The 114,731-nt window shown below is 73.2% G+C and carries 97 protein-coding genes and 1 tRNA gene (2 of these 98 only partly in view); 43 read left to right on the top strand and 55 right to left on the bottom strand.

Going from position 1 to position 114,731, the window contains the following annotated elements:
- Both opcA and pgl read left to right on the top strand, forming a co-directional pair.
- On the top strand, positions 1-690 hold the 3' portion of the coding sequence (gene opcA, locus ACIF6F_RS02775; RefSeq protein ID WP_399940190.1) for a glucose-6-phosphate dehydrogenase assembly protein OpcA. It extends 411 nt beyond the left edge of the window; 690 of the gene's 1,101 nt are visible here — the last part of the coding sequence; its start codon lies off the left edge, out of view; its stop codon occupies positions 688-690.
- Positions 687-1,469 carry a 6-phosphogluconolactonase gene (pgl, locus tag ACIF6F_RS02770; protein WP_399940187.1) on the top strand — a complete coding sequence of 261 codons (783 nt, stop codon included), beginning with the start codon at positions 687-689 and terminating at the stop codon, positions 1,467-1,469. The genes opcA and pgl overlap by 4 nt, the downstream gene beginning before the upstream one ends.
- A 72-nt stretch (positions 1,470-1,541) precedes the next feature.
- On the opposite strand, the gene pgi is transcribed toward pgl, so the two are convergent.
- The 13 genes from pgi to ACIF6F_RS02705 all read right to left on the bottom strand — a co-directional run bounded on the left by pgi (position 1,542) and on the right by ACIF6F_RS02705 (position 18,124).
- Entirely contained in the window at positions 1,542-3,194 is a 1,653-nt protein-coding gene (gene pgi, locus ACIF6F_RS02765; protein ID WP_399940558.1) for a glucose-6-phosphate isomerase, read from the bottom strand.
- Between the two features lie 161 nt (positions 3,195-3,355).
- Positions 3,356-3,691 carry an RNA polymerase-binding protein RbpA gene (locus ACIF6F_RS02760; protein WP_007263454.1) on the bottom strand — a complete coding sequence of 112 codons (336 nt, stop codon included), beginning with the start codon at positions 3,689-3,691 and terminating at the stop codon, positions 3,356-3,358.
- A gap of 107 nt (positions 3,692-3,798) precedes the next feature.
- Positions 3,799-4,029, bottom strand: a complete 231-nt coding sequence (secG, locus tag ACIF6F_RS02755) for a preprotein translocase subunit SecG (RefSeq protein WP_399940555.1) — start codon at positions 4,027-4,029, stop codon at positions 3,799-3,801.
- 120 nt (positions 4,030-4,149) lie between these two features.
- Positions 4,150-4,926, bottom strand: coding sequence for a triose-phosphate isomerase (gene tpiA / locus ACIF6F_RS02750; protein WP_399940184.1), 777 nt, complete (start codon positions 4,924-4,926; stop codon positions 4,150-4,152).
- 3 nt (positions 4,927-4,929) lie between these two features.
- On the bottom strand, positions 4,930-6,141 hold the full coding sequence (locus tag ACIF6F_RS02745) for a phosphoglycerate kinase (protein ID WP_399940181.1): 1,212 nt from the start codon (positions 6,139-6,141) through the stop codon (positions 4,930-4,932).
- A gap of 124 nt (positions 6,142-6,265) precedes the next feature.
- Positions 6,266-7,270, bottom strand: a complete 1,005-nt coding sequence (gene gap / locus ACIF6F_RS02740) for a type I glyceraldehyde-3-phosphate dehydrogenase (protein ID WP_399940179.1) — start codon at positions 7,268-7,270, stop codon at positions 6,266-6,268.
- Positions 7,271-7,457: 187 nt separating this feature from the next.
- Positions 7,458-10,433, bottom strand: coding sequence for a M14 family zinc carboxypeptidase (locus ACIF6F_RS02735; RefSeq protein WP_399940176.1), 2,976 nt, complete (start codon positions 10,431-10,433; stop codon positions 7,458-7,460).
- A 420-nt stretch (positions 10,434-10,853) separates the two neighbouring features.
- Entirely contained in the window at positions 10,854-11,843 is a 990-nt protein-coding gene (whiA, locus tag ACIF6F_RS02730; RefSeq protein WP_399940174.1) for a DNA-binding protein WhiA, read from the bottom strand.
- A complete protein-coding gene (gene yvcK / locus ACIF6F_RS02725; protein WP_399940172.1) occupies positions 11,834-12,919 on the bottom strand; it encodes a uridine diphosphate-N-acetylglucosamine-binding protein YvcK in 1,086 nt (361 codons plus the stop codon). Before yvcK ends, whiA begins: the two co-directional genes overlap by 10 nt.
- The gene (rapZ, locus tag ACIF6F_RS02720; protein ID WP_399940169.1) at positions 12,916-13,851 is read right to left on the bottom strand and encodes an RNase adapter RapZ; all 936 of its coding nucleotides are present in this window, start codon (positions 13,849-13,851) and stop codon (positions 12,916-12,918) included. The genes yvcK and rapZ overlap by 4 nt, the downstream gene beginning before the upstream one ends.
- Entirely contained in the window at positions 13,848-15,884 is a 2,037-nt protein-coding gene (gene uvrC / locus ACIF6F_RS02715; protein ID WP_399940166.1) for an excinuclease ABC subunit UvrC, read from the bottom strand. Before uvrC ends, rapZ begins: the two co-directional genes overlap by 4 nt.
- Positions 15,885-16,571: 687 nt before the next feature.
- A complete protein-coding gene (locus ACIF6F_RS02710; protein ID WP_399940164.1) occupies positions 16,572-17,483 on the bottom strand; it encodes a hypothetical protein in 912 nt (303 codons plus the stop codon).
- Entirely contained in the window at positions 17,480-18,124 is a 645-nt protein-coding gene (locus ACIF6F_RS02705; protein WP_399940162.1) for a papain-like cysteine protease family protein, read from the bottom strand. The genes ACIF6F_RS02710 and ACIF6F_RS02705 overlap by 4 nt, the downstream gene beginning before the upstream one ends.
- Positions 18,125-18,403: 279 nt before the next feature.
- On the opposite strand from ACIF6F_RS02705, the gene ACIF6F_RS02700 reads away from it, so the two are divergent.
- Entirely contained in the window at positions 18,404-19,360 is a 957-nt protein-coding gene (locus ACIF6F_RS02700) for a hypothetical protein (protein WP_399940160.1), read from the top strand.
- A gap of 37 nt (positions 19,361-19,397) precedes the next feature.
- Here the strand turns inward: ACIF6F_RS02700 and ACIF6F_RS02695 are convergent, their stop codons facing one another.
- Entirely contained in the window at positions 19,398-19,823 is a 426-nt protein-coding gene (locus tag ACIF6F_RS02695; protein WP_399940157.1) for a Rieske (2Fe-2S) protein, read from the bottom strand.
- Between the two features lie 110 nt (positions 19,824-19,933).
- Between ACIF6F_RS02695 and ACIF6F_RS02690 the strand changes: the two genes are divergently transcribed.
- Positions 19,934-20,806, top strand: coding sequence for a carbohydrate kinase (locus ACIF6F_RS02690; protein WP_399940155.1), 873 nt, complete (start codon positions 19,934-19,936; stop codon positions 20,804-20,806).
- A 102-nt stretch (positions 20,807-20,908) separates the two neighbouring features.
- Positions 20,909-21,700 (top strand): alpha/beta fold hydrolase, encoded by a 792-nt coding sequence (locus ACIF6F_RS02685; RefSeq protein WP_399940152.1) that lies wholly within the window; start codon positions 20,909-20,911, stop codon positions 21,698-21,700.
- Between the two features lie 129 nt (positions 21,701-21,829).
- Here ACIF6F_RS02685 and uvrA read toward each other — a convergent pair whose 3' ends face one another.
- Positions 21,830-24,778, bottom strand: a complete 2,949-nt coding sequence (gene uvrA, locus ACIF6F_RS02680; protein ID WP_399940149.1) for an excinuclease ABC subunit UvrA — start codon at positions 24,776-24,778, stop codon at positions 21,830-21,832.
- Positions 24,779-24,951: 173 nt separating this feature from the next.
- Here uvrA and ACIF6F_RS02675 point away from each other — a divergent pair, with 173 nt between their 5' ends.
- From ACIF6F_RS02675 to ACIF6F_RS02665, 3 genes are all read left to right on the top strand, one after another.
- Positions 24,952-25,641, top strand: coding sequence for a maleylpyruvate isomerase family mycothiol-dependent enzyme (locus ACIF6F_RS02675; protein WP_399940146.1), 690 nt, complete (start codon positions 24,952-24,954; stop codon positions 25,639-25,641).
- A gap of 9 nt (positions 25,642-25,650) precedes the next feature.
- A complete protein-coding gene (locus ACIF6F_RS02670; protein ID WP_399940144.1) occupies positions 25,651-26,307 on the top strand; it encodes an MBL fold metallo-hydrolase in 657 nt (218 codons plus the stop codon).
- Positions 26,308-26,545: 238 nt separating this feature from the next.
- Positions 26,546-27,835 (top strand): MFS transporter, encoded by a 1,290-nt coding sequence (locus tag ACIF6F_RS02665; RefSeq protein WP_399940553.1) that lies wholly within the window; start codon positions 26,546-26,548, stop codon positions 27,833-27,835.
- Positions 27,836-27,889: 54 nt separating this feature from the next.
- Here ACIF6F_RS02665 and ACIF6F_RS02660 read toward each other — a convergent pair whose 3' ends face one another.
- The 5 genes from ACIF6F_RS02660 to ACIF6F_RS02640 form a co-directional block, all read right to left on the bottom strand.
- Entirely contained in the window at positions 27,890-28,873 is a 984-nt protein-coding gene (locus ACIF6F_RS02660) for a TerC/Alx family metal homeostasis membrane protein (protein ID WP_399940141.1), read from the bottom strand.
- 260 nt (positions 28,874-29,133) lie between these two features.
- Positions 29,134-30,987, bottom strand: coding sequence for a TerD family protein (locus ACIF6F_RS02655; RefSeq protein ID WP_399940138.1), 1,854 nt, complete (start codon positions 30,985-30,987; stop codon positions 29,134-29,136).
- 144 nt (positions 30,988-31,131) lie between these two features.
- Positions 31,132-31,710 carry a TerD family protein gene (locus ACIF6F_RS02650; RefSeq protein ID WP_399940136.1) on the bottom strand — a complete coding sequence of 193 codons (579 nt, stop codon included), beginning with the start codon at positions 31,708-31,710 and terminating at the stop codon, positions 31,132-31,134.
- 139 nt (positions 31,711-31,849) lie between these two features.
- The gene (gene uvrB / locus ACIF6F_RS02645) at positions 31,850-34,015 is read right to left on the bottom strand and encodes an excinuclease ABC subunit UvrB (RefSeq protein ID WP_399940134.1); all 2,166 of its coding nucleotides are present in this window, start codon (positions 34,013-34,015) and stop codon (positions 31,850-31,852) included.
- 90 nt (positions 34,016-34,105) lie between these two features.
- Positions 34,106-35,077, bottom strand: coding sequence for an MHYT domain-containing protein (locus tag ACIF6F_RS02640; RefSeq protein ID WP_399940131.1), 972 nt, complete (start codon positions 35,075-35,077; stop codon positions 34,106-34,108).
- 290 nt (positions 35,078-35,367) lie between these two features.
- Between ACIF6F_RS02640 and ACIF6F_RS02635 the strand changes: the two genes are divergently transcribed.
- From ACIF6F_RS02635 to ACIF6F_RS02625, 3 genes are all read left to right on the top strand, one after another.
- A complete protein-coding gene (locus tag ACIF6F_RS02635; protein WP_399940128.1) occupies positions 35,368-36,327 on the top strand; it encodes a glycerophosphodiester phosphodiesterase in 960 nt (319 codons plus the stop codon).
- A gap of 101 nt (positions 36,328-36,428) precedes the next feature.
- A complete protein-coding gene (locus ACIF6F_RS02630; protein ID WP_399940126.1) occupies positions 36,429-36,968 on the top strand; it encodes a methylated-DNA--[protein]-cysteine S-methyltransferase in 540 nt (179 codons plus the stop codon).
- Between the two features lie 86 nt (positions 36,969-37,054).
- Complete coding sequence (locus tag ACIF6F_RS02625; RefSeq protein WP_399940123.1) at positions 37,055-38,410, top strand: MFS transporter; 1,356 nt, start codon at positions 37,055-37,057, stop codon at positions 38,408-38,410.
- A 44-nt stretch (positions 38,411-38,454) separates the two neighbouring features.
- Here the strand turns inward: ACIF6F_RS02625 and ACIF6F_RS02620 are convergent, their stop codons facing one another.
- Positions 38,455-38,823, bottom strand: a complete 369-nt coding sequence (locus ACIF6F_RS02620; protein WP_399940121.1) for a cupin domain-containing protein — start codon at positions 38,821-38,823, stop codon at positions 38,455-38,457.
- A 124-nt stretch (positions 38,824-38,947) separates the two neighbouring features.
- Here ACIF6F_RS02620 and ACIF6F_RS02615 point away from each other — a divergent pair, with 124 nt between their 5' ends.
- Both ACIF6F_RS02615 and ACIF6F_RS02610 read left to right on the top strand, forming a co-directional pair.
- The gene (locus ACIF6F_RS02615) at positions 38,948-39,967 is read left to right on the top strand and encodes a pseudouridine-5'-phosphate glycosidase (protein ID WP_399940120.1); all 1,020 of its coding nucleotides are present in this window, start codon (positions 38,948-38,950) and stop codon (positions 39,965-39,967) included.
- Positions 39,964-40,860 (top strand): carbohydrate kinase family protein, encoded by an 897-nt coding sequence (locus tag ACIF6F_RS02610; protein ID WP_399940117.1) that lies wholly within the window; start codon positions 39,964-39,966, stop codon positions 40,858-40,860. Before ACIF6F_RS02615 ends, ACIF6F_RS02610 begins: the two co-directional genes overlap by 4 nt.
- Positions 40,861-40,982: 122 nt before the next feature.
- Here the strand turns inward: ACIF6F_RS02610 and ACIF6F_RS02605 are convergent, their stop codons facing one another.
- Positions 40,983-41,627: a uridine kinase gene (locus ACIF6F_RS02605; protein WP_399940114.1), complete on the bottom strand. Its 645-nt coding sequence runs from the start codon at positions 41,625-41,627 to the stop codon at positions 40,983-40,985.
- A 114-nt stretch (positions 41,628-41,741) separates the two neighbouring features.
- On the opposite strand from ACIF6F_RS02605, the gene ACIF6F_RS02600 reads away from it, so the two are divergent.
- Positions 41,742-43,196, top strand: coding sequence for a WGR domain-containing protein (locus ACIF6F_RS02600; protein WP_399940111.1), 1,455 nt, complete (start codon positions 41,742-41,744; stop codon positions 43,194-43,196).
- Between the two features lie 63 nt (positions 43,197-43,259).
- Entirely contained in the window at positions 43,260-43,913 is a 654-nt protein-coding gene (locus ACIF6F_RS02595) for a DUF2293 domain-containing protein (RefSeq protein ID WP_399940109.1), read from the top strand.
- A 27-nt stretch (positions 43,914-43,940) separates the two neighbouring features.
- On the opposite strand, the gene ACIF6F_RS02590 is transcribed toward ACIF6F_RS02595, so the two are convergent.
- On the bottom strand, positions 43,941-44,591 hold the full coding sequence (locus tag ACIF6F_RS02590; protein WP_399940106.1) for a chaplin: 651 nt from the start codon (positions 44,589-44,591) through the stop codon (positions 43,941-43,943).
- 150 nt (positions 44,592-44,741) lie between these two features.
- Here ACIF6F_RS02590 and ACIF6F_RS02585 point away from each other — a divergent pair, with 150 nt between their 5' ends.
- Positions 44,742-45,275 carry a hypothetical protein gene (locus ACIF6F_RS02585; RefSeq protein ID WP_399940103.1) on the top strand — a complete coding sequence of 178 codons (534 nt, stop codon included), beginning with the start codon at positions 44,742-44,744 and terminating at the stop codon, positions 45,273-45,275.
- On the opposite strand, the gene ACIF6F_RS02580 is transcribed toward ACIF6F_RS02585, so the two are convergent.
- The 3 genes from ACIF6F_RS02580 to ACIF6F_RS02570 form a co-directional block, all read right to left on the bottom strand.
- Positions 45,250-46,482, bottom strand: coding sequence for an SWIM zinc finger family protein (locus ACIF6F_RS02580; RefSeq protein ID WP_399940101.1), 1,233 nt, complete (start codon positions 46,480-46,482; stop codon positions 45,250-45,252). The two genes, ACIF6F_RS02585 and ACIF6F_RS02580, sit on opposite strands and share 26 nt — an antisense overlap.
- Complete coding sequence (locus ACIF6F_RS02575) at positions 46,479-49,385, bottom strand: SNF2-related protein (protein ID WP_399940098.1); 2,907 nt, start codon at positions 49,383-49,385, stop codon at positions 46,479-46,481. Before ACIF6F_RS02575 ends, ACIF6F_RS02580 begins: the two co-directional genes overlap by 4 nt.
- 272 nt (positions 49,386-49,657) lie before the next feature.
- Entirely contained in the window at positions 49,658-51,490 is a 1,833-nt protein-coding gene (locus ACIF6F_RS02570) for a helix-turn-helix domain-containing protein (protein ID WP_399940095.1), read from the bottom strand.
- 178 nt (positions 51,491-51,668) lie between these two features.
- On the opposite strand from ACIF6F_RS02570, the gene ACIF6F_RS02565 reads away from it, so the two are divergent.
- A complete protein-coding gene (locus ACIF6F_RS02565) occupies positions 51,669-52,316 on the top strand; it encodes a hypothetical protein (protein ID WP_399940092.1) in 648 nt (215 codons plus the stop codon).
- Between the two features lie 133 nt (positions 52,317-52,449).
- On the top strand, positions 52,450-52,734 hold the full coding sequence (locus ACIF6F_RS02560; RefSeq protein WP_399940089.1) for a DUF6343 family protein: 285 nt from the start codon (positions 52,450-52,452) through the stop codon (positions 52,732-52,734).
- An 81-nt stretch (positions 52,735-52,815) separates the two neighbouring features.
- Here the strand turns inward: ACIF6F_RS02560 and ACIF6F_RS02555 are convergent, their stop codons facing one another.
- From ACIF6F_RS02555 to rpsA, 4 genes are all read right to left on the bottom strand, one after another.
- A complete protein-coding gene (locus ACIF6F_RS02555; protein ID WP_399940086.1) occupies positions 52,816-53,187 on the bottom strand; it encodes a tetratricopeptide repeat protein in 372 nt (123 codons plus the stop codon).
- A 104-nt stretch (positions 53,188-53,291) separates the two neighbouring features.
- The gene (gene coaE / locus ACIF6F_RS02550) at positions 53,292-53,897 is read right to left on the bottom strand and encodes a dephospho-CoA kinase (RefSeq protein ID WP_399940083.1); all 606 of its coding nucleotides are present in this window, start codon (positions 53,895-53,897) and stop codon (positions 53,292-53,294) included.
- A 135-nt stretch (positions 53,898-54,032) separates the two neighbouring features.
- Complete coding sequence (locus tag ACIF6F_RS02545; RefSeq protein ID WP_399940080.1) at positions 54,033-54,971, bottom strand: PAC2 family protein; 939 nt, start codon at positions 54,969-54,971, stop codon at positions 54,033-54,035.
- Between the two features lie 149 nt (positions 54,972-55,120).
- On the bottom strand, positions 55,121-56,623 hold the full coding sequence (rpsA, locus tag ACIF6F_RS02540; protein WP_399940078.1) for a 30S ribosomal protein S1: 1,503 nt from the start codon (positions 56,621-56,623) through the stop codon (positions 55,121-55,123).
- Positions 56,624-56,950: 327 nt separating this feature from the next.
- Here rpsA and ACIF6F_RS02535 point away from each other — a divergent pair, with 327 nt between their 5' ends.
- Positions 56,951-57,802, top strand: a complete 852-nt coding sequence (locus ACIF6F_RS02535) for a class I SAM-dependent methyltransferase (RefSeq protein WP_399940076.1) — start codon at positions 56,951-56,953, stop codon at positions 57,800-57,802.
- 2 nt (positions 57,803-57,804) lie between these two features.
- Entirely contained in the window at positions 57,805-60,465 is a 2,661-nt protein-coding gene (locus ACIF6F_RS02530) for an ATP-dependent RNA helicase (protein WP_399940073.1), read from the top strand.
- Here the strand turns inward: ACIF6F_RS02530 and ACIF6F_RS02525 are convergent.
- Both ACIF6F_RS02525 and ACIF6F_RS02520 read right to left on the bottom strand, forming a co-directional pair.
- The gene (locus tag ACIF6F_RS02525) at positions 60,455-61,465 is read right to left on the bottom strand and encodes a DUF3068 domain-containing protein (RefSeq protein ID WP_399940071.1); all 1,011 of its coding nucleotides are present in this window, start codon (positions 61,463-61,465) and stop codon (positions 60,455-60,457) included. The two genes, ACIF6F_RS02530 and ACIF6F_RS02525, sit on opposite strands and share 11 nt — an antisense overlap.
- 15 nt (positions 61,466-61,480) lie before the next feature.
- Positions 61,481-61,621: an SPW_0924 family protein gene (locus tag ACIF6F_RS02520; protein WP_399940069.1), complete on the bottom strand. Its 141-nt coding sequence runs from the start codon at positions 61,619-61,621 to the stop codon at positions 61,481-61,483.
- Positions 61,622-61,793: 172 nt separating this feature from the next.
- Here ACIF6F_RS02520 and ACIF6F_RS02515 point away from each other — a divergent pair, with 172 nt between their 5' ends.
- Positions 61,794-62,648, top strand: coding sequence for a DUF4184 family protein (locus ACIF6F_RS02515; RefSeq protein ID WP_399940068.1), 855 nt, complete (start codon positions 61,794-61,796; stop codon positions 62,646-62,648).
- Positions 62,649-62,681: 33 nt separating this feature from the next.
- On the opposite strand, the gene polA is transcribed toward ACIF6F_RS02515, so the two are convergent.
- Positions 62,682-65,402: a DNA polymerase I gene (polA, locus tag ACIF6F_RS02510; RefSeq protein ID WP_399940065.1), complete on the bottom strand. Its 2,721-nt coding sequence runs from the start codon at positions 65,400-65,402 to the stop codon at positions 62,682-62,684.
- 112 nt (positions 65,403-65,514) lie between these two features.
- On the opposite strand from polA, the gene ACIF6F_RS02505 reads away from it, so the two are divergent.
- The 8 genes from ACIF6F_RS02505 (at position 65,515) to ACIF6F_RS02470 (ending at position 75,519) form a co-directional block, all read left to right on the top strand.
- A complete protein-coding gene (locus ACIF6F_RS02505) occupies positions 65,515-67,788 on the top strand; it encodes an FdhF/YdeP family oxidoreductase (RefSeq protein WP_399940062.1) in 2,274 nt (757 codons plus the stop codon).
- Positions 67,789-67,904: 116 nt separating this feature from the next.
- A complete protein-coding gene (locus ACIF6F_RS02500; protein WP_399940059.1) occupies positions 67,905-68,375 on the top strand; it encodes a PaaI family thioesterase in 471 nt (156 codons plus the stop codon).
- A 45-nt stretch (positions 68,376-68,420) separates the two neighbouring features.
- The gene (locus tag ACIF6F_RS02495) at positions 68,421-68,858 is read left to right on the top strand and encodes a hypothetical protein (RefSeq protein ID WP_399940056.1); all 438 of its coding nucleotides are present in this window, start codon (positions 68,421-68,423) and stop codon (positions 68,856-68,858) included.
- 905 nt (positions 68,859-69,763) lie between these two features.
- Positions 69,764-70,999, top strand: a complete 1,236-nt coding sequence (locus ACIF6F_RS02490) for a branched-chain amino acid ABC transporter substrate-binding protein (protein WP_399940053.1) — start codon at positions 69,764-69,766, stop codon at positions 70,997-70,999.
- Between the two features lie 91 nt (positions 71,000-71,090).
- Positions 71,091-72,020 carry a branched-chain amino acid ABC transporter permease gene (locus ACIF6F_RS02485; protein WP_399940050.1) on the top strand — a complete coding sequence of 310 codons (930 nt, stop codon included), beginning with the start codon at positions 71,091-71,093 and terminating at the stop codon, positions 72,018-72,020.
- Positions 72,021-72,026: 6 nt separating this feature from the next.
- A complete protein-coding gene (locus ACIF6F_RS02480; protein WP_399940048.1) occupies positions 72,027-73,853 on the top strand; it encodes a branched-chain amino acid ABC transporter permease in 1,827 nt (608 codons plus the stop codon).
- Positions 73,854-73,855: 2 nt separating this feature from the next.
- Complete coding sequence (locus tag ACIF6F_RS02475; RefSeq protein WP_399940045.1) at positions 73,856-74,806, top strand: ABC transporter ATP-binding protein; 951 nt, start codon at positions 73,856-73,858, stop codon at positions 74,804-74,806.
- Complete coding sequence (locus tag ACIF6F_RS02470; protein ID WP_399940042.1) at positions 74,803-75,519, top strand: ABC transporter ATP-binding protein; 717 nt, start codon at positions 74,803-74,805, stop codon at positions 75,517-75,519. The genes ACIF6F_RS02475 and ACIF6F_RS02470 overlap by 4 nt, the downstream gene beginning before the upstream one ends.
- A 132-nt stretch (positions 75,520-75,651) precedes the next feature.
- On the opposite strand, the gene ACIF6F_RS02465 is transcribed toward ACIF6F_RS02470, so the two are convergent.
- Positions 75,652-76,305 (bottom strand): ANTAR domain-containing response regulator, encoded by a 654-nt coding sequence (locus tag ACIF6F_RS02465; RefSeq protein WP_399940040.1) that lies wholly within the window; start codon positions 76,303-76,305, stop codon positions 75,652-75,654.
- Positions 76,306-76,405: 100 nt separating this feature from the next.
- Here ACIF6F_RS02465 and ACIF6F_RS02460 point away from each other — a divergent pair.
- Positions 76,406-76,480, top strand: a tRNA-Leu gene (locus ACIF6F_RS02460).
- A gap of 111 nt (positions 76,481-76,591) precedes the next feature.
- The gene (locus ACIF6F_RS02455) at positions 76,592-77,323 is read left to right on the top strand and encodes a transcriptional regulator (RefSeq protein ID WP_399940037.1); all 732 of its coding nucleotides are present in this window, start codon (positions 76,592-76,594) and stop codon (positions 77,321-77,323) included.
- Here the strand turns inward: ACIF6F_RS02455 and ACIF6F_RS02450 are convergent.
- From ACIF6F_RS02450 to ACIF6F_RS02440, 3 genes are all read right to left on the bottom strand, one after another.
- On the bottom strand, positions 77,320-78,141 hold the full coding sequence (locus tag ACIF6F_RS02450) for a PhzF family phenazine biosynthesis protein (protein ID WP_399940034.1): 822 nt from the start codon (positions 78,139-78,141) through the stop codon (positions 77,320-77,322). The genes ACIF6F_RS02455 and ACIF6F_RS02450 overlap by 4 nt on opposite strands.
- A gap of 134 nt (positions 78,142-78,275) precedes the next feature.
- Entirely contained in the window at positions 78,276-79,700 is a 1,425-nt protein-coding gene (gene pyk, locus ACIF6F_RS02445; protein WP_399940032.1) for a pyruvate kinase, read from the bottom strand.
- Between the two features lie 144 nt (positions 79,701-79,844).
- On the bottom strand, positions 79,845-80,555 hold the full coding sequence (locus ACIF6F_RS02440) for an SIMPL domain-containing protein (protein WP_399940030.1): 711 nt from the start codon (positions 80,553-80,555) through the stop codon (positions 79,845-79,847).
- Positions 80,556-80,708: 153 nt separating this feature from the next.
- Here ACIF6F_RS02440 and ACIF6F_RS02435 point away from each other — a divergent pair, with 153 nt between their 5' ends.
- A complete protein-coding gene (locus ACIF6F_RS02435; protein ID WP_399940550.1) occupies positions 80,709-82,508 on the top strand; it encodes a bifunctional metallophosphatase/5'-nucleotidase in 1,800 nt (599 codons plus the stop codon).
- A 29-nt stretch (positions 82,509-82,537) separates the two neighbouring features.
- On the opposite strand, the gene ACIF6F_RS02430 is transcribed toward ACIF6F_RS02435, so the two are convergent.
- The 7 genes from ACIF6F_RS02430 to ACIF6F_RS02400 all read right to left on the bottom strand — a co-directional run bounded on the left by ACIF6F_RS02430 (position 82,538) and on the right by ACIF6F_RS02400 (position 92,257).
- The gene (locus ACIF6F_RS02430) at positions 82,538-83,965 is read right to left on the bottom strand and encodes a lysine N(6)-hydroxylase/L-ornithine N(5)-oxygenase family protein (protein ID WP_399940027.1); all 1,428 of its coding nucleotides are present in this window, start codon (positions 83,963-83,965) and stop codon (positions 82,538-82,540) included.
- Between the two features lie 389 nt (positions 83,966-84,354).
- Positions 84,355-85,734 carry a pyridoxal phosphate-dependent decarboxylase family protein gene (locus ACIF6F_RS02425; RefSeq protein WP_399940025.1) on the bottom strand — a complete coding sequence of 460 codons (1,380 nt, stop codon included), beginning with the start codon at positions 85,732-85,734 and terminating at the stop codon, positions 84,355-84,357.
- Between the two features lie 490 nt (positions 85,735-86,224).
- Positions 86,225-88,732, bottom strand: a complete 2,508-nt coding sequence (gene pepN, locus ACIF6F_RS02420) for an aminopeptidase N (RefSeq protein ID WP_399940022.1) — start codon at positions 88,730-88,732, stop codon at positions 86,225-86,227.
- A 130-nt stretch (positions 88,733-88,862) separates the two neighbouring features.
- Positions 88,863-89,177: a chorismate mutase gene (locus ACIF6F_RS02415; RefSeq protein WP_399940021.1), complete on the bottom strand. Its 315-nt coding sequence runs from the start codon at positions 89,175-89,177 to the stop codon at positions 88,863-88,865.
- A 77-nt stretch (positions 89,178-89,254) separates the two neighbouring features.
- Complete coding sequence (locus ACIF6F_RS02410; protein ID WP_399940018.1) at positions 89,255-90,403, bottom strand: sensor histidine kinase; 1,149 nt, start codon at positions 90,401-90,403, stop codon at positions 89,255-89,257.
- Positions 90,400-91,056 carry a response regulator gene (locus ACIF6F_RS02405; protein WP_399940015.1) on the bottom strand — a complete coding sequence of 219 codons (657 nt, stop codon included), beginning with the start codon at positions 91,054-91,056 and terminating at the stop codon, positions 90,400-90,402. Before ACIF6F_RS02405 ends, ACIF6F_RS02410 begins: the two co-directional genes overlap by 4 nt.
- Before the next feature lie 403 nt (positions 91,057-91,459).
- Positions 91,460-92,257, bottom strand: a complete 798-nt coding sequence (locus ACIF6F_RS02400; protein WP_399940013.1) for a serine protease — start codon at positions 92,255-92,257, stop codon at positions 91,460-91,462.
- Between the two features lie 140 nt (positions 92,258-92,397).
- Between ACIF6F_RS02400 and ACIF6F_RS02395 the strand changes: the two genes are divergently transcribed.
- Together ACIF6F_RS02395 and ACIF6F_RS02390 are read left to right on the top strand one after the other, a co-directional pair.
- Entirely contained in the window at positions 92,398-93,315 is a 918-nt protein-coding gene (locus tag ACIF6F_RS02395) for a hypothetical protein (protein WP_399940011.1), read from the top strand.
- Positions 93,316-93,541: 226 nt separating this feature from the next.
- On the top strand, positions 93,542-94,969 hold the full coding sequence (locus ACIF6F_RS02390) for a family 2B encapsulin nanocompartment shell protein (RefSeq protein ID WP_399940009.1): 1,428 nt from the start codon (positions 93,542-93,544) through the stop codon (positions 94,967-94,969).
- 241 nt (positions 94,970-95,210) lie between these two features.
- Here the strand turns inward: ACIF6F_RS02390 and ACIF6F_RS02385 are convergent, their stop codons facing one another.
- Positions 95,211-96,119 carry an SDR family oxidoreductase gene (locus ACIF6F_RS02385; RefSeq protein WP_399940006.1) on the bottom strand — a complete coding sequence of 303 codons (909 nt, stop codon included), beginning with the start codon at positions 96,117-96,119 and terminating at the stop codon, positions 95,211-95,213.
- 1 nt (position 96,120) lies between these two features.
- Complete coding sequence (locus tag ACIF6F_RS02380) at positions 96,121-96,885, bottom strand: SDR family oxidoreductase (RefSeq protein ID WP_399940004.1); 765 nt, start codon at positions 96,883-96,885, stop codon at positions 96,121-96,123.
- Positions 96,886-96,941: 56 nt separating this feature from the next.
- On the opposite strand from ACIF6F_RS02380, the gene ACIF6F_RS02375 reads away from it, so the two are divergent.
- Genes ACIF6F_RS02375 through ACIF6F_RS02355 form a run of 5 tightly spaced genes read left to right on the top strand, consistent with a single transcriptional unit; the run spans position 96,942 to position 101,254 of the window.
- Positions 96,942-97,691, top strand: coding sequence for an enoyl-CoA hydratase family protein (locus ACIF6F_RS02375; protein WP_399940001.1), 750 nt, complete (start codon positions 96,942-96,944; stop codon positions 97,689-97,691).
- Positions 97,688-98,536: a CoA transferase subunit A gene (locus tag ACIF6F_RS02370; RefSeq protein ID WP_399939998.1), complete on the top strand. Its 849-nt coding sequence runs from the start codon at positions 97,688-97,690 to the stop codon at positions 98,534-98,536. Before ACIF6F_RS02375 ends, ACIF6F_RS02370 begins: the two co-directional genes overlap by 4 nt.
- Positions 98,536-99,276, top strand: coding sequence for a CoA-transferase subunit beta (locus ACIF6F_RS02365; protein WP_399939997.1), 741 nt, complete (start codon positions 98,536-98,538; stop codon positions 99,274-99,276). Before ACIF6F_RS02370 ends, ACIF6F_RS02365 begins: the two co-directional genes overlap by 1 nt.
- On the top strand, positions 99,276-100,328 hold the full coding sequence (locus tag ACIF6F_RS02360) for an NAD(P)H-dependent flavin oxidoreductase (protein ID WP_399939994.1): 1,053 nt from the start codon (positions 99,276-99,278) through the stop codon (positions 100,326-100,328). Before ACIF6F_RS02365 ends, ACIF6F_RS02360 begins: the two co-directional genes overlap by 1 nt.
- Positions 100,325-101,254 carry a tyrosine-protein phosphatase gene (locus tag ACIF6F_RS02355; protein WP_399939991.1) on the top strand — a complete coding sequence of 310 codons (930 nt, stop codon included), beginning with the start codon at positions 100,325-100,327 and terminating at the stop codon, positions 101,252-101,254. Before ACIF6F_RS02360 ends, ACIF6F_RS02355 begins: the two co-directional genes overlap by 4 nt.
- Before the next feature lie 79 nt (positions 101,255-101,333).
- Here ACIF6F_RS02355 and ACIF6F_RS02350 read toward each other — a convergent pair whose 3' ends face one another.
- The 5 genes from ACIF6F_RS02350 to ACIF6F_RS02330 form a co-directional block, all read right to left on the bottom strand.
- Entirely contained in the window at positions 101,334-103,079 is a 1,746-nt protein-coding gene (locus tag ACIF6F_RS02350) for a DEAD/DEAH box helicase (RefSeq protein ID WP_399939989.1), read from the bottom strand.
- 110 nt (positions 103,080-103,189) lie between these two features.
- Entirely contained in the window at positions 103,190-103,393 is a 204-nt protein-coding gene (locus tag ACIF6F_RS02345) for a cold-shock protein (RefSeq protein ID WP_399939986.1), read from the bottom strand.
- A 252-nt stretch (positions 103,394-103,645) separates the two neighbouring features.
- Positions 103,646-104,803, bottom strand: a complete 1,158-nt coding sequence (locus ACIF6F_RS02340) for an acetyl-CoA C-acetyltransferase (protein WP_399939983.1) — start codon at positions 104,801-104,803, stop codon at positions 103,646-103,648.
- Between the two features lie 35 nt (positions 104,804-104,838).
- Entirely contained in the window at positions 104,839-105,426 is a 588-nt protein-coding gene (locus tag ACIF6F_RS02335) for a TetR/AcrR family transcriptional regulator (RefSeq protein WP_399940548.1), read from the bottom strand.
- Between the two features lie 134 nt (positions 105,427-105,560).
- Positions 105,561-106,343 carry an SDR family oxidoreductase gene (locus ACIF6F_RS02330; RefSeq protein ID WP_399939981.1) on the bottom strand — a complete coding sequence of 261 codons (783 nt, stop codon included), beginning with the start codon at positions 106,341-106,343 and terminating at the stop codon, positions 105,561-105,563.
- 114 nt (positions 106,344-106,457) lie between these two features.
- Between ACIF6F_RS02330 and ACIF6F_RS02325 the strand changes: the two genes are divergently transcribed.
- Both ACIF6F_RS02325 and ACIF6F_RS02320 read left to right on the top strand, forming a co-directional pair.
- Positions 106,458-107,603, top strand: coding sequence for an acyl-CoA dehydrogenase family protein (locus tag ACIF6F_RS02325; RefSeq protein WP_399939978.1), 1,146 nt, complete (start codon positions 106,458-106,460; stop codon positions 107,601-107,603).
- Positions 107,603-108,550, top strand: a complete 948-nt coding sequence (locus tag ACIF6F_RS02320) for an acyl-CoA dehydrogenase family protein (RefSeq protein WP_399939975.1) — start codon at positions 107,603-107,605, stop codon at positions 108,548-108,550. Before ACIF6F_RS02325 ends, ACIF6F_RS02320 begins: the two co-directional genes overlap by 1 nt.
- Before the next feature lie 48 nt (positions 108,551-108,598).
- Here the strand turns inward: ACIF6F_RS02320 and ACIF6F_RS02315 are convergent, their stop codons facing one another.
- Together ACIF6F_RS02315 and ACIF6F_RS02310 are read right to left on the bottom strand one after the other, a co-directional pair.
- Positions 108,599-109,102: a pyridoxamine 5'-phosphate oxidase family protein gene (locus ACIF6F_RS02315; protein ID WP_399939972.1), complete on the bottom strand. Its 504-nt coding sequence runs from the start codon at positions 109,100-109,102 to the stop codon at positions 108,599-108,601.
- 35 nt (positions 109,103-109,137) lie between these two features.
- Positions 109,138-109,878, bottom strand: a complete 741-nt coding sequence (locus ACIF6F_RS02310) for a vWA domain-containing protein (protein WP_399939969.1) — start codon at positions 109,876-109,878, stop codon at positions 109,138-109,140.
- Between the two features lie 45 nt (positions 109,879-109,923).
- On the opposite strand from ACIF6F_RS02310, the gene ACIF6F_RS02305 reads away from it, so the two are divergent.
- On the top strand, positions 109,924-110,670 hold the full coding sequence (locus ACIF6F_RS02305; protein ID WP_399939967.1) for a glucose 1-dehydrogenase: 747 nt from the start codon (positions 109,924-109,926) through the stop codon (positions 110,668-110,670).
- 157 nt (positions 110,671-110,827) lie between these two features.
- On the top strand, positions 110,828-112,828 hold the full coding sequence (locus ACIF6F_RS02300; protein WP_399939964.1) for a calcium-binding protein: 2,001 nt from the start codon (positions 110,828-110,830) through the stop codon (positions 112,826-112,828).
- Positions 112,829-112,837: 9 nt separating this feature from the next.
- On the opposite strand, the gene ACIF6F_RS02295 is transcribed toward ACIF6F_RS02300, so the two are convergent.
- Positions 112,838-113,608 carry a class I SAM-dependent methyltransferase gene (locus ACIF6F_RS02295; protein ID WP_399939961.1) on the bottom strand — a complete coding sequence of 257 codons (771 nt, stop codon included), beginning with the start codon at positions 113,606-113,608 and terminating at the stop codon, positions 112,838-112,840.
- Between the two features lie 185 nt (positions 113,609-113,793).
- A protein-coding gene (locus ACIF6F_RS02290) for a phosphotransferase (protein WP_399940545.1) crosses the window boundary here: on the bottom strand, positions 113,794-114,731 show its 3' portion. Its footprint extends 64 nt past the window's final position; only the last 938 of its 1,002 coding nucleotides appear in the window; its start codon lies off the right edge, out of view — the gene reads right to left on this strand; the stop codon is at positions 113,794-113,796.

Genomic DNA, 114,731 nt, shown 5'->3' with positions numbered 1-114,731 from the left:
GACCCGCTGGGCGCCCTCGGGCAGCGCCGGATCGTCGACACGTACGCGACGGAGGACCCGTTCGCGGAGCTGTCGGCGCGCGCGGAGACCTACGCGCCCGGCGACACCGACCTGTCCTGGACCCGGGTCACCCCCTGGCGCTCGATGCTGGCGGCGGCCCTGGACCAGCAGTCCGTGCGGGTCACCTCCGCGGTCGTCGAAGGCGAGGACGAGAACCCCAGCTGCGAGCTGCTGGCCATGTGGCTGGCGGACCGGCTCCAGGTGCCCGTACGGCGAACCCAGTCGGCCGGTCCCGGACTCACCGCGGTCCGGCTGGAGACCGGTGACGGCGCGATCGTGCTGGACCGGGCCGACGGCTCGCTGGCGACGCTGTGCATGCCGGGGCAGCCGGACCGCGCGGTGGCGCTCAAGCGGCGCGACACCTCCGAGCTGCTCGCGGAGGAGCTGCGCAGGCTGGACCCGGACAACACGTACGAGGCCTCGCTGAAGTACGGCGTGGACCGGCTGGAGGCGGAGTCCGCGGCGGCGGCCGCGAAGTCCGTTCCCGCGAAGTCCGTCCCCGCGGGGCCCGTCCCCGCGAAGACCGCGCCGGCGGCGGCCGGGGACGCCGCGGACTCCGCGGACGCCCCGGAGAAGCCCGCCAAGGCGCCCGCGAAGAAGGCCCCGGCCAAGAAGGCGGCGTCCCGGTGAGCGTCCCGCAGGTCGTGGTCCACCGCGACAAGGAGCTGATGGCGCAGGCCGCCGCGGCGCGCCTGATCACGCGCATCGTGGACGCCCAGGCGGCCCGCGGCTCCGCGTCGGTGGTGCTCACCGGCGGGCGCAACGGCAACGGCCTGCTGGCCGCCCTCGCCGCCGCGCCCGCCCGGGACGCGGTCGACTGGTCGCGGCTCGACCTGTGGTGGGGCGACGAGCGGTACGTGCCGGCCGACGACCCCGAGCGCAACCACGTCCAGGCCCGCGAGGCGCTGCTGGACGCGGTGCCCGTGGATCCGGCGCGCGTGCACGTGATGCCCGCCTCCGACGGCCCGTACGGCGCCGACGTGGACGCGGCGGCCGCCGCGTACGCCGAGGAGCTGGCGCGGGCCGCCGGGCCCGAGGACCACGGCCCGGTGCCGCGGTTCGACGTGCTGATGCTGGGGGTGGGCCCGGACACGCACGTGGCCTCGCTCTTCCCCGGACACCCGGGCGTGCGCGAGCAGGCCCGCACGGTGGTGGGCGTGCACGGCGCGCCGAAGCCGCCGCCGACCCGCGTCTCGCTGACCCTCCCGGCCATCCGGGCGGCGCGTGAGGTGTGGCTGCTCGCCGCGGGCGAGGACAAGGCCGGTGCGGTCGCGATCGCCCTGGGCGGCGCGGGCGAGCTCCAGGCCCCGGCGGCGGGCGCGTACGGCCGCGTACGCACCCTCTGGCTGCTGGACCGGGCCGCCGCCGCGAAGCTCCCGCCGCAGCTCTACCCGCCGGCGTCTGCCTGATCCGGCCGAGGACAAGGGCCCCCGCTCTCCGAGGATCCGAGGAGAGCGGGGGCCCTTGTCGTGCGCCTGCGGTCAGCGGCCGCGCAGCGTGCGGTACTTGGCGACCAGGGCGGTGGTGGAGGCGTCCAGGCCGCCCACCTCGGCGCCCTGGACCAGGGCGGGCTCGATGCGCTTGGCCAGGACCTTGCCCAGCTCGACGCCCCACTGGTCGAAGGAGTCGATGTTCCACACCGCGCCCTGGACGAACACCTTGTGCTCGTACAGCGCGACGAGCTGCCCCAGCACCGACGGCGTCAGCTCGGCGGCCAGCACCGTGGTGGTCGGGTGGTTGCCGTGGAAGGTCTTGTGCGGCACCAGCTCCTCGGCGACGCCCTCCGCCCGCACCTCCTCCGGCGTCTTGCCGAAGGCCAGGGCCTGGGTCTGCGCGAAGAAGTTGGCCATCAGCAGGTCGTGCTGGGCCGCCAGCTCGGGCGACAGCCCCTCGACGGGCCGGGCGAAGCCGATGAAGTCCGCCGGGATCACCTTGGTGCCCTGGTGGATCAGCTGGTAGTAGGCGTGCTGGCCGTTGGTGCCGGGGGTGCCCCAGACCACCGGACCCGTCTGCCACTCGACCGGGTTGCCGTCGCGGTCCACGGACTTGCCGTTGGACTCCATGTCCAGCTGCTGCAAGTAGGCGGTGAACTTGGACAGGTAGTGCGAATAGGGCAGGACGGCGTGGGACTGCGCGTCGAAGAAGGCGCCGTACCAGATGCCCAACAGGCCCATCAGGAGCGGGGCGTTCTCCTCCGGCGCGGCGGTCCGGAAGTGCTCGTCGACCAGGTGGAAGCCCGCCAGCATCTCGCGGAAGCGGTCCGCACCGATGGCGATCATCAGCGAGAGGCCGATGGCCGAGTCGAAGGAGTAGCGGCCGCCGACCCAGTCCCAGAACTCGAACATGTTGGCCGTGTCGATGCCGAACTCGGCCACCTTGCCGGAGTTCGTCGACAGCGCCACGAAGTGCCGGGCCACGGCCTCCCGGTCGCCGCCCAGGCCGTCCACCAGCCACTGGCGGGCGGAGGTGGCGTTGGTGATGGTCTCGACGGTGGTGAAGGTCTTGGACGCGATGATGAACAGCGTCTCGGCCGGGTCCAGTCCGTGCACCGCCTCGTGCAGGTCCGCGCCGTCGACGTTGGAGACGAAGCGCACCGTGAGGTCGCGGTCGGTGAAGGTGCGCAGCACCTCGTACGCCATCGCCGGACCGAGGTCGGAGCCGCCGATGCCGATGTTGACGACGTTGCGGATGCGGCGGCCGGTGTGGCCGGTCCACGCGCCGGAGCGCACGCGCTCGGAGAAGTCCGCCATCCGGTCGAGGACGGCGTGCACGCCGGGGACGACGTTCTCCCCGTCGACCTCGACCACCGCGCCCGCGGGGGCGCGCAGCGCGGTGTGCAGCACCGCGCGGTCCTCGGTCGTGTTGATCTTCTCGCCGCGGAACATCGCGTCCCGCAGCTCCGCCACGCCGGTCGCGGCGGCCAGGTCCCGCAGCAGCCCCAGGGTCTCGTCCGTGACCAGGTGCTTCGAGTAGTCGATGTGGAGGTCCCCGACCCGCAGGGTGTAACCGGTGCCCCGTTCCGGGTCCGCCTCGAACAGCTCCCGCAGATGGGTCCGGCCGAACTCCTCCCGGTGCTTCGCCAGCGCAGCCCACTCGGGCGTCCGGTTGAGCTTCACGCGGCCTTCTGCCTTCATCTCGGACATCAACCCACTTCTTCCTGTCCTGTTGTGCCCCGCCACTTCCCAACCTAAGGGATCAGAAGGGCTTCAACCGACACAAACAGGCCCGGCCCGCGGGAGAAGGTCTCCCACGGGCCGGGCCCTGAGTCAGACGGTGTGTCCGGGCCGCGGACGGCTCAGATCTCACCCCGGAGCTTGGCGAGCGCCTCGGCGAGGATCGCCTCGCCGTCCGCGTCCGTGCGCCGCTCCCGTACGTACGCGAGGTGCGTCTTGTACGGCTCGGTGCGCGGCGGGGCCGGGGGGTTGTCCCGGTCCTGGCCGGCCGGGAAGCCGCAGCGCGGGCAGTCCCAGGTGTCCGGTACCTGCGCGTCGCTGGCGAAGCTGGGCTGGGTCTCGTGCCCGTTGGAGCACCAGAAGGAGATGCGCAGGCGCGGCGCGGACTCGCCGCGCTCGGCCTCACCCATCGGCCCCGCTCCGACCCGGCTTCCACGGATCGCGTTGCCACTTGCCACGGTCGTAACTCCCTGCGTGATGGTGCCGCGTTCGCTGTGTTGTCCGCCGCGGGCGCCCCAGTCTACGGAAGTCCCAACGCGCGTCCAATGGCCGGAGTTACTTCCGGTCAGCTGTCGAGCTTCATCATCAGGCCAAGCGCGACAATGCACGCGAACCACAGCAGACCGACCACGACGGTGATGCGGTCGAGGTTGCGCTCGGCCACCGAGGAGCCGCCGACGGAGGACTGCATGCCGCCGCCGAACATGTCGGAGAGGCCGCCGCCCTTGCCCTTGTGCATCAGCACCAGCAGCATCAGCAGCAGGCTGAAGACGATCAGGGCGATCGAGAACCCCATAATCACGGCTGGACCCTACTTCCTTGGTTATCGAGAGCGGGGGCCAGTGGCTGCTGATTCAGCCCCCTGGCCCCCGCAAGGGTACGACGGATCCGCCCTACCGCATACTCACTGACCTGGTCACTGGTCCCGGAAACGGACGATCTTGACGAACTCGTCCGCATCGAGGGCCGCGCCGCCGACCAGGGCGCCGTCCACGTCGGGCTGCGCCATGATCGCCGCGATGTTGCCGGCCTTCACGGAGCCGCCGTACTGGATGCGGACCTTGTCGGCCAGCTCCTGGGAGTACAGCTCGGCCAGGCGGCCGCGGATGGCCCCGCAGACCTCCTGCGCGTCGTCGGGGGTGGCGACCTCGCCGGTGCCGATGGCCCACACCGGCTCGTACGCGATCACGATGGACTCGACCTGCTCGGCCGGGACGTCCTTGAGACCGCCGTCGACCTGGTTCAGCGTGTACTGGACCTGCTGGCCGGCCTTGCGGATGTCCAGGCCCTCGCCGACGCACAGGATCGGGGTGATCCCGTGCTTGAAGGCGGCCTTGACCTTGGCGTTGCAGATCTCGTCGTTCTCGCCGTGGTACTGGCGGCGCTCGCTGTGGCCGACGGCCACGTACGCGCACTTCAGCTTGGCCAGCATCGGGCCGGAGATCTCACCGGTGTAGGCGCCGGAGTCGTGCGCCGAGATGTCCTGGGCGCCGTACTTGATCTTCAGCTTGTCGCCGTCGACCAGGGTCTGGACCGAGCGCAGGTCGGTGAAGGGCGGCAGGACCGCGACCTCGACCGCGTCGTAGTCCTTGTCGGTCAGGGCGAAGGCGAGCTTCTGGACGTGCGCGATGGCCTCAAGGTGGTTGAGGTTCATCTTCCAGTTGCCCGCCATCAGCGGGGTGCGAGAGGTCACGGGTCAGCCTTCCAGTGCCGCGATGCCGGGGAGTTCCTTGCCCTCGAGGTATTCGAGGGAGGCGCCGCCGCCGGTGGAGATGTGTCCGAACGCCTTCTCGTCGAAGCCGAGCGTGCGCACGGCCGCGGCCGAGTCGCCGCCGCCGACGACGGTGAAGGCGTTGCTGTCGACCAGGGCCTGCGCGATCGCGCTGGTGCCGCCGGCGTAGTCGGGGTGCTCGAAGACGCCCACCGGACCGTTCCAGAAGACGGTCTCGGCGTCGGCGATCTTCGACGCGTACAGCTCGCGCGTCTTCGGGCCGATGTCCAGGCCCTCCTTGTCGGCGGGGATCTTGTCCGCGTCGACGGTGACGAACTCGGCCGGGGTCTTGCCCTTGAGGTCCGGGAACTCGGCGGAGGCGAGCACGTCGACCGGGAGGACCAGCTCGACGCCGGTGCGCTCGGCGCGCTCCATGTACTCGGTGACCTTGTCCACCTGGTCCTTCTGGAGCAGGGAGATGCCGACCTCGTAGCCCTTGGCGTACAGGAAGGTGTACGCCATGCCGCCGCCGATCAGGATGCGGTCGGCCTTGCCGAGCAGCTCGTCGATGACGGCGAGCTTGTCGGAGACCTTGGCACCGCCGAGCACCACCACGTAGGGGCGCTTCACGTCGGCGGTGAGCTTCTTCAGGACGCCGACCTCGGTGGCGATGAGGTGGCCGGCGGCGTGCGGGAGGCGCGCCGGGAGGTCGAACACCGAGGCGTGCTTGCGGTGCACCGCGCCGAAGCCGTCGCCGACGTACAGGTCGGCGAGCTCGGCGAGCCGGTCGGCGAACGCGCCGCGCTCGGCGTCGTCCTTGCTGGTCTCGCCCGCGTTGAAGCGCAGGTTCTCGATGACCGCGACCTGGCCGTCGGCCAGGGCCGCGACGGTCTCCTTGGCGGAGGAGCCGATGGTGTCGGTCGCGAACGCGACCTCGGTGCCCAGCAGTTCGCCCAGCCGGCGGGCGGCCGGGGCGAGGGTGAAGGCGGGGTCGGGGGCGCCCTTGGGGCGGCCGAGGTGGGAGGCGACGACCACGCGGGCGCCGGCCTCGGCGAGCTTCGCGATGGTCGGCTGGACGGCGCGGATGCGGCCGTCGTCGGTGATCACGCCGTCCGCGAGCGGGACGTTGAGGTCGGCGCGGACGAAGACCCGCTTGCCGGAGACGCCCTCGGCGAGAAGTTCGTCGATCGTCTTCATGCTGTTTCTGACTCCTTTGGCGCCCGTACGGGGCGAAGAACGACAGGAAAACTACAGGGTCCGGGCGGCGCTCCGTTGCGCCGGCCGGACCCTGTGCTTCACATCGTGGTGTTCCTGGCCCTGCTCAGAGCTGGGCGCCGACGAAGACCGTCAGGTCCACGAGGCGGTTGGAGTAGCCCCACTCGTTGTCGTACCAGCCGACGACCTTGACCTGCTTGCCCAGGACCATGGTCAGGGAGGAGTCGAAGGTGCAGGAGGCCGGCCAGTTCACGATGTCCGACGAGACGATCGCGTCCTCGGTGTACTCCAGGACGCCCTTCAGCTGGCCCTCGGCGGCCTTCTGGAAGGCGGTGTTGATCTCGTCCTTGGTGACCTCGCGGTCCAGCTCGATGACCAGGTCGGTGACCGAGCCGGTGGGGACCGGGACGCGCATGGCGATGCCGTCCAGCTTGCCCTTGAGCTGCGGGAGGACCAGGGCGGTGGCCTTCGCGGCACCCGTCGAGGTCGGGATGATGTTCTCCGCGGCGGCGCGGGCGCGGCGCAGGTCCTTGTGCGGGAAGTCGAGGATGCGCTGGTCGTTGGTGTAGGCGTGGACCGTGGTCATCATGCCCTTGACGATGCCGAAGTTCTCGTCGAGGACCTTCGCCATCGGCGCCACGCAGTTGGTGGTGCAGGAGGCGTTGGAGATGACGTGGTGGTTGGCCGCGTCGTACTTGTCGTGGTTGACGCCCATCACGATGGTGATGTCCTCGTCCGTGGCCGGGGCCGAGATGAGGACCTTCTTCGCGCCCGCGGCGAGGTGCTTGGCGGCGTCGGCCTTCTTCGTGAAGATGCCGGTGGACTCGATGACGATGTCGGCGCCCAGCTCGCCCCAGGGGAGGTTCGCGGGGTCGCGCTCGGCGAAGGTCTTGAAGGTGTTGCCACCGACAGTGATCGTGTCCTCGGTGTGGCTGACGTCCTGCTTCAGGCGGCCGAGGATGGTGTCGTACTTGAGCAGGTGCACCAGAGTGGCGTTGTCAGTCAGGTCGTTGACACCGACGATCTCGATGTCCGCCCCCTGCTCCAGGAGCGCCCGGAAGTAGTTGCGGCCGATGCGGCCAAAACCGTTGATACCTACGCGGATCGTCACGAACCGATCTCCTCGTATGTGCGCCGGTCTGTGCGCCGGCGAGCTGTATGGGATGTCCCCGACCGCCTCCGACCCTACCTCTCCGTGAGCCGTTGAGTGACATCGTCAGGGCACGGACGCGCGGGGACGGCCTGTACCAATGGGGCAGGCACAGGCCGCCCGGGACCCAAGGTCCCGTCACGCAGAGTCAGCGGTGCAGGGACTTGAGAGCCTTACCGATGAGTACGGAGCGGTCCTGGGGGTTGGCGAGGTGTTCGAGCCCGAACCCGAGCAGGACCGTGTCACGCGTTGTGACCGACGCGTAGGACTTGAACAGCTCCCCGGAGCGGGACCAATCTCCCGGAACTTCGGGACTTCCGGCGGGGGCGCCCTGTGCCGTCCATCCGCCGAGGGAGGTCTCGAAGCCCTCGGTGTCGCGGTCGGCGCCTCCGACGACCAGCCGGGTCTCGTCGGCGAAGACGCCGCGGCCGCCCGAACCGGGGTCGGTGACGTAGGAGAGGGCCAGTTCGACCTTCCTGCCCGCGTACGCGCTGAGGTCGAAGGCGACCTCCTTCCAGCCGCCGGACGAGCCGGTGAAGCTGTGCCACGCCCCGGTGGAGCCGCTCGCCGTGCAGCCGCCGGACGAGAGGGTGAGGTAGCGGGAGAGGAAGGGGTGGTCATTGATGAAGAACCCGGCCTCGCACTCCTCGGGCACGGTCGAGGAGGTCAGGCCCGAGGCCTCGGGGAGGGTGGTCCAGTCGTCGGCTCCCGACGTGTGCGCCTCCAGCAGCGCGTGGTCGTAGCCGGGTTCGGTGTTCCAGTTCAGGGCGAGGCGCAGTTCGGGCCGGTCGGCCGCCGTGACGCCGGTGAGGTCGACGGTGCGGACCAGGCGCCGCCAGTCGTCGTCCTCGTGGGTGGCGGCGGCCATGCCGGTGCCGCGGTAGGGGGCGTACGGGTTGACGACACCGGCGTACTGGCCGGCCTGCGCGCTGCCGAACTGGGGGAACGTGGCGGGCGGCAGGGTGTCGGAGGTGACGGTGTACGCGCCGGCCGCGTTCAGCGGGTTCCCGGGGTCGCCGGGGGCGTCGCCGAGCGGGCCGGCCGCTCCGGCCAGGGCGCCCGCGCCGCCGAAGCCGGTGGCGCCGCGGGCACTCGTACGGCCGTAGGCGCCGAGGTAGTACTGGCTGAAGTCGTTGGTGACGGCGCGGCCGACCTGGGCGCCGCCGCCGGCCAGCTCACCGGCCTCGACCAGCCGGCCGCCCTCGTTGAGCCAGTCGCGGAGCGCGAGCTGGGTGGGGCCGGAGGGGGCCTGGGCGCCCGTGTAGTGGACGGCGGTGCGGAAGTGGGACAGGACGCCCAGCGCGTGCGGCGCGCCCTGTGCGGCGACGTCCCAGACGGTCGCGGAGCGGCCGGCGGCGCGGAGCGCGTCCACGTACTTCTGGGCGTGCTGGGCGGCCGCGCCCTCCTCGGCGATCACGAGGACGTCGGCGCGGGGGCGCCTGGCGACGGTGTACGTGAAGTGCTCGCTGGACACCCGGGTGCCGGTGCGGGTGCGGCCGGTGAACCAGACCTCGACGGTGTCGCCGGGCCGGGCGCCCTCGACCGCGGCGCGGTACTGGTCGAAGTACAGGTTGTCGGTGCCGCCGTAGCGCTCGCCGCCGCGCCAGGGCGCGAGGTCCTCGTCGTGCGTGCGGCCGCCGTTGATCCGGTAGTTGAGCTCCTTGTTCCGGAGCGACTTGCGCGCGGTGACCGCGACCTGCTGGTCGGCGCCGCGGGCGTGGGAGGTGGTGAAGGGGTCGGGCGTGAAGTCGGCGGCGGTCAGGCCGACCGGGGAGGAGGGCCGGTCGGGGTGGGACGCGGTCTCGGCCACCGCGAGCGCGAAGGGGATGTTCTTCGCGAACTCGCCCTGGATCAGCTTCTCGTCGTCGGGGAAGTTGAAGCCGGATGGGCAGTCCTCGGCGCGCCACTGGTCGGCGGGGTCGAGGTCGGAGGCGGTCTGGCAGGTCGTCATCTCCGGGGTGAACATCATGATCCCGTTGACGTTGCCCGCGTGGCCGTCCGCCTCGCCGTTGGTCGTGTACAGCTCCGAGGAGACCTGCGGGTAGTAGCCGGGCACCGCGGGGTTCTCCGGCGTGCCGGCCAGCGACTTGTAGAGGACGTCGTCCGGGGTCGGGGTGGCCACCTGCCAGCCCACGCCGTAGAGGATCAGCTCGGCGGCGGAGTGGTAGTTGATGCCGTACTCGAAGCCGATGCGCTTCTGGAAGCGGTCGAGGGCGACGGTCTCGGGCTCCGAGTTGGGGCCGGAGCCGCGGTAGGTCTCGCTGAACGTGACGGGCGAGGAACCCTCGTTGTCGTAGCCCCACTTGTAGGCGAAGTTGCGGTTGAGGTCGACCCCGTCGCCGGTGGTGGTCTTCCCGTCGCCGTTGTTGTCGCGGAGGTTCTTGCGCCACAGCCGCTCGCCGTCGGGGGCGTGCGTGTAGTCGTACCCGTCGGGGTTGGCGGAGATCAGGAACCACAGCTCGGTGGTGTCCACGAGCCGCGTGATCCGCTGGTCCTTGCCGTAGTTGTCGAGGTAGTGGTGGAGCAGCCGGCGGGTCATCTCCGGGGTGATCCACTCGCGGGCGTGCTGGTTGGACATGTACAGCACCGCGGGTTTGGCGCCGTCCCTGGTGGTCCTGGCCCGCTTGGACACCTTGATCGCGAGGATGTCCTGGCCCTTGACGGACTTGCCGATGGAGACCACCTTGGTCAGGCCCGGGTGGGACTGGCCGGTGCGGACGATCTCCTCCTGGATGTTGCCCTTGCCGCTGTACGGGCGGTACACCCCGTCCCCGGCGGCGCGGGCGCGCGCCAGGCCGCTCGGCGAGACGGTGCGCTCGGTGAGCCTGACGCCCTGGGCGCCGAGGGCGCGGGCCTGGCCGCCGGTGAGGAACAGCTCGACGCGGGCGGTGCCGCCGGCGGGCGGTCGTTCGCTCAGTTCGTGTGCGTCCTGGCCGGCCGCCAGGACCAGCGGGACCTGCTGCTGGGTGATGTCTGCCTGGTAGACCCGTACCTCGTCGGCGGCCGCGGGTCCGGCCCCCGGCGCGGCGGCCGGGCCGGGCTGGGCCAGTGCCGCGGGTACGGCGGCCATCGAGCCGAGGATCAGTGCGCCGGTGGCGAGGATCGAGCCCGCTCTGCGCCTCATGTGCCCCCCTTGCTGTCGTCCGTCACGAAAGCGTGCGGACGCCAGGCTTACGGTGGTGCATGGTCATGTCAAGAAGGCCTCGGGTGGCGGAGCCGTCCGGGTGGAGGGCCCTTGTGACGCGTGGGACTCGTGGGACACCCGAGGCGTTCTGGGGTGCCCGGGGTGGTGTCCGCGGCGCGTGCGGGTGGTGCGTGTCCGAGGCGTGCGCCCGGGTCCGCGGCACGGTCCCGGGCGGCGACCCCGCCCACCGGCCGGGGCCGGCGTACGGGCCGGGGCCGGCGTACGGGCCGGGGCCGGCGTACGGGCCGGGGCCGGCGTACGGGCCTGGGCCGGCGCGCGGCGTACGGTACGGGTCCGGTGCCGGCGCGTACGCACGTACGTACGCGACCGCCGGCCCCGGGCCCGTACCGTCCGGCGCGCCTAGCCGACCAGGTTGTCGGCCATCTCCTCGGTGAGGTTCGACTCCGTGCCCGGGATGCCCAGGTCCTGCGCCCGCTTGTCGGCCATGGCCAGCAGACGGCGGATCCGGCCGGCCACCGCGTCCTTGGTCAGCGGCGGGTCGGCGAGCGCGCCCAGCTCCTCCAGGGAGGCCTGCTTGTGCTCCATGCGCAGCCGGCCGGCCGCGGCGAGGTGCTCGGGCACCTCCTCGCCGAGGATCTCCAGCGCGCGCTGGACCCGCGCCCCGGCGGCCACGGCGGCCCGCGCCGAGCGGCGCAGATTGGCGTCGTCGAAGTTGGCAAGCCGGTTGGCGGTGGCCCGCACCTCGCGGCGCATCCGCCGCTCCTCCCAGGCCAGCACCGACTCGTGCGCGCCGAGCCGGGTGAGCAGGGCGCCGATGGCGTCGCCGTCGCGGACGACCACCCGGTCCACCCCGCGGACCTCACGGGCCTTGGCGGCGATGGACAGCCGGCGCGCCGCGCCGACCAGGGCCAAGGCCGCCTCCGGACCCGGGCAGGTCACCTCCAGCGAGGAGGAACGGCCGGGCTCGGTGAGCGAGCCGTGCGCGAGGAAGGCGCCGCGCCAGGCCGCCTCCGCGTCACAGGTGGCCCCGGAGACCACCTGCGGGGGCAGGCCCCGGATGGGGCGCCCGCGGCCGTCGACCAGGCCGGTCTGGCGGGCCAGCTGGTCGCCGCCGGCGACCACGCGGACCACGAAGCGGGAGCCGCGGCGCAGCCCGCCGGGCGCCATCACGATCAGCTCCGAGCTGTGCCCGAAGATCTCCAGGATGTCCTTCTTCAGCCGGCGCGCCGCGAAGCTGGTGTCCAGCTCCGCCTCGATCACGATGCGGCCGCTCACCAGGTGCAGCCCGCCCGCGAAGCGCAGGATCGCCGAGACCTCCGCCTTCCTGCAGCAGGTGCGGGTGACGGGGAGACGGGAGATCTCGTCCTTCACCGCAGGCGTCATCGCCATGGGCCGATCCTTCCATGCATCCGAAAAATACGGTCGTACGCGGCCGCCAGCAGCTCGGGGTCGTGCCTGGCAGAGGCACCCCCGGAGCCGTCGGCCTGGGAGCCGCCCCCAGACCGCGCCGCCACAGGAGCCAGCTCGACCGCCGCGCCGAAGCGCTTGGCGGCATCGGCGAGGGACTCGCGATCGGGCACGGCAGCCTGGTCGGCCAGCACCACGTCCAGGGCGAGTTTAGGGGCGTGTCGTGCCAAAACCTCCAAATGACGCTGCGGTGAGAAGCCATCGGTTTCCCCGGGCTGCGGGGCGAGGTTCAGCGACAGCACCCGCCGGGCCTTTGTCTCGACCAGCGCGTCGAGCAGCTGCGGCACCAGCAGATGCGGGATGACGGACGAGAACCAGGAGCCCGGACCGAGCACCACCCAGTCCGCGTCGAGGACCGCCTCGACCGCCTCCGGCACCGCCGGCGGGTCGTGCGGCACGACGTGCACCGACTGCACCTCGCCCGGCGTCAGGGCCACCGTGGCCTGCCCGCGCACCACGTCCACGTCGTTCGGCCGGTCCGGATCGTGCCCCTTGACCAGGGCCTGGAGCTCCAGCGGTACGGCCGACATGGGCAGCACCCGCCCCTGCGCCCCCAGCAGCCGCCCGACCAGGTCGAGGGCGCTGACGTGGTCGCCCAGCTGCTCCCAGAGGGCGACGATCAGCAGGTTGCCCACGGCGTGGCCGTGCATCTCGCCCTTGCTGGCGAAACGGTGCTGGATGACCCGCGCCCAGGTCTGGCCCCAGTCGTCGTCCCCGCACAGCGCCGCGAGGGCCTTGCGCAGGTCGCCCGGCGGCAGCACGCCCAGCTCCTCGCGGAGCCGGCCGCTGGAGCCGCCGTCGTCGGCGACGGTCACGACGGCCGTCAGGTCGCCGGTGATCCGCCGCAGCGCCGCGAGCGAGGCGGACAGGCCCATGCCGCCGCCGAGCGCGACGACCTTGGGCTGGGCGCCGCGCCTGCGGCGGGCCCGGGCGGCGTCCTCGCCGAGCCCGGGCGTGAGCCGCCGCAGACGGCGCAGCCGGAGGCTACGGCCGGTCACTCGCGCCCCATGTCCCGGTGTACGACGACGGTCTCGACTCCCTCGGAGGCGAGGCGGGCGGCGAGCTTCTCGGACATGGCCACGCTGCGGTGCTTGCCGCCCGTGCAGCCGACCGCGATGGTCACGTACCGCTTGCCCTCGCGGCGGTAGCCGGTGGCGATGAGCTGGAGCAGCTCGGCGTACCGGTCGAGGAACTCCTTGGCGCCGGGCTGGTTGAAGACGTAACCCGACACCTCCTCGTTGAGGCCGGTGAAGGGGCGCAGCTCCGGGACCCAGTGCGGGTTCGGCAGGAAGCGGCAGTCCACGACGAGGTCGGCGTCGACGGGCAGGCCGTACTTGTAGCCGAAGGACATGACGGTGGCGCGCAGCTCCGGCTCCTCGTCCCCGGCGAACTGGGCGTCCATCTTGGCGCGCAGCTCGTGGACGTTGAGGCTGGAGGTGTCGATCACCAGGTCGGCGTCGCCGCGCAGCTCGCGCAGCAGGTCGCGCTCGGCGGCGATGCCGTCGACGATGCGGCCGTCGCCCTGGAGGGGGTGCGGTCGGCGGACCGACTCGAAGCGGCGGACCAGCGCGTCGTCCGAGGATTCCAGGAAGACGACCCGGTGCGTGACGCCGCGGCCGTCGAGGTCGGCCAGCGACTCGCGGAGGTTGTCGAAGAAGCGGCGGCCGCGGACGTCGACGACGACGGCGATGCGGGCGACGTTCCCCTGCGAGCGGGCGCCGAGCTCCACCATGGTGGGGATCAGCGCGGGCGGCAGGTTGTCGACCACGAACCAGCCGAGGTCCTCCAGGCACTTCGCGGCCGTACTGCGGCCGGCTCCGGACATGCCGGAGATGATCACCAGCTCGGGGATGGCCGCCTCGGCGGCTTCACCCGCCTCCACGCTCGTGCCCGTACTCACCTGTGCTCCGTCTCGGTCGTGTGCGTTCATTGCTCCGTCCCCCGTTCGGCCGAGGTCCCCGCGGGCGCGGGGGTCTCGTCCTCAATGATCTCTCCTGTCGCGGTGTTCACGGCAGGAGCCGCGGGGGCCGCCCGGGCGAGGGCCACGGCCACGGTCTCGGCCGTCTTGCGTCCTATGCCCGGGACCTCGCAGATCTGGTCGATTGTCGCCTGCCGCAGCTTCTTCACCGAACCGAAGTGCTTGATCAGCGCCAGCTTGCGGCTCTCCCCCAGGCCGGGTACGTCGTCCAGGGGGCCCGCCTTGAGGCGCTTGCCGCGCTTGTTGCGCTGGTACTGGATGGCGAAGCGGTGAGCCTCGTCACGTACCCGCTGGAGGAGGTAGAGGCCCTCGCTGGTGCGGGGCAGCACCACCGGGTCGTCCTCGCCGGGCAGCCAGACCTCCTCCAGCCGCTTGGCCAGGCCGCAGACGGCCACGTCGTCGACGCCGAGCTCCGTGAGGGCCCGCTGTGCGGCCTCGACCTGCGGGCGGCCGCCGTCGACCACGACGAGCTGGGGAGGGTACGCGAAGCGCTTCGGCCTGCCGTCGTCCTCCGGCCGGGGGTCGTCGCCGTCCTCGGGGCTCCACTCCCCCGTCTTCAGCTTCTCCTGGAGGTAGCGGCGGAACCGCCGGGACACCACCTCGTGCATGGACCGCACGTCGTCCTGTCCCGCGCCGTGCCAGACCTGCGTGTCCCCGACACGACCCTTCACCTGGAAGCGGCGGTACTCGCTCTTGCGGGCCAGCCCGTCCTCGAAGACGACCATGGAGGCCACGACGTCGTCGCCCTGGAGGTGGGAGATGTCGAAGCACTCGATGCGCAGGGGTGCGCTGTCCAGCTCCAGGGCCTCGGCGATCTCCTCCAGGGCGCGGGAGCGGGTGGTCAGGTCGCTGGCGCGCTTGGTCTTGTGCAGGGCGAGCGACTGCACCGCGTTCCGCCGGACCGTTTCCATCAGGTCCTTCTTGTCTCCGCGCTGCGGGATGCGCAGGCTGACCTGGGAGCCGCGGTGCTCGGCGAGCCACTGGGCGACGGCGGCGGAGTCCTCGGGCAGGGCGGGGACCAGGACCTCCTTGGGGACGCCCTCGCCGTGCTCCTCGCCGTACAGCTGCTGGAGCGCGTGCTCGACGAGTCCGGCGGTGTCGACCGCCTCGACCTTGTCGGTGACCCAGCCGCGCTGGCCGCGCACGCGACCGCCGCGGACGTGGAAGATCTGGACGGCCGCCTCCAGCTCGTCCTCGGCGACGGCGATCAGGTCGGCGTCGGTGGCGTCGGCCAGGACGACGGCGTTCTTCTCCATGGCCCGGCGGAGCGCCCCTATGTCGTCGCGCAGGCGGGCGGCCTTCTCGTACTCCATCTCCTCGGCGGCCTCGTGCATCCGCTTCTCCAGGCGGGAGAGGTAGGTGCCGGTGCGGCCGGCCATGAAGTCGCAGAACTCCTCGGCCAGTTCGCGGTGGTCCTCGGGGGTGATGCGGCCGACGCACGGGGCGGAGCACTTGCCGATGTAGCCGAGCAGGCAGGGCCGGCCGATCTGCGCGGAGCGCTTGAACACGCCGGCGGAGCAGGTCCGGACGGGGAACACCCGCAGCATGAGGTCGACGGTCTCGCGGATGGCCCAGGCGTGCGCGTAGGGGCCGAAGTAGCGCACGCCCTTCTTCTTGGGGCCGCGCATGACCTGGACGCGGGGGTACTCCTCGCCGAGCGTCACCGCGAGGGACGGATAGCTCTTGTCGTCGCGGTACTTGACGTTGAAGCGGGGGTCGTACTCCTTGATCCAGGAGTACTCCAGCTGGAGCGCCTCGACCTCCGTGGAGACCACGGTCCACTCGACGGAGGCGGCGGTGGTGACCATCGTGGCGGTGCGGGGGTGCAGGCCGGCCACGTCCTGGAAGTAGTTGGCGAGCCGCTGGCGCAGGCTCTTGGCCTTCCCGACGTAGATCACCCTGCGGTGCTCGTCACGGAACCGGTAGACACCGGGCGAGTCGGGAACCTGGCCCGGCGCGGGGCGGTAGCTGGAGGGGTCGGCCATGCCATCCACCCTACTGGCGGGCACCGACATCCCGGCCCATTCGGCGGGGGTGGAGAGGGGTCCGCGAACACCGCCCGGGGGCCCCGCCCGCGCCGGGGCGCCGGGGTCCGTCGAGCGCCGGGGGGGCGGGAGGTACGGGGGGGGTACGGGGGGCCCGGGGGCGCTGCCCGCGAGGGGAAGCGCAGCCCTGTCCGGAACACGGCCTGGGCCGACGGGCGGCCCCGGGCGGGGGTCCGGGGCGAAGCCCAGGCTGACGGACAGCGCCCGGCGGGGTCCGGGGCGGAACCTGGGGTCCGGGGCGGAGCCTCGGGTCCGGGACGGAGCCTCGGGTCCGGGACGGAGCCTGGGGTGCCGGGCGCGGACCCAGGACCCTGGGCCGGCCCCCGGGGTCCGGGGCGCAGCCCCACGGGGTCCGGGGCGCAGCCCCGGGGAACGGTGGAAGGGCGGGGCGGGGAGAAGGCAGCCTGCCGGTGTGGGGCCGGTGCGGGACGGGGACGGGGCGCAGCCCCACGGGGTCCGGGGTGCAGCCCCGGGGAACGGTGGACGGGCGGGGAGAAGGCCGCCTGCCGGTGGGGGGCCGGGACGGGGCGGAGCCCCGCGGGGCGGCGGTGAGGACGCCGGCTCCCGCGGGGGTACGGGGCGCGGCCCAGGGGTTGGGGCGCGCCCCGCAGGCGGCGGCCGGCGCCGTCAGGCGACGCGGCGGCGCCGTACGAGCCAGACCGCGGCGAGGGCCGCCGCGCCGGCGAGCCCACCGGCTGCCGGCACGGCCACGTCACCGCCGCCACCCGCCGACGAAGCAGCCACCTCGCGGCCGGCCCCCGCCGACGGCGCGGCCGCGTGACCGCCGGCCCCCGGAGACGCCGCGGCCGCATAGCCGCCGGCCTTGCCGGACCTCGCGTACGCGGACCCCGGCAGCTTGGAGCCGTAGGCGGCCCGCACCCGCGCCCCGTACGCGGCGAGCGTGGTGCCCCGGGCGCCCACGGCCCGTACGGCGTCCGGGTCCAGCGGGAGCACCTTCGCCCCCTTGGCCACGTACCAGGCGTCGATCTGCGGCTCGCGGAAGACCAACCCGCCCGGCAGGGCCCGGGCCCCCGCCGCGGCGTAGCGGAACTCGTCGTCGCCGGTGGCGATGTTCACCACCTGCCAGGCCCCGCCCACCGGCGCGGTCCACAGCGAGGCGAGCTGCCCGTCGGCGGCGACGGCCTTGCTGGCCAGGAACTCGACCCGGGCGACCGGCGCGCCGGCCCGGCCCGCCACGAACTCGGGCGACAGGTAGTGCACGGCGAGCGTCCCGCCCTCGACGCGCGGCGCGGCGGCCGCCGCCGAGACCTTGCCCTCGCGGGAGAAGAACCGGGACAGGGTGGCGAGCGTGGCCGGCGCGGCGGCCGCGGCGCGGGCGGCGGCCAGGCTCTCCGCGGAGGCCGCCACCGGAGCAGGCACGGGAGCAGGCACGGAAGCCGACGCAGGAGCCGGCACGGCGGCCGGCGCACCGGGCGGCTGGGGAGCGGCGGCCTGCGCCTGCGGGGCGAGCACCAGCAGGGCCGCGGCGGCGGCACCTGTCAGGGCGGTGGCAGTGGCACGGAAGGTCATGCTGCTCACGCCCCGATCCGGTAGAGCGAGTGGGTCCAGGAGAAGGAGCCGTTGTTCACGTACCAGGCGTGGGAGGCCCAGTTGTAACGGTCGCTGGAGGGCCACGGGTCACCCCAGTAGACCCAGCTGTTGGCGTCGTCGTAGCCGTAGACCACATGCATGTGGCCACCGCCGCTCGACCACTGGATGCGGGTCTCGACCGGCCGGTTGTAGTTGATCTCGTTCTGGACGGTGGAGTAGCGCAGCCAGCCGTCGACGTACGAGCCGGAGCTGATGCCGGCCCAGTTCAGGGCGGTCTGGACGTTGCCGAGCGTGGCCTGCCAGTTGGGGCAGTCGTACCCCTGCTGGCGGTTGAAGGCGGCGTTGCAGAACTGGTTCTGGGAGTAGTTCCGGCCGAACCAGGTGGCGATCGTGTTGCCGGAGGCCGCCCAGCACCAGTTGGTCTTCTGCTGCGCCTGCATGGTGATGTTCAGCCGCTTGTAGGCGAGGGCGGCCGCCGGGGCGCCGGGTGCCGTCGGCGCGGACCGGCTCGCCCGTACGTCGTCCTGCGGGCCGGCGGCCGCCGTGGCGGAGGCGGGGCCGGCGGGCAGGGCGACCAGCAGGGCGGTGACGAAGGCGGCCAGGGACAGCCGCCCGTTTCTGTTGCGCATCGCGTTCGTCCCGGAGTGGGGATCCCCCGGGCCCCGCCGTCCGGCGGCAACCGGTCGGCGGGGCCCGGGGGGTGTGGGGATGGAGGAGCGCGTCCGGACGCTGTGGAGGAGCATCAGGTGTTGTCGCGATCAGGTCAACACGGTTCAATGCCAGGTGACATTGCAGTGTGAACGGTGACGCTGCGATGTGAACGCCCGGCCTCCGCCGACCAGGAACCCGGGCGCCACCGGTGGAACCCTCCGTCCCACCGGGCGTGAACATTCACAGAGGAGTCGCCAATGCGGCGCACCAGCGACCCCGGGGGCGATACGGGGGCCGCGGCGGGTGAGCTCGCGCAATTGCTCCGCGCGGGCCCCTTCCACCTCGCCCTGCGCGCCGCGCTCGCCGCGCGCGGTCTCCCCCTGCACCGCGTCCAGCACCGGCTGGCGTCCCGGGGCATCAAGGTCGGGGTGACCAGCCTCAGTTACTGGCAGCAGGGCGCCCGGCGCCCGCAGCGGCCCGAGTCGCTCAAGGCGGTGCGGGCGCTGGAGACGATCCTGGACCTGCCGTCGGGCGCGCTGACCCGGCTGCTGCTGCCCGCCGGGGCGCGCACGGAACCGGGCCGGCCGGCGGCCCGCCCTTACCCGGCGCTGATGGCGGCGGGGGACGCGGTCGAGCGGCTGCTGGCGGAGCTGGAGTGGCCCGCGGACGGCGGTCTGCACACGGTGGGCCACCACGAGCGCGTGCGGATCGGGGCGGGGTACGAGCTGAGCGGCCGCGACTCCCAGCACGTGGTGCGGGCCCACCGCGACGGGGTCGACCGCTACCTGGCCATCCACCACGGGGACCCGGGCTGCGACCCGGCGAGGGTGGAGGTGCGGGCCCAGGAGAACTGCCGGACCGGGCGGGTGCGCTGGCACCGGGAGACCGGTGTGGTGGTGGCGGAGCTGCTGTTCGACGCGCGGCTGCGCTCCGGGGACACGTACCTCTTCGGGTACGGCTTCGAGGACGGCACCGGCGGCCGCAGCAGCGAGTACCTGCGGGGCTTCAGCTACGCGGGCGGCCAGTACGTGCTCCAGGTCCGCTTCGACGAGGCCGCGCTGCCGGTGCGCTGCCGGCGGTTCAGCCAGTCCGGCCCGGGCGCGCCGCGCGGCGAGGTCGCGGACCTGACCCCGAGCGGGCGGCACCGCGCCGTGCACCTGGTGGAGACCGGCGTACGGCGCGGGATCCTGGGCATCGGCTGGGACTGGGAGTAGCGGGCGGCAGCCGCCCCGCCCGCGGCCCCCGGCGGCCTCAGCCCGCGATGATCTTGCCGCCCTCGACCTTCACCGGGATCTCCGGGAGCGGGCTCGGGGCGGGTCCGGAGAGCACCTTGCCGGTGGCGACGTCGAAGCGGCTCATGTGGCAGGGGCAGTTGCCCTCGCCGTTCTCGATCTTGTCCAGGATGCAGCCGGCGTGGGTGCACTTGGCGCTGAAGGCCCGGTACTGCCCCGCCGACGGCTGGCTGACCAGCAGCCGCTGCTCGCGGAACAGCTTGGCGCCGCCGACCGGCACGGCCTCCGCGCCACCCAGGTCCAGGGGCTCGCTGGGCTTCTCGGCGTCGACGGTGCTGCCGGCCTCGGTGGAGCAGGCGGCGAGCGAGATGCCGGCGGCGGCGGCACCCGCGAGCGCGGCGGCGCCCTTCAGCACGGTTCGGCGGGCGGCGGGCTGGGCGGACATGGTCTCTCCCGGGGGTCCAGGGGCGGTCGCGGTGGCCGCGAGGGGCGCGGAAACCCCTCCGACGATACCGGCGCTGCCGGTGCGGGGGCTGTCTGGGATACGTTCGCCCCGTGATCGTCGTCGGTGGAGAAGCCCTGATCGACCTCGTGCCCGCGCCCGGGCCCGCGGAGGCACTGCTGCCCCGCCCGGGCGGCGGGCCGTACAACACCGCCCTGGCGCTGGGGCGGCTCGGGGACCGGGTCGCGTTCTGCTCGCGGGTCTCGACGGACGCGTTCGGGGAGAAGCTGCTGGCCGGGCTGCGGGCGGCGGGGGTGGACTGCTCGCTGGTGCAGCGCGGGCCCGAGCCGACGACGTTGGCGGTGGCCTCGGTCGGGCCGGACGGCTCGGCGGCGTACAGCTTCTACACCGAGGGCACGGCGGACCGTTTCTTCACCCTGCCCGAGCTGCCCTCCGGGGTGCGCGGCCTGGCGCTGGGCACCTGTTCCCTGGTCCTGGAGCCGGGGGCCGGCGCGTACGAGGCGCTGCTGCGCCGGGAGGCCGGGCGTGGGGTGTTCACGCTGCTCGACCCCAACATCCGGCCGGGGCTGATCGCGGATCCCGAGGCGTACCGGGAGCGGTTCCTGGGCTGGCTGCCGTACGTCTCGCTGCTGAAGCTCTCGGAGGAGGACGCGGCCTGGCTGGGCGGGAGCGTGGACCGGTGGCTGGCGGCGGGGCCCCGCGCGGTGGTGCTGACCCGGGGCGCGGACGGGATGACGGTGCGCACGCGGGAGGGCGCGGAGCACTCCGTACCGGCGCGGCGGGTGGCGGTGGCGGACACGATCGGGGCCGGGGACACGGTGAACGCGGCCCTGCTGCACCGGCTGTTGGAGGGGCGGGATCCCGGTCGGCCGGACTGGCCGGCCGTGCTGGACTTCGCGGCCCGGGCCGCCGCGCTGACCTGTACCCGTGCGGGGGCCGAGCCGCCGTATGCGGCGGAACTGTGACGGATCGCCAACAAGCCAGCCAAATTTCGGAGTTTACGATCACGGCACCGGTCGGCGACGCTTGGACCGGGCAACGGCACCCCAGAGCGAAAAGGGACCACAGTGACGGAATTCCTGGAGTACGACGGCGGGCGGATCGCGTACGACGACAACGGGGCCGAGGGGCCGCTCGTCGTGTGCGTGCCGGGGCTGGGCAACACCCGCGCCGCGTACCGGTTCCTGGCTCCCGACCTGGGCGAGTCGGGGTTCCGGGTGGTCACCTGCGACCTGCGCGGGTCGGGCGGGTCGACCGCGGGTGAGCGGGAGTACGGACAGGACGCCCTGGCGGGTGATCTGCGGGCCCTGGTGCGGCACCTGGGTGCGGGGCCGGCGTTCGTCGTGGCGCACTCGAACGCGGCGGGTGCGGCGGTGGTCGCGGCCGCCGAGGAGCCGGGGCTGTTCGGCGGGCTGGTGCTGGTGGCGCCGTTCGTCCGGGCCGGGGCGGGCGCGGGGCTGCGGGCCGGGCGGTTCGTACGGTCATGGACGCGGCAGTGGGCCGGGCTGTTCCCGAAGGACAAGCCCGAGGACTTCGCCGACGCGCGGCGGGAGCTGTCGGAGTCGCTGCGGCAGCCGGGGCACCTGGCCGCGCTGCGGGCCATGATCGCGGCGGGTGCCGGGCCGGCCGAGGCGGCGCTCGGTGCGCTGGCGGTGCCGGTGCAGGTGGTGATGGGCGGGACGGACCCGCACTTCGGGCCGGACCCGCTGACCGAGGCCGAGTGGATCGGGGAGCGCACCGGTGGTGAAGTGGTCCTGATCGACGAGGCCGGGCACTACCCGATGTTGGACCGGCCGTCGCAGGTCATGGCGGCCGCGGTGCCCTTCATGGCCCGGGTGGCCATGCGGCGCGCGGCCTAGCGGGACTGCCGCTCCGGTCCGGCGGAGGACGGAACGACGACGGGGCCCGGTCCACACACGTGGTGGACCGGGCCCCGTCCGCGTCGTCCGCGTTCACGGGGTGGGTGCCGGAGAGCGGCACCCACCCGCTCAGCTCTTCTTGGCCCGCGAGGCCGCCGCGGTCTTCTTCGCGGCCGTCTTGCGCGGTGCCGCCTTCCTCGCGGAGCGCGCCGCCGGCACCGTCGCGTCCGAGACCCGGTCGGCGCCGAGGATGTCCCGGAGGAACTTGCCGGTGTGGCTGGCGCCGACGGAGGCGACCTGCTCGGGCGTGCCCTCGGCGACGACCATGCCGCCGCCGTAACCGCCCTCGGGTCCCATGTCGATGACCCAGTCGGCGGTCTTGATGACGTCCAGGTTGTGCTCGATGACGATCACCGAGTTGCCCTTGTCGACCAGCCCGGAGAGCACCTTGATCAGCTTCGAGATGTCCTCGAAGTGGAGTCCGGTGGTGGGCTCGTCCAGGACGTAGACCGTGCGCCCGGTGGAGCGCTTCTGCAGCTCGGAGGCGAGCTTCACGCGCTGCGCCTCGCCGCCGGAGAGGGTCGGCGCGGACTGGCCGAGGCGGACGTAGCCGAGGCCGACCTCGTTGAGCGTGCGCAGGTGCCGGGCGATGGTCGGGACGGCCTCGAAGAAGTCCAGGGCCTCCTCGATCGGCATGTCCAGGACCTCGGCGATGGACTTGCCCTTGTAGTGGACCTCCAGGGTCTCCCGGTTGTACCGGGCGCCGTGGCAGACCTCGCACGGGACGTACACGTCCGGCAGGAAGTTCATCTCGATCTTGATGGTGCCGTCGCCGGAGCAGTTCTCGCAGCGGCCGCCCTTGACGTTGAAGGAGAAGCGGCCGGGGAGGTAGCCGCGGACCTTCGCCTCCATCGTCTCGGCGAAGAGCTTGCGGACGTGGTCGAAGACGCCGGTGTACGTGGCCGGGTTGGACCGCGGGGTGCGGCCGATCGGCGACTGGTCGACGTGGACGACCTTGTCGACCAGGTCGTCGCCGGCGACCCGGGTGTGGCGGCCGGGCACCGTGCGCGCGCCGTTCAGCTCGCGGGCCAGGTGCGTGTACAGGATGTCGTTGACCAGCGTGGACTTGCCGGATCCCGAGACACCGGTGACGGCCGTGAACACCCCGAGCGGGAAGGACACGTCGATGTCCCGGAGGTTGTTCTCCTTGGCGCCGTGCACGGTGAGCTTCCGCTCGCCGTTCACCGGGCGGCGGACGTCCGGGACGGCGATCGACTTCTTGCCGGAGAGGTACTGGCCGGTCATCGAGTCGCCGTTCTTCAGCAGCTCCTTGAGGGAGCCGCTGTGCACGACCTTGCCGCCGTGCTCGCCGGCGCCGGGGCCGATGTCGACCACCCAGTCGGCCACCTTGATGGTGTCCTCGTCGTGCTCGACGACGATCAGGGTGTTGCCCATGTCGCGGAGCCGGACCAGGGTCTCGATGAGCCGGTGGTTGTCCCGCTGGTGCAGGCCGATGGACGGTTCGTCGAGGACGTAGAGCACGCCGACGAGGCCGGAACCGATCTGGGTGGCCAGCCGGATGCGCTGGGCCTCGCCTCCGGAGAGGGTGCCCGCGGCGCGGTTGAGGGAGAGGTAGTCGAGGCCGACGTCCACCAGGAAGCGGAGGCGTTCGTTGACCTCCTTCAGGACGCGCTCGGCGATCTTCTTGTCGCGGGCGTCGAGACGGAGGCGGCCGAGGAAGTCGGCGCACTCGCTGATCGACATCGCCGAGACCTCGGCGATCGACTTCTCCATGACCGTGACGGCGAGCACGATCGGCTTCAGGCGCGTGCCCTCACAGGTCGGGCACGGCACCTCGCGCATGTACCCCTCGAAGCGCTCGCGGCTGGAGTCGCTCTCGGCCTCCGAGTGCCGCCGCTTGACGAAGGGCACCGCGCCCTCGAAGGCCGTGGTGTACGCGCGCTCGCGGCCGTAGCGGTTGCGGTACCGCACCTGGATCTGGGTCTTGTGCCCGTACAGCAGCGCCTTCTTGGCCCGCTGCGGGAGGCCCGCCCAGGGGATGTCGGTGCGGAAGCCCAGCTCGTCGGCGAGGGCTCCGACCAGCCGCGCGAAGTAGTCCTTGGTGTGGCCGAGCGACCAGGGCGAGACCGCGCCCTCGTCGAGGGACTTCTCCTCGTCCGGGATGATCAGCTCCGGGTCGACCTCCATGCGCGTGCCGATGCCGGTGCACTCGGGGCAGGCGCCGAAGGGCGAGTTGAAGGAGAAAGAACGAGGCTCCAGTTCCTCGAAGGAGAGGTCGTCGTACGGGCAGTAGAGGTGCTCGGAGTACATCCGCTCACGCTCGGGGTCGTCCTCGGCGAGGTCGACGAAGTCGAGGATGACCATGCCGCCGGAGAGGCCGAGCGCGGTCTCGACCGAGTCGGTCAGGCGGCGCTTGGCGCTGTCCTTGACGGTGAGGCGGTCCACGACCACCTCGATGGTGTGCTTCTCCTGCTTCTTCAGCGTCGGCGGCTCGGAGAGCTGGACCGTCGTGCCGTCGACCCGGGCGCGGCTGTAGCCCTTGGTCTGGAGGTCGGCGAAGAGGTCGACGAACTCTCCCTTGCGCTCGCGCACCAGCGGCGAGAGGACCTGGAAGCGGCTGCCCTCGGGCAGCGCGAGGACCTTGTCGACGATGGCCTGCGGCGACTGCCGGGAGATCGGGCGGGAGCACTCCGGGCAGTGGGGCTTGCCGATGCGGGCGAACAGCAGGCGGAGGTAGTCGTACACCTCCGTGATCGTGCCGACCGTGGAGCGGGGGTTGCGCGAGGTGGACTTCTGGTCGATCGAGACGGCCGGGGAGAGGCCTTCGATGAAGTCGACGTCGGGCTTGTCCATCTGGCCGAGGAACTGGCGGGCGTACGAGGAGAGCGACTCGACGTAGCGGCGCTGCCCCTCGGCGAAGATCGTGTCGAACGCGAGGGAGGACTTGCCCGACCCGGAGAGTCCGGTGAAGACGATGAGCGAGTCGCGGGGCAGGTCGAGCGAGACGTTCTTCAGGTTGTGCTCGCGAGCGCCACGAACGATGAGACGGTCGGTCACGCCGGTCCGCACCTTTCTAGAGAGAGCGGGGGAACGGGCCCCCGTCCCAGGGTATGGGGGGTGCCACGAAGCTGTATCGAGGTTCGACTTCCGAGCGTATAGCACGCGCATTCGAATTATGGCGCGCGAACGCTTCCTTCACCCGAAGGTGTGGCGGCGCTATCGTCGGCGCCATGATTGATCATGTGCACGACCTGCACTCCGTACGTGCGGCGACCGACCGGCTGCTGAGCGCGGTCGCCAAACTGGACAACGCGTCCCTCGCCGAGCCGTCACGTCTGCCCGGCTGGACCCGGGGCCACATCCTGGCCCACCTCGCCCGCAACGCGGACGCCCTCGTCAACGTCTTCGAGGGCCGCCCCATGTACGCGAGCGCCGAGGCCCGGGACGCGGACATCGAGCGCGACGCGGGACGCACTCTGGAAGAACAGCTGGCGGACGTCCGTGATTCCGCGGACCGCTGGCAGGCCGTGACGGAGGTCCCCGCGGACTGGTCCCGCACGGTCGAGCTGCGCAACGGCGTCACGGACAGCGCGGCGCGCGTCCCCTTCCGCCGCCTGGTCGAGGTCGAGCTGCACCACGTCGACCTGGGCATCGGCTACGAGCTGGCGGACCTGCCCGCCGAGTTCACCGCCCGGGAGATCGAGTTCCTGGCCGAGCGCTGGTCGGACCGCCCCGAGGTGCCGCCCGTGGCCCTGGTCGCGGAGGACGGCGGCAGCTGGCACACCGGCTCCGCGGAGGGCACCCCGGTCACCGTCCGCGGCACCTCCGCCGACATCCTCGGCTGGCTGGCCGGCCGCGGCGACAAGGGCGCGGCGCTCACCGTCGACGGCGGCACGCTCCCCGCCCTGCCCCCGCTATAGGCTGCCGACATGACGTACAGCGGAGCGGTGAAGGTCGGCGGACCGGCCGACGTGCACGAACTCACGGACCTGATGATCTCCAAGGTCGCGGTGGGCCCGATGAACAACAACGCCTACCTGCTGCGGTGCCGCGCCACCGACGAGCAGCTGCTGATCGACGCCGCGGCGGAGCCGGAGACCCTGCTCCACCTGATCGGCGACGACGGCATCTCGTCCGTGGTCACCACCCACCAGCACGGCGACCACTGGGGCGCGCTGGCCGAGGTGGTCGCGGCCACCGGCGCGCGCACGTACGCGGGCCGGTACGACGCCGAGGGCATCCCGGTGACGACCGACGTGCCCGTCGAGGACGGCGACACGATCACGGTCGGCCGGGTCTCGCTGACCGCGCGCCACCTGGTGGGGCACACCCCGGGCTCGATCGCCCTCGTCTACGACGACCCGCACGGCCACCCCCACGTCTTCACCGGCGACTGCCTCTTCCCCGGCGGCGTCGGCAACACCCGGGGCGACGCGAAGGCCTTCGCGTCCCTGATCGACGACGTCGAGCAGAAGCTTTTCGGCCGCCTCCCGGACGAGACCTGGGTGTACCCGGGCCACGGCAACGACACCACCCTCGGTGCCGAGCGCCCGCACCTGGCGGAGTGGCGCGAGCGCGGCTGGTAGTCCGCCGCCCCCGCGTACGAAAAGGCCCTCCCGCGCCCGCGGGAGGGCCTTCCGCGTACCCGCCGCCGGCCGGCCGCGGCACCGTACGGGCACTCTCCCGCCGGGCCACGGGCCCCGCCGGACCGGTCAACCGGGCCAGGCGGGTGCACTCCTTCCGGTCAAGCTGTCCGGCACCCCCTCGCGAACCGGGCGCGGAACCGGTAGTTGGAGGCCCATGCGCGCCGATCACTCGCCCCCCATGATCCGCCTCGCCCTGGCCTCCCTCGCGGGGACGGCCATCGAGTTCTACGACTTCTTCGTGTACGGCACCGCCGCCGCCCTGGTCCTCGGCCCCCTCTTCTTCCCCACGTTCTCACCCCTGGCCGGCACCCTGGCGGCCTTCGCGACCTTCGGCGTCGGCTTCGTGGCCAGACCGCTGGGCTCGGCGGTCTTCGGGCACGTCGGGGACCGGTACGGCCGCCGTCCGGTGCTCTTCACGTCCCTGCTGCTGACCGGCGCCGCGACCGTGGCGATCGGCTTCCTGCCGACGTACGCCGCCATCGGCGTCGGGGCGCCGGTGCTGCTCCTCGTGCTGCGCTTCCTGCAGGGCTTCGGCCTGGGCGGCGAGTGGGGCGGGGCGGTGCTGCTCACGGCGGAGCACGCGCCGGAGCGGCGGCGCGGGCTGTGGACGAGCTTCCCGCAGATCGGCCCGGCCGTCGGCTTCCTGATGGCCAACGGCGTGATGCTGGGCCTGTCCGCGGTGCTCACCGACGCGCAGTTCCGGTCCTGGGGCTGGCGGGTGCCCTTCTGGGTGGCCGGGGTGCTGGCGGTCGGCGGGCTGCTGCTGCGGGCCGCCCTGGAGGAGACCCCGGAGTTCCGGGCGCTGGCCGCGAGCGGGACGCGGGCGTCCGCGCCGCTGGCCGAGGTGTTCCGCGGGCACTGGCGGCTGGTGCTGCTGACCGGGGGCGCGCTGTCCGTGGGGTACGCCGTGTTCTACACGGTGAGCACGTGGTCCCTGGCCTACGGGACGGAGCGGCTGGGCGTCAGCCGGACCACGATGCTGACCTGCATCATGACGGCGGTCGCCCTGAAGGGGGCCACGACGCCGTTCATCGCGATGCTGAGCGACCGGTACGGCCGGCGCCCGCTGTGCCTGATCGGGTGCGCGGCGGCGACGGTGTGGATGTTCCCGCTGATCGCGCTGCTGCGGACGGGGCGGCCGCTGCTGATGACCCTCGGCTTCCTGGGCGGGCTGATGGCGATGGTCACGATGTTCGCGGTGGTGGCGGCGTACCTGCCGGAGCTGTACGAGCCCCGGGTGCGCTGCACGGGCGCCGCGGTGGGCTACAACCTGGGCGGGGTGCTGGGCGGCGCGGTGACGCCGCTGGTGGCCACGGCGCTGGCGGACGTGGACGGCCCGCCGTGGGGGGTGGCCGCCTATCTGACCGGGGTGTGCCTGGTGAGCCTGGTCTGCTTCGCGCTGCTGCCGGAGACCCGTCCGGCCTCGGTACGCGCCGCGGGGGCGGCCGAAGCGACCGCCCCCGCATAGGGCTCGTGGAGCAGGCCTCCGTACGCGGCTCCCGGGGGACCCGCGCGCCGGGGGTCAGGCCTCGACGCTCTCCTTCTCGGCGGCGGCCTCGGCCGCCGCCTGCTTCCTGGAGGCCATCAGGCTGGTGATGGTGGTGACCACCAGGACGCCGCAGATGACCGTGAGCGAGAACGGGATGGAGATCTCGGGGACGTGGACGCCGGACTCGTGCAGCGCGTGCAGCACGAGCTTGACGCCGATGAAGCCGAGGATGATCGACAGGCCGTAGCTGAGGTGGACCAGCTTCTTGAGCAGGCCGCCAATGAGGAAGTACAGCTGGCGCAGACCCATCAGTGCGAACGCGTTGGCGGTGAAGACGATGTACGGGTCCTGCGTGAGGCCGAAGATCGCCGGGATGGAGTCCAGGGCGAACAGCACGTCGGTGGTGCCGATCGCCAGCATGACGATCATCAGCGGGGTCAGCACCCGCTTGCCGTTCTCCAGGATGAGGAGCTTGGTGCCGTGGTAGCGGTCGGCGACGCCGAACTTCTTCTCGATGGACTTCAGGAGGCGGTTCTCCTCGAACTCGTCCTCGTCCTCGTCCTTGCGGGCCTCCTGGATGAGCTTCCAGGCGGTGTAGATCAGGAACGCGCCGAAGATGTAGAAGACCCAGGAGAAGCTGCTGATGATCGCGGCGCCGGCGGCGATGAAGATCGCGCGCAGGACCAGGGCGATCAGCACGCCCACGAGCAGGACCCGCTGCTGGAGGTGGGACGGGACCGCGAACTTCGCCATGATCAGGACGAAGACGAAGAGGTTGTCGACGCTCAGGGACTTCTCGGTGATGAAGCCCGCGAAGAACTCTCCCGACGCCTGGCTGTTGCCGAAGACCAGCAGGCCCAGGCCGAACAGCACGGCCAGCACGATCCAGACGACCGTCCAGATTCCGGCTTCCTTGACCGACACGTCATGCGGCTTGCGGCCGATGAGGAAGTCGGCACCGATGAGGATGCAGAGACCGAGGATGGTCAGCACCCAGACAGAGAGAGAAACGTCCACTTACGCCTCCGGCAGATGGCTCGAGCACATGGTCAGCGTCATCGCTGCCGGAGGTCTCTTCCACCAGGGCGCTCCGCGCTCGGGCCGGCGCCCCGGGACCGGTCACGGTCCGTATTGACGGGAACGCCGCAGCGGGAATACTCCCCTCCGCGCTCTCAGGGTAACCGCCGGACCGCCTTTTGGTAAAGACAATCCCAAGGAATGGTCAGCGGACGGTCAGTGCGCGGCCGGTCCCGGGCCGGGCCGGGACCGGCCCGCGGTCACCGGACGGTGATCCTGGCCAGCACCTGCTGCGCCTCCCAGGGGGCCAGGTGCAGCGGCTCGTACGTCCAGGCGTGGCCGACCCAGGGATCGGCCAGGTGGTCGTCCGGTACGGGGCTCAGCCGCAGCAGCGAGCGCCAGAGGGGGTCGAGCAGCGGCCCGTAGGCCGAGGCCTCGTCACGGTCCGCGACCATCAGAAGGTGCACGCCGACCTGGGGACCCTCGTCGGCCAGATAGCGCAGACGGGTGACGGCGCGCTCGTCGAAGCCGTGCGGGAAGTCGTGGACGATCACCAGCCGGCGCGCGGTGTCGAGGTCCGGCGGCAGGTCCTCCGGGGCGCCCGCCTTGAGGGCCATCTGCACCAGGTCGACCCGTCGCGTCAGCGACGCCAGCAGCTCGGACACCCCGGCCGCACCGGCCGCCGGCGCCTCCGCGAGCAGCCCGGACAGGGGCGCGAGCGACGCGGCGGCCGCTCCGGCCGGGTCGATGGCGTGGACCCGGAACTCACCGGCCGGGTGGCTGGCGAGCACCCGGATCGCCAGCGCGACGGCGGTGTCCATGGCGACCCGGCGCAGGTCGTCGGTGTCCATCGCCATGGCGGCCTCGGAGCCGGTGCGCCCGCAGTCGATCCACAGGCCGCGCTCCAGCGGCAGCCTGACCAGCATGGGGATGCGCAGCTCGGGGCTCTCGGGGAGGTGCAGGTCGCCGAGGCGGAGCGCCATCGGGCACTCGTCGGGCTGCTCCGCGCCCTGCCACTGGGGGGCGTCCCAGCGGGCGAAGGCCGGGGGCAGCGCGGGTTCGACCACCTGGGACTCGGCGACGAGCTGGGCGAGGTCGCGGTCCAGCACGGCGCGGGCCTGGGCGACCAGTTCCTCGCGGCGGGCCTGGGCGGTGTCCCGGGCCGAGTCCGCGGCGCCGCCGAGGCGGGCGCGCGGGTCGGTGAGGGTCTGGTCGAGTTCGCGCTCCAGCCGCGAGTCGGCGAACTCGACCGCGTTGCGGTACGCGGCGACGGCCCGGGCCAGGTCCTCGAACATGCCCCAGACCTGGTTGTAGAGCCGCTCCTCCAGGGTCCAGCCGGTGGCGTCGCCCGCCACGGGGCGGGGCGCCTCGCCCTCGGCCGGCTCGGGGGCCCGCGGGACGGGCGGCGGGGGCGTGGTGCGGGCGCGCCGCGGGTGGGCGTAGTCGATGCCGGATCCGCCGACGGCGGGCTCGGCCGCGGATGCGGCGGTGCCGGCGGGCGGGCCGGGCGCGTCGGAGGGCACGGGCGGGACGGGGTCGGTGGCGGTGGCGGTGGCGGTGGTGCGTACGGGGCCGGCCTCGGCGTGTACGCCGGCGGCCAGTTCCGCGGCCTCGGGGGCCGGCAGGCCGTGGTCGGCCAGCAGGGCGGCGAGGCCCCCGGCGTACCCCTGGCCGACGGCCCGCACCTTCCAGGCGTCCTGGCGGCGGTAGAGCTCCAGGGCGATCAGGGCGGTCTCGGCACCGAGGCCGGTGACCGTGTACGTGGCCAGCTCGACGCCCGTGGGCTCGGTGACCGCGAGGAAGGGCGCGGCGGCCGCGCCGAAGCTCACGGGACCGGCACCGGGCACCAGGGCCAGCAGCACGCCGACCCGGTGCACCTCGTCGGGCAGCTCGGAGAGGTCGACCGCGATCACGTGCCGGGCGGCGGCACCGCCGGGCACGGTCACTCCGGGCAGGCCCGGGGCCCGGTGGGCCAGGGCCCCGGACCCGGACAGGCGGCCCGCGGCGTCGCCGAGGACGGCGCCGGCCAGCACGGCGGTACCCGCCGACACCCGGATCTCGACCCGGGTCCCGGGCAGCGGGTGGTTCTGCCCCCGCGTCAGCTCGGCCGTCATCGCCGTACTCCCCCTCGTGTCACGTGGCCGCGCCCGGCACCCATGGCCGTACGCGGCGCCGCCGGTGCCCGTGGCACCGGACGGACCGGTTCCGCGCCGGCCGTGGACGGCCGGCGCCGGGGCCCCGAGGGCCCCGGCGGGAACCTACAGGTACCGGACGATCTCCGGCATCAGGTCCTGGAAGGTCCGCCCGTTGGCCGGGTTGCCGAGCGCGGTCATCTTCCAGCCCGCGCCCGCGCGGTGCACCTTGGCCATGATCTGCGCGGTGTACGCGCCGCCGCCGGTGAGGGTGTAGCGGGCCAGCTCCTGGCCGTTGGCCTCGTCGACGATGCGGCAGAAGGCGTTGTCCACCTCCTGGAACGTCTGGCCGGTGAAGGAGTTCACCGTGAAGACGATCTGGTCGACGTGGACCGGCACGCGCTGGAGGTCCACGAGGATGGCCTCGTCGTCCCCGCCCTGGCCGACGCCGCCGACCAGGTTGTCGCCGGTGTGCCGGACGGAGCCGTCGTCGCTGACCAGGTGCCGGAAGAACACCACGTCCACGGGCTGTCCGTCGGCGAAGAGCACCGCGGAGGCGTCGAGGTCGATCTCCCGGGTGCGCGACCCGAACAGCCCGCGCCGCTTGGCGGCCTGCCAGCCCAGGCCCATCCGCACCGCGGTCAGCGTGCCCCCGTCGGCCTTCTGCAGGCTGATGGCCTGGCCCTTGGTCATGTTGACCGTCACGCTCGGTCCCCTCTCGAAGCGTCCACCGCCGCGTATCGCGCGGCTGCCCCAACCCTACGCACCGGCGCCGACATCGAGCCTGGTGCGGGCCGAATCTGTAGCTCTCCTGAGACACAGACCCGGCCCGGCGGAAGGCCGGTCAGGCCTGGCCCGCCTCGCGCATCTGCCGCAGCTCCTTCTTGAGTTCGCCGACCTCGTCCCGCAGCCGGGCCGCGATCTCGAACTGGAGCTCCGCCGCGGCCGCGCGCATCCGCGCGGTCATCTCCTCGATCTGCTCCGCCAGTTGCGCCGCCGGACGGTCGGTGAGCACCTCGGTGCCCGCGGCCGCCCCGCCGCCCTTGCCGGCCGCCTTGCCCGACGCGGCCTTGGCCGCCTTCGCGGCCTTGCCGCCGAGGGCGGGCACGGGCGCCTTGGCGGCCTTGCCCTCCTTGCCCTGGCGGTAGCCGGTGCCGAGCAGTTCCTCGGTGTCGATCTCCTCGCGGGCGATGGTCGCCACGATGTCGTTGATCTTCTTGCGGAGCGGCTGCGGGTCGATGCCGTTGGCCGTGTTGTACGCGACCTGCTTCTCGCGGCGCCGGTTGGTCTCCTCGATGGCCTTCTCCATCGCCGGCGTCATCTTGTCCGCGTACATGTGGACCTGACCGGAGACGTTGCGCGCCGCGCGGCCGATGGTCTGGATGAGGGAGGTGCCCGAGCGCAGGAACCCCTCCTTGTCCGCGTCGAGGATCGCGACGAGCGACACCTCGGGCAGGTCGAGGCCCTCGCGCAGGAGGTTGATGCCGACCAGGACGTCGAACTCGCCGGAGCGCAGCTCGCGGAGCAGCTCGACGCGGCGCAGGGTGTCGACGTCGCTGTGGAGGTAGCGGACCTGGATGCCCAGCTCCAGGAAGTAGTCGGTGAGGTCCTCGGCCATCTTCTTGGTGAGCGTGGTGACGAGGACCCGCTCGTCCTTCTCGACCCGCTGCCGGATCTCGTGGACGAGGTCGTCGATCTGGCCCTCGGTCGGCTTGACCACGACCTCGGGGTCGATCAGGCCGGTGGGGCGGATGATCTGCTCGACGAAGCCGTCGCCACGGGACAGCTCGTACTTGCCGGGCGTGGCCGAGAGGTAGACGGTCTGGCCGATCCGCTCCAGGAACTCCTCCCACTTCAGCGGCCGGTTGTCGAGGGCCGAGGGCAGCCGGAAGCCGTGGTCGACCAGCGTGCGCTTGCGGGAGGCGTCCCCCTCGTACATCGCGCCGATCTGGGGCACGGTCACGTGGGACTCGTCGATGACGAGGAGGAAGTCCTCGGGGAAGTAGTCGATCAGCGTGTTGGGCGCGGAGCCGGGCTCACGGCCGTCCATGTGCAGCGAGTAGTTCTCGATGCCGGAGCAGGACCCGATCTGCTGCATCATCTCCAGGTCGTACGTGGTGCGCATGCGCAGCCGCTGGGCCTCCAGCAGCTTGCCCTGCTTCTCCAGCTCGGCCAGCCGCTCCGCCAGCTCGGTCTCGATGCCCCGGATGGCGTTGTGCATGCGCTCCGGGCCGGCGATGTAGTGGCTGGCGGGGAAGACGTACAGCTCGCGGTCCTCGCTGATCACCTCGCCGGTGAGCGGGTGCAGGGTGGAGAGGGCCTCGATCTCGTCGCCGAACATCTCGATGCGGACGGCCAGTTCCTCGTAGACCGGGAAGATCTCGATGGTGTCGCCGCGGACGCGGAAGGTGCCGCGGGTGAAGGCCAGGTCGTTGCGCGTGTACTGGATGTCGACGAAGCGGCGGAGCAGCTCGTCCCGGTCGGTCTCCTCCCCGACCCTGAGCGGCACCATGCGGTCCACGTACTCCTGCGGGGTGCCCAGGCCGTAGATGCAGGAGACGGACGCGACGACGACCACGTCCCGGCGGGTGAGCAGGGAGTTGGTGGCGGAGTGGCGCAGCCGCTCCACCTCCTCGTTGATCGAGGAGTCCTTCTCGATGTAGGTGTCCGACTGCGGGACGTACGCCTCGGGCTGGTAGTAGTCGTAGTACGAGACGAAGTACTCGACCGCGTTGTTCGGCAGCAGCTCGCGGAACTCGTTCGCCAGCTGGGCCGCGAGGGTCTTGTTCGGGGCCATGACCAGCGTGGGCCGCTGGAGCCTCTCGATCATCCACGCCGTCGTGGCCGACTTGCCGGTGCCGGTCGCGCCGAGCAGGACGACGTCCTTCTCACCCGCGCGGATGCGCCGCTCCAGCTCGTCGATGGCGGCGGGCTGGTCGCCGCTGGGCTGGTACGGGCTGACGACCTCAAAGGGCGCCACCGTGCGTTCGATCTTCGATACGGGCCGCATGGAACCACCGTACGGCCCCCCACTGACATCCCGCCCCGGCCGCCCCGGGTCGGCGGTGGCCGGCCGGACGGTTCAGCGGTCGCCGGGGCGCTACGGCCGGTCCCACGCCCGGTCGGGCCCCTGGCCGCCGTTCCGGCCGGGGAGGCGCCCGTACCCGTATCCCCTGACCTGGCCCTGGACCTGGTCGTAGGCCCGGTCGTAGGCCTGGCCGTAGCCCTGGTCGGCCCGCGGGAGCACCGGGTAGACGGGCCGGCGGGGCCTGAGCACGGGCGGCGTGGTCTCGCCGGGCTTCTTCCAGTCGGGCGTGCCCATGACCAGCAGCGGGTCGAACATCACCACGACGCCGGCGATCACCAGGAAGACCACCGGGCCGATCAGCATGGGGGCGAGGAGGGTGGCGGGCGCGGAGCCGCCGATGTCGGTGAACCCTCCGTGCAGCCGCACCGACACGGAGGCCATCGCCGTGTAGTGCATCCCGCTGACCGCGCCGCCCATCACCAGGCTGGCGCCGACCGCCGGCAGGAACCCGCGGACGGTGACCGCCGCCCAGAGGGCCGCGGTGGCGGCGACCACGGCGATCACCACCGAGAGGGCCACGACCTTCGTGTCGTACTCCAGGTGGCCGCGCAGCCGCATCCCCGCCATGCCGAGGTAGTGCATGGACGCGACGCCCAGCCCGGTGATCGTGCCGCCGGTCACCAGCGACATGGGGGTGCTGCCCCGGTAGCCCACGATGAAGATCCCCACGCCCACCATGACGACGGCGACGGCGAGGCTGGCGAATGTGGTCCGTTTGTCGTAGTTCAGTGGCGACTCGGCGACCGAGAACCCCATCATCGCGATGAAGTGCATGGTCCAGATGCCGGAGCCGATGGCGGTTGCCCCCAGGGCGAGCCAGCCGGGCCGCCACGAGCGCTCGACGAGGAGGGAACGAGTGGTGCAGCGCAGGCCGAGCGCCCCGCCGAGACACGCCATCAGATACGCCGCGAGGGGCGTGATCACGCCATAGCTGAACCCGTCGACCGTGCCGACCGTGCCGGTCACGACGTCCGTCCCGCCCATCCCTGCCCGCCCTTCCGCGAATCCCGGCCGTGACCGGCACCAACTCATCCCGCCCCGGGCCTGATTGAGGGCGAGATTAGGGCCGCCGGGCGCCCCCGCGCACTGACAAGCGCCAGATTTCCCGCACCCGATTTCCGCCACGGCGGAGCCATGACGGCGATCCGGACGGATTCGTTCTCCTCTCGGCCGCCCCGGCCCCGCCCACCGTTGCCGACGCACCGTCATGCCCGGCACGGCCACCACTGTCGTCGCCGGCCGGTCCGCCGGCCCCTGGCACCAGGAGCACGCCCATGTACGTACGCCCCTCCCGGCGATCCCTCTCCCTGGCCGCGGCCACCGCGCTGCTCGGCCTCGCCCTCACCCTGGCCGGAGGCACGGCCGCCCTGGCCCGGTCCTCCGCCGAACCGGCGGCTGGGACCCCGGCCCGGCCCGCCCTCCCGGGGGAGCCCGGGGCCCTGCCGGGCCGGCTCGGCGCCCCCACCGTCTTCGCCCACCGGGGGGCTTCGGCGTACGCGCCGGAGAACACCCTCGCCGCCGTCGACCACGCCGACGGGCTCGGCATCGACTGGGTGGAGAACGACGTCCAGCGCACCAGGGACGGCGAGCTGGTCGTCGTCCACGACGAGACCCTGGCCCGCACGACGGACGCGGAGCAGGTCTTCCCCGACCGGTCCCCCTGGCGGGTGGCGGACTTCACGGCCGCCGAGATCGCCCGGCTGGACGCGGGCAGCTGGTTCGGCGCCGCGTTCGCGGGGGCCCGCGTGCCCACGCTGCGCGAGTACCTCGACCGGCTGGAGCGGAACGGGCAGCGCCTGCTGCTGGAGATCAAGCTGCCCGCCCTCTACCCGGGCATCGAGGGGGACACCCTGCGGGTGCTGGAGGAGGCCGGGTGGCTCGACCGGCGGCACGTGACGCGCCGGCTGGTGGTGCAGAGCTTCGCCGCCGACTCGATCCGGGCCGTGCACGCGCTGCGGCCGGACCTGACGACGGCCTTCCTGGGCACCCCCGCGGTGGCGGACCTGCCCGCGTACGCGGCCTTCACCGACCGGATCAACCCCTGGTACGGCGGCATCTCAGCGGAGTGGGTGGCGGCCGTGCACGACCTCACGGGGCCGCACGGCAGGCGGCTGGAGGTCGACGCCTGGACCGTCGACAACGCGGACGTCGCCGTGCGGATGGCGGACCTGGGCGTGGACGGCATCATCACGAACCGGCCGGACCGGATCAGGGACGCGGTGGCCGGGCGCTGAGAGGGCCGGAGGGCAGCGCGGGCGGGTGTGCGGGGCCCCCTGCCGGCGGGCGCACGGAGATCGCGGCGGGCGTTGTCGGCGGGGCGCCGTACGGTGGTTTCGTGAACCTGGATGAGCGCCACCTCGAATGGACCGTGGTCGACAGCGGTGTCGGCCCGCTGTTCCTCGCCGCCACGCCCGCCGGGCTGGTCCGCGTCGAGTTCCACGGCGAGGAGCGCCGCATATCCCCGCTCGCCGCGCGGCTGGGTGCGGAGCCGGTCCGGCCGCCCGCCGGCGAGGAGGTACTGCTGGCGGAGCCGGTGCGCCAGCTGGCCGCGTACTTCGCCGGGGAGCTCAAGCGGTTCGAGCTGGCGCTGGACTGGCGGCTGAGCGCCGGCTTCAACCGCCAGGTGCTGCACGAGCTGGAGCGGTCGGTGCCGTACGGCTCGGTCGTGGGGTACGGCGAACTGGCCGCCCGCGTGGGACAGCCCGGGGCGGCGCAGGCGGTGGGCGCGGCCATGGGCTCCAACCCGCTGCCGGTCGTGGTGCCCTGCCACCGGGTGCTGGAGAGCGACGGGGGCATCGGCGGCTTCGGGGGCGGCCTGGAGGCCAAGCGGACGCTGCTCGCACTGGAGGGCGTCCTGCCGGAGCCGCTGTTCTGAGCCGCCGGCGGTGGTGCGGAGCCGGGGGCAGGCGGCACCGGAAAATGCCTGTTCCGCCCGGGGGTGAGGGCTGCGACACTGCGTCGGTGACCACCGATCCCGCGTGTACCGACGCCACCCCCGGCACCCCGTCCGCCGCCGCGCCCGCCGTGACCCCCGAGGAGCTGCCCGCGCTGCGGCGGCGCACCTCCGCGGTGCTCATCGGCAGCCAGATCCTGGGCGGGCTGGGCGTGCCCATCGCCATCGCGCTGGCCCCGGTGCTGGCCACCCAGGTGAGCGGCAGCGAGTCGATGTCCGGCCTGGCGCCGACGGCCTCGGTCACCGGCACCGCGCTGCTGTCGCTGCCGCTGGCCGCGCTGATGACCCGGCGGGGCCGGCGGGCCGGGCTGGTCCTCGCGTACGTGATCGGCGCGTTCGGCGGCGGTCTGGTGGTCCTGGGGGCGGCGCTGGACAACTTCCCGCTGCTGCTGCTCGGCATGGCCTGCTTCGGTGCTGCCTCCTCGGCGAACCTCCAGGCGCGTTTCGCGGCGGCCGACCTGGCGGCGCCGGACCACCGGGCGCGGGCCATCTCCACGGTCGTGTGGGCGACCACCATCGGCGCGGTGCTGGGTCCGAACCTGGCGGCGCCGGCGAGCCGGAGCTTCGCCGGCACCTCGATACCCGAGCTCGCCGGGCCCTTCCTGTGGGCGGCGGTGATCTTCCTGCTGGCCGCGCTCCTGGTCGGCGTACTGCTCAGGCCCGACCCCCTGCTCACCGCACGCGCGCTGGCCGGGCCGGCCGAGCAGCAGGCGGAGGCACGCTCGCTGAGGGCCGGGCTGGCGGCCGTGGCGGCCTCGCCGCGGGCGCGGCTGGCGCTGGTCACGGTGGCCGTCTCGCACACCGCCATGGTCTCGATCATGGTGATGACGCCGGTGGACCTCGGGCACCACGGGGCCGACCTGGAGCTGGTCGGCCTGGTCATCAGCGGCCACATCGCCGGCATGTACGCCTTCTCGCCCGTGTGGGGCTGGCTGGCGGACCGGGTGGGCCGCTTCTCGGTGATCGGCCTGTCGGCCGGCCTGATCGCGCTGGCCGCGCTGCTCGCCGGCACGGCGGGCCCGGACCACGGGCAGACCGCGGCCGGTCTCTTCCTGCTCGGGCTGGGCTGGTCGGCCGGCCTGGTGTCCGGCTCGGCGCTGCTGACCGACTCGGTGCCGCAGGCCGCGCGGGCCGCCGTACAGGGCCTGGCCGACCTCACCAGCAGCGCCTGCGCGGGCCTGGGCGGCGCGGCCGCGGGCCTGATCGTGGCGCAGGCGAGCTACGGCTGGCTGAACGTCATCGGCGCCTCGCTGCTGCTGCCGATGGCGGGGCTCGCGCTGTTCACGGCGCGCCGCCACCCCGCCCCGAAGACGCGGGGCGGGAAGCCGGCGGATCTGACGGATCCGACGGATCCGACGTCGTGACGGCCTGACCGCTCGACGGGGTGACGGCGGCCGTCAGGCGCTTGTCAGAGGCTGATGTGGTACGCCTTGCGGAGGGTCTCGTGGACGGTCCACGTCGTACGGTCGCCCTCGCGCAGCACGGCCGCCGTGCCCGGTCTGACCTCCAGGGTGTCGCCGCCCTCCACCTCGACGGTGGCCCGGCCGCTGATCACGACGAACAGTTCGTTCGCCTCGGTGTCCGTCACCACGCCCGGGGTGATCTGCCAGATGCCGCGCAGCTGCTTGCCGTCGGCCGACTCCCAGAGCACCTTGCCGGTCACCACGGGGTCGCCTGAGACGATCTGGGCCGGGTCCAGGGGCTCGGCCTCCAGCTCGACGTCGGGGACGGAAACGGCGAAGGAGGCGGGGGCGAGGTCATGGTCACGGGTGCTCATGGCCCGCCACACTAGCCGCCGGGCGACGCGTCGTGGCTGGTCAGACCGTCCAGAATCGGCCCCTTCCACGCGTCAGAGTGCCGGGCGCGTTTGACGGCGTGGATCTCGTGCCATGGATGGGGACATGCCACAGCAGCCAGCGGTCCCGGTCCTGTCGGAGGAAGTGCGCGAGGCGGTGGAGCGCGGCGCTCCCGTCGTCGCCCTGGAGTCCACGATCATCGCGCACGGGCTGCCACGCCCGCGCAACCTGGCGGTGGGCGAGGAACTGGAGGCGCTGGTGCGCGCGGAGGGCGCGGTGCCGGCGACCATCGCGCTGCTCGACGGCGTCCCGTACGCGGGCCTGGACAAGGCCGGTCTCGAACGGATCGCGGGGGACGCCTCGGTGCGCAAGCTCGGGCACCGCGATCTGGCGCCCGCCATGGCGGCCGGGGTGTCGGGGGCGACGACGGTGTCCGCCACGGCCTTCCTGGCCGCGCGGGCCGGCCTGCGGGTGTTCGCGACGGGCGGGCTGGGCGGCGTGCACCGGGAGTGGGCGGCGACCCAGGACGAGTCCGCCGACCTGGCACTGCTCGCCCGGACGCGGATCACGGTGGTGTGCGCGGGGGTGAAGTCGATCCTGGACGTGCCGGCCACGCTCCAGCGGCTGGAGACCCTGGGCGTGGGCGTCCTCGGCTACCAGACGGAACGTTTCCCCGGCTTCTACCTGAGCAGTTCGGGCCTGCCGGTCGACTGGACGGTGCGTACGCCGGAGGAGGTCGCCCGGGTCATGGCGGCGCAGGACGCCCTCGGGGGGCCCGGGGCGGCGCTGCTGGTCGCCAATCCGGTGCCGGAGGCGGAACAGTTGGATCCCGCGCTGCACGACCGGGTGCTGGCGGAGGCCCTGGAGCGCTGCCGGGCGGAGGGGATCACGGGCCAGGCGGTGACGCCGTTCCTGCTGGACCGGCTGGTCCGGGCGACGGGCGGGGCGTCGCTGGAGGCCAACCTGGCGGCGGTGCGCGGGAACGTACGGCTGGCGGCACGGGTGGCGGGGGCCTGGGCGGACCGGCCCGGTGCGGGGGCGGGGCCGGCCGGCCTGCCGGGTGCCCGGCCGGGTGCGGGCGGCGGGCCGGGGGCGGCCGGGGCCGGGGCGGGTCCCGCGCGGTGAGCGGGGGGCTGCTGGTCGTCGGGGACGTGGTGACCGACGTGGTGGCCGTCCATCCGGAGCCGCTGGCCCCGGCCACCGACACGCCGGCCCGCATCCGGACGCTGCCGGGCGGTGCGGGGGCCAACGCGGCGTGCTGGGCGGCGCACGAGGGGCTGGCCGAGGTCGGCCTGCTGGCCCGGGTGGGCGCCGAGTCCGCGGCCTGGCACGAGCGCGCGCTGGCCGAGGCGGGGGTGCGGGCCCGGCTGGTCGTGGACCCCGCGGAGCCGACGGCCACGGTGGTCTCCCTGGTGGACGGCGCCGCGGAGCGGACCTTCCTGACGGACAGCGGCGCCGCCCTCTGCCTCTCCCCCGCCGACTGGGCGCCCGAGCTGCTGGACGGAGTGGCCCACCTGCACCTGTCGGGCTACCTGTTCTTCGGCGACACGAGCCGGGCCGCGGCGGTGGCGGCGCTCGGTTCGGCGCGGGCGCGGGGCGTGCCCGTGAGCGTGGACCCCGCGTCCGCTGGCTTCCTCTCCGGGCTCGGGGCGGAACGTTTCCTCGATGCGGTGGGGGACGCCGGCGTGCTGCTGCCGAACGCGGACGAGGCCCGGCTGCTGGCCGGTCTGGCGCCGGACGCCGACGCGGGGCTGGCGGCGGCGGAGCTGAGCCGGCGGGTGCCGCTGGTGGTGGTGACGCTGGGGGCGGCGGGAGCGCTCGTGGCCGAGGCGGGCGAGGTGACCGCCCGGGTGCCGGGGCGCCCGGCGCGGGCCCTGGACACGACGGGTGCGGGGGACGCGTTCACGGGCGGGTTCCTGGCGGCCCGGCTGGGCGGAGCCGGGGTGGCCGACGCGGCCCGGGCCGGGTGCCGGGCGGGCGCGGCGGCGGTGGGCCGGCTGGGCGGCCGGCCGGGGTGAGGGGCGGGGCGGGGTCAGGGGCGGGGCGGGCCCTGGACACGACGGGTGCGGGGGACGCGTTCACGGGCGGGTTCCTGGCGGCCCGGCTGGGCGGAGCCGGGGTGGCCGACGCGGCCCGGCGGTCAGGTGCGGATGCCCGTCCAGGCCGGGTGCCGCGGGTCGTCGGCGCGTACCAGCGCGTCCGCCGCCTCCCCCGGGGCGGTCTCGGCCTCGTACCGCTCGAAGGCCGGCAGCGTCCAGCGGTCCGCTTCGGGCGTGCGGCGGGCCAGCGCGCCGGATGACAGGCTCACGTGCACGCTGAGGTCGAAGGGGAACCACCGGCCGAGCAGCAGCGGCCCGTGGACGATCAGCACGGCACCCGGCGGGAGTGAGACGTACGGGCTGCGGGTGGCCCGGTCGGTGACCGGGTCCCACAGGTCGGGCAGGACCCGTCCGCTGCCGCCCGGTTCCAGTGGGCCGAAGACCTCCCGCCAGAGCGCGTTCGTGTCGTACCAGCCGCCGAGGTAGGACTCCACGTCGCGGCGGCCGAACTCGTAGCGCAGGGAGGCCGGGCGGAGGAAACCGTCCGCGGGGACCACGAGGACGGAACGGCCGCGCAGCCGCAGCTCGTCGGCGGTACGGGCGGCCAGGTCCCCGGTGCCGGCGGCGGGTGCCCCGTCCACGGCCAGCCGCTGCCAGGGGCCCCCGTCGCGGGTGTCCGGGTGTGCGCCGAGGTGCTCCGCGAGGGCCTCGGCCAGCCGTTCCCAGGTGATCGCTTCCATCCGCACGGTCCCATTGTCCCGGTCGTCCGCCGGGCGTTGTCAGTGGTGGGCCCTAGCGTCTTTCCCAGTGATCTCCGGCGGCGGAAAAGCCGCCGGTTCCGGCCTGGGGAGGGGTCTGTCATGTCTGCGGAGTCGCTGGTCGAGGACGTCACGTACCTGGAGCTGTCGCAGGACGGCGGCGGTGCGCACAAGTTCTACGAGGTGACGGTCGCGGGCACCGCCGTCACGGTGCGGTACGGCCGGATCGGGGCCGACGGCCAGGTGCAGCGCTCGTCCTTCCCGACGGTGGAGAAGGCACGCGCGGCCGCGGCGAAGAAGATCGGCGAGAAGGTGCGCAAGGGGTACGCCCCCGCGGTGCGCGGGCAGCGGGCCGCCCGGGCGGTGACCCGGCGTCAGGTTACGTCGTCGAGGTCGACGGCACGGTCGGTGGCGCCGGTGCTGTGGCGCTTCCGCACGGGGGCGGCGGCCTTCGGCATCCACATCGACGCGGACCGCTGCTGGGTGGGGAACCAGGCGGGCGACGTGTACACCCTCAGCCACGGCGGCGAGGTGCTGGCCCGGTACTCGTTGCCGGACGGGGTGAAGTGCCTGGTCGCGGACGAGTTCTGGATCTACGCGGGCTGCGACGACGGCACGGTGTACGACCTGTCGTCGAAGGTGCCGTTCGGCGCGTACTCGATCGCCGACGACGTGGACATCTTCTGGCTGGACATCCACGAGGGCGTGCTCAACGTGGCCGACGCGAACGGCGGCCTGACGGTGATCGACCACGAGGACGAGTTCCAGTGGTCGCGCCGGTCCTCGGGGCGGCACGCCTGGATGGTGCGGGCGGACGCCGGCGCCGTCTACCACGGGCACGACAAGGGCGTGACGGCGTACGCGCCGGACGGCGGCGGGGAGCTGTGGCACACGCCGACGAACGGCTCGGTGCTGTTCGGCTGGCAGGAGGACCACGCGGTGTACGCCGGCACGGGGCGGAGCGTGGTGCAGCGGCTGTCGAAGGCGACGGGCGCGGTGGAGGCGACGTACCACTGCGACACGACCGTGTACTCGTGTGCCACCTCCGAGGACGGCCGGCACGTGTTCGCCGGCGACTCCTCCTCGTCGGTGTACTGCTTCGACGCGGACGGGCGGCGGCTGTGGAAGCTGGGCACCGGGGGCGGTTCCGCGCTGTCGATGCAGTACCTGGACGAGAAGCTGTACCTGGTGACCACGGACGGCTCGCTGGTCTGCGTGGACGCGAGCGAGGCGGCCATCACGGCGGCGCAGTCGGGTTCGGTGCCGGCCGCGGTGGACGTGAAGCAGGCGGCCGCGCTGCCCACGTACACCCCGCCCGCGTCGGTGGCCCAGGTGGCGACGGTGACGGTGGCCCCGGCGGGCGGGATCGTGGTCGAGTGCGTGCAGCAGGGCGGACGGCTGCGGGTCCACGTGGTGTCGGACGGCTACGAGCCGTCGTGGAACGTGCAGTTCCCGCGCGGGATCCGGGAGCCGGGCGCGCGGTACGTGGTCGAGGGGCTGCACGCGGCGTCGTCCGGGTTCTACCGCGTGCGCGGTGAGATACGGCGCCTGGTCTGAGGCAGCGGCGGCGGATCGCCCGGGACAGGTGAGAGCGGAGACCGGGAGCGGTATCAACTCACCGTGAACCTCGTGGTCTTCGAACCCCTCAAGACGGTGCACTGCGCGGAGTGCCGGGCCGGACCGCTGCGCCGGCACGTCCGGGAGAACCGCGTACCCCGCTGCCTGGACTGTGCCGACCTCGGGCACCTGGTCTACCTGCCGCGCGGCGACACCGCGCTCACCCGCCGGGCGCGAGAAGGCAGTTCGCTGTACGCCGTGGTCGTGCGGTTCAACAAGCGGCGCCGCAGGCACGAGCGGCAGGGGCTGCTCGTGGAGGAGACCGCGCTGGTCCGGGCCGAGGCCCGGTGCCGGGCGGACGCCGGCGCGCGGGCCCGGCGCCGTGCCCGCGACCAGGTGCGCCGCGCGGCCGAGGACAGCCGGTTCACCGCGGCGTTCGCGGCGGAGATACGCCGGCTGTTCCCCGGCATCCCGCCCGAGCGGGCCCTGTCGGTCGCCGCACACGCCTCGGTGCGGGGCAGCGGGCGGGTGGGGCGCAGTGCGGCCGGCCGCGCCCTGCACGAGGACGCGGTCGCGGTCGCGGTGCGCGCCTCCGTGCGGCACATGGACACGGAGTACGACGCGCTGCTGATGGCGGGGGTGCCCCGCTTCGAGGCCCGGGCCCGGCTGGCGGCCCGGATCGAGGCGGTGATGGCCTCCTGGCGGGCCCCGGCCTGACCCGCCGCCAGGACACCCCCACCGGTCCTAGGGGGCGGTGCGGAACCGGCGGTAGAGCAGGGCGCCGCCCAGCAGCAGGCCGGCACCCGCGGGGGCGAGGTAGCCGAGGGCCTCGGTCCCGGTGTGGGCGAGCCCCGGGCCGCCGGGCCGCGGCGGCTGCGCCACGGGCCGGGGGGTGGGCGCGACCGGACGCGTCACGGGCGGCTGCGGGGGCTTGGGTCCGCTGCGCACCGGTCCGGGGCCGTTGACGGAGGTGTTGCCGGTGGAGGCGTTGCCGATGCCGACGACGTTGACCGAATTGCCGCTGACGTTCACCGGCACCTTGACGGGCAGCTGGACGGAGTTGCCGGAGAGGATCCCAGGTGAATCCTTTCCGCTGCCGCGCACCAGCACGTCCTCGCCCTCTCCCCCGCCGTCGTGTCCCCCGCCGGGTTTACCCGGACGGGCCCGGCCGTCCTCGTTGGTACAGGTGTTGCCCGCGGCCGGGTTGAGCAGCCCGGCCACGCTCACGGTGTTGCCGCAGACGTTCACCGGCACGTGGACCGGGAGCTGTACGAGGTTCCCGGAGACCAGTCCGGGCGATCCGGCCGCCGCGCCGTCGGCTGCGCTGTCGGCCCAGGCGCCCCCGGCGAGGCCCGCGAGGGAGAGCGCTCCGCCCGCAACGACCGTCGTGATCAAGCCATTTCGAGGAAGCTGCCGCATCTGTGTCCCACCTTCCGGAGAAGTGTCCGCGGGTGACGCACCCGCACCGGAATCAACGCGATGAAGCCATTCGGGTTATGGCCGGTACGCATTTCACTCCATCGTGTCCTGGGTACTCCGTACTTCATGACCGATCGTCCGCTGCTCCTCCTCGACGTCGACGGACCCCTCAACCCGTTCCGCTCCCGCCTCTCCGGCCTGCGCGGATACACCAGTCACCGGATGTGGCCCGAGGCCTGGCTCGCCCGCCAGCGGCCCGGTTCGCGGCGCGCGCGGCGCGGCGTCCGGGTGCGGCTGCACCCGGAGCACGGAGCGCGGCTGACCGCACTCCCGTACGAACTCGCCTGGGCGACCACCTGGATGCACCAGGCGAACGAGATGATCTCCCCGCACGTGGGGCTGCCCGGCGACCTGCCGGTCATCGAGTGGCCGGAACTGTTCGCCCGCGATCCCGACGGTCTCTTCTGGAAGACCCGTCCGCTGCTGGAGTGGGCGGCGGGACGGCCGTTCGCCTGGGTCGACGACATGTTCACCCACCGGGACCGCGTCTACGCCACGGCCCGCCACGACGCACCCTGCCTGCTGCTGCACGTCGACCCGCGCCGGGGGCTGCGCCCGGCGGACTTCACCGCGCTCACGGAGTGGGCGGACCGCCTGTGATGCCGGCCAGCGCCGCCACCGGGTCGGCGGCCGGGCGGCCCGCGGGCCACCAGACGGGCGGGGTGGCCGGCGAGGACTCGTAGGGGTACCACAGGCCGTCCCGGCCCAGCCTGAGCTGGCGGCTGCCCGAGGTCAGGTGGTTGCGGTGCGGCCGGAACGCCCCCTCACCCGCCGCCAGCAGCGCGGGACGGGCCCGGTCGAAGGGTCCCGCGGGCGGGTCCCAGCCCTCCTCCAGCACGCTCAGCGCCACGAGCCCGCCCTGCCGCCAGGCCGCGCCGGCCCGGGCCAGCTCGGTGGTGCTCCGGCCGGTGGCCCCGGCCAGCGCACGGTACAGGCCGCGGGCCGTGCCGGTCAGCCCCGAGGTGGGATGCGCGGAGGCCAGCCGGGCCGCGTCCTGCCAGGGCGTGAGGCCGGCGACCGGGTCCGCGCCGGTGGTGAGCAGCGCGTACGCCCGCACCGCCGCGTCCGTCGCCAACTGGTCCAGCGCCAGCGGATCCGGGGCGGCCGGATCGTCGGGACAGGCCGCCGGGTGCCCGGGGGCCGACGGCGGCGGCAACGGCACGGGGAGCGGCGGCAGTTCCCGCGGCGCGAGGGCCGTACGGGCCGGGACCCCCGGGAGCTCCGGATCCGCGGCGGGCCGCTCGCGGGCGGCGTGCAGGGCGTTCCGCCGCGAGAGGTCCTCCATGACCTCCCGCTCGCCGCGCCCGCGCAGCAGCAGGAGCACGAACGGGTCCTCGTCCAGCAGCCGGGCCAGGCGGTAGCAGAGCGCCGCCGCGTGCTTGCACGGCGGCCGGGTGAGGTCCGGGCAGGAGCAGCTGGGGATCAGGTCTCCCCGCCCCGGCAGCAGCGCACCGGACAGGGCCCGCGGCACCTCCCGGTCCAGCAGCGCGGCGAGCTGCCCGGGGTCGGCCGCCACCTCCTCCAGCAGCGCCTCCCACTCCTCGGCGGCGAACGTGGTCAGCGCGAGCGAGGTGCGGTACGGGCGCGGCCTACTGCCCCGCACGTAGGCCACCACCCGGCCGGGCGTGACGGTCACCGCGTCCACGTGCCCTTCGAGGGCGTACGTACGGCCCCGGGCCAGCCGCGCCGAGTCGCGCGCCCGCTCCTCCAGGGCGGCCACCCAGGCCCGGCCCCACCAGCTCTCGGGCGCCAGGCCGGCCGGCAGGGCGTCGAAGGTGCGGCGGCGGTCCTCCCGCGCGGTGATCACGAGGGCCTCCGCAGGGAGACGAGGTCCGCCAGCTCGGCATCGGTCAGCTCGGTCAGCGCCGCCTCGCCGTGGCCGAGCACGGCGTCGGCCAGCGCCCGCTTGGCCTCCAGGAGCTCCGCGATCCGGTCCTCGACGGTGCCCTCGGCGACCAGCCGGTGCACCTGCACCGGCTGGGTCTGCCCGATGCGGTACGCGCGGTCGGTGGCCTGCTCCTCGACGGCCGGGTTCCACCACCGGTCGTAGTGGACGACGTGCCCGGCCCGGGTCAGGTTCAGGCCCGTCCCCGCCGCCTTGAGGGAGAGCAGGAACACCGGCACCTCACCGGACTGGAAGCGGTCGACCAGCTCCTCGCGGCGCGCCACCGGCGTGCCGCCGTGCAACAGCTGGGCGCTCACCCCCCGGGCCTCCAGGTGGGCGGCGAGGATCCGGGCCATCGTGACGTACTGCGTGAAGACCAGCACCGAACCGCCCTCGGCCAGGATCGTGTCGAGGAGTTCGTCGAGCAGCGCCAGCTTCCCCGACCGGTGCGCGATGCGCGGCCGCTCCTCCTTCAGGAACTGCGCCGGGTGGTTGCAGATCTGCTTGAGCGAGCCCAGCAGCTTCATGACCAGGCCGCGCCGGGCGATGCCCTCGCTCGCCTCGATGAGCGCCATCGTCTCCTGCACCGTCGCCTGGTAGAGCGAGGCCTGCTCGCGGGTGAGCGGCACCGGGTGGTCGGTCTCCGTCTTCGGCGGCAGCTCGGGGGCGATGCCCGGGTCCGACTTCCTGCGGCGCAACAGGAAGGGCCGCACCAGGCGGGCCAGCCGGGCCACCGCGTCCGCGTGCCCCGGGTTCTCGTCCTGCTCGGCGGCACGCGCGTGCCGGGCCCGGAACGTGGTGAGCGGGCCCAGCAGGCCGGGCGTCGTCCAGTCGAGCAGCGCCCACAGCTCCGAGAGGTTGTTCTCCACCGGGGTGCCGGTCAGCGCCACCCGGGCCGGGGCGGGGATCGTACGGAGCGCCCTGGCCGTGGCCGCGTGCGGGTTCTTCACGTGCTGCGCCTCGTCGGCCACCACCAGGCCCCAGCGCACCGCGGCCAGCCGCTCCGCGCTCGCCCGCATGGTGCCGTACGTGGTGAGGACGAAGCCCCCGTCCAGCCCCTCCAGGCTGCGCCCGGCCCCGTGGTACCGGCGAACCGGCACGCCGGGGGCGAACCGCTCGATCTCCCGCTGCCAGTTGCCGAGCAGCGAGGCGGGGCAGACCACGAGGGTGGGCTCCGGGCGGGCCCGGTGCAGGTGGAGGGCGATCAGGGTGACCGTCTTGCCCAGGCCCATGTCGTCGGCGAGGCAGCCGCCCAGGCCGAGGGAGGTCATCAGGTCGAGCCAGGCCAGTCCGCGGCCCTGGTACTCGCGCAGCGTGGCCTTGAGCCCGGACGGCTCGGGCAGCGGGGCGAGGTCGGCCGTCAGCCGGGTGCGCAGGGCGGCGAGCGCTCCGACGGGCACGGCGGGCACCGGGCCGCCCTCGGTCTCCACGGTGCCGGACAGGGCCGCCGCAAGCGCGTCCACCGGGTCGAGGAGACCCAACTGCCGCTTGCGGGCCTTGCGTACGAGCTCGGGGTCCACCCGCACCCACTGGTCGCGCAGCCGCACGACCGGGCGGTGCGCCTGGGCCAGCGCGTCCATCTCGCCGGGGGTGAGGCGGTCGCCGCCGAGCGCGATCTCCCACTCGAAGGAGAACAGCTCCTGCGCGTCGAAGAACGAGGTGCCGTCCGCGGCCGAACCGGGCGCGGTCCGGCCCCGCAGGACAGCCGTCGCGCTCAGGGTGCGGGCCAGCTCGCGGGGCCAGTGCACGAGCACCCCGGCCGCCGCGAGCCGGGTCGCCGCCACGCCGAGCAGCTCCTCAAGTTCGGGGTCCGACAGCGCCAGGACGTCCGGCGCGGGCTGGTCGAGCAGCCGCAGCAGCGGCGGCCAGACCCGGCCGGCCCGGCGCAGCGCCAGCACGGCGTCGATCCGGGCCCGGGGCCCGAACGCGTCGGCGGCGCGGCCGGCCCACAGCCGGCCCGCGTCCGTGACGAGCGTCGGGTCGGCCAGGCTGTGCACCTGGACGACGGCCGCCCCGGCGCGCCTGAGGTGCCGGCGCGCGGCGTCCGCACGGTCGAGCCCGGGGCCTGCGCCGGGGCCGTCCCCGGGCGTGCCGTCCCGCCCCGGACCGCCCGCGGAAGCGCCGTCGGCCGTCTCGTCCGCCGGCCCCTCCGCCGGGTCGAAGAGGCCGTACGCGGACAGGTCGAGCCGCAGCGAGATGCCGACCCCGGCGTCGGCGCCCGCCGCCACCCGGGCCGCCCACTCGCATATCCCCGGCACGTGCTGGGGCTCCCTGGCAGCGAACGGGGCGCCGAATGCGTGGGCCGCGGCAGGGGTGCGCGGAAGGGCGTCGGCGACGGCGTCCAGGAACGCCCGCACCAGCGCCTCCGGCTCGGGCAGCCGGAGCGGACGGCGGCCCGGGAGGGGGGCGGCGTGGGCCTCGTACGGCATGGCGGCGGCGACCGCCCGCAGATGCGCCACGTCGTCCGCGTCCAGCGGGCCGGCCCGCCAGGCGTCCTGGTCCTCGGCGGTCAGCCCCGGCAGCAGGCGGCCGGACGCGGTCAGCCGCAGGGCGTGCAGGGCGGCCGCGCCCCAGCAGCGGGCCGCGGGGTGTGCGGCCGGGTCGTGCCGGGCCCGGGTCAGCAGCGGGAGCGCCTCGTCGACCGGCAGCAGGACGGCGGGCACGGAACGGCTCCGGGCACCCGAGCCGTGCGGTACGACGACGGTCAGGGCACCGGACGCCTCCGGCGGCGGCTCCCCGGCCGGGGACCAGAAGGCGACCCGCCCCTCGCGGGGCACGGCCGCGGGCAGGAAGGTCGCCGCCGCGAACCGCAGTGCGTCTGCCACGGGGCCTCCCTCCCGGTCTGCTCGGGCCGGCCGCCGGGCCCCTACCCGACAGTCACAACCCTTGTCAGCCGAGTCTAGGCCGGACCACCGACAGCCGGGCTGACCTGCGAATACGGAAGATCACCGACCGTCGGCCAGGAGTCGGTCCGAGTGGGCCGGGCCGGGCCGAGCCGGGCCAGGCCAGGCCGAGCGGGGCGGGCCGGGCCGAGCGGGGCGGGCCGGGCCGGGCCGAGCGGGCCGAGCAGGCGGGCCCGGACGCGGGGGCCGGGCGATCAGCCCCGCGACCAGCGGCCGAGTTCGCTCGCGAAGCCGTAGGTGGGGCGGGAGTTGGCCGCACTGGTCCGGAAGGGGCCCCCGTCGGCGCCCACCCTGGAGGTGCCGGAACGGCCGCCGGCACTCCAGCGCAGCTCCAGGTACCAGTCGCAGTCGCAGCCGCTGGTCGCGGCCTCCACCCGCAGCACGGCCGGGTCGTCACCGGAGATCCGCAGCGGCAGCGCCGGCGCGGGGATCTCGTGCTCGCCGTCGTGCCCCGAGACCGGGCGGGCCAGCGGGCGCGGGGCGTCGAGGTTCACGGCGAAGTGCGCGGGCGTGAGCGCTCCCCCGCACCCCTGGGACATCGTGTACACGTTCCAGGGCAGCGGCGCCCGCCGCTGCGCCACCCGCACGTGCACCGCCTGGAGCACCACCGGCTCCGCGCCCTTGCCGGCCAGCGTCACTTCCACGATCTGGTCCTTGGCGTGTACGGCCCGCTGCGCGGCGGCCCACCCCGCGGCGTCCTGCTCCACCGGCGGCGGAGCCATCTCCGCGGGCCCCCGGGCGCTGAGGTAGGCGTGGTCACAGCCGTTGGCCCAGACGTGCGAGCGGACCGAGACGGCCAGCGGATCGGCCGCCGGCGCCCCGGTGGTCGAGGTCTTCGGCGCGGGGGAAGAGGGGGCGGCCGCGGACGAGGCACTCGCACCGGGGGTGCCGGTGGCGGTGGGCGCGCGGGTCGAGGCCGCCGGGCTCGGCGACGGGGACGCCGCCGTGCTCGTGCCCGTACCGGCCCCGCCGCGCGCCACGGCGCCGTACGTGCTCCCGGCCGGCCGCCCGCTCGCACCGCCGGAGCCGTCCGGCAGGGTGGTCGCCAGCGCCACCACCGCGGCGATCCCGGCCGCGGCGCCGGCCGCCACCGCCCCGACGGCCCGCCGCCTGCGGTACCAAGGGGCCGGCACCGCGGGACCGCTGGTGCCGCCCTCCGGGGCACCGGCCTCCCCGTCCCGCCCGTCGGCGGCCCCGGGCCTGATGCCGAAAGTCCCGGGCAGCTCCGCACCGCCCCGGGCCGCGGAGGCCACGGCCCCCTCGCCGCCTCCGACCCCGCCCGGCTCCCCGGCCACCCCCGCCTGCACGGCGCCCGCGCCCGGGGCGGTGCCGCTGGGTCCGGCGGAGCCGCCGAACGCGTCGGGACCTGCGGCTGCACCCGGAGAGTCTGACCCGGCGGACGCGGCGGAGCCTGCGGAACCGGCCGAAGAGGCGGACGCGACCGAGCCAGCGGACGCGGCGGGGCCTGCGGACGCGGCGGGGCCTGCGGACGCGGCCGACGTGGCCGAGCCGGCGGACCCGGCGAGGTCGGCGGACGCGGCGGAGCTTGTCGGCCCGGGGGACGCGGCGGAGTGGGCGGAGGTGCCCGGTGCCGCCGGTGGTTCGTCCGAGGCGCCAGGGGCGGGAGGGTCGCACGGGCCTGTGGGCGCTCCGGCCGGGACCGCCGCTCCGTCCCGCCCGGCCGTCCGGGGCGCGGCGGAGCCGCCGGTGCCCACCGAGCCGCCCGGGGCCCCCGCACCCGCCTGCCCCGACGCCGATTCGGCGCGCTGCGCCGCCCGGCGGCGGGCGTCGGCCAGCAGCCACGCGCGGTGCAGGTCCAGCGCCTCGCCCTGCCGCGCCCCGCACGCCCGCGCGAAGCGGTCCACAGCCGCGAACTCCGCCGGCACCGCCTCGCCGTTGCAGTAGCGGTGCAACGTGGACGTACTCGTGTGCAGCTTCCGGGCGAGCGCCCCGTAGCTCAGCCCCGAACGCTCCTTCAGCTCCCGCATCAGGCGCGCGAATTCCTCCGTCTCGCCCGCCCGTTCCATCCCGCCCACAGCTCCCCCGTCCCGCAAAACCGTTCCATGCCAGGGGCGTTCCCCCAGCTGAAAGCACGTACAGCCGTTCCAGTGTCCCGGATCGCCGACGTTCCGTCGTCAGACACCCCGAGCCCGGGGCACTCTGTCTCCGCAGCACGAACACAGACCGAAAACGGGGAGAACCACCATGCTCAAGCGCTCCGTCGCCATCGCCTCGGCGACCGTCGCCATCGCCACCGCCGCCGGGCTCGCCGGACCCGCCGCCCTCGCCGACACCTCCGGCGCACCCGCAGCGGCCCCCGCGGTCACCGCGGCCGCCGCACCCGGCTTCCTCACCGGCCGGGACCTCCCGAAGCACCCCACCTCCCCCTGGTACACCGGCAAGGTGACCAAGGGCCTCCCGGAGTTCCTGCCGTTCTGCCTGGACCGGACGCTGCCGTCCACCGGCGCCTGGCACCGGGTGTTCGGCACGGAGTACGACACCGGCGCCGAGCAGATCTCGGTCCGCGCCGCCTCCTCCACCGCGGCCGCCAAGCTGGCGTCCGCCCTGGAGAAGAGGGTCGCGGCCTGCGCCGCCGACTGGCTGCGCAAGACGCCCGGCGGCACCGCGAGCTGGAACGACTACGGCAAGGTCCGGGTCGAGGAGGGCGCGCACGTCTACGGCGTCCACACCGCGGTCCCGGAGTCCGAGCACGGCGTCCACCTGTTCGGCATCGGGCGGGACGGCGCCACCGTCACGGTCGTCAGCTGGCACCAGATGGGCGACCTCAGCACGGCACCCGTGTCCGCCTTCAAGAAGACGACGGTGACCGCGGTCAACAAGCTCAATCCCTGACCGGCAGACACCGGGACCACCGGCAGCACCGGGAGCACCGCGAGCTCCCCGAGCACCGGAAACGCCCTTCCCGCCCGGCCCGGTCCATCTTGACCTGCGCCCCACCGGGTAGGAGCGTCGGAGGTGAAGGGCGATGCGAGGCGAGGCGACCGCCATGCGGAGCGGAAACGAGCCGGTCAACGCCCGCAGCCCGCTGCGGCTGCGGTTCTGGCTGAGCGTGTGGGGCCTGCTCTGGGCCGGGCTGGGCACGGTGGCCTTCGCCCTCGCCGGCCGGCCCGGCTGGGCCGCCGCCTGCGGGGTGCTGCTGCTCCTGGTGGCCGTGGACCTGACGATGATCGTCCGGCACATCCGTCAGGGCCCGCACTACCAGCCGGGTCCTGACGTCCCGCCCTACGAGCCCGACCACGGCAACCGCTGACCCCACGGACACACCGGCCGGCCAGCAGAGGCCTCCACCCGGCGCGCGAGCCACACCAGGGCCTCCCGGAGCGGGGCGGCCTCACTCGTCGAAGCGCGCCGCCGCCAGGTACTCGGGCTGCGGGTCCAGCGCGGCGGCGAGCCGGAAGTGCCGACGGGCCCGCTCGTGCTTGCCGGCCCGCTCGCAGGTGCGGGCCAGCGCGAAGTGCGCGAAGGCGTTGTCCGGCTCCCGCTCCAGCACGAGTTCGAACTCCAGCTCCGCCGGCCGCAGTTGCGCCGCGGCGAAGAAGGCGCGGGCGCGCAGGAGGCGGGCCGCCGTGTTCTCGGGGTGGGCGGCTATGACCGAGTCGAGGAGTCTCACGGCGCCGCGCGGGTCACGCGCCGCCAGCAGCTGCTCGGCCGCGCGGTAGTCGATCACGTGGGTTGCCGGACTGCTGTGCAGGCCCTCGGACACGGTCACTTCCTTCCCTCGGCGGAGGCGTACGACGCCCCCGCACCCCGCGTATTTCCGCTCAGCAGCCGAACGGAACCCGGAACGGCCCCCGACCGCACCCGGATCTAACCCTTTTCCGCCGCCCGGGCCGTCAGCTCCTCCCACACCTTGCGGACCTGCGGCTCCAGGGCCTCCAGCGGCCCGTCGTTGTCGACCACCAGCGAAGCCACGGCCAGCCGCTGCTCCCGGTCGGCCTGCGCGGCCATCCGGGCCCGCGCCTCCTCCTCGGCCATCCCCCGCAGCGCGGTCAGCCGCGCCAGCTGGGTCTCGGGGGACGCGTCCACCACGACCACCAGGTCGTACAGCGGCGCGAGCCCGTTCTCCGTCAGCAGCGGTACGTCGTGCACGACGATGGCATCGGGCCCCGCGGCGGCCTCCAGCTCCGCGGAACGGGCCCCGACCAGCGGGTGGACGATGCCGTTGAGCGTGCGGAGCCTGTCCTGGTCGGCGAAGACCACGGAACCGAGCTTCGGCCGGTCCAGGCTGCCGTCCGGGGCCAGCACCGACTCCCCGAAGGCCTCGACGATCGCCGCCAGACCGGGCGTACCGGGCTCCACGACCTCCCGCGCGATCCGGTCCGCGTCGACGACCACCGCCCCGTACCCCGCCAGCAGCCGCGAAACCTCGCTCTTGCCGGCACCGATTCCGCCCGTCAGGCCCACTTTCAGCATGGGCGGCAGCTTAGACCGACGGCCTGGGACACCCCAGAGGCGGTCACCGGAAACCCCGCCCGCCCCCGGAGAAACCCCCGGGTTCCACCCGGACGGCACCCCGGCGACACCCCGGATCCACCCCGTCGCCCTCCGCTAGCCGTCGCCCTCCCGCTCCGCGAGGAAGCGCTCGAACTCCCGGCCGATCTCGTCCGCCGACGGGATCTCGGCGGGCTCGGCGATCATGTTGCCCCGGGTCTCGGCGCCCGCCGCCGCGTCGTACTGGTGCTCCAGGCCCTGCACCAGCGCGACCAGCTCGTCGTCGCCCTCCCGGATCTGCCGGTCGATCTCCGTCTGCGTCCGGTGCGCCTCGGTGCGCAGCGCGTGCGCGACGCCCGGCAGCACCAGACCGGTCGCCGCCGTGATCGCCTCCAGGGCGGTCAGTGCGGCGTCCGGGTACGGGGAACGGGCGATGTAATGCGGTACGTGCGCGGCGACGCCCAGGACGTCGTGGCCGGCCTGCGAGAGCCGGTACTCCAGCAGGGACTCCGCGCTGCCGGGCACCTGGGCCTCGTCGAACGGGCTGGTGTGGCCCGGCATCAGGTCGGTGCGGTTGCCGTGCGGCGTGAGGCCGACCGGGCGGGTGTGCGGCACGCCCATGGGGATGCCGTGGAAGTTCACGGAGAGCCGTACGCCGAGCCGCTCGACGACCTGCTGCACGGCCTTGGCGAAGCGCTCCCACTCCACGTCCGGCTCGGGGCCGGAGAGCAGCAGGAACGGCGCCCCGGTGGCGTCCTGGACCAGCCGGACGTCCAGCGCGGGGGCGTCGAAGGCGGTCCAGCGGTCGCGCTGGAAGGTGAGCAGCGGGCGGCGGGCGCGGTAGTCGACCAGGCGGTCGGCGTCGAAGCGGGCGACGACCTGGTGCGGCAGGGTGTCGAGCAGCCGCTCGACGATCTGCTCGCCGGTCTCACCGGCGTCGATGTACCCGTCGAAGTGGTAGAGCATGACCAGTCCGGCGGAGTCCTGCGTGAGTGCCAGGTCGACCACCGCCAGGCCCTTGGCGTCCCACTCGTACAAATCCTGCGGATCAAGCACGGTTACCACTCCTCCTCGCGTTCACAGCGAAGAACGTCCGTGCGGCCGTGACCATTCCCCGCCCCGGAAAGGCGGTAAGGCCCGCCCCCCGAAGGGGACGGGCCTTACCGTTTCAGCTTCCGGTCAGCGACCGTGCGGCTGCGCTGCGATCAGCTCTGGCCGCCGGCCAGCTTCTCGCGGAGCGCGGCCAGGGCCTCGTCGGAGGCCAGGGCGCCCGCGGTGTCGTCCGACTCCGAGGAGTACGAACCACCGGAGACGGCACCGGCACCGGCGCCGGCCGGGGCCTCGCCACCCTCGGCGGCGGCAGCGGCGTCGGCCTCGCGGCTCTTGATGACCTGCGCCTGGTGCTGCTCGAAGCGGACCTGCGCCTCGGCGTACTGGCGCTCCCACTCCTCGCGCTGCTTCTCGAAGCCCTCGAGCCAGTCGTTGGTCTCGGGGTCGAAGCCCTCGGGGTAGATGTAGTTGCCCTGGTCGTCGTAGGACGCGGCCATGCCGTACAGGGTCGGGTCGAACTCGACCGAGGCCGGGTCGGCACCGAAGGACTCGTTGGCCTGCTTCAGCGAGAGGCTGATGCGGCGGCGCTCGAGGTCGATGTCGATGACCTTGACGAAGATCTCGTCGTTGACCTGGACGACCTGCTCCGGGATCTCCACGTGGCGCTCGGCCAGCTCGGAGATGTGGACCAGACCCTCGATGCCCTCGTCCACGCGGACGAACGCACCGAACGGAACCAGCTTCGTGACCTTACCCGGGACGACCTGGCCGATCTGGTGGGTACGGGCGAACTGCTGCCACGGGTCCTCCTGGGTCGCCTTCAGCGACAGGGAGACACGCTCGCGGTCCATGTCCACGTCGAGAACCTCGACGGTGACCTCCTGGCCGACCTCGACGACCTCGGACGGGTGGTCGATGTGCTTCCAGGACAGCTCGGAAACGTGGACCAGGCCGTCGACGCCACCCAGGTCCACGAAGGCACCGAAGTTGACGATCGAGGAGACGACGCCGGAGCGGACCTGACCCTTCTGCAGGGTGGTGAGGAACGTCTGGCGGACCTCGGACTGGGTCTGCTCGAGCCAGGCGCGGCGGGACAGGACCACGTTGTTGCGGTTCTTGTCCAGCTCGATGATCTTGGCCTCGAGCTCCTTGCCCACGTAGGGCTGGAGGTCGCGGACACGGCGCATCTCGACCAGGGAGGCCGGGAGGAAGCCGCGGAGGCCGATGTCGAGGATGAGACCACCCTTGACGACCTCGATGACGGTACCGGTGACGATGCCGTCCTCTTCCTTGATCTTCTCGATGGTGCCCCAGGCGCGCTCGTACTGGGCACGCTTCTTCGAGAGGATCAGGCGGCCTTCCTTGTCCTCCTTCTGGAGAACCAGGGCCTCGATCTCGTCGCCGACCTTGACGACCTCGTTCGGGTCGACGTCGTGCTTGATCGAGAGCTCGCGGCTCGGGATGACGCCTTCGGTCTTGTAGCCGATGTCGAGCAGGACCTCGTCCCGGTCGACCTTCACGATGACGCCGTCGACGATGTCGCCGTCGTTGAAGTACTTGATCGTCTCGTCGATCGCGGCGAGGAAGGCTTCCTCGTTACCGATGTCGTTGACCGCAACCTGCGGAGTGGTGGCGGTGGTCTCGGTGCTGCTCGTCATGTGGGAAAGGGCTCCGGTACGGACATGAAGTCGTAGGTACTGCTACGCCGGGAGCCGTTGTCGCGTCTGCGTAAGCCGGACAGCCAAGGAGGCCCTGAATCCACGCGGACGTGGAGGGTCTCGAAAACCGAGGGGTTGCAACAGATGCGAGCGCAGCCTGCTAGGTCTGAGGAGCGCAGGCTCGCAGCGCAACTTGTAGCATACGGGGGCAGCCGGGCACGGTCAATGCGCGAAGGCGGACACCCGGGGCGCAACACCGCACTCCCGGCACAACTTCTGTGCAGACAAGCCGTCCAGCTGTTTGCGAAGACTACGACGACGGGCCCGATGAACCAAGAGGACGACATCGCCGAAGGCGTGTACGACGCCGAAGGTGACGCATACGACGACGCCGCCGCCACGCGACGTGACGCGGACGACGCGGAGAGCAGCAGCGCCAGCCGCGGCTGGTGGGACCGGAACGCGGACGAGTACCAGAGCGAGCACGGCGGCTTCCTGGGCGACGACCGCTTCGTGTGGGGTCCGGAGGGCCTGGACGAGGCGGACGCCGCCCTGCTGGGCCCCGCCTCCTCCCTCAAGGGCCTCGCCGTCCTGGAGATCGGCGCCGGCGCGGCCCAGTGCTCCCGCTGGCTGGCCGCCCAGGGCGCCCGCCCGGTGGCCCTGGACCTTTCGCACCGGCAGCTCCAGCACTCGCTGCGGATCGACGGCGGCGCGGTGCCGCTGGTCGAGGCGGACGCCGGCGCGCTGCCCTTCCGCGACGGCTCCTTCGACCTCGCGTGCTCCGCGTACGGCGCCGTCCCCTTCGTGGCGGACCCGGTGAGGGTCTTCCGCGAGGTACACCGGGTGCTGCGCCCGGGCGGCCGCTGGGTCTTCTCCGTCACCCACCCGATCCGCTGGGCGTTCCCCGACGAGCCGGGCCCCGAGGGCCTGTCCGTCTCCGCCTCGTACTTCGACCGCACCCCGTACGTCGAGCAGGACGAGCAGGGCCGCGCCGTGTACGTCGAGCACCACCGCACCCTGGGCGACCGGGTCCGGGAGGTCACGGCGGGCGGGTTCCGCCTGGTCGACCTGGTGGAGCCCGAGTGGCCGGCCTGGAACACGCAGGAGTGGGGCGGCTGGTCCCCGCTGCGCGGCAACCTGATCCCGGGCACCGCGGTCTTCGTCTGCGAGAAGGCCTGACCTTGGTACGGGGGGACGCGCTCGACGCGCTGCCGGTCCGGGAGGCCGTGCCGGCGCTGACCGCCGCGCTGGACGCGCACGGCACGGCCGTGCTGTGCGCGCCGCCGGGGACCGGCAAGACCACGCTGGTGCCGCTGGTGCTGGCGGGGCTGGTGGGGGGTGGCGCGCCGCGCCGCGTGGTGGTGGCCGAGCCCCGTCGGATCGCGGCCCGCGCGGCGGCCCGCCGGATGGCCTGGCTGCTGGGCGAGGGTGTGGGCGGCTCGGTGGGCTTCAGCGTGCGCGGGGAGCGCGTGGTGGGGCGGGACACCCGGGTCGAGGTGGTCACCACCGGCGTGCTGCTCCAGCGGCTGCAGCGGGACCAGGAGCTGTCCGGCGTGGACGTGGTGGTGCTGGACGAGTGCCACGAGCGGCACCTGGACGCCGACACCGTCGCCGCCTTCCTGCTGGACGTACGGGCCGCGCTGCGGCCGGAGCTGCGGCTGGTGGCCGCGTCGGCGACCACCGACGCCGCCGGCTGGGCGCGGCTGCTGGGGGACGCGCCGGTGGTGGAGGCCGCCGGTACCGCGTACCCCGTGGAGGTGGTGTGGGCTCCCCCGTCCGGGCAGGTTCGGCCCCCGCACGGGATGCGGGTGGACCCGGCGCAGCTGGCGCACGTGGCGGCGACGGTGCGCCGGGCCCTGGCCGAGCGGTCCGGTGATCTGCTGTGCTTCCTGCCCGGGGTCGGGGAGATCGCCCGGGTGGCGGGGCTGCTGGCCGGGATGGACGCCGAGGTGCTCCAGGTGCACGGCCGGGCGCCGGGTGCGGTGCAGGACGCGGTGCTGGCCGGTGGCGCGGGGCTGCGCCGGGTGATCCTGGCGACCGCCGTGGCGGAGTCCTCCCTGACCGTGCCGGGCGTGCGGGTGGTGGTCGACTCCGGGCTGGCGCGCGAGCCGCGGGTCGACCACGCCCGCGGGCTGGGCGCGCTGACGACCGTACGGGCCTCGCAGGCGGCGGCCCGCCAGCGCGCGGGGCGTGCCGGGCGTGAGGCGCCGGGCTGGGTGTACCGCTGCTGGGCGGAGGCGGAGCACGGCCGGCTGCCGCTGTTCCCCGCGCCGGAGATCCGGCTGGCCGACCTGACCGCCTTCGCGCTCCAGGCGGCGTGCTGGGGTGATCCCGAGGCGGCCGGCCTGGCGCTGCTCGACCCGCCGCCGGCCGGGGCGATGGCGGCGGCCCGTGCGTCTCTCACCTCTCTCGGCGCCCTCGACGCGGCGGGCCGGGTGACCCGCCGGGGCACTGCCATGTCCCGGGCCGGGGTGCATCCCCGGCTGGCGCGGGCGCTGCTGGACGGGCCGGCGGAGCTGGGCGGGTCGCGGGAGTCCGCGCGCCGGGTGGCGGAGGTGGTGGCCCTGCTGAGCGAGGAGCCGCCGCGGGAGTACGGGGACGACCTGACCGCCGCGTGGCGCGCGGCCCGCGCCGGCACCGACGCGTACGGGGCGCGCTGGCGCGCGGAGGCGAAGCGCCTGGCCAGGACCGCGGAGGCGTCCGCGGTCGGGGACGGGTCGGGGTCCGGGTCCGGGTCCGCCGGGGCCGGTGCGGGTTCCGCGGCCGGGACGGCGCAGGGCACGGCGGGCACCGCCGGGCGGGCTGCCGCCGCGACGGGGTCCGCGGGCGGCGCCGGGCGCGCTGCCGGCGGGGCGCCGGCCGGGGCGGCCGACGACCACGTGGCCGGGCTCGTGGCGGCGCTGGCCTTCCCCGAGCGGGTGGCCCGGGCGCGCACCGCGGGCCAGTACCTGATGGTGTCCGGCACCGGAGCGGTCCTCGGGGAGGGTTCGCGGCTGCGGACCAGCCCCTGGCTCGCGGTGGCCGTGGCCGACCGCGGTGCGGGGTCGGCGGACGCGCGGGTGCGGCTGGCGGCCGTACTGGACGAGGAGACCGCCCGCACCGCGGCCGCGCACCTGTCGGCGGCGGGCGAGGAGGTGCACTGGGAGGCCGGGGACGTGGTCGCCCGGCGCGTGGACCGGCTGGGCGCGGTCGAGCTGACCGTACGCCCCCTGCGGGACGCCGATCCGGGTCTCGTACGGGCGGCCCTGCTGGACGGGCTGCGGGCCGAGGGCCCGGCGCTGCTGCGCTGGACCGACGACGCGCGGACGCTGCGGCAGCGGCTCGCGTTCCTGCACCGCACCCTCGGGGAGCCCTGGCCCGACGTGTCGGACGGGGCCCTGCTGGAGCGGGCGGAGGACTGGCTGGAGCCGGAGCTGTCCCGGGCCCGGCGGCGTGCCGACCTCGGCCGGATCGACGCGGGCCAGGCGCTGTCCCGGCTGCTGCCCTGGGCGACCGGGGAGGCCGGGCGGCTGGACGCACTGGCCCCGGAGCGGATCGAGGTGCCCAGCGGCTCGCGGATCCGGGTGGACTACGGGCCGGAGCAGCCGGTGCTGGCGGTGAAGTTGCAGGAGCTGTTCGGGCTGGCGGAGACCCCGCGGGTGGCGGGGGTGCCCGTGCTGGTGCACCTGCTGTCGCCGGCCGGGCGCCCGGCGGCGGTCACGGCGGACCTGGCGTCCTTCTGGCGCGAGGGCTACCGCGCGGTGCGGGCCGAGCTGCGGGGGCGCTATCCGAAGCACCCGTGGCCGGAGGACCCGGCGACGGCCGAGCCCACCCGGCACACCAACGCCCGCCTCAGGCGCTGACGAGGCCCTCGCCCGCGCGGCCGTGGGTCCCGGCGGGGTCCTCGCACCGCCCGCGCCGGGCGCGGGCCTCCAGCCAGAGGGCGAGCGCGAGGAGGCCGGCTCCGCCGAGCGCCAGGCCGGCTGGCGCGTAGGTGTGCAGGATGAGGACCTTCGTCCGGTTCTCGGCGACAAGGTCGACGGTGTACCTGATGTAGTCCTCGCGCATCTTCACGTGCCCGTCGAAGACCACGAGCCGCTGGTCCGGGGCGTTGCCGGCGAGCTGGCCGCCGCGCAGCTCCTCGGTGTGGACCTCCTCGCCGTTGACCGGCGCGCCGGTGACCGGGTCGACCCAGAACATGCGCTTGGTGGTGTACCAGCGGGAGGTGCCCATGGCGGACTCGATCGCCGCCGGGTCGATGCCGGGGATCGGCATCTTCTTGGGGAAGGGCACCTTGGTCCAGGGGATCGTCTGCTCGTAGTAGTAGACGTCCATGCCGCGGAACGTGCGCGGGCCCACGTAGTGGATGGGCGCCGAGGTGCGGGTCTGCGCGTCGAAGTACAGGTAGTCGCGGGGCTCGGTGAAGAAGGGGAACTTGAACTCGACGCCCTCGCGCCTGACCGGGTCGCCGTCGACCATCTCGCCGGTGGCGTGGACGGGGTCCTGGGTGTGGGCGTCGAAGATGTAGCGCTCGGGGATCTGGGACACCATCTTGCCGTCGGGGCCGAGCACGTGCGAGAGGGAGTCCCAGACGACGACGTCGCGGCCGGCGCTCGCCTCGATCTCTCGGGAGCGCTCGACGTTGCCCTTGAGGGTCTGCACGATGGTGATCTTCGGGACCTTCCTGGGCTGGAGGGTGCCGTAGTCGAGGAGGGTGGCGGGCTTCGCCTCCAGGACCATCTCCTGGTACTGGCCGGGCGGGATCTTGGCGAGGCGCGGGAAGAGGTACCAGCGCATCAGGGGCGCGAGGGCCGCGCAGAACACGGCGAGTGCCAGCAGGACGAGGCTCGCTCTGCGTCGCATGACGGGGTCCTCTTCCTACTGTCCGGGGGCCTTGGGCACGGTGGTGAGCAGCGGTTTCGGCGAGGTCGTGCCCTCGGGCGAGCCGACGGCGGCGACGCCGAGGGCGAGCGCCAGCGCGGCGGCCAGCCCGATGGCGGCGGCGAGGAGTGCGCGCATGGCGGTGCCTCCGGAATCTGATACAGCGTCAGGGCTGGGGCACCGTAGCAACGCGGGGTGCAGATGAGAACCCGTCGGCCGGTGATCAACGTCGTACCCCTCGGGCGAACCCGCCGGCCACGCCTCCCGCGCTCATACTGGAAGGGCCGGTGATCACCGAGGGAGAAGGCCCATGCCGTTCACGCTCAGCCACGCGGCCGCCGTGCTGCCGGGCATCCGCCGCTCGGGCCGGGGGCGGGGGCCGCTGTCGGCCTCGGCCCTGGTGGCCGGGTCGTTCGCGCCCGACATGACGTACTTCGCGGCGAGCGCGGTCCCCGGGGCGATGGGGTTCGGCACCTTCACCCACTCGCTGCCGGGTGTGCTGACCCTGGACGCCGTGGTCACGGCCGTGCTGGTCGGGGGGTGGCTGCTGTTGCGGGAGCCGCTGGTGGCACTGCTGCCGGGCCGGGCACGGGGCCGGGTGTACCGGCTGGTGCGGGGCGAGGACTGGCGGGCGGCACCCTCGCGGGTGCGGCTCGTCCTGTGGTTCTGGGTCTCGGCCGTGATCGGCTCGCTCACGCACGTGGTGTGGGACGCCTTCACGCACCTGGACCGGTTCGGCACCGACGCGCTGCCGTGGCTGACCGAGGTGGTGGCCGGCTTCCCCTTCTACCTGTACGTGCAGTACGGCAGTTCCGCGGTGGCGCTGGCCGTCCTCGCCTGGTTCGTGGCGGGCGCGCTGCGGCGGATGCCGGGCGGGGCCGCGCCGGCGGCGGTGCCGGTGCTCGGGCGGGGCGAGCGGGCCGGCGCGCTGGCGCTGCTGGGCGCGGGGGTGGCCGCGGGGGTCGCGCAGCGGGTGGCGCGCTGGTTCACGTACTTCGACGCGGTGCACTCGCCGTTCGACATCATCCCGACGATCTGCTTCGGCGCGGGCACCGGGCTGCTCCTGGCGCTGCCGGTGTACGCGCTGCTGGTGCGGCTGCGCCACCGGGGCGACGGGACGCCGACGGGGCCGGACGCGCGGACGCCCGTGTCCTCGTACCGCTGAGGACACGGGCGCCCGGCACGGCCCGGATGCGGGTCAGTGCGCGGCGGACTCCCAGTCCGTGCCCACGCCGACCGACACGTCCAGGGGGGCGCGGAGGTCGGCGGCGGCCGCCATCTCCCGCCGGACGATCTCCTCGGCCGCGGCCGCCTCGCCCGGGGCGATCTCCAGCACGATTTCGTCGTGCACCTGGAGGAGCAGCCGGGACTTCAGCCCCGCCTCGGCCAGCGCCCGGTCCACCCGGACCATCGCGACCTTGACGATGTCGGCCGCGGTGCCCTGGATCGGGGCGTTCAGCGCCATCCGCTCGGCGGCCTCGCGGCGCTGGCGGTTGTCGCTGTTGAGGTCCGGGAGGTAGCGGCGGCGGCCCAGCATGGTGGCCGTGTAACCGGTGGCGCGGGCCTCGTCGACCACGCGCTGGAGGTAGTCCCGCACCCCGCCGAACCGCTCGAAGAAGGTGTCCATCAGGCCGCGCGCCTCGGCGGGCTCGATGTTCAGCTGCTGCGAGAGGCCGAACGCGGACAGCCCGTACGCCAGGCCGTACGACATGGCCTTGATCTTGCGGCGCATCTCGGCGTCGACGGCGGACCGCTCGACGCCGAACACCTGGGAGGCGACGGTGGTGTGCAGGTCCTCACCGGAGTTGAAGGCCTCGATGAGGCCCTCGTCCTCGGAGAGGTGCGCCATCACGCGCAGCTCGATCTGGCTGTAGTCGGCCGTCATCAGCGACTCGAAGCCCTCGCCGACGACGAAGCCGCGGCGGATGGCCCGGCCCTCGTCGGTGCGCACCGGCACGTTCTGCAGGTTCGGGTCGGTGGAGGACAGGCGCCCGGTGGCGGCGACCGTCTGGCTGAAGGTGGTGTGCACCCGGCCGTCGGCGGCGATCGTCTTGATCAGGCCCTCGACGGTGGAGCGCAGCCGCGCCTGCTCCCGGTGCCGCAGCATGATCACGGGGAGTTCGTGGTCGGTCTGCTGCGCCAGCCAGGCCAGCGCGTCGGCGTCCGTGGTGTAGCCGGTCTTGGTCTTCTTCGTCTTGGGCAGGCCCAGCTCGCCGAAGAACACCTCCTGGAGCTGCTTGGGCGAGCCGAGGTTGAACTCGTGGCCGACGGTGGCGTGGGCCTCCTTGACGGCCTGCTGCACGGCGTCGGCGAACTGCCGCTCCATGGCCTCCAGGTGGTCGCGGTCGGCGGCGATGCCGTGCCGCTCCATCCGGGCCAGCAGCTCGGAGGTCGGGAGCTCCACGTCGTGCAGCAGCCCGGCCGCGCCGGCCTGCCCGAGCTTCTCGGCGAAGGCCTCGCCCAGGTCGAGCACGGCACGGGCCTGCGCCATCAGCGCCTCGGCCTCGGCCGACTCGTCGGCGCCGAAGGCCAGCTGGCCGTCCGCGGCGGCCGGCTGGAGCTCCCGGCCCAGGTACTCGACCGACAGCACGTCCAGCGCGAAGGAGCGCCGGCCGGGCTTGACGAGGTACGCGGCGAGCGCGGTGTCCATGGAGACGCCGGCCACGGTCCAGCCGTGCTCCGGGAAGACCCGCATGGCGCCCTTGGCGTTGTGCATGACCTTCGGCCGGGACGGGTCGGAGATCCACTCGGCGAAGGCCCGCTCGTCGGCCTCGTCCAGCCGCGACGGGTCGAACCAGGCCGCCGCACCGCCGGCCGCGGCCAGCGCGATCTCGGAGACGCTGCCGGTGCCCAGGCCCCACGCGTCGACCGTCGCGATCCCGAGCGGAGCCGAGGAGTGGGCCGCGAGCCACGGGGCCAGCTCGCCGGCGCCCAGCACGCTGGCATCCAGCTCGACCCCGGCGGCCGGCGCCGGCGCCGGCTCCTCGGCGGCACCCGGGTCCACGGCCAGCAGCCGCTCGCGCAGCGAAGCGTTCCGGATCTCCAGGACGTCCAGGACGCCCGTGACGGCCTTGCGGTCGTACGGCAGCCGCTCCAGGTCCGCGGGGGTGCGGCCCAGCTCCACGTCGCGGACCATCTCGGTCAGCACGCGGTTGAGCTTCACCGACTCCAGGTGGTCCCGGAAGTTCTGCCCGGCCTTGCCCTTGACCTCCTCGGCCCGCTCGACCAGCTCCGCGAACGAGCCGAACTGGTTGATCCACTTCGCGGCGGTCTTCTCACCGACGCCCGGGATGCCGGGGAGGTTGTCGGACGGGTCGCCGCGCAGGGCCGCGAAGTCCGGGTACTGCGACGGCGTCAGCCCGTACTTCTCCTGGACCTTCTCCGGGGTGAAGCGGGTCAGCTCGGAGACCCCCTTGGTCGGGTACAGCACCGTGGTGTGCTCGGACACCAGCTGGAACGAGTCCCGGTCGCCCGTGACGATCAGGACTTCAAAGCCCGCCGCCTCCGCCTGCGTCGCCAGCGTCGCGATCACGTCGTCGGCCTCGAAGCCGTCCACCGCGAACCGCGGCACGGCCATCGCGTCGAGCAGCTCGCCGATCAGCTCGACCTGCCCCTTGAACTCGTCCGGGGTCTTCGAGCGGTTCGCCTTGTACTCGGGGAACTCCTGCGAACGCCACGTCTTGCGCGACACGTCGAACGCCACCGCGAAGTGCGTGGGCGCCTCGTCGCGCAGCGTGTTGGCCAGCATCGACGCGAAACCATAGATGGCGTTGGTCGGCTGGCCGGTCGCGGTCGTGAAGTTCTCCGCCGGCAGCGCGAAGAACGCGCGGTACGCCAGGGAGTGCCCGTCCATGAGCATCAGGCGCGGGCGCTGCTCCGCTGTCGTCTGGTCGGTCTGCTTCGATGCTGTCTCTGCCACGCCCCCGAGCCTAGTCGGCCCCACCGACAATGCCGTCGCTCCCCGCCCCCGGCGGCCGTGACAGGATCGGAGGTGTACGAGAACGCGCGACGCATGCTCAAAGGGGAGCGACATGGCCACCAAGCCGCCCGCAGGTGATCCGGTACAGGACGCGCCGCAGGTCGCGCCCCCCCAGCACGCCGCCGCCGGCCTCCCCGCCATCGGCCACACGCTGCGGATCGCCCAGGCGCAGATGGGCCTCGCGCGGACCGCCCGCACCCTCCTCAAGGTCAACCAGAAGGACGGCTTCGACTGCCCCGGCTGCGCCTGGCCCGAGGGCGACAGGCGGCACACCGCCGAGTTCTGCGAGAACGGCGCCAAGGCCGTGGCCGAGGAGGCCACCCTGCGCCGGGTCACCCCCGACTTCTTCGCCGCCCACCCCCTCGCCGACCTCGCCGGCCGCTCCGGCTACTGGCTCGGCCAGCAGGGCCGCATCACCCAGCCCGTGTACCTCCCCGAGGGCGCCGACCGGTACGAGGCCGTCACCTGGGAACGCGCCTTCGCGATCATCGCCGAGGAACTGCGCGCCCTCTCCTCCCCCGACGAGGCCCTCTTCTACACCTCCGGCCGCACCAGCAACGAGGCCGCGTTCCTGCTCCAGCTCTTCGCCCGCGAGTTCGGCACCAACAACCTGCCCGACTGCTCGAACATGTGCCACGAGTCCTCGGGCTCCGCACTCACCGAGACCATCGGCATCGGCAAGGGCAGCGTCTCCCTGGAGGACCTCCACCAGGCCGACCTGATCATCGTCGCCGGCCAGAACCCCGGCACCAACCACCCCCGCATGCTGTCGGCCCTGGAGAAGGCCAAGGCCGCCGGAGCGAAGATCATCTCGGTCAACCCGCTGCCCGAGGCCGGCCTGGAACGCTTCAAGAACCCCCAGACCCCCCTCGGCATGCTCCGCGGCACCGCCCTCAACGACCTCTTCCTCCAGATCCGCATCGGCGGCGACCAGGCCCTCTTCCGCCTCCTCAACAAGCTGGTCATCGAGACCCCCGGCGCCACCGACGAGCTGTTCATCCGCGAGCACACCCACGGCTACGAGGAACTCGCCGCGGCCGCCGCCAAGGCCGACTGGGACGAGACGCTCACCGCCACCGGCCTCACCCGCCCCGAGATCGAGCAGGCCCTGCGCATGGTCCTCGACTCCCGGCGCACCATCGTCTGCTGGGCCATGGGCCTCACCCAGCACAAGCACGCCGTCCCCACCATCCGCGAGGTCGTCAACCTCCTGCTGCTCCGCGGCAACATCGGCCGCCCCGGCGCCGGCGTGTGCCCGGTGCGCGGCCACTCCAACGTCCAGGGCGACCGCACCATGGGGATCTTCGAGCGCCCCGCACCGGCCTTCCTCGACGCCCTCGACCGCGAGTTCGGGATCACCTCTCCCCGCCACCACGGCTTCGACGTGGTCCGCTCCATCCAGGCCCTGCGCGACGGCGAGGCCAAGGTCTTCTTCGCCATGGGCGGCAACTTCGTCGGCGCCACCCCCGACACCGACGTCACCGAGGCCGCCATGCGCAACGCGGCCCTCACCGTCCACGTCTCCACCAAGCTCAACCGCTCCCACGCGGTCACCGGCCGGCGCGCCCTGATCCTGCCCACCCTGGGCCGTACCGACAAGGACGTCCAGGCGGCCGGCAAGCAGTTCGTCACCGTCGAGGACTCCATGGGCATGGTCCACGCCTCCCGCGGCAACCTCACCCCCGCGAGCCCCCACCTCCTGTCCGAGCCCGCCATCGTGGCCCGGATGGCGCGCGCCGTCCTCGGCGACGCCTCCCGCACCCCCTGGGAGGACTTCGAGCGCGACTACGGCACCATCCGCGACCGGATCTCCCGCGTCGTCCCCGGCTTCGAGGACTTCAACGCCCGCGCCGCCCGCCCCGAGGGCTTCGTCCTCCCGCACGCCCCCCGCGACGAGCGCCGCTTCCCGACCAGGACCGGCAAGGCGAACTTCACCGCCGCCCCCGTCGAGTACCCCCGGGTCCCCGAGGGCCGCCTGCTGCTCCAGACCCTGCGCTCCCACGACCAGTACAACACCACGATCTACGGCCTCGACGACCGCTACCGCGGCATCAAGGGCGGCCGCCGCGTGGTCCTCGTCCACCCCGACGACGCGGCCGCCCTGGGCCTGGCCGACGGCTCCTACACCGACCTGGTCTCGGAGTGGAACGACGGCGTCGAGCGCCGCGCCCCCGGCTTCCGCGTCGTCCACTACCCGACCGCGCGGGGCTGCGCGGCGGCGTACTACCCGGAGACGAACGTGCTCGTGCCCCTGGACTCCACCGCGGACACCAGCAACACCCCGGCCAGCAAGTCGGTGATCGTCCGCTTCGAGCCGGCCGGCTGACGGGCGGGAACGGACACCGCCCGGCCGCGGGACGTGATCCCCATGACTGAGCATCCGCTCAGTCGGGTGATATGAAGAGGGTCGTTAACGGTCGTTTACGAAACGGAGCCGTCCCCATGGGCGAACAGCACACCGTGAAGTTCCCGCAGGAAGTCCTCGACGAGTACGCCGCGTTGGGCATCGACCTGCCCGCCCTCTTCTCCGCCGGACACCTCGGCGAGCGCATGGACATCCGCATCCTGGAGGCCTCGGCCGACCGGGTCGTCGGCACCATGCCCGTCGAAGGCAACACCCAGCCCTACGGGCTCCTCCACGGCGGCGCCTCCGCCGTGCTCGCCGAGACCCTCGGCTCCGTCGGCTCCATGCTGCACGGCGGCATCGACAAGATCGCCGTCGGCGTGGACCTCAACTGCACCCACCACCGCGGCGCCCGGTCCGGCCTGGTCACCGGCGTCGCCACCCCCGTCCACCGCGGCCGCTCCACCGCCACGTACGAAATCGTCATCACGGACGAGCAGGACAAGCGGGTCTGCACCGCCCGCCTCACCTGCCTGCTCCGCGACACGAACTCGCAACAACCGGGCTGAGACAGGGCGTTGTCCCACCCCGGGGCGCCCCACTACCTTCCCCGCATGGGAGTGGTACGGGCGCCACGGGGCGCACTCACGAAGCGCACCGCACGGGCCTTGGCCGCCCTGGCGCTGTGCGCCGCCGCCCCCACCTCCTGCACCACCCCGGACTCCCCCACCGGCCCCGCCGCCCGCTCCGCAGCCCGCTCCGCAGCCGCCCCGGCACCCGCTCCGACCACCCCGCGGGAGCTCTGCGTCCACCTGGTCTCGTACTGGGCCGCCCGCATCCTCGACGGCGGCCCCCACGCCCACTTCGACTACCAGGAGATGGGCCTCTCCGGCGGCCAGTACGAGATCCTGCGCACCGCCCTCGCCGCCGCCCGGGCCGTCCGCCCGCCCGGGGACACCGCGGCGGCCCACCTGGCCGCCGGCGAGGAGGCCCGGCGCGGCTGCGCCGACCGCTACCGGCACGGCACCCCCAGCGGCGGCCCCTGGCAATGAGCGGCATCGGCCCCCTGGAACCCGGCGAGGACACCTGGGACGCCTCCCGGGGCCTCCGCACGCCCGCGCGCGCCCGAGCCCCCCTGAGCGGCCGCCGACGGGCCGCCCTGGCACTGGCCGGCGCCCTCGCCCTGGCCGGATCCGGCGCCTATCTGTACGCGATCAGGCCAGATCCGGAGCCCCCCGCCCCACCCCCGTTCCCCTCACAGGTGTTCTCCGTGCGGTACGGCGCCCCGGTGCGGCCGCCCGGCCCCGCGGCGGACTTCGCCTTCACGGTCACCCTGCGCACGACGGACGGCCCGCCGGTGACCGTCCACCGGATCGGACAGCCGTCGGCGGCACTCAGCGTGACGACCGCCCCGGCCTCACCGATCACCGTGGTCAAGGGTGAGGTCCGTGAGGTTGTTGTGCGGATTCGGGTCGGGGATTGCGTGCATGTAGCACGGAATGCGGGGCTCCCTTTTCTTGAGGTAACCCTCAGTAATGGTGGGCCGAATGAACAGCACAGTTACATCCTCGGTGACCGATATGCACGAGAACTCTCCAGGTCACTGATCAGCACATGTCCCGAAGATCGAGACAAGAGGACCCCCCGAGGCGTCAGGACCAAACCCCGCTACAGTCCTGCACTGTCAGGACTCAAACCGCATGACAGTCCTGCCCCTTCTCAGCATGCGGACAAGACGAACCGGCCGGAATTCCCCCGTTCCACCCGCCAAGTTCCGCTATGTATTACGCCGTGGCATAACAAGAGCGTCACAGCCTTGGCCCGAGCCCTCCATATCTCCCGATCAGCCGCCTAGAGTCACGGCCAGTCACCGCGACCACCGGATTCCACTCAGTTCGGTTCCGCGTTTCGACTCGGCGCGTCCCGTGGGGGACGCCGTGCCTGGAAAGGACTGATCGTGCGTCAGCGTTCTCTCATTGCCGTGACGGCCGCACTCGCCGCGGGTGCCCTCACGCTCACCGCCTGTGGCTCGCGCGATGACAAGGGCGGCAGCGGCGACGCCGGCTCCGGCGGCACCACGGTCGTCATCGGCGTCGACTCCCCGACCACCGGCGACCTCTCCGCCCTCGGCCTCGGCATCCGCAACTCGGTCGACCTGGCCGTCCAGCAGGCCAACGCCAAGAAGTACGTCAAGGGCGTCACCTTCAAGATCGAGGCCTACGACGACCAGGCCCAGCCGTCCTCCGGCCAGCAGAACGCCACCAAGCTCGTCGCCAACAAGGACGTCCTCGGCGTCGTCGGCCCGCTGAACTCCTCCGTCTCGGAGTCCATGCAGAAGGTCTTCGACGACGCCAAGCTCGTCCAGATCTCCCCCGCCAACACCAACCCGGCCCTGACCCAGGGACCGAAGTGGAACACCGGCGAGAAGGTCCGCCCCTACAAGTCGTACTTCCGCACCGCGACCACGGACGCCATCCAGGGCCCGTTCGCCGCGCAGTACCTCTTCAACAAGGCGGGCAAGAAGAAGGTCTTCCTGATCGACGACAAGAAGACCTACGGCGCCGGCCTGGCCGCCACCTTCAAGCAGGAGTTCACCAAGCTCGGCGGCCAGGTCGCCGGCGAGGCCCACGTGAACCCCGACACCAAGGACTTCTCCGCGGTCGCCACCCAGGTCAAGAGCTCCGGCGCCGACGTCGTCTACTACGGCGGCGAGTACCCCGCGGCCGGCCCGCTCTCCAAGCAGATCAAGAAGGCCGGCGCGGCCATCCCGCTGGTCGGCGGCGACGGCATCTACTCCGGCGACTTCATCAAGCTGTCCGGCAAGGAGGGCGTGGGCGACCTCGCCACCTCCGTCGGCGCCCCCGTCGAGACCCTCCCCTCGGCCAAGGAGTTCGTCGAGAACTACAAGAAGGCCGGCTTCAAGGAGGCCTACGAGGCCTACGGCGGCTACTCCTACGACTCCGCCTGGGCGATCATCGAGGCCGTCAAGGCCGTCGTCGACGCCAACAACGGCAAGCTCCCCCAGGACGCCCGCGCCAAGGTCCTCGAGGCCACCGGCAAGGTCTCCTTCGACGGCGTGACCGGCAAGGTCTCGTTCGACGAGTTCGGTGACGCGACCAACAAGCAGCTCACCGTCTACAAGTACGAGGGCGACGCCTGGAAGGCCGTCGAGTCCGGCACCTTCGCCGGCTGACCCTCTCCGATCACCACACCTGCCGCGCGGGGCGCGCACACCTAGCGCCCCGCGCGGTGTCACATCCGTCGAAAGACTCGGAGGACCTGCGGTGCACGAACTGCCGCAACAGCTGGTCAACGGCCTGCTACTGGGATCCATGTACGGGCTCGTCGCCATTGGCTACACAATGGTCTACGGCATCGTCCAGCTCATCAACTTCGCCCACGGCGAGATCTTCATGACCGGCGGGTTCGGAGCCCTCACGGTCTGGCTGATGCTCCCCACGGGCACCACCATGTGGGTCGCCCTGCCCCTCATGCTCATAGGCGCGATCGCCGTCGCCACCACCATCGCCGTAGCGGCGGAACGGTTCGCCTACCGCCCCCTGCGCAACGCACCCCGACTCGCCCCGCTCATCACCGCCATCGGCCTCTCCCTCGCCCTCCAGCAGGCAGTCTGGGCCTGGTACCCCGAGGCGAAGTCCTCCCGAGTCTTCCCCGAAATCCCCGGCGGCCCCTTCCACATCGGCAGCATCACCATCCAGACCGGTGACGTCTTCCTGCTGATCGCCGCCCCCGTCTGCATGGTCGTCCTCGGCTGGTTCGTCATGAAGACCCGCACCGGACGCGGCATGCAGGCCACCGCGCAGGACCCCGACACCGCCAAGCTCATGGGCATCAACACCGACCGCATCATCGTGGTCGCGTTCGCCCTCGGCGCGGCCTTCGCCGCCGTCGGCGCCGTCGCCTACGGCCTCAAGTACGGCGAAGTCAACTTCAAGATGGGCTTCCTGCTCGGCCTCAAGGCCTTCACCGCCGCCGTCCTCGGCGGCATCGGCAACATCTACGGCGCCATGATCGGCGGCCTCGTCCTGGGCCTCGCCGAGACCATGGCAACCGCCTACATCGCCCACATCCCCGGCATGCAGCAGCTCGGCGGCCAGGCCTGGGCCGACGTCTGGGCGTTCGTACTCCTCATCCTCGTGCTCCTCTTCCGGCCCCAGGGCCTGCTGGGCGAGCGCGTGGCGGACAGGGCGTGATCACCAATGACCACTGAGACCATCGACGTCGTCACCGCCCCGTCCGACGGCGGACACCGCGGCCTCATCGGCATCAACGAGAAGACCGCCCGTCTCCTCGCCACCGCCGGCGGCGCCCTCACCACCGTCTCCGCCTTCCTCGCCTGGACCTGGACCGACGCCTTCCCCGGCGACCTCACCGTCTACGGCTACCCCGGCGGCCTCCAGTGGCTCGTCCTCGTCGGCGGCCTGCTCACCCTGCTCTTCTCCCTCTCCTCCTACGGAGTCAAGGGCCTCCGCTGGCTCACCCCGGCCGGAGCAGACGCAGCCATCAAGCTCGCCGCCCTCGCCGCCTTCGCCACCGCCTGGTACACCGCCTTCGCCATCAGCAACACCCTCGGCGGCCTCGTCAACCTCGAACCCGGCGGCTTCATCGCCCTCGGCGCCACCCTCATCGCCCTCGTCGGCGCCCTCGCGCTCCCCTTCGAGCACCCCGAGACCGACCCGGCCGACCCCGACGACAGCGGCTTCGACAAGTTCAAGCACAACCTCGGCAACCGCTGGACCGTCGTCAAGGCCGGCTTCGCCACCGGCACCGCCCCCGCCATGAAGCGGCTCCCGGCCTACGCCGAGATCCTCATCCTCACCGGCGTACTCGCCCTCGGCCTCGCCGTCTTCACCTACGGCATCGGCACCGAGTACGACGAACTCTTCATCGGCTTCCTCATCACCGCGTGCCTCGGCTTCGCAGCGATCAACAAGGCCGGCCTCATCGCCCGCGTCTCCGCCATCGCCGCAACCCACCGCAACGTCGCCATGGTCGGCGCCTTCGCCGCCGCAGCAGCCTTCCCCTTCACCCAGACCGACGACCAGTACGCGACCATCGGCGTCAACATCCTGATCTTCGCCACCGTCGCCCTCGGCCTCAACATCGTCGTCGGCCTGGTCGGCCTCCTCGACCTCGGATACGTCGCCTTCCTCGGCGTCGGCGCCTACGCCGCCGCCATGGTCTCCGGCTCCCCGTCGTCCCCCTTCGGAGTCCACCTCCCCTTCTGGCAGGCCATCCTCATCGGCGCCGCCGCGTCCATGATCTTCGGCGTCCTCATCGGCGCCCCGACCCTGCGGCTCCGCGGCGACTACCTCGCCATCGTGACCCTCGGCTTCGGAGAGATCTTCCGCATCGCCGTCAACAACACCGACGGCACCTCCGGCCCCGACATCACCAACGGCTCCAACGGCATCTCCTCGATCCCGAACCTCGACATCCTCGGATTCGACTTCGGCGCCGAGCACACCATCGCCGGCTTCACGATCGGCCGCTTCGCCAACTACTTCTTCCTCATGCTGATCGTGACCCTCGTCGTCGTGCTGGTCTTCCGGCGCAGCGCCGAATCCCGCATCGGCCGCTCCTGGGTCGCCATCCGCGAGGACGAGACCGCCGCCGAAGCCATGGGCATCAACGGCTTCCGCGTCAAGCTCATCGCCTTCGCCCTCGGCGCCGCCCTCGCCGGCCTCGCCGGAGCCGTCCAGGCCCACGTGACCTACACCGTCACCCCCGAGCAGTACACCTTCGCCAACGCCGTCCCGCCGAACTCGGCCTTCCTCCTCGCGGCCGTCGTCCTCGGCGGCATGGGAACCATCAGCGGACCCCTCGTCGGCGGAGCCCTGCTCTTCCTCATCCCGAACAAGCTCCAGTTCATGGGTGAGTACCAGCTCTTCGCCTTCGGCCTCGCGCTCATCCTCCTGATGCGCTTCCGCCCCGAAGGCCTCATCCCCAACCGGCGCCGCCAGCTCGAATTCCACGAGAACGAGCTCGACGAGAAGTCCGGGGACCTCAGCAAGGCAGGGGCCTGACCATGACGACGACCACCGAGACCCCCGCCGCCGCCACCGGCGAGACCGTCCTCGACGCCAGCGGAGTCACCATGCGGTTCGGCGGCCTCACCGCCGTCAACAACGTGGACCTCACCGTCAAGAGCGGCGAGATCGTCGGACTCATCGGCCCCAACGGCGCCGGCAAGACCACCTTCTTCAACTGCCTCACCGGCCTCTACATCCCCACCGAGGGCCAGGTCCGGTACAAGGGCACCGTCCTGCCGCCCAAGTCCTTCAAGGTCACCGCGGCCGGCATCGCCCGCACCTTCCAGAACATCCGTCTCTTCAACAACATGACGGTCCTGGAAAACGTCCTCGTCGGACGCCACACCCGCACCAAGGAAGGCCTCTGGTCCGCCCTCCTCCGCCTGCCCGGCTTCCACAAGGAAGAAGCCGCCAGCCGCGAGAAGGCCCTCGAACTCCTCGAGTTCATCGGACTCGCCCACAAGGCCGACCACCTCGCCCGCAACCTCCCCTACGGCGAACAGCGCAAGCTCGAAATCGCCCGCGCCCTCGCCAGCGAACCCGGCCTCCTGCTCCTCGACGAGCCCACCGCCGGCATGAACCCGCAGGAAACCCGAGCAGCCGAAGAACTCATCTTCGCCATCCGGGACAAGGGCATCGCGATCCTCGTGATCGAGCACGACATGCGCTTCATCTTCAACCTCTGCGACCGCGTCGCCTGCCTCGTCCAGGGCCAGAAGCTCATCGAAGGCACCGCCACCGAGGTCCAGAGCGACGAGCGCGTCATCGCCGCCTACCTCGGCGAGCCCTTCGAGGCCCCCACCGAGGAAGCCGCCGCCGAGACCGCAGCGGACGAGGCCCCCGAGGCCGAGACCGCCGACGCCCCGGAGGCCGACGCCGACACCCCCGGCACGGACACCGACGCCGCCGAGGAGAGCACCACCAGCACGGACGGAGAAGCCAAGTGACCGCACTGCTCGAGGTCGAAGACCTCAGGGTCGCCTACGGCAAGATCGAGGCCGTCAAGGGCATCTCCTTCAGCGTCGAAGCCGGCCAGATCGTCACCCTCATCGGCACCAACGGCGCCGGCAAGACGACCACCCTGCGCACCCTCTCCGGGCTCATCAAGCCCAGGGGCGGCCAGATCAAGTTCAACGGCAAGAGCCTCAAGAAGGTCCCCGCCCACGACATCGTCTCGCTCGGACTCGCCCACTCCCCCGAGGGCCGGCACATCTTCCCCCGCATGTCGATCGAGGACAACCTCCTCCTCGGCGCCTTCCTCCGCAAGGACAAGGAAGGCATCCAGAAGGACGTCCAGCGCGCCTACGACCTCTTCCCCATCCTGGGAGAGCGCCGCAAGCAGGCCGCCGGCACCCTCTCCGGCGGCGAGCAGCAGATGCTCGCCATGGGCCGCGCCCTCATGTCGCAGCCCAAGCTGCTCATGCTCGACGAGCCCTCCATGGGCCTCTCTCCGATCATGATGCAGAAGATCATGGCCACCATCTCCGAGCTCAAGGCCGCCGGCACGACCATCCTCCTGGTCGAGCAGAACGCCCAGGCCGCGCTGTCCCTGGCCGACCAGGGCCACGTCATGGAGATCGGCAAGATCGTCCTCTCCGGCCCCGGCCGCGAGCTGCTGGTCAACGAGGACGTCCGCAAGGCGTACCTCGGCGAGGACTGACCCCGCCCCGGCACTCCGAAGGCCCGCCTCCCCTCGGGGGGAGGCGGGCCTTCGGGCGTCTGTGCTCCCGCGTACGCCGAAGGCCGCCCCGGAACGATCTCCGCGGCGGCCTTCGCTTGCGTACGAACGGCCCTACTGGCCCTTCGCGGCCTTCTTCTCCTCGGCGTCCTCGATGACCGCCTCCGCGACCTGCTGCATCGACATGCGCCGGTCCATCGACGTCTTCTGGATCCACCGGAACGCCGCCGGCTCGGACAGCCCGTACTGCGTCTGCAGCACGCTCTTCGCCCGGTCCACCAGCTTCCGCGTCTCCAGCCGCTGCGAGAGGTCCGCGACCTCCTTCTCCAGCGCCTTCAGCTCCGCGAACCGCGACACCGCCATCTCGATGGCCGGCACCACGTCGCTCTTGCTGAACGGCTTCACCAGGTACGCCATCGCACCGGCGTCCCGGGCCCGCTCCACGAGGTCGCGCTGCGAGAACGCGGTCAGCATCAGCACGGGAGCGATGGACTCCCCCGCGATCTTCTCCGCCGCGGAGATCCCGTCCAGGACCGGCATCTTCACGTCGAGGATCACGAGGTCGGGCCGGTGCTCGCGCGCGAGCTCGACGGCCGTCTGCCCGTCCCCGGCCTCGCCGACGACGGAGTACCCCTCCTCCTCCAGCATCTCTTTGAGGTCGAGCCGGATCAGCGCCTCGTCCTCGGCGATGACGACACGGGTCGTCAGCGGCGGAACATGCGACTGGTCGGCGTCAGCGGGGGTGGGAGTCTCGTCGGGGGCGGTCACGCGGGGGCTCCTCTTTGCGGGGCAAGCACTGCTCCCCTGAGCCTACCTAGCTCCTGTAAGGTGGTCTCACACGGGGCTGCATTCAGCCTTCGTTTCTTAGGCCCCAGTACTCCAACTGGTCAGAGAGGCCGCTCTCAAACAGCGGACAGTGTGGGTTCGAATCCCACCTGGGGCACATTCCCTTGGATTCCAAGGTCGCGACCGAATCGCGTCGTTTTCGCCTTTCCGAGCGAATCTCGACCGAACGCCCTGAATCCGCGGTCGCGCCCCCGCCAGCGTCGTGCGCATGTACGACATCGATACCCGGCACCGAGCCGTGGCCCTGCTCGACGAGGGTCGCAGCCTGAACTCCGTCAGCAAGGAGACGGGCATTTCTCGGGCCGCCATCCGTGCGTGGCGCGACAGACTCGCCCCGCTCCCACGCATCGCAGGCGCTCCATGCGCAGCACCCGCGGACCCCGCCGCCTACGCATATCTGCTGGGCCTGTATCTGGGTGATGGCTGCATCAGCGCGCAACCACGGGGTGGGCACCAGCTGCGTATCGCGTGTGCCGACGCCTGGCCCGGGCTCATCGACGCATGCCGTACGGCCATCACCGCTGTCCGCCCCCAAGCGAGTACGTACGTCCTCCAGAAACCCGGCTGCGTCGCCGTTACCAGCTACGGACGACATTGGACCTGCCTCTTCCCCCAGCACGGCCCGGGCAAGAAGCATGAGCGACACATCGCCCTCCATCCCTGGCAACGCGTGATCGTGGAGGAGCACCCCTGGGAACTCGTCCGAGGCCTGATCCACTCCGACGGGTGCCGGATCACCAACTGGACCGTCCGCAACGGCAAGCGGTACGAGTACCCCCGGTACTTCTTCACCAACCTGTCCGGCGACATCATGCGGCTCTTCACGGACACGCTGGACACCCTGGGCGTCGCATGGCGGTACGCGAACAGCCGCAACGTGTCCGTGGCCCGGAAGGCGTCGGTGGCGCTCATGGATGCGCACATCGGCCCGAAGTATTAGGCGTGCAGGGTGCCTTCGAGGATCGTCACCGCTCGGCCGGTGAGTTCGACGCGGTCTCGGCGTACGGCGGTGTGGACGAGGCCGGTGCGGGGGGAGGCCTGGAGGCCGGTGAGGGTGGGGCGGTCGAGGCGGGCGGCCCAGTGGGGGGCGAGGGCGGTGTGGGCGCTGCCGGTGACGGGGTCTTCGGGGATGCCGTTGGCGGGGGCGAAGAAGCGGGAGACGAAGTCGTAGCCGCGGGTGGGGTCCTGGGCGAGGGCGGTGACGATGATGCCGCGGATGCCTTCGCGGGTGGTGAGTGCGGCGATGGCGTCGAGGTCGGGGGTGAGGTGGCGGACGGCCTTTTCGTCGGTGAGGTGGACGAGGAGGTCGCCGAGGGGGCCGGTGCGGTAGGTGGGGCCGGGGATGGTGCGGAGGGCCGCGTCCAGTCCGTCGGGGGCGGGGGTCTGGGTGGTGGGGGCGGCGGGGAAGTCGAGGGTGATGGTGCCGTCGGCGTCGGCGTGGGTGGTGAGGGTGCCGTGGTGGTTGCTGGTGAAGCGGACGGTGCCGTCGAGGTGGTGGGTGGTGCGGAGTGTGTGGGCGGTGGCGAGGGTGGCGTGGCCGCAGAGGGTGGCTTCGACGGTGGGGGTGAACCAGCGGATGGCCCAGTCGGTGGGGCTGGGGGTGGGGAGGGCGAAGGCGGTTTCGGGGTGGTTGATTTCGGCGGCGATGTTCTGCATCCAGGTGTCCTGGGGCCAGGTGCCGGGTGGGAGGAGGAGGACGCCGGCGGGGTTGCCGCTGAAGGGGCGGTCGGTGAAGGCGTTGACGAGGTGGAAACGCATGGCGGGAGGTTAGTGGTCCTCGGGGCGGGTGGGGGCGGGCCAATTGGGTTCGGGTGGCCTGTTGGGTGAGACGGGTGCGGCCCGGTCCGAGGGGTGCTCGGCCGGGCCGTGGTGGTGTGGTGCGGGGTGTCGCGTCAGACGGGGTCGCCGATGTGGTGGACGCGGACGAGGTTGGTGGAGCCGGGGACGCCGGGGGGTGAGCCGGCGGTGATGACGACGGTGTCGCCGGGTGCGCAGCGGCCGATGCGGAGGAGTTCTTCGTCGACCTGGGCGACCATGGCGTCGGTGGAGTCGACGTGGGGGCCGAGGAAGGTTTCGACGCCCCAGGTGAGGTTGAGCTGGGAGCGGGTGGCGGGGTCGGGGGTGAAGGCGAGGAGGGGGATGGGTGAGCGGTAGCGGGAGAGTCGGCGGACGGTGTCGCCGCTCTGGGTGAAGGCGACGAGGAATTTGGCGTTGAGGAAGTCGCCGATTTCGGCTGCTGCGCGGGCGACGGCGCCGCCTTGGGTGCGGGGCTTGCTGCGTTCGGTGAGTGGGGGGAGGCCCTTGGCGAGTACGTCTTCTTCTGCGGCTTCGACGATTTTGGCCATGGTGCGGACGGTGTCGACGGGGTATTTGCCGACGCTGGTTTCGCCGGAGAGCATGACGGCGTCCGTGCCGTCGAGGACGGCGTTGGCGACGTCGGAGGCTTCTGCGCGGGTGGGGCGGCTGTTGTCGATCATCGAGTCGAGCATTTGGGTGGCGACGATGACGGGTTTGGCGTTGCGCTTGGCGAGTTTGATGGCGCGCTTCTGGACGATGGGGACTTGTTCGAGGGGCATTTCGACGCCGAGGTCGCCGCGGGCGACCATGATGCCGTCGAAGGCGGCGACGATGTCGTCGATGTTTTCGACGGCCTGGGGCTTTTCGATTTTGGCGATGACGGGGAGGCGTCGGCCTTCTTCGTCCATGATGCGGTGGACGTCGTGGATGTCGTGGCCGGTGCGGACGAAGGAGAGGGCGATGACGTCGGCTCCGGTGCGCAGCGCCCAGCGCAGGTCGTCGATGTCCTTTTCGGAGAGGGCGGGGACGGAGACGGCGACGCCGGGGAGGTTGAGTCCCTTGTGGTCGCTGATCATGCCGCCTTCGATGACGCGGGTGTGGACGCGGGGGCCGTCGACGGTGGTGACTTGGAGGGTGACGCGGCCGTCGTCGACGAGGATGCGTTCGCCGGACGTGACGTCGGTGGCGAGGCCTTTGTAGGTGGTGCCGCAGGTGTGGCGGTCGCCGGGGACGTCGGCGGTGGTGATGGTGAATGCGTCGCCGCGTTCAAGGAGTACGGGGCCTTCGGTGAAGCGGCCGAGGCGGATCTTCGGGCCTTGAAGGTCGGCGAGGATTCCGACGCTGCGGCCGGTTTCGTCGGAGGCCTTGCGTACGCGTTGGTAGCGCTCCTCGTGTTCGGCGTAGGTGCCGTGGCTGAGGTTGAGGCGGGCGATGTCCATTCCGGCTTCGACGAGGGCTTTGATCTGCTCGTACGAGTCGGTGGCGGGGCCCAGGGTGCAGACGATTTTCGCTCGGCGCATGGGTCGAGCGTATGCCCTACCGAGCGGTAGGAAGGGGGGTCCTGGTGTCTGCTCAACAACCTTTGGGTGAAAGGGTGTTGACAATTGTTGAATGGGCGCGGGGGTGCTCTGATGAGCACCCCCGCGGGCTTGTCGGCCGGGGTGTCAGAGTGCGGGCGGGGTCATGGTGAAGCGTGCGTTGACGGAGGCGTAGACGGTCTGGCGCTGGGGTTCGAGGTCGAGGGCGGGCGGGGGTTCGGCTTCGGTGGCGCCGAAGGCCATGGTGCGGAAGCGGCCGGCGGGGGCGGCGGCCATGGCGACGGGGCGGGCGTCGTCGGCGCCGAGGTCGGCGAGCTCGACGAGGGCGGCGAGTTGGGCGCCGAGGGCGTTGGCGTATTCGCGGGCGCGTTGGACGGCTTCGAGTACGGCTTGTTTGCGGGCTTGTCCGTGGGCCGGGGAGTCGGGGCGGAGGGCCCACCAGGGTCCGTCGACGTGGGTGAGTTCGAGGTCGGCGAGGCGGGTGGTGAGTTCGCCGAGTGCGGTGAAGTCGGCGAGTTCTGCGGTGATGTGGACGCGGCCGTGGTAGGCGCGGATGCGTTCGCCGCGGCCGTGGCGGGTGAGTTCGGGGGTGATGGAGAAGGCGCCGGTTTCGAGTTTTTCGACGGCGTCGCCGTAGCTTTTGACGAGGTCGAGTACGGCGGTGTTGCGGCGGGTGAGGTCGTCGAGGGCGCTGCGGCGGTCGGTGCCGCGGGCGCTGACGCTGATGCCGATGCGGGCGATTTCGGGGTCGACTTCGAGTTGGGCTTCGCCGCGGACGGCGACGCGCGGGACTTGGGGGGTTCCGTAGGGCTGGGGCGTGGCGTCCTGGTCGGTCATGCGGTCCACTGTCGCACCGTCGGGGCGGGGAGGTCGGGTGTGCGGGGTGGTCATCGGATCGCAACCTGGCGGGGGTGTTGCGTGCTGTTGGTCGTGGGCCAGAATCTACGCGCGTTATCTACGCGCATTGCATTGCCTCACGAGGGAGAAGACATGCCGTTCGATCGCAGGACGTTCCTGGGCACTTCGGCCGCCACGGGCGCGGCGGTGGCCCTGGCCGGTCCGGCCGCTTCCGCTTCCGCTTCCGAGCCGGTGCCGGCGGGCCGTCCGGTGAAGCGGTACGCGTTCACGGTGATGGGGACGACCGATCTGCACGGGAATGTCTTCAACTGGGACTACTTCACGGACAAGGAGTTCGACGACAAGGCGCACAACGACGTGGGTCTGGCGAAGATCTCGACGCTGGTGGAGCAGGTCCGGGCGGCGAAGGGGCGGCGGAACACGCTGCTGATCGATGCGGGTGACACGATCCAGGGCACGCAGCTGTCGTACTACTACGCCAAGGTGGACCCGATCACGGCGCGGCGTGGTCCGGTGCACCCGATGGCGCAGGCGATGAACGCGATCGGCTATGACGCGGCGGCGCTGGGGAACCACGAGTTCAACTACGGCATACCGGTGCTGCGGAAGTTCGAGGAGCAGTGTGACTTCCCGCTGCTGGGGGCGAACGCGCTGGATGCGAAGTCGCTGCGGCCGGCGTTTGCGCCGTACAGCATGCACCGGCTGCGGACGCCGTGCGGGCGGGACGTGAAGGTGGCGGTGCTGGGTCTGACGAATCCGGGGATCGCGATCTGGGACAAGCAGAACGTGCAGGGGAAGATGGTGTTCCCGGGTCTGGAGGAGCAGGCGGCGAAGTTCGTGCCGCGGCTGCGTTCGATGGGTGCGGACGTGGTGATCGTGTCGGCGCATTCGGGTTCGAGTGGTACGTCGTCGTACGGTGACCAGCTGCCGTACATCGAGAACGCGGCGGGTCTGGTCGCGGAGCAGGTGCCGGGGATCGACGCGATCCTGGTGGGTCACGCGCACACGGAGATCCCGGAGTACCGGGTGAAGAACAAGGAGACGGGCAAGGAGGTCGTGCTGTCGGAGCCGCTGAAGTGGGGGCAGCGGCTGACGCTGTTCGACTTCGAGCTGGTTTTCGAGCGGGGCCGCTGGTCGGTGGAGAAGGTCTCGGCGCAGGTGTTGAACTCGAACACGGTGCCGGAGGACCCGAAGATCACGAAGCTGCTGTCGGACGAGCACGCCAAGGTGGTGGCGTACGTGAACCAGGTGATCGGCACGTCGACGCAGGCGATGTCGGCGGCCGAGGGTCCGGTGAAGGACGTTGCGATCATCGATCTGATCAACCACGTGCAGGCGGACACGGTGAGGGCGGCGCTGGCGGGTACGGAGTTCGCCGCGCTGCCGGTGCTGTCGCAGGCGTCGTGCTTCTCGCGGACGGCGGCGATCCCGGCCGGGCAGGTGACGATCCGGGACGCGGCGGGCCTGTATCCGTTCGAGAACACGCTGGAGGCGCGGCTGCTGACGGGTGCGCAGCTGAAGGACTACCTGGAGTACTCGGCGAAGTACTACGTGCAGACGGCGCCGGGTGACGCGGTGGATCCGGCGAAGCTGACGAACGCCGACGGTACCCCGGACTACAACTACGACGCGGTGTACGGGCTGTCGTACGAGATCGACATCGCGCAGCCGAAGGGTTCGCGGATCGTGGGGCTGTCGTTCCAGGGGCGGCCGGTGGATCCGGCGGCGCAGTTCGTGCTGGCGGTGAACAACTACCGGGCGTCGGGCGGCGGGAACTTCCCGCATGTGCCCGGTGCCCGGCAGCTGTGGGCGAACTCGGACGAGATCCGTAACACGATCATTTCGTGGGTGAAGGCGAAGGGGACGGTGGACCCGGCGCAGTTCGCGTCGGTGGACTGGAAGCTGACCCGGGCGGGTGTGCCGGTGTTCTAGGGTCCGGCGGTCCCCGGGCGGTACGGCCGTCAGGGGTGTTCGACGAGTGGGAGCAGCTCCCCCGCGGTGTGCGGGCGGGGCTGCTCTCGCGTTTCGAGGCCGAAGGTCGTGAAGGCGGTGCGTTCGGGGAGGGGGTAGGGGTTGGTGCCGGTGAGGGTGTTGAGGATGCGGGCGCTGCGCCATGCGGCGAGGCCGAGGTCGGGGGCGCCGACGCCGTGGGTGTGGCGTTCGCCGTTCTGTACGTAGATGTGGCAGCCGGTGGCGGTGATGGTGCGGTCGAGGAGCATGCGGTAGTCGGCGTCGATGCGGGGGCGGCCGGTGGCGTCTTTTCGGAGGTAGGGGTCGAGGCCGGCGAGGAGGCCGGTGAGGGGGCGTTCGCGGTGGCCGGTGGCGAGGACGACGGCGTCGGTGGTGAGGCGGGAGCGGGTGCCCTGCTGGACGTGTTCGAGGTGGAGTTCGATCTTGGTGGTGGCGATGCGTCCTGCGGTGCGGACGGTGACGCCGGGGGTGAGGACGACGTCGGGCCAGCCGCCGTGGAGGGTGCGGCGGTAGAGCTCTTCGTGGATGGCGGCGATGGTGTCGGTGTCGATGCCTTTGTGGAGTTGCCATTGGGCGGGGACGAGGTGGTCGCGGACGTGTTCGGGGAGGGCGTGGAAGTAGCGGGTGTAGTCGGGGGTGAAGTGTTCGAGGCCGAGCTTGGAGTACTCCATGGGGGCGAAGGCGGGGGTGCGGGCGAGCCAGGTGAGGCGTTCGCGGCCGGCGGGGCGGGCGCGGAGGAGGTCGAGGAAGACTTCGGCGCCGGACTGGCCGGAGCCGATGACGGTGATGTGGTCGGCGCCGAGGATGCGGGTGCGGTGGTCGAGGTAGGTGGCGGAGTGGATGACGGGGACGGTGGGGGCGTCGGCGAGGGGTTTGAGGGGTTCGGGGATGTGGGGGGTGGTGCCGATGCCGAGGGCGAGGTTGCGGGTGTAGGTGCGGCCGAGGGCTTCGGCTTCGCCGTCGGGGTCGATCTGGGTGAAGTCGACTTCGAAGAGGGCGCGTTCGGGGTTCCAGCGGACGGCGTCGACGTGGTGGCCGAAGTGGAGGCCGGGGAGGCTCTCGGCGACCCAGCGGCAGTAGGCGTCGTATTCGGCGCGCTGGATGTGGAACTTTTCGGCGAAGTAGAAGGGGAAGAGGCGCTCCTTGTGGCGGAGCCAGCGGAGGAAGGACCAGGGGCTGGCGGGGTCGGCGAGGGTGACGAGGTCGGCGAGGAAGGGGACCTGGAGGGTGGCGCCGTCGATGAGGAGGCCGGGGTGCCAGCGGAAGTCGCGGCGTTGGTCGTAGAAGGCGGTGGAGAGCGGCTGGGTGCCGTTCGCGTGCGGTAGGCCGTGGGCGAGGGCGGCGAGGGAGAGGTTGGCGGGGCCGATGCCGATTCCGACGAGGTCATGGGGGGCTTCGGGCTGGGCGGTGGCGGTCATCGGGTTTTCCTCCAGGAGTTGGCGAAGCTGCGGGTGGCAGGACCGGCGGCGCGGCCGGTGTGGGTGCGCGGTTGTGCTTCGTGGGGCTGCCGGATGCGGCATGGGCGGGTGGCGCGGCGTCCGGGGCGCGCGGCGGTGACCGGTGGGTGGACCGAACGGCGGCGGCCTTCCGTGGCGGGGTCTGCGCCCGGGTGGGGATGGCGTCTGCCTGCTCCGGGGCGGGTTTGCCGGCGTCCCCGGTGGGCTTGGCCTGGTTGCCGGGGGTGCGGGCGGGGACGTGGTGGGAGATGCGGCATCCGGTCACCTCCTTGTCGGTGATGGCTGGGTCTGGTGGCGGCGGCCCTGTGCCGGTTCGGTGGCAGGCCCCTTGGTTGCGAGGGGGCGTCCGGTTACGGCTGGGTGCTGCCTTCCGGTGGGTCCAGGAGCTTGAGGAGGGTGTCGAGGTCGCCTTCGGTGGTGTGCGGGTTGAGCAGGGTGGCCTTGAGCCAGAGGCGGCCGTCTGCGGTGGCGCGGCCGAGGACGGCGCGGCCGTGGCGGAGGAGGTTCCGGCGGAGGGCGGCGAGGTCGTCGTCGGTGGCGCCGACGGGCCGGAAGAGCACGGTGCTGATGGTGGGCGGGGCGTGGAGTTCGAAGCGGGGGTGGGCTTCGAGGAGTGCGGCGAGGCGGTGCGCGGTGGCGCAGGTGCGGTCGATGAGGTCGGTGAGTCCGTCGCGGCCGAGGGCGCGGAGGGTGGCGGCGATCTTGAGGATGTCGGGGCGGCGGGTGGTGCGGAGTGAGCGGCCGAGGAGGTCGGGGAGGCCGGCTTCGGTGTCGTCGTCGGCGTTGAGGTAGTCGGCCTGGTAGGCGAGGGGGGTGAGGAGGGTGGGGTCCGGGACGGCGAGGAGGCCTGCGGCGACGGGCTGCCAGCCGAGTTTGTGCAGGTCGAGGGTGAGGGTGGTGGCGTGTTCGAGGCCGGCCAGTCGGTGCCGGTGGGTGGGGCTGAGGGCGAGGAGGCCGCCGTAGGCAGCGTCGATGTGGAGTTCGGCGTGGTGGCGGGCGCAGACGGCGGCGATCGTGTCGAGGGGGTCGATGAGTCCGGCGTCGGTGGTGCCGGCGGTGGCGGCGACGAGGTGGGGGCCGGGGGTTTCGGTGAGGGCGCGGTCGAGGGTGTGGGGGTCGAGGGTGCCGCGGGGGGTGGGGAGGGTGTGGGGGCGGGGCATGCCGAGGAGCCAGGTGGCGCGGGGCAGGGAGTGGTGGGCGTTGGCTCCGTGGACGAGCTGTACGGGTGCGGTGTGGCGTTCGCGGGCGAGGAGGAGGGCGAGTTGGTTGGCTTCGGTGCCGCCGGTGGTGACGAGGGCGTCGGCGGTGGGGGTGCGGAGGATCGCGCGGGCGAGGGTGCGGGTGACGAGGGTTTCGATCTCGGAGGCGGCGGGGGCCTGGTCCCAGGAGTCGAGGGAGGGGTTGAGGGCGGTGGCGGCGAGGTCGGCGGCGGTGGCGACGGCGAGCGGGGGGCAGTGCAGGTGGGCGAGGCAGTGGGGGTGGGCGGGGTCGGCGGCGCCTTCGGCGAGGGTGCGGACGAGGGTGGTGAGGGCCTCGTGGTCGCCGGTGCCGTGGTCGGGGAGTACGTCGCCCAGGGCGTCCCGTACGCGGTGGGCGACGGTGTCGGGGCCGCCGGCGGGGAGGGGGCCCCGGCGGGTGCGGGCGCCTTCTTCGAGTGCGGTGAGGACGGTGTCGAGGAGGGGGCGCAGGGCTGCGGGGCCGGCGGGGCCTCCGGCGAGGGGGGCGGGCATGGGGGTTCCTCCGGGTCGGACCGGGGCGGGGACGGTCCTCCGGTCAGCCCAACGAGGGCACCCCGGTCGGGGTAACCGGTGCCGGCCGGCGGGGGGTGGGGGCGGGGCTGTGCCCCGGGGGCCGTGCGGCTGCGGATGCCCGTGCCGGGGCGGATACGGCCGTGCCCGAGGGGCGGTAGGGCTGTGGAGCCAGTGCCGGGCGGCGGATACGGCCATGCCCCAGGGGCGCAGCCCCGCGGGGGCCGGGGCGCAGCCCCGCGGGGGCCGGGGCGCAGCCCCGCGGGGGCCGGGGCCGAGCCTCGGGAAACGGAGAAAGGGTGGGGGGCTGCCTCGCTGCGGTGACCGACCGCGCCGGGCCCGAGTCCGGCGGGGTCGGGGGCCGGCCCGCGCAGGCGGGGTCGCACCAGGTCGCGGGGGCGGGCGCCGGGCCCGGCCGGCGCGGACCGTGGGTCCGCGCGGGCCGGGCCCGCCGGGGCGCCCCGCGGGAGGGTCAGCCGGTTTCGCGGATGCGCAGGGCGCGGGCGAGGTCGTCGAGCTGGTCGACGAGCTTGCGGCGGAGCGCGGGGACGAGGTCGGTGTCCTTGAGGCAGGTGCGGCCCGCTTCGAGGGCTTCGGTGTCGACGGCGTGGACGGGGAAGGCGTGGCGGCCGGCGGCTTCGGCCATGGCGGGGCCGCGGCGGTCGGCGAGGGCGACGGCGTCGGCGTAGTAGCGGGTGACGTGGTCGCGGGTGAGGTCGGCCTGTTCGGGCTGCCAGAAGCCCTGGGCGGTGGCGGTGAAGAGGTAGTTGGAGAGGGAGTCGTCCGCGAACATGCGCTGCCAGGCGGCGGCTTTGGCCTCGGGGTCGGGGAGTGCGGCGCGGCAGCGGGCGGCGCCTTCCTGGCCGGTGGCGCTGGGGTCGCGGTCGAGTTCGGCGGCGATGTCGCTCTCGCCGACGGCGCCGAGTACGGAGAGGCGGGCGAGGATGCGCCAGCGGAGTTCGGGGTCGAGTTCGGGGCCGCCGGGGACGGTGCCGTCGGCGAGCCAGGCGGCGATGGTGTCGGGCTGGGTGGCGGCGGCGATGAAGGCGCGTACGGCGGTGAGGCGGAGGCCGGGGTTGTCGCCGTCCTCGGTGCGGCGGATCAGGTCGCGGCAGATGCCGGTGATGGTGGCGAGGGCGAGGGGCCGCTGGGCGGGGGTGACGTACCGGTCGGCGATGTGGGTGTGGGCGAAGGCGAGGACGCCCTGGACGAGGGCGAGGTCGGTTTCGCCGGGGAGGTGCGCGCGGGCGGCTTCGAGGTAGGCGAGGGGGGCGAGTTCGCCGTCGCGGACCATGTCGCGGGCGGCGTTCCAGACCACGGCCCGGGTGAGGGGGTCGGGGATGCCGGAGAGGGCGCGCAGGGTGGTGTCCCAGGAGGCGGGGTCGAGGCGGACCTTGGCGTAGCTGAGGTCGCCGTCGTTGAGGACGATGAGGGCGGGGCGGCGGCCGAGTGCGGAGATGACCTCGCCGGTGGGTACGTCGACGCCGAGGCGGTCGCGGAGTTCGAGGCGGCCGGGTGCGCCGGGTACGTCGTCGTAGGTGCCGACGGTGATGTGGTGGGGGCGGGAGCCCTGGTGGCCGACGGTGAGGGTCCAGCCGCCGTCGCGTTCGTCGACGCGGGGGGTGAGGGTGTCGACGCCGGTGGTGCGGAGCCAGGAGTCGGCCCAGGTGTGGACGTCGCGGTCGGTGGAGGCGGCGAGGGAGTCGACGAAGTCGGCGAGGGAGGCGTTGCCGAACTTGTGCCGGGCGAAGTGGGTGTTGATGCCGGCGAGGAAGTCGGCTTCGCCGAGCCAGGCGACGAGCTGGCGGAGGGCGGAGGCTCCCTTGGCGTAGGAGATGCCGTCGAAGTTGAGGAGCGCGGAGGCGGTGTCGGGGACGGCGTCGGGGTCGGGGGCGACGGGGTGGGTGGAGGGGCGCTGGTCGGCGTCGTAGCCCCAGGCCTTGCGGGAGACGCCGAAGTCGGTCCAGGTGTCGGTGAAGCGGGTGGCTTCGGTGAGGGTCTGGTAGCCCATGTACTCGGCGAAGGACTCGTTGAGCCAGATGTCGTCCCACCAGCGGAGGGTGACGAGGTCGCCGAACCACATGTGGGCCATCTCGTGGGCGATGACCATGGCGCGGGTCTGGCGTTCGGTGTCGGTGACGGCGGAGCGGTAGACGAACTCGTCGCGGAAGGTGACGAGTCCGGGGTTCTCCATGGCGCCGGCGTTGAACTCGGGGACGAAGGCCTGGTCGTACGAGTCGAAGGGGTAGGGCTCCGCGAACTTCTCGTGGTAGCGGTCGAAGCAGTCCTTGGTGATGCCGAGGATCTCGTCGGCGTCGGCGTCGAGGTGGGGGGCGAGGGAGCGGCGGCAGTGGATGCCGAAGGGCAGGCCGGCGTGCTCGGTGCGGATGCTGTGCCAGGGGCCGGCGGCGACGGCGGCGAGGTAGGTGGAGATGAGGGGGGTGGTGGCGGCGCGCCAGGTGCCGGCGCCGTCCTCGCGGTCGGCGGTGCGTTCGGTGATGCCGTTGGCGAGGACGGTCCAGCCGCGGGGTGCGGTGACTTCGATGTCGAAGCGGGCCTTGAGGTCGGGCTGGTCGAAGGCCGCGAAGACGCGCTGGACGTCGTCGAGGAAGAGCTGGGTGTAGACGTACGTCTCGCCGTCGGTGGGGTCGGTGAAGCGGTGCATGCCCTCGCCGGTGCGGGAGTAGCGCATGGCGGCGTCGACGCGGAGTTCGTGGGGGCCTGCGGTGAGGGCGGTGAGCGGCAGGCGGTTGCCGTCGAGGAGGGCGGGGTCGAGGGGGTGTCCGTCGAGCGTGGCGGAGCGCAGTTCGGCCGGTTTCAGTTCCACGAAGGTGTCACCGGCGGTGTGTGCGGTGAAGGCGATGACGGTGGTGGAGTCGAAGGTCTCGTCGCCGGTGGTGAGGTCGAGTGCGATGGAGTACCGCTGTACGTCGAGGAACCGGGCTCGGGTCTGCGCTTCGTCGCGCGTCAGTACGGACATGGCCCCCATGCTGCCCGAAAGGGCCCCCTTGACGGCAGGGGCCCCGGGGTGGTCCGGGTCTCGGGGGGGGACCGGGTGGTCCGGGCGTGCGGGCCGGGGGTCCGGGCCTGCGGGCCCGGCCTGCCGCCGCCTAGTCGTCCTGGTCGGCGGCGATGGTCTCGTGGTGGCGGATGACCTCGGCGATGATGAAGTTCAGGAGCTTCTCGGCGAAGGCGGGGTCGAGCTTGGCGTTCTCGGCGAGCTGGCGGAGGCGGGCGATCTGGCTGGCCTCGCGGCCGGGGTCGGCGGGCGGCAGGTGGTGCTTGGCCTTGAGGTGGCCGACCTGCTGGGTGCATTTGAAGCGCTCGGCGAGCATGTGGACCACGGCCGCGTCGATGTTGTCGATGCTGTCCCGCAGTCGGGACAGTTCCTCACGGACGTTCTCGTCGATGTCGCTGGTGTTCATGGGGCCTGAGCCTACCGGCGGGCGGGGATCCGATCATCGGCGAATCGGTCTGTGAGACGGGTACCGGCCAGGGCTGCTCAGAGGGGCAGCAGGGCGGTGACCAGCCAGCCCCCTTCGGGGGTGGGGCCGGCCGTGAGGGAGCCGCCCATGGCCTCGGCGCGTTCGGTCATGCCGGCGAGGCCGAAGCCGCCGCCGCGGGCCTGGTCGGCGAGGCGGGCGGGGTGGCCGCCGTCGTCGGCGACGCGCACTTCGAGTCCGGTGGGGACGGTGCGTACGCCGATGCGTACGGCGGTGGCGCCGGCGGCGTGTTTGGTGATGTTGGTGAGGGCTTCGAGGACGATGCGGTGGGCGGTGGCGGCGACGTCGCCGGGTACGCGGCTGTCGAGGCCCTGTTCGATGTGGAGGGCGACGGGCGGGCCGGTGGCCGAGAAGCGTTCGGCGAGTTCCCTGATCTGTGCGAGGCCTGCGGCGGGGGCGGTGCCGGGGCCGGGGCCGTCGTCCTCGCGGAGGATGCGGACGAGGCGGCGCATGGCGCCGAGTGCCTCTTCGCCGGCGCTCTGGATGCGGTCGAGGGTACGGGCGGCCTGTTCGGCGTCGGCTCCGGTGAACCGGGCGGCGCGGGCTTCGACGACGATGCCGGTGACGTGGTGGGCGACCAGGTCGTGGAGTTCGCGGGCGAGTTCGAGGCGCTCGGCGGTGCGTACGGCGCGCAGTTCGCGGACGCGCTGGACGGCTTGGAGGCGCAGCAGCAGGGAGTAGGCGGCGACGACGACGGTCAGGACGGAGAAGAGGAGGGTGAAGCGGCCGGGGTCGAGGTCGCGGACGGGGACGGCCGTGCAGCCGGCGCCGAGGAGGGGGCCGAGGACGGCGGCGGTGCGGGCGGGGGCGCGGAGCAGGACCTGGGAGAGGAGGACGAGGAGGGCGGCGGCCTCGCCGATGCCCCAGACGCTGAGCGGGCGGTTGAGGGCGATCAGGGTGATCGTGGCGGTCCAGGTGACGGTCGCGGCGAACCAGGCGCGGCCGATGAGGGGCAGGCCGGGCCAGGGGGCGGCGCTGAGGCAGACGAGGAGTCCGGCGCCCCAGACGACGGCGTGGGGGACGGTGGGCTGGCCGGCGAGGGCGATGCCTTCGAGGGTGACGAGGGCGAGCAGGACGAGGGGGAGGGCGAGGCGGGCGCCGTCGGCGGCGCGGCGGTGGCGCCGGGCCCAGCGGGCGACGGGGCTCACGGGGTGCCCGCGGCCAGTCCGCTCTCCCAGGCCCAGGCGGCGATCTCGACGCGGTTGCGGGCGTCGAGTTTGGTCTGGACGTTGGCCAGGTGGGTCTTGACGGTGGAGAGGGACACGTAGAGCTCGGCGGCGATCTCGGCGTTGGTGCGGCCGCGGGCCAGACAGCGGACAACTTCGCGTTCGCGTTCGGTGAGGGGTTCGGCGGGGCGGCGGGCGGCCTCTGCGGCGGGGGTGCGGGGGGCCATCTCGCGGAGCAGGCGGACGGTGATGGCGGGTGAGACGAGGGAGTCGCCGGCGGCAGCGGCGCGGACGGCCTCAACCAGCATGGCCGGGCTCGCGTCCTTGAGGAGGAAGCCGGAGGCGCCGCCGTGCAGGGCGGCGTGGACGTATTCGTCCAGGTCGAAGGTGGTGACGATGACGATGCGCGGGGTGGTGCGGCCGGCGAGCCGCCGGGTGACTTCGAGGCCGTCGAGCCGTGGCATGCGGATGTCGAGGAGGAGGACGTCGGGCTGGTGGCGTTCGACGGCGGCGAGGGCCGCCTCTCCGTCGACGACGTCGTCGAGGACCTCGATGTCGGGCTGGCTCTCCAGGATCATGCGGAATCCGGTCCGGACCATGTCCTGGTCGTCCGCGATGACCACTGTGATCGCCATGGGTTGCCTGCCCCTGTGTCGCCCGTCGTCAGCCAGTTCCTCCCATGGGACCGGGGGGCCGGACGGCCCGCAACCGCAGCGGGGGCCGTGGGGAGGGGCGTACGGGGCCGGGACGGGGCGGTGCCGGCTCCGCGGTGCCGGGTTCGAGGGTAGGCGGGGGCGGGGCGGGGTGCCTCGTCCTTCCGGCCGGTTCTCGGCCGGCCGGAAGGACGGGGGTGGGTGCCCCGCGGGGGGCCCGGTGCGTGGGCGCCGGCGGGTCCGGGGGTGGCGGGCGGCCGGGCCGGGGACGGGAGCCCGGCCGCCCGGGGCGGGGACCGCGGGGTCCCCGCGTACTGCGGGATCCGGGGGGTGCCGGGGAGTCACGGGGTCCGTGGGCTCCCCGGGGTCCGCGGGTCCGCCGGGGTCAGAGGCCCGCGGCCGCGCTCTTGATGGCCGCGGCGAAGGTGGAGACCTCGGTGTAGACGCCGGGGTAGCCGGCGCGGGCGCAGCCCTCGCCCCAGCTGGTGATGCCGACCTGGATCCAGGCGCCGGCGGCGTCGCGGCGGAACATGGGGCCGCCGGAGTCGCCCTGGCAGGTGTCGACGCCGCCCTGCGGGAAGCCGGCGCAGATCTCCTCGCCCTTGATCAGGGAGGAGCCGTACGCGGCGGCGCAGTCGGTGTCGGAGACGAAGGGGACGTCGGCCTTGAGGAGGTAGCGCTGCTGGGCGCCGCCTTCGCGGGCGGCTCCCCAGCCGGCGACGGTGAAGGTGCCGCTGTTGTACTGGGTGGTCTCGGCGATCTTGAGGGTGGGCAGGTTGATGGGCTGGGCGAGTTTGATCAGGGCCCAGTCCTTGCCGTTGCCGTTGTAGCCGGGGGCCTGGAGGACCTTGGTGGAGCGGACCTTGATGGCGCTGGCGCTGCGCAGGTCGACGACGCCGGCGGTGGCGGTGATGGAGGTGTTGTTGCCGGAGCCGCTGACGCAGTGGGCGGCGGTGAGGACGATCTGCTGGGTGTAGAGGGCGCCGCCGCAGCCCATGGAGAGGCGGACCATCCAGGGGAATTCGCCCTGGGCGGCGCGGACGCCGCCGACGACGGGCTGGGGCGCGGCGGTGGCGGTGGCGGGCTGGAGGCTGAAGGCGGCGAGCGCGACGGCGGCCGCGGCGAGGGTGCGCCTGACGAGCCGGCGGGCGAGGGAGCTCTTCCGGTTCCGTATGGAGTTCAACACACTGCCTTTCGTGGGGGGTGGGGCCGTGCGTGGCCAGTCCGCGCGGACCGGCCGGACATGACGCGCCCATGTCACATCGGCGCGCGCGGCGGCGGCAAGAAGGGGTTTTCGGCCAATCACGGACGGAGGCGGACCGGGTGAACCGGACCAGCGCGATCGAGCACGGCTTCCCCCACCTGGAGACCGTGCGCGCGGCGGTCACCGCGCTGTACCGGCGGCTGTCCGCGGACGGGGTCCGCTCGTACGCGCCCGCCTTCGCCCCCGCCGACGCGGCGTTCTCCCCCGAGGACGACCTGTACCTCGGCGCGCAGCGGGTGGCCTCCGCCCTGGTCCGGCACTTCCGGCTGCCCGACGCCCGCGTGGTGGTGTCCTTCCGGCGGATGGAGGAGGCCGCGAGCGTCGAACCGGCCGCGGGCCCGGAGTACTTCGTCGAGCTCAACGACCGCTTCCGCGAACACCGCCGGGACGTCGCCGCCGCCCTCGCCCACGAGATCGCCCACGTCTTCCTGCACCGCCTGGACCTGGGCTTCCCCGGCACCCGCGCCAACGAGATCCTCACCGACACGGCCACGGCCTACCTCGGCGCCGGCTGGCTGCTGCTCGACGCCTACCGCGAGGACGCCCTCACCCACCAGAAGCTCGGCTACCTCACGCCCGAGGAGTTCGGGTACGTGCTGGCGAAGCGGGCCGACCTGCTGGGCGAGGACCCCTCCCCCGCCTTCACCAGCCCGCAGGCCTGGCCCGCGTACCTGCAAGGCCGCGAACTCGCCCGGCGGGACGCCCGGCAGGCCCCCCTCGCCGCCGCGCCCTGGAACGAGCGGCGCAGGTACGCGCGCGAGCGGCGCAGGTACGCGCGCGAGCGCCGCCACGCGCTCGCCCGCCCGGGGGAACCCCACGCCCCCGCCGGGCTCCCGTACCGCTTCGAGGGCCCGGCGGGCGCACCCCGGGTGACCTTCCCCTGCCCGGTCTGCCACCAGCGGGTGCGCGTCCCGGTACGCGGCCCCGTGCGGGTCCGCTGCGGACTGTGCCGCAGCCCGCTCGACTGCGAGACGTGAATCCGCCGGGCGCGGTACGGGAGTTCGGCCGGCACGATGCGCGGGTCCCCCGATCCGGTGACGGCGCTCCGCGGACGTTGATCCTTCCGGGGCGCATGCGGCGCGTGAGGGCGCGTGCGACCTGGGGCGTGCTGCCGGAACCCGCCCGGAGCGGTGTCGGGGATGCGGCCGAATGCGCTACTCCTGGATACGGAGAGTGAGAGATCCACCTCAAGGAGTAGTCGTAATGTCTGTAGACGCGGGGGCGGCGACCCCCTCGGTGACCGCCCACCAGATCCAGCTCAGCCTCAGCACCGCGGCCGCCCGGAACCTGGCGACCACGACCAAGTCCGAACCCCAGATGCAGGGCATCAGCTCGCGCTGGCTGCTGCGGAAGCTGCCCTGGGTGCACACGCCCGGCGGCGTCTACCGCGTCAACCGCCGCCTGTCGTACGTCGTCGGCGACGGCCGCGTCACCTTCGTCAAGAGCGGCTCCCAGGTCCAGGTGATCCCCGCCGAACTCGCCGAACTCCCGCTGCTGCGCGGCTTCGACGACCCCACCGCGCTCGGCGCCCTGGCCGAGAGGTTCGTCCAGCGGGAGTTCGAGCCGGGCCAGCTCATCGTCCAGGCCGGCGCCCCCGCCGACCACGTCTACCTCGTCGCGCACGGCAGGATCGAGAAGGTCGGCCGGGGCCCGTACGGCGAGGAGGCCGTGCTCGGCCGCCTCGGCGACGGCGACACCTTCGGCGGCCACACCCTGGCCGACTCCGACGGCGTCGTCTGGGACTACACCGCCCGCGCCGCCACCTCCGTGACCCTGCTCGCGCTCCCCCAGGCCGCCTACCAGGCGGTCGCCGACCAGTACCAGGGCCTGCGCGCGCACGTCACGCAGCAGCGGAACACCAGCGGCTCGAACGGCTACAAGACCAACAAGGCCGGCGAGAAGGCCATCGAGCTGAGCGCCGGCCACGTCGGCGAGGCGACGCTGCCGGGCGCCTTCGCGGACTACGAGCTCACGCCCCGCGAGTACGAGCTGAGCGTGGCCCAGACGGTCCTCAAGGTGCACAGCCGGGTCGCCGACCTGTACAACCACCCGATGAACCAGACGCAGCAGCAGCTGCGCCTGACCATCCAGGAGCTGCGCGAGCTCCAGGAGTACGAGCTGGTCAACAACCCGGAGTTCGGGCTGCTCAACAACACCGACTTCGACCAGCGCATCCAGACCCACTCGGGCCCGCCCACCCCGGACGACCTCGACGACCTGATCAGCATGCGGCGCGGCACGCAGTACCTGTTCGCCCACCCGAAGGCGATCGCGGCCTTCGGAAAGGAGTGCAACAAGCGCGGCCTGAACCTCGGCAACGTCGACGTGGACGGCCACCACATCCCGGCCTGGCGCGGCATCCCCATCCTCCCCTGCGGGAAGATCCCGATCTCCGACCAGCACGCGTCCTCGATCATCGCGGTGCGCACCGGCGAGGACAACGAGGGTGTGATCGGCCTCTACCAGACCGGCCTGCCGGACGAGGTCGAGCCCAGCCTGAACGTCCGCTTCATGGGCATCGACGAGCGGGCGATCATCTCCTACCTGGTCACCGCCTACTACTCCGCCGCCATCCTCGTGCCCGACGCCGTCGGCGTGCTGGAGAACGTCGAGGTCCGTCCGCGCGCCTGAGTCGGGCCGCCCCGCGGACGCCGCCCTCCGCCCACGGACGCCACCCTCCCCCGACCCGGCCCGTTCTGACGATCCGTCCGCCCCTCGGGGTTCAGGAGGGGTGGCGGCTGGGTAAGGAGAAGGTGTCGCGTGAGTCAAGAGCCGGGCCCGACCTCCCCGCCAGGGGGCCGGGCCCGGTTCGCGTCCCGGGCCGTCCGGGGCCCGGGACGCGGACGAGTGCCCGGGCCGGGTGGTACGCCGGTCAGCGCGCCCCGTAGACCGGCTGCGGCGGCTCCGCCGCGGCCAGCAGCTTCGCCGCCGCCTCCCCCGCCTCGGCCGGGGTCCAGCGGGCGCCCTTGTCCGCGGTGGGGCCCGGCCGCCAGCCCTCCATCACGGTGATCCGGCCCGCCTCGGCCTCGAAGACCCGGCCGGTCACCCCCGCGGAGGCGGCCGAGCCCAGCCAGACCACCAGCGGCGAGACGTTCTCCGGCGCCATCGCGTCGAACTCCCCCTCCCCCGGAGCCGCCATGGTCGCGGCGAAGGTCTGCTCGGTCATCCGGGTCCTGGCGGCCGGGGCGATGGCGTTGACCTGGACGCCGTACCGGCCCATCTCGGCGGCGGACACCAGCGTGAGGCCGATGATCCCGGCCTTGGCCGCGCTGTAGTTGCCCTGGCCGACGGAGCCCAGCAGGCCGGCCCCCGAGCTGGTGTTGACCACCCGGGCGGCCGGCGCGCGGCCCGCCTTCGCCTCGGCCCGCCAGTGCGCGGCGGCGTGCCTGAGCGGGAGGAAGTGCCCCTTGAGGTGGACCCGCATCACCGCGTCCCAGTCGTCCTCGCCGAGGTTGACCAGCATCCGGTCGCGCAGGAAGCCCGCGTTGTTGACCAGCGTGTCCAGCCGCCCGAAGGACTCCAGGGCGGCCGCGACCAGGGAGGCCGCCCCGGCGTCGGTGGCGACGTCGCCGCCGTGCGCGACGGCCCGGCCGCCCGCGGCCTCGATCTCGGCCACCACCCGGGCGGCGGGACTCTCCGGGGCCGGCCGCCCGTCCAGGCCCACCCCGAGGTCGTTGACCACCACGCGGGCCCCCTCGGCGGCGAACGCGAGCGCGTGCGCGCGGCCCAGGCCCCGCCCGGCGCCCGTCACGATCACGACCCGGCCTTCACAGATCCCCATGTCACCGCTCCTTGTTGACGGTTGCCGCATCCAGAAACGCGGGGCGCTCGCCGCCCCCGTGCACCAGCAGGCTCGCCCCGCTGACGTAGGCCGCCCGGTCCGAGGCCAGGAAGACCGCAGCCTCGCCCACCTCGTACGGGTCGGCGAGCCGGCCGAGCGGCACGGTCGCGCCGACGGCGGCGACGCCCTGCTCGTCGCCGTAGTGCAGGTGGGCCAGTTCGGTCCGCACCATGCCCAGGACCAGGGAGTTCACCCGCACCTCGGGGGCCCATTCCACGGCCATCGAGCGGGCCAGGTTCTCCAGGCCCGCCTTGGCGGCGCCGTAGGCCGCCGTGCCCGGCGAGGGGCGGGTGCCGCTGACGCTGCCGATCATCACGACGGAGCCGCGGGCCGCGCGCAGGTGCTCGTACGCCGCGAGGGAGGCGGTGAGCGGGGCCGTCAGGTTGAGTTCGAGCACCCGGGCGTGCCGGGCCGCGCCGCCCTCGGCCAGTGGCCGGTGGGGGGTGCCGCCGGCGTTGTTGACCAGGCAGTCCAGGCGGCCGTGGCGGCGTACCACCTCGGCGAAGAACGCGTCGGCGGCGGCCGGGTCGCGCAGGTCCAGGGGGACGTACTCGGCCTTCCCGGCATCGGTTTCGACCGGCCGGTCGGGCGGTCTGCGGGCGCAGACCACGACCTTCGCGCCCGCGTCGAGGAAGGCGCGGGCGATGCCCGCGCCGACGCCCCGGGTTCCGCCGGTGACGACGGTGACCCTCCCGTCGAGCTCCATAGGCTGCTACCTTCCACGCCTAACAAATGTTTGGTGGAAAGGTAGCTGATCCGCTCATGGGTGTCTCCACCTCCCGCCCCGACAAGGGCATCGCCGTCGTCACCGTCGACTTCCCGCCCGTCAACGCGCTGCCCGTCCGCGGCTGGTTCGACCTGGCCGACGCGGTACGGGCCGCCGGGCGCGACCCCGAGGTCCGCTGCGTGGTCCTGGCCGCCGAGGGCCGCGGCTTCAACGCCGGGGTCGACATCAAGGAGATGCAGCGCGACACCGGACACCAGGCCCTGATCGGCGCCAACCGGGGCTGCTACGAGGCCTTCGCGGCGGTCTACGAGTGCGAGGTCCCGGTCGTGGCCGAGGTGGCCGGCTTCTGCCTCGGCGGCGGCATCGGCCTGGCCGGCAACGCCGACGCCATCGTGGCGAGCGAGGACGCCACCTTCGGCCTGCCCGAGCTGGACCGCGGCGCGCTCGGCGCCGCCACGCACCTGGCCCGGCTGGTCCCCCAGCACCTGATGCGCGCGCTGTACTACACCTCCCGCACGGCCACCGCGGCCGAGCTGCACGCCCACGGCTCGGTCTGGCGGGTGGTGCCGCGGACGGAGCTGCGGCCGGCGTCGCTGGAGCTGGCCGGGGAGATCGCCCGCAAGGACGGATCCCTGATCCGCCTGGCGAAGGCGGCCATCAACGGGATCGACCCGGTGGACGTGCGGCGCAGCTACCGCTTCGAACAGGGCTTCACCTTCGAGGCCAACCTCAGCGGGGTGGCCGACCGGGTCCGGAACACCTTCGGCAGCGAGGAGAGCTCGTGAGCGACAAGACCATGACCCCGGACGAGGTCGCGGGGCGGCTGAGCAGCGGGATGACGGTCGGGATCGGCGGCTGGGGCTCGCGGCGCAAGCCGATGGCCCTGGTCAGGGCCCTGCTGCGGACCTCCGTCACCGACCTCACGGTGATCTCGTACGGCGGCCCGGACGTCGGGCTGCTGGCCGCGGCCGGGCGGATCCGCCGGCTGGTCGCGCCCTTCGCGACCCTCGACTCGATCCCCCTGGAGCCGCACTTCCGCGCCGCCCGCGAGTCCGGGGCGGTCGAGATGACGGAACTGGACGAGGCCATGTTCATGTGGGGGCTGCACGCGGCCGCCAACCGGCTGCCCTTCCTGCCGGTCCGGGCCGGCCTCGGCTCGGGGGTGATGGAGGTCAACCCGGGCCTGCGGACCGTGGTCTCCCCGTACGAGGACGGCGAGGAGTTCGTCGCCGTGCCCGCGCTGCGGATGGACGCGGCGCTGGTGCACCTCAACCGGGCCGACCGGCTGGGCAACGGCCAGTACCTGGGCCCCGACCCCTACTTCGACGACCTGTTCTGCGAGGCCGCCGACGACGCGTACGTCTCCTGCGAGCAGCTGGTGGAGACGGCCGGGCTCACCAAGGAGGCGCCGCCGCAGTCGCTGCTGGTCGGCCGGCACAGCGTCACCGGCGTCGTGGAGACCCCGAACGGCGCCCACTTCACCTCCTGCGCCCCCGACTACGGGCGCGACGAGGCCTTCCAGAAGCTGTACGCGACCACGCCCTGGCCGGAGTTCGCCGGGCGCTTCCTGTCCGGCGACGGCGAGGACGACTACCAGCGGGCCGTGGCGGCCTGGCGCGAGGAGCGGTGATGACGGCGACGACCGTGACCAGGGCCGAGTACTGCGTGATCGCCTGCGCGGAGGCCTGGCGCGACAACGGCGAGGTGCTGGCCAGCCCGATGGGCCTGATCCCCTCCCTCGGGGCGAAGCTGGCCCGCCGCACCTTCTCCCCCGACCTGCTGCTGACCGACGGCGAGGCGATGCTGGTCCGCGACGACGGGACGGTCGAGGGCTGGCTGCCGTACCGGCGCCACCTCAGCATGGTCACCGGCGGCCGGCGGCACGTGATGATGGGCGCCTCGCAGATCGACCGGTACGGCAACCAGAACATCTCCTGCATCGGCGACTGGGCCCGGCCCGCACGGCAGCTGCTCGGCGTCCGCGGAGCACCGGTGAACACGCTGAACAACCCGGTCAGCTACTGGGTTCCGAAGCACTCGCCGCGGGTGTTCGTGGAGCGCGTCGACATGGTCTCGGGCGTCGGGTACGACCGGGCCGCGGCGGCCGGCCCCTCGGCGACGCGCTTCCACCGCATCCCGCGGGTGGTGACCAACCTCGGCGTGTTCGACTTCGCGACCCCGGACCGGTCCATGCGGCTGGCCGCCCTGCACCCCGGGGTGGAGGTCGCCGAGGTCGAGGCAGCGACCGGGTTCGCCCTCGCGGTGCCGGAGGAGGTGCCGTACACGCGGGAGCCCACGGCGGCCGAACTCCACCTGATCCGCGAGGAGCTGGACCCGCGCGGCGCCCGCGAGCGGGAGGTGCCCGCCTGATGGAGACGGCACTGACCAAGCTCGTCGGGGTGCGGCACCCGGTCGTGCAGACCGGGATGGGCTGGGTGGCCGGCCCCCGGCTGGTGTCCGCGGCGGCGAACGCCGGGGCACTGGGCATCCTGGCCTCCGCGACGATGACACCGGACCAGCTGCGGTCGGCGGTGCGGGAGGTGAAGTCCCGTACGGAGGAGCCCTTCGGGGTCAACCTGCGGGCGGACGCCGGGGACGCCGCCGAGCGGGCCGAGCTGATCATCTCCGAGGGCGTGAAGGTCGCCTCCTTCGCGCTCGCGCCGTCCCGGGAGCTGATCCTGCGGCTGAAGGACGCGGGGGTCGTCGTCATTCCGTCGGTCGGGGCGCGCCGGCACGCCGAGAAGGTCGCGGCCTGGGGTGCCGACGCGGTGATCGTGCAGGGCGGCGAGGGCGGCGGGCACACCGGGGAGGTGGCGACGAGCGTGCTCCTGCCGCAGGTCGTGGACGCGGTGGAGATCCCGGTGGTCGCGGCGGGCGGCTTCCACGACGGCCGGGGGCTGGTGGCGGCCCTGGCGTACGGGGCGGCGGGCATCGCGATGGGCACCCGGTTCCTGCTGACCTCGGACTCGACCGTGCCGGACGCGGTCAAGGCCCGCTACCTGGCGGCGGCCGTGAAGGACGTGACCGTCACCACCGCGGTCGACGGGCTGCCGCACCGGATGCTCCGCACCGAGCTGGTCGAGTCGCTGGAGCGGGCGGGCCGCGCCCGGCGGCTGGCCCGGGCGGTGCGGCACGCGGCCGGGTTTCGGCGGATCTCCGGGCTGACCTGGTCGCGGATGGTGCGCGACGGGCTGGCGATGAAACACGGCAAGGACCTGTCCTGGAGCCAGGTCCTGCTCGCCGCGAACACCCCGATGCTCCTCAAGGCGTCCATGGTCGAGGGCCGTACGGACCTCGGAGTCATGGCATCAGGCCAGGTCGCGGGTGTGATCGAGGATCTGCCTTCGTGCGCGGAGCTCGTCAGCCGGGTCATGGCCGAGGCACAGCAGGTGATGGACCAGCTGCCAAGGAGTGACACATGAGCCGTGTTCGAAGAATCCGCCTGGTGACGACCGGAGTGCTGCTCTCCGCGCTCGCCATCGGGCCGCTCCCCGTGTCGGCGGCCGCCGCGCCGGGGCCGGCCGCCCAGCCGCGCCCCCGGGTGTGGGCCGACGAACCGATCCGGCAGATACCCCTCCAGGGCGCGGTGAACGTCCGCGACCTGGGCGGGTACTGGACGTACACCGGTGGCAGGGTGCGCCAGGGACTGGTGTACCGGGCCGATGCCCTGAGCAGACTGACCCCGGCGGACACGACCACCGTCGCGGGGCTGGGCCTGACCAGGGCCGTGGACTTCCGCATCCCGCTGGAGGTCCAGTACGACGGCGCCGACCGGCTGCCGCCCGGGCTCGCGGTGACCTCGCGCCCGGTGAGCGACCTCGGTCTGTTCGGGACGCTCATCGGCGTGATCGGCAGCGGCGACCCCGTGAAGCAGGAGCAGATCCTCGGCGGCGGGCGGGCCGAGGCGTACATGCGCGACATCTACCGCACGTTCGTCACGAACCCCGAGAACCGGGCGCAGTTCGCGACGACGCTGCGGGAGATCGCCGACGACGCGCGGGGGCCGCTGCTGTACCACTGCACGTCCGGGAAGGACCGGACGGGCTGGATGAGCTACGTGCTGCTGCGGGCGCTGGGGGTGCCGGAGTCCTCGGCCGCACGGGACTACCTGGCGTCGAACACCTTCCGCGCCGCGTACGACGCGAAGGTGCGGGAGGGCCTGAAGCTGTCGGGCCGGATGCAGAACCCGGACCTGCTGATCCCGCTGCAGGAGGTGCGGCAGGACTACCTCGACGCGGCGACGGCGCAGCTGGCCGCCGACTACGGTGACTTCTACGGCTACCTCACGAGGGGGCTGGGGCTGGACCTGCGGACGCTGGCGAAGCTCCAGAACAAGATGGTCCGCTGACCGCGGGCAGGGGTGCGGGATGCCGGTGCCGGGGCGACCGCCCCGGCACCGGCATCCGCCGCTTCGTGCGGCGGGCGGGTCAGGCGCCGCCGCGGCGCCGGCCCTGGGTGCCGATCCGGCTGCGGGCGGAGGCGGCGGCAGCGCCGCCGGAGGTGCTCGCGGTGCGGCTGGCCCCGGAGGCGCTCGCCGTACGGCCGGCGCCGGAGGCGGTGGAGCGGGTGGCGCCGCCGCCCTGGCGGGCGGGGGCCTGGCCGCTGCCGCCCGAGCCGCCGCGGCGGTTACGGGTGCCGGCGGCCGGGGCGGAGGTCTTGGCCTCGCCCGCCGCGGCGGAGCCGTTCCGGGCGCGGCGGGGGCGGGAGGCGCCGGTGGCAGCGGTGGCCTGGTCGGCGGACCGGGCGGGCCCGCGCGAGCGGCGGGACTTCTTCGGGGCGGCCGGCGCCTGCGGGGCCGGGACCTCGACGGTGACCGGGACGCCGGAGGGCTCGCGGGCGCCGGTCAGCTCGGCCAGCGCCGCGTCGGACGACTTGATCTGCGCCGTCTTCGGGGAGATGCCGGCGTCGGACATCAGCCGGGACACGTCCCGCTTCTGGTCCGGCAGGACGAGCGTGACCACACTGCCGGACTCGCCGGCGCGGGCGGTGCGGCCGCCGCGGTGCAGGTAGTCCTTGTGGTCGGTCGGCGGGTCGACGTTCACGACCAGGTCGAGGTCGTCGATGTGGATGCCGCGGGCGGCCACGTTGGTGGCGACGAGCGCGGTGATCTGCCCGTTCTTGAACCAGTCCAGGGTGCGGTTGCGCTGGGGCTGGGAGCGGCCGCCGTGCAGGCCGGAGGCGCGTACGCCGCTGGCGAGGAGGCGCTTGACCAGCCGGTCCACGGAGCGCTTGGTGTCCAGGAACATGATCACGCGGCCGTCGCGGGCCGCGATGCGGGTGGTGACGGCCTTCTTGTCGGTCTCGTCCATGACGTGGAGCACGTGGTGCTCCATGGTCACGACCGCGCCCGCGGAGGGGTCGACGGAGTGCGTGACCGGGTCCACCAGGAACTGCCGGACCAGCTTGTCGACGTTCTTGTCGAGGGTCGCGGAGAACAGCATCCGCTGGCCGCCCTCCTCGACCTGCCTGAGCAGGGCGGTGACCTGGGGCAGGAAGCCCATGTCGGTCATCTGGTCGGCCTCGTCCAGCACCGTGATCGACACCTGCGCCAGGGTGCAGTCGCCCCGGTCGATGAGGTCCTTCAGGCGGCCCGGGGTGGCGACGAGCACCTCGGCGCCGCGCGCGAGGGCGCTCGCCTGCCGGTTGATCGACATGCCGCCGACGACGGTGGCGATCCGCAGGCTCAGGGAGGTGGCGTACGGGGAGAGGGCGTCGGTGACCTGCTGCGCGAGCTCGCGGGTCGGTACGAGGACCAGCGCGAGCGGCGCCCTGGCGGCGGCGCGGCGGCCGGCCGTACGGGCCAGCAGGGCCAGTCCGAAGGCGAGGGTCTTGCCGGAGCCGGTGCGGCCCCGGCCGAGCAGGTCGCGGCCCGCGAGGGAGTTCGGGAGGGTGGCGGCCTGGATGGGGAACGGCTCGGTGACGCCCTGTGCGGCCAGCGTCTTCAGGAGCGCGGCCGGCATGTCCAGGTCAGCGAAGGACGCGACCGGCGGCAGGGCCGGGGTCAGCGTCTCGGGCATGGTGAAGTCCTGCGGGCGGGCGGCGGGCCGGCGGCCCTTGTCCTGACCCTTCTTCGCGTCCGGCTTCTTCGGCGCGGCCGGGCCGTTCTTCGACGACGACGCGGGGCGCCGGCGGGCGGGACGGCGGGCGGAACGTTCGGAGCTGGAGCTGGTCATGCGGGGGAAGGCCTCCTGAGCCTGGATGTACAGCACAAGCCGGGGCCCGCACCTGGCGGTGCGGGCCCCGGCTCTCGCTCAAAGAACGCGCGGTGGGCGCGTCACTGAGATCAGGCGGGGACGATGTTCTCCGCCTGCGGGCCCTTCTGGCCCTGCGTGACGTCGAAGTTCACGCGCTGGCCCTCCTGGAGCTCACGGAAGCCCTGGGTGGCGATGTTCGAGTAGTGGGCGAAGACGTCGGGGCCGCCGCCGTCCTGCTCGATGAAGCCGAAGCCCTTTTCCGAGTTGAACCACTTGACGGTGCCGGAAGCCATAATGCTCTCCTGATAGGTGACGGGGACCCATCCGGAGTTGCCGGAAAAACAATAAAGCGCCTGCGGATCATTTCCCGTCAGGCGCACATAAAGTTCATGGGTACCACAACTGCAACACCTCTACGGTAACACACGCCGGCCGGGGCGCGCTGCCGAGCGCAGATGTCGGCCGTCCGGGGCGGGTCCGGCCCGCAGCGTGCCGCCCGCCCGGTGCGGCGGCCGCGCCCTCCGGCCGCGGCCGCCGCACCACGGTCAGAGGCGTTCGACGATGGTGACGTTGGCCTGGCCGCCGCCCTCGCACATGGTCTGCAGGCCGTAGCGGCCGCCGGTGCGCTCCAGCTCGTGCAGCAGGGTGGTCATCAGCTTCACGCCGGTGGCGCCGAGCGGGTGGCCCAGCGCGATCGCGCCGCCGTTGACGTTGACCTTCTCCGGGTCGGCGCCGGTCTCCTTCAGCCAGGCCAGCACCACCGGTGCGAAGGCCTCGTTGATCTCCACCAGGTCCATGTCGCCGATGGACATGCCGGTCTTCTTCAGCGCGTGGGCGGTGGCGGGTATGGGCGCGGACAGCATCCGGATGGGGTCCTCGCCGCGCACCGAGAGGTGGTGGATCCGGGCCCGGGGCGTCAGGCCGTGCCCGGCGACGGCCCGCTCGGAGGCGATGAGCATCGCCGCGGCGCCGTCGGAGACCTGGGAGGAGCAGGCCGCCGTGATGGTGCCGCCCTCCAGCACCGGCCGGAGTCCGGCCATCTTCTCCAGGGTGGTGTCGCGGCGGGGGCCCTCGTCCGTGGTCACCTCGCCGTACGGGACCACCTCGCGCTCGAAGCGGCCCTCGTCGATCGCGCGCACCGCCCGCCGGTGCGAGCGGAGGGCGAACTCCTCCATGTCCTGGCGGGAGATGCCCCACTTCTCCGCGATCAGCTGGGCGCCGTGGAACTGGTTGACGGGCGCGTCGCCGTACCGGGCCCGCCAGCCCGCGCTGCCCAGGTACGGGCCCTCGGTGAGCCCGAGCGGGTCGGCCGCCTGCCGGGAGGCGAACGCGATGGGGATCATCGACATGTTCTGGGTGCCGCCGGCGACGACCAGGTCCTGGGTGCCGGACAGGACTCCCTGTGCGGCGAAGTGCACGGCCTGCTGCGAGGAGCCGCACTGCCGGTCGATGGTCACGCCCGGCACCTCCTCGGGGAGCCCGGCGGCCAGCCAGGCGGTCCGCGCGATGTCCCCGGCCTGCGGCCCCACGGTGTCCAGGCAGCCGAAGACCACGTCCTCGACGGCGGCCGGGTCCACTCCGGAGCGCTCCACCAGGGCCCGCAGCACGTGCGCGCCGAGGTCGGCCGGGTGCACGCCGGCCAGCCCTCCCCTGCGGCGGCCGACGGGGGTGCGGACCGCTTCGACGATGTAGGCCTCGGGCATGGCGGGTGCTCCTTCTCGGATGTGCGCGGGACGGCTTACGTGCGTACGGCGATCCCGTCCAGCACCATCGACAGGTACTGGCGGGCGATCTCCTCGGGGCTGTGCTGTCCGCCGGGCCGGTACCAGGAGGCGGCGACCCAGACGGTGTCGCGGACGAACCGGTAGGTGAGCCGGATGTCGAGGTCGGCGCGGAACACCCGGGCGGCCACTCCGCGCTCCAGCGTCCCGAGCCAGGCCTTCTCGAACTTGACCTGGGACTCCGTGAGGTAGCCGAAGCGGGGCTGGACGGCGAGGTGACGGGATTCCTTCTGGTAGATCGCGACGGCGGCGCGGTGCCGGTCGATCTCGCGGAAGGACTCGGTGACGAGGGCCTCGATGGTCTCGCGGGGGCCGAGCCCGGCGGCGAGCACGGCGTCGTAGCCCTCCCAGAGCTCGGTCAGGAAGACGGAGAGGATCTCGTCCAGCATCGATTCCTTGGAATCGAAGTGGTAGTAGAGGCTGCCGGCGAGCATGCCGGCCTCGTCCGCGATCTTCCGCACGGTGGTGGCGTTGTAGCCCTGCGCGGCGAACACCTCGGCGGCGATGGCGAGGAGTTCGGCCCGGCGCTCGGGCGAGGGCGTCATCTGGGACTTCTTCGTGGGCACGCCACCATTCTGGCCCCGGTGGCCGGCGCGCCCGACGCCGCGGGCCCGGGCCGGTCCGCAGGCACGGCCCGGGCCGTCCCGCCGCGCGCCCGGCCCGATCCGGAAGCCACGGGCTAGGCCCGCTGGCTGCTGACGGAGACGGTCTCGCCGGTCATGTACGACGAGTAGCCGCTGGCCAGGAAGACGATCACGTTGGCGACCTCCCACGGTTCGGCGTACCGGCCGAAGGCCTCGCGGGCGGTGAGTTCCGCCAGCAGCTCCGGGGTGGTGACCTTCGCCAGGTGCGGGTGCATGGCCAGGCTGGGGGCCACGGCGTTGACGCGTACGCCGAACTCCGCGGCCTCCAGGGCGGCGCAGCGGGTCAGGGCCATCACGCCGGCCTTGGCGGCGGCGTAGTGGGCCTGGCCGGTCTGCGCGCGCCAGCCCACCACGGAGGCGTTGTTGACGATCACTCCGCCACGGCCGGCGGCCCGGAAGGCGCGCAGGGCGGCGCGGGTGCAGCGGAAGGTGCCGTTCAGGGTGACGTCGAGGACCCGGGACCACTGCTCGTCGGTCATGTCGACCAGGTCGGCGGTGCCGCCGAGACCGGCGTTGTTCACGACGAGGTCGAGGCCGCCGTGGCACTCCCCGGCGTACGAGAACAGGGCCTGCACCTGGATCTCGTCGGTGACGTCGCAGGCCAGGGCGGCGACCCGGTCGGGCCCGAACTCGTCGGCGAGGGCGGCCGCGGACTCCTTGAGGCGGCGTGCGTGCGCGTCGCTGACGACGACGGCGGCGCCCTCTTCCAGGAAGCGGCGCGCGGTGGCCCCGCCGATGCCGGCTCCGGCGGCGGCGGTGATGACGGCGGTCCGGCCGTCGAGGAGGCCGTGGCCCCGTACGTACTCGACGCTGCTCATGGCGGTACGTTAACCTGCCAAACGCTTGTTAGGGAAGCATCCCCGGGGGGCCTCCCCGGAGGCGTCCGCGCGGCGGTCCGCGCCGCGGTCACGGCAGGGGAAGGGGAGCCGCTGATGGACCTCGCGCACACGGCCGCGGAGGAGGCCTTCCGGGCCGAGGCCCGCGCCTGGCTGGCCGGCCACGTCCCGGACCGGCCGCTGCCCTCGCTGGAGACCGCGGAGGGCTTCGCCGCGCACCGGGAGTGGGAGGCGGAGCTGGCGGCCGGCCGCTGGTCGGTGGTGTCCTGGCCGGAGGAGTTCGGCGGCCGAGGCGTGGACATCGTCCACTGGCTGCTCTTCGAGGAGGAGTACTACGCGGCGGGGGCGCCCGGCCGGGTCTCGCAGAACGGCATCAACCTCCTGGCCCCCACCCTCTTCGACCACGGCACTCCCGAGCAGCGGGCCCGCATCCTGCCGCCCATGGCCACCGGCGAGGTGATCTGGGCACAGGCGTGGTCCGAGCCGGAGGCCGGCTCGGACCTGGCGGCGCTGCGGTCCCGGGCGGTGCGCACCGAGGGCGGCTGGCTGCTGTACGGGCAGAAGACCTGGTCCTCGCGGGCCGCCTTCGCGGACCGCGCCTTCGGCATCTTCCGCACCGACCCGGACGCGCCCCGGCCCCACCAGGGCCTGACCTATCTGATGTTCGGCCTGTCGGACCCGGGGGTCACGGTGCGGCCGATCGGGCGGCTGGACGGCAAGCCGGCCTTCGCGGAGCTGTTCCTCGACGGGGTGTTCGTGCCGGACGGGGACGTGATCGGCGAGCCGGGGCAGGGCTGGCGGATCGCGATGTCGGCCACGGGCAACGAGCGCGGGCTGACACTGCGTTCGCCGGGCCGGTTCCTCGCCGCGGCGGACCGGCTGGCCGAGCGGTGGCGGGCCTCGGCGGACCCCGCCGACACGGCGCTGCGCGACCGGGTGGCGGACGCCGTCGTGGGGGCCCGCGCCTACCAGCTGTTCACCTGGGCCAACGCCTCGCGGTTCGCCGCCGGTTCGGCCCTCGGGGCGGAGTCGAGCCTGAACAAGGTCTTCTGGTCCGAGTACGACATCGCCCTGCACGAGACGGCGCTGGACCTGCTGGGCGCGGACGGGGAGCTGGCCGGCACCGAGTGGGCCGAGGGGTACGTGTTCTCGCTCGCGGGACCGGTGTACGCGGGCACGAACGAGATCCAGCGCGACATCATCGCCGAGCGGCTGCTCGGCCTCCCGAAGGGCCGCCGCTGATGCGTTTCCTGCCGACCGAGGAGCAGTCCGACTTCGCGCGTTCGCTGGGCACGATGCTGGCGGGGGCGGACGTGCCGGCCGCGGCCCGCGCCTGGGCGGCCGGGGAGCGCGGGCCGGGGCGGGCGCTGTGGGCCCGGCTCGCGGAGCTGGGCGTGTTCGCGCTGGCCGTGCCGGAGGCGTACGAGGGCCTGGGCCCGCTCCCGGTGGAGCTGGCCGTGGCCTTCGTGGAGCTGGGGCGGTACGGGGTGCCGGGTCCGGTGGTGGAGACGGCGGCGGCCGGGGTGCTGCTGGGCGGCGCCGGCGGGGGTGCGGCGAAGCGGTGGCTGCCGGGGGTGGCGGCGGGCGATTGCGTGGTGACGCTGGCCGGGCCCGGTTCGCCGTACGCCCTGGACGCGGAGGCGGCGGACCTGGTGCTGGTGGCCGGGGCCGGCGGCGGGCTGCGGGCGGCGCCGGGGCACGGGCCGGTGCGGGTGTCGGCGGATCCGGTGCGCAGGCTCGCGGAGCCCTCGGCGGGGGGCGAGGAGCTGGGTACCGCGGACGGGCCGGTGTGGCTCTGGCCCGCCCTGCTGACCGGTGCGCAGGCGCTGGGCGTGGGTGAGGCGCTGCTGGCCCGCACGGTGGAGTACGTGAAGCAGCGCAGCCAGTTCGGGGCGCCGGTGGGCGGCTTCCAGGCGGTCAAGCACCGGCTGGCCGACACGCTGCTGGCCCTGGAGTTCGCCCGGCCGCTGGTGTTCGGGGCGGCCGTGACGCTGTCCCCCCGGGATGTCGCGGGCGCGAAGCTGGCGGCGGGCGAGGCGGCGTACCGGGCCGCCCGCACCGCCCTCCAGCTGCACGGCGCCGTGGGGTACACCGACGAGCTCGACCTCTCGCTCTGGCTGCGCAAGGCGCGCCCCCTGCGCGACGCGTGGGGCGGGCCCGGGGAGTGCCGGGCGCGGGTGCTGGCGTAGGGCGGGGCGCCGGGGAGGAGGGGGTGCCCGGCGTCCGGCTTCTGCGGCTCAGGCCTCCCGGGGCGGTTCGTCGTCGTTGCCGCGGCGGAGTACGTGGCGGCCGGTGCCCGGGCGCCAGGTGGTGATCACCAGTTCGTCGGCGTCGGCGTCCACCGCGATGTGCACCACCTCCGTGAGGTCCGCCCGGAACAGGTGGAACGGGTGCGGCTCGCCGGTCTCCTCCGCGTACCGGTGCAGCTCGGGCGGGTCGGTGATCTCGACGGCGCGGCCGGAGATGCGTACGTCGCCGTCCGGCATCGTGTCGTCCGGGCCCGGGTTGCTGTGCAGCGCGAACCGGGGGTCGCGCCGCAGGTCCAGGGCCTTGCGGGAGCCCGGCATCATGCCCAGCCACAGCTCGCCGCCCCGGATCTCGACGTTCAGCCCGGTCACCCGCGGGGAGCCGTCCGCGCGCAGGGTGGCGAGCACGTGGTGCGGGTACTGCGCGTAGCGGGCCCGCACGGCCGCCGCGAACACGGGTTCTTCCTTCTCGAACACTGCCCAGTTGTTCGTCATGGCCCCATGTAACCGTGCGGCACCGACAAGGGCCGTCAGCCGCGGACGATCCCCGCGCGTCGCGCGGCCGCGAGCCAGGCGGGGAACTCGCCGACCAGGCGGTCGTAGAGCTGCCCGTCCGGCACGGTCCGCGGGTCGGGGCCGGCGTGGAAGTACCCGGCGTTGTCCACGCACCGCTTCGCCGGCACGGGCAGCTCGTCGAGCCGGCGCAGGAAGTCGAACTGGCTGCTGCGGGTGTTGCCGAAGCCGATGAACTGCCAGAAGAGCGGCAGCCGGGCGGCCTTGCACAGGTACCGCTCGGCGGCGAGCTTGTTGATCGGCCCGCCGTCCGTCTGGAAGACCACCAGGGCCGGCTGGGCCGTGCCGCTGTCGAGGTAGTGGTCGATCACGGCGTCCATGGCCAGGTGGTAGCTGGTCTTCCCCATGTGTCCGAGCCCGGCGACGATCCGGTCCACCCGGCCCGCGTGGTCGCCGAGGCCGATCTCCTCGACCGCGTCGACGTCCGTGGAGAAGAACACCACCGGCACCCGGCCGTCGTCGTCGAGGTGCGCGGACAGCCCCAGCACCCGGTCGGCGAGGGCCTGCACGCTGCCGTCGGCGTAGTACGGGCGCATCGAGCCGGAGTAGTCCAGGACGAGGTAGACGGCCGCGCGCTGCCCGGCGAGCCCGTGCTTGCGCAGCGAGACCCCGGAGCTCTCGTAGAGGGGCACCAGGGCCGGTGCGGTCTCCGCCACCTTGCGCAGGCTGATCGCGCTGCCTTCGCCGTTGTCCGCCATGTTCCCAGTCTACGGACAACGCGATATGACTATTCGTCATATCGGATGAGGGGTGGAGGGTGCGTGGACACACTGGAGGGCAAGGTGGTCGTCATCACCGGCGCGGCCCGCGGCCAGGGCGCCGCCGAGGCCGCCCGCTGCGCGGCGGCGGGCGCCCGGGTGGTCCTCACCGACCTGCGGGAGGACGAGGGCGGGGCGGTGGCCGCCGGACTGGGCGGCGGGCGGGGGCTGTTCGTACGCCACGACGTCACCTCGGCCGAGGGCTGGTCGGAGGTCGTCGGCCGGGCGCTGAGGGCGTACGGGCGGATCGACGCCCTGGTGAACAATGCGGCCCTGTGGCGCACCGCGCACGTCGAGCGCGAGACCCGGGAGAACTTCGAGGAGCTGCTGCGGGTCAACCTGATCGGGCCGTTCCTGGGCATCCAGGCCGTGCTGCCCGCGCTGCGGGAGGCGGGCGGCGGCTCGATCGTGAACATCTCCTCCACGGCCGGACTCACCGGGATCCCCGGCCACGCGGCCTACGGCTCCACCAAGTTCGCCCTGCGCGGGCTGACCCGCTCCAGCGCCCTGGACCTCGCCCCGTACGGGATCCGGGTCAACTCCGTACACCCGGGGGCCATCGACACCCCGATGGTGGCGGCGGTGGCGGGGAAGGACTGGTCACACGTGCCGCTCGGCCGGATGGGCCACCCAACCGAGGTCGCGGACCTGGTGCTGTTCCTGGTCTCGGACGCCTCGTCGTACGTCACCGGCGCCGAGTTCACGGTGGACGGCGGCCAGACGGCGGGCTAGGGCCTGTCGCGGGTTCGCCCGGGTGATCGAGGGGTCACCCCTGGGGGTGGAACCCCGGGGGCCAGTGGGCGCAGGGCGGCCCGGCGGGGGGCCGGCGGTGGCGGGCGCCGCAGAAAGCTGTGGGGTCCCGAGGAACCGACAGACGGAGTGGTCGCGGATGTCCCTGACTTCCCCCTGGCGCCGGGCCGGCCGCGGCGGCGTGGTGAGTGCCGCGGCCCTGGCGCTCGTACTCTCCCTGCCCGGCGTGGCGGCGGCCGCGCCCGGCGACCTCGACCCGGCCTTCGACGGCGACGGCAAGGTCGTCACGGACCTGGGCGGCTACTCCGGCGTCGACGGCATGGCCGTCCAGCCCGACGGGAAGATCGTCACGGTCGGCTACGCCTGGACGTCCGAGACGTCCGGCGACTTCACCGTGGTGCGCCACAACCCCAACGGCAGCCTGGACACCACCTTCGGCGGCGGCGACGGCATCGCCTCCACCGACTTCGACCAGGCCAACGAGGAGGCCCGGGCGCTGGCGCTGCTGCCCGACGGGAAGATCGTCGTGGCCGGTGGGACCACCGACTGGGGCGGCAACGGCGCCTGGGCGGTGGCCCGCTTCAACGCCGACGGCAGCCTGGACGCCACCTTCGACGGCGACGGCAGGGCGACCCTGGAGATCAACGTCGACGCGATCGAGTCCGCGATGGCGGTGGCGGTGCAGCCCGACGGGAAGATCGTCCTCGGTGGCGAGAGCTTCGGGGAGTGGCCGCTGGCGCGGCTGACCTCCGGCGGCGCCCCGGACCCGACGTTCAGCGGTGACGGGATCCTCCTCACCGACTTCGGAGGCGGCTGCTGCCAAGGGGTCACCGACCTGGTCCTCCAGCCGGACGGGCGGATCGTCGCCGGCGGGTACAGCACCAACGGCTTCACGCTGGCCCGGTACACCGACGCCGGTGCCCTGGACCCGACCTTCGACGGCGACGGCCGCGTGACCACCGGCTTCGGCTCCGGGCCCCTCGGGGTGGCGCTCCAGCCCGACGGGAAAATCGTGATGGCCGGCCGGGACGGCAGCTCCTTCGGACTGGCGAGGGTGACCCCCGGCGGCGCCCTCGACGCGGCGTTCGACGGCGACGGACGGGTGACCACCTCCTTCGGTCCCGCGGACGGCGTGGCCTACGACGTGGCACTGCAGTCCGACGGCCGGATCGTCGCGGCCGGCCAGTACGGCGGCGACTTCGCCCTGGCCCGGTACAACACGGACGGCGCCCTCGACCCCGGCTTCCACGCCGACGGCCGGGTGACCACCGACTTCGGCGGCCCGGACGACCAGGCCCACGAAGTGCTCGTCCAGCCCGACGGGAAGATCCTCGCGGGCGGCCTCTCGGGCGAGGCGTACAGCTACTCGTCCCACATGGGCCTGGCCCGGTACCTGGGCGGCGGGGGCGTCGTGACCCCGCCCGGCGTGGACGTGTCGGTGACCAAGACCGGTACGCCCGCCACCGTCAGCATCGGCGACACGGCCACGTACACCGTCGCCGTGCGGAACAACAGCGCGTCGGCCTCGGCGAACGGCGTCCAGCTGACCGACACCCTGACCGGGACGGCCACCATCCTGTCGGTCACGACCACCCGCGGCACCTGCACAACCGCCCCGGGCCGCGTCACCTGCCCGGTCGGCACGCTGACCGCCGCCGGCACCCCCGGCGCCACCGCCGTCGTGACGATCACCGTCGAGCCCTCGCGGACCGGCACCCTGACCGACACCGCCACGGTCACCGCCACCGAGAGCGACCCCAGCACCTCCAACAACACCGCGACCGCCACCACCACGGTGAACAACAGCCGCGGCTGCACCATCATCGGCACCAGCGGCAACGACACCCTCAACGGCGGCTACTACGCCGACGTGATCTGCGGGCTCAGCGGCAACGACACGATCCGCGCGAGCCACGGCAACGACACCGCGTACGGCGGCCCCGGCAACGACAACATCGACGGCGGCTTCGGCGACGACACCCTCAACGGCGGGACCGGCGGCGACGTCCTGACCGGCTACTACGGCAACGACCGCCTCACCACCACCGACGGCGTCGCCGGCAACGACACCGCCAACGGCGGCCCGGGCACCGACACCTGCACCACCGACACGGGCGACACCCGCATCGGCTGCCCGTAAGGCCCGCGCCTAGGAGCCTCCCCCGGCGCGGGTACGGGCGGCGACGGCGACCGCGACGGTGGTCACGTACGGCTCGTCCAGCTCCCCGCCGGGGAACCGCCCGGCCAGGTGCGCGCGCTCCGCGGCGAGGAACTCCGCGCCGCCGGCCTCATCGAGCAGGATGAAGGCGGAGTGGGTGGCCAGCTTCGCCAGGTGGAAGTCGACAGTCACCCGGCGCGACCAGCGCAGGACGCGGGTGGTCCAGCCGAGGCCGGGGGGCGGCGTGCAGTCGGAGATGAAGTACCCGGCGCCGAACCGATCCTCGATGCGGCGCCCCTGCTCGGCCACCCACGGCACGTCCGGGTCCGGGTCGTTCCAGCACAGCACGAGGGCGCCCCCGGGGCGCAGCACCCGCAGCGCGGAGGGGACGGCGCGCGCCGGGTCGGTCCAGTGCCAGGACTGGCCGTACGTCAGCAGGTCGAGCGAGGCGTCGGCGAACGGCAGCGCGTTGCCGTCGCCCCGGAGCACCGGGACACCGGGCAGCTCCCGGCGGAACTGCCCGGCCATCCCGGCGCCGGGCTCCACCCCGACGACGAGGGCGCCGCGCTCGTACAGCTGCCGGGTGAGGATGCCCGTACCGGCGCCCACGTCCGCGGCCCGCGCACCGCGCAGCCGGAGGCCGGCGGCCTCCTCGACCGTCCCGAACAGCTCCGGCGGGTACGCGGGCCGATGCGCGGCGTACGCGGCGGCGGCCCGGCTGAAGGCGAGTGCCCGCTCGCGGGCGGGGATCCCGGGGGTCATGCGTCCGAGTGTGCCGGGGCGGGCCGTCCGGCGGAAACAGGGCCGGGGCGGGTCGCGGGAGTACGGGAACGGCTGCCGCGACGGGGGTGACCTGGCTGGGATCCGAGCCGCCCGCGGCGCGGGGAGCGGTGCCGCCGCCGCGTCCGTGGCCGACCACCCCGCGGCCCGAGCCGCCCGCCACCGCGTCAGGAGTCGGCGGGCCGTTCCGCCGGGACCGGCCGGAGCGAGGGCCAGCGCACGGTGACGGCGGCGTGCAGGGCAGCGCAGTGGGCCCGGAACTCCCACAGGTCCGACCGCCCTTCGGCCAGTTCGACGACCACCGCCAGCCGGTGGGCCAGCCGCTGCCGGGCACTCGCGGTCCCCCAGGTCCAGTCCCTGTTCCGCAGCCGGGCCAGGTGGTCGGGGCCGTCCCGCCGGGCCCGCTCGACCAGCGCGTCACCGCGTATCAGCCAGCCGGCGCACGCGTCGGTGAGGTCGCCGTCCAGCGGGGTGATCCGCCGGTACGCCGCCTCGGCGCGGGCCACCAGGTCCGGCGCCGGGGCGGTCACGCACCAGCAGGTGGGGAAGCCGATCCGCAGGTACGCGAGTTCCACGGCGCCGCTGCCGAGGCAGGCCTGCTCGAAGTCGACGAACCGCACCCCGTCCGCGGTGTGCAGGTCGTTGCCCGGACAGGGGTCGCCGTGCAGCAGGGCCCCGGCCGGCGCCTCGGCCAGCCGCCGCACCAGCCGCGTCAGCTCCTCCCGCACCCCGGGACCGGCCGGTACGCCGAGCCGCCCGCCCAGCCGCAGGAAGGCCTCCACGTCCCGCTCGCCCGGCCCCTCCCAGCGCGGCAGGGAGCCGGCGTCCGACGGACGGGCGCTGGCGTGCAGCCGGGCCAGGGCCTCCGCGTACCCGACGATCCAGTCCGGCGCGGGCGGGCGGTGCTCCAGGAACTCCAGGACGAGGACCCGTTCGGCCGGGTCGGTGCCGAGTACGGCGGGCCCGACGCCGCGGCGCGCGGCGATCTCCAGGGCGGTCAGCTCGCGGCGGTACCGGCCCTCGGGGTCGGCCCCGCCGGCGGCCTGCTTGACGATCGCGGTGCGCCCGCCGATCTCGGCCCGCCACACGCGGGACCGGGGGCTGC

This window comes from Streptomyces sp. NPDC086023, assembly GCF_044540325.1.
Classification (GTDB): domain Bacteria; phylum Actinomycetota; class Actinomycetes; order Streptomycetales; family Streptomycetaceae; genus Streptomyces.
Note: the sequence above shows the minus strand (reverse complement) of the source record. Positions and strands in the feature narration are given on the sequence as shown.

Coding starts and splice junctions, on each gene's coding strand:
- ACIF6F_RS02475 (WP_399940045.1), top strand. CDS start 73,856: ATGACGACGACCACCGAGACCCCCGCCGCCGCCACCGGCGAGACCGTC.
- ACIF6F_RS02670 (WP_399940144.1), top strand. CDS start 25,651: ATGACGTACAGCGGAGCGGTGAAGGTCGGCGGACCGGCCGACGTGCAC.
- ACIF6F_RS02365 (WP_399939997.1), top strand. CDS start 98,536: ATGACGGCGACGACCGTGACCAGGGCCGAGTACTGCGTGATCGCCTGC.
- ACIF6F_RS02525 (WP_399940071.1), bottom strand. CDS start 61,465: ATGCGACGCAGAGCGAGCCTCGTCCTGCTGGCACTCGCCGTGTTCTGC.
- pepN (WP_399940022.1), bottom strand. CDS start 88,732: ATGTCCGTACTGACGCGCGACGAAGCGCAGACCCGAGCCCGGTTCCTC.
- ACIF6F_RS02435 (WP_399940550.1), top strand. CDS start 80,709: ATGCCGTTCGATCGCAGGACGTTCCTGGGCACTTCGGCCGCCACGGGC.
- ACIF6F_RS02500 (WP_399940059.1), top strand. CDS start 67,905: ATGGGCGAACAGCACACCGTGAAGTTCCCGCAGGAAGTCCTCGACGAG.
- ACIF6F_RS02335 (WP_399940548.1), bottom strand. CDS start 105,426: ATGACGCCCTCGCCCGAGCGCCGGGCCGAACTCCTCGCCATCGCCGCC.
- ACIF6F_RS02430 (WP_399940027.1), bottom strand. CDS start 83,965: ATGACCGCCACCGCCCAGCCCGAAGCCCCCCATGACCTCGTCGGAATC.
- ACIF6F_RS02635 (WP_399940128.1), top strand. CDS start 35,368: ATGTACGTACGCCCCTCCCGGCGATCCCTCTCCCTGGCCGCGGCCACC.
- ACIF6F_RS02325 (WP_399939978.1), top strand. CDS start 106,458: ATGGACCTCGCGCACACGGCCGCGGAGGAGGCCTTCCGGGCCGAGGCC.
- ACIF6F_RS02745 (WP_399940181.1), bottom strand. CDS start 6,141: ATGAAGACGATCGACGAACTTCTCGCCGAGGGCGTCTCCGGCAAGCGG.
- ACIF6F_RS02615 (WP_399940120.1), top strand. CDS start 38,948: ATGCCACAGCAGCCAGCGGTCCCGGTCCTGTCGGAGGAAGTGCGCGAG.
- ACIF6F_RS02735 (WP_399940176.1), bottom strand. CDS start 10,433: ATGAGGCGCAGAGCGGGCTCGATCCTCGCCACCGGCGCACTGATCCTC.
- ACIF6F_RS02425 (WP_399940025.1), bottom strand. CDS start 85,734: ATGCCCGCCCCCCTCGCCGGAGGCCCCGCCGGCCCCGCAGCCCTGCGC.
- ACIF6F_RS02440 (WP_399940030.1), bottom strand. CDS start 80,555: ATGACCGACCAGGACGCCACGCCCCAGCCCTACGGAACCCCCCAAGTC.
- secG (WP_399940555.1), bottom strand. CDS start 4,029: ATGGGGTTCTCGATCGCCCTGATCGTCTTCAGCCTGCTGCTGATGCTG.
- uvrB (WP_399940134.1), bottom strand. CDS start 34,015: ATGCGGCCCGTATCGAAGATCGAACGCACGGTGGCGCCCTTTGAGGTC.
- ACIF6F_RS02330 (WP_399939981.1), bottom strand. CDS start 106,343: ATGAGCAGCGTCGAGTACGTACGGGGCCACGGCCTCCTCGACGGCCGG.
- ACIF6F_RS02640 (WP_399940131.1), bottom strand. CDS start 35,077: ATGGGCGGGACGGACGTCGTGACCGGCACGGTCGGCACGGTCGACGGG.
- ACIF6F_RS02455 (WP_399940037.1), top strand. CDS start 76,592: ATGTACGACATCGATACCCGGCACCGAGCCGTGGCCCTGCTCGACGAG.
- ACIF6F_RS02655 (WP_399940138.1), bottom strand. CDS start 30,987: ATGACGGCCGAGCTGACGCGGGGGCAGAACCACCCGCTGCCCGGGACC.
- coaE (WP_399940083.1), bottom strand. CDS start 53,897: ATGCTGAAAGTGGGCCTGACGGGCGGAATCGGTGCCGGCAAGAGCGAG.
- ACIF6F_RS02565 (WP_399940092.1), top strand. CDS start 51,669: ATGCTCAAGCGCTCCGTCGCCATCGCCTCGGCGACCGTCGCCATCGCC.
- ACIF6F_RS02295 (WP_399939961.1), bottom strand. CDS start 113,608: ATGACCCCCGGGATCCCCGCCCGCGAGCGGGCACTCGCCTTCAGCCGG.
- ACIF6F_RS02360 (WP_399939994.1), top strand. CDS start 99,276: ATGGAGACGGCACTGACCAAGCTCGTCGGGGTGCGGCACCCGGTCGTG.
- ACIF6F_RS02375 (WP_399940001.1), top strand. CDS start 96,942: ATGGGTGTCTCCACCTCCCGCCCCGACAAGGGCATCGCCGTCGTCACC.
- ACIF6F_RS02380 (WP_399940004.1), bottom strand. CDS start 96,885: ATGGAGCTCGACGGGAGGGTCACCGTCGTCACCGGCGGAACCCGGGGC.
- ACIF6F_RS02320 (WP_399939975.1), top strand. CDS start 107,603: ATGCGTTTCCTGCCGACCGAGGAGCAGTCCGACTTCGCGCGTTCGCTG.
- ACIF6F_RS02585 (WP_399940103.1), top strand. CDS start 44,742: ATGACCGATCGTCCGCTGCTCCTCCTCGACGTCGACGGACCCCTCAAC.
- ACIF6F_RS02700 (WP_399940160.1), top strand. CDS start 18,404: ATGCGGCGCACCAGCGACCCCGGGGGCGATACGGGGGCCGCGGCGGGT.
- rapZ (WP_399940169.1), bottom strand. CDS start 13,851: ATGAACGCACACGACCGAGACGGAGCACAGGTGAGTACGGGCACGAGC.
- ACIF6F_RS02390 (WP_399940009.1), top strand. CDS start 93,542: ATGTCTGTAGACGCGGGGGCGGCGACCCCCTCGGTGACCGCCCACCAG.
- ACIF6F_RS02535 (WP_399940076.1), top strand. CDS start 56,951: ATGAACCAAGAGGACGACATCGCCGAAGGCGTGTACGACGCCGAAGGT.
- ACIF6F_RS02310 (WP_399939969.1), bottom strand. CDS start 109,878: ATGGCGGACAACGGCGAAGGCAGCGCGATCAGCCTGCGCAAGGTGGCG.
- ACIF6F_RS02495 (WP_399940056.1), top strand. CDS start 68,421: ATGGGAGTGGTACGGGCGCCACGGGGCGCACTCACGAAGCGCACCGCA.
- ACIF6F_RS02405 (WP_399940015.1), bottom strand. CDS start 91,056: ATGGCGATCACAGTGGTCATCGCGGACGACCAGGACATGGTCCGGACC.
- rpsA (WP_399940078.1), bottom strand. CDS start 56,623: ATGACGAGCAGCACCGAGACCACCGCCACCACTCCGCAGGTTGCGGTC.
- ACIF6F_RS02505 (WP_399940062.1), top strand. CDS start 65,515: ATGGCCACCAAGCCGCCCGCAGGTGATCCGGTACAGGACGCGCCGCAG.
- ACIF6F_RS02665 (WP_399940553.1), top strand. CDS start 26,546: ATGATCCGCCTCGCCCTGGCCTCCCTCGCGGGGACGGCCATCGAGTTC.
- ACIF6F_RS02560 (WP_399940089.1), top strand. CDS start 52,450: ATGCGAGGCGAGGCGACCGCCATGCGGAGCGGAAACGAGCCGGTCAAC.
- ACIF6F_RS02385 (WP_399940006.1), bottom strand. CDS start 96,119: ATGGGGATCTGTGAAGGCCGGGTCGTGATCGTGACGGGCGCCGGGCGG.
- ACIF6F_RS02520 (WP_399940069.1), bottom strand. CDS start 61,621: ATGCGCGCACTCCTCGCCGCCGCCATCGGGCTGGCCGCCGCGCTGGCG.
- ACIF6F_RS02315 (WP_399939972.1), bottom strand. CDS start 109,102: ATGACGAACAACTGGGCAGTGTTCGAGAAGGAAGAACCCGTGTTCGCG.
- ACIF6F_RS02350 (WP_399939989.1), bottom strand. CDS start 103,079: ATGACCAGCTCCAGCTCCGAACGTTCCGCCCGCCGTCCCGCCCGCCGG.
- uvrC (WP_399940166.1), bottom strand. CDS start 15,884: ATGGCCGACCCCTCCAGCTACCGCCCCGCGCCGGGCCAGGTTCCCGAC.
- ACIF6F_RS02695 (WP_399940157.1), bottom strand. CDS start 19,823: ATGTCCGCCCAGCCCGCCGCCCGCCGAACCGTGCTGAAGGGCGCCGCC.
- pgi (WP_399940558.1), bottom strand. CDS start 3,194: ATGAAGGCAGAAGGCCGCGTGAAGCTCAACCGGACGCCCGAGTGGGCT.
- ACIF6F_RS02355 (WP_399939991.1), top strand. CDS start 100,325: ATGAGCCGTGTTCGAAGAATCCGCCTGGTGACGACCGGAGTGCTGCTC.
- ACIF6F_RS02570 (WP_399940095.1), bottom strand. CDS start 51,490: ATGGAACGGGCGGGCGAGACGGAGGAATTCGCGCGCCTGATGCGGGAG.
- ACIF6F_RS02480 (WP_399940048.1), top strand. CDS start 72,027: ATGACCACTGAGACCATCGACGTCGTCACCGCCCCGTCCGACGGCGGA.
- ACIF6F_RS02620 (WP_399940121.1), bottom strand. CDS start 38,823: ATGAGCACCCGTGACCATGACCTCGCCCCCGCCTCCTTCGCCGTTTCC.
- ACIF6F_RS02705 (WP_399940162.1), bottom strand. CDS start 18,124: ATGCGCAACAGAAACGGGCGGCTGTCCCTGGCCGCCTTCGTCACCGCC.
- ACIF6F_RS02675 (WP_399940146.1), top strand. CDS start 24,952: ATGATTGATCATGTGCACGACCTGCACTCCGTACGTGCGGCGACCGAC.
- pyk (WP_399940032.1), bottom strand. CDS start 79,700: ATGCGCCGAGCGAAAATCGTCTGCACCCTGGGCCCCGCCACCGACTCG.
- ACIF6F_RS02340 (WP_399939983.1), bottom strand. CDS start 104,803: ATGCCCGAGGCCTACATCGTCGAAGCGGTCCGCACCCCCGTCGGCCGC.
- ACIF6F_RS02600 (WP_399940111.1), top strand. CDS start 41,742: ATGTCTGCGGAGTCGCTGGTCGAGGACGTCACGTACCTGGAGCTGTCG.
- whiA (WP_399940174.1), bottom strand. CDS start 11,843: ATGGCGATGACGCCTGCGGTGAAGGACGAGATCTCCCGTCTCCCCGTC.
- ACIF6F_RS02345 (WP_399939986.1), bottom strand. CDS start 103,393: ATGGCTTCCGGCACCGTCAAGTGGTTCAACTCGGAAAAGGGCTTCGGC.
- ACIF6F_RS02305 (WP_399939967.1), top strand. CDS start 109,924: ATGAGGGGTGGAGGGTGCGTGGACACACTGGAGGGCAAGGTGGTCGTC.
- ACIF6F_RS02415 (WP_399940021.1), bottom strand. CDS start 89,177: ATGAACACCAGCGACATCGACGAGAACGTCCGTGAGGAACTGTCCCGA.
- ACIF6F_RS02450 (WP_399940034.1), bottom strand. CDS start 78,141: ATGCGTTTCCACCTCGTCAACGCCTTCACCGACCGCCCCTTCAGCGGC.
- ACIF6F_RS02515 (WP_399940068.1), top strand. CDS start 61,794: ATGCCGTTCACGCTCAGCCACGCGGCCGCCGTGCTGCCGGGCATCCGC.
- ACIF6F_RS02300 (WP_399939964.1), top strand. CDS start 110,828: ATGTCCCTGACTTCCCCCTGGCGCCGGGCCGGCCGCGGCGGCGTGGTG.